At 71.5% G+C, this 113833-nt stretch carries 101 protein-coding genes, 2 tRNA genes and 2 pseudogenes (1 of these 105 cut by a window edge); 60 read left to right on the forward strand and 45 right to left on the reverse strand.

The genetic code is table 11. From position 1 onward, the window contains the following. The 4 genes in view from dapC to ACLQ23_RS16015 are tightly spaced (at most 16 nt apart) and all read left to right on the forward strand, a layout consistent with a single transcriptional unit that may run on beyond the window. Nucleotides 1-296: the 3' end of a succinyldiaminopimelate transaminase gene (dapC, locus tag ACLQ23_RS16000; protein WP_355591399.1), read on the forward strand. 811 nt of this gene lie to the left of the window's left edge; the window shows 296 of its 1107 coding nt (coding positions 812-1107); its start codon lies off the left edge, out of view; the stop codon is at nt 294-296. A gap of 16 nt (nt 297-312) precedes the next feature. Continuing rightward, the gene (locus tag ACLQ23_RS16005; RefSeq protein WP_425734850.1) at nt 313-1341 is read left to right on the forward strand and encodes a prephenate dehydrogenase; all 1029 of its coding nucleotides are present in this window, start codon (nt 313-315) and stop codon (nt 1339-1341) included. Nucleotides 1342-1351: 10 nt separating this feature from the next. Next, nucleotides 1352-1996, forward strand: a complete 645-nt coding sequence (locus ACLQ23_RS16010) for an SIMPL domain-containing protein (RefSeq protein ID WP_425734851.1) — start codon at nt 1352-1354, stop codon at nt 1994-1996. Continuing rightward, on the forward strand, nt 1996-2643 hold the full coding sequence (locus ACLQ23_RS16015; protein ID WP_355590874.1) for a nucleoside/nucleotide kinase family protein: 648 nt from the start codon (nt 1996-1998) through the stop codon (nt 2641-2643). Before ACLQ23_RS16010 ends, ACLQ23_RS16015 begins: the two co-directional genes overlap by 1 nt. A 16-nt stretch (nt 2644-2659) precedes the next feature. On the opposite strand, the gene ACLQ23_RS16020 is transcribed toward ACLQ23_RS16015, so the two are convergent. Continuing rightward, entirely contained in the window at nt 2660-3217 is a 558-nt protein-coding gene (locus tag ACLQ23_RS16020; RefSeq protein ID WP_355590877.1) for a sugar O-acetyltransferase, read from the reverse strand. A gap of 139 nt (nt 3218-3356) precedes the next feature. Here ACLQ23_RS16020 and ACLQ23_RS16025 point away from each other — a divergent pair, with 139 nt between their 5' ends. After that, nucleotides 3357-6725 (forward strand): S8 family serine peptidase, encoded by a 3369-nt coding sequence (locus ACLQ23_RS16025; protein ID WP_425880774.1) that lies wholly within the window; start codon nt 3357-3359, stop codon nt 6723-6725. Between the two features lie 51 nt (nt 6726-6776). Here the strand turns inward: ACLQ23_RS16025 and dapD are convergent, their stop codons facing one another. Beyond that, entirely contained in the window at nt 6777-7736 is a 960-nt protein-coding gene (dapD, locus tag ACLQ23_RS16030) for a 2,3,4,5-tetrahydropyridine-2,6-dicarboxylate N-succinyltransferase (protein ID WP_355629871.1), read from the reverse strand. Between the two features lie 121 nt (nt 7737-7857). Between dapD and dapE the strand changes: the two genes are divergently transcribed. After that, nucleotides 7858-8931: a succinyl-diaminopimelate desuccinylase gene (dapE, locus tag ACLQ23_RS16035; RefSeq protein ID WP_355590886.1), complete on the forward strand. Its 1074-nt coding sequence runs from the start codon at nt 7858-7860 to the stop codon at nt 8929-8931. Nucleotides 8932-8969: 38 nt separating this feature from the next. On the opposite strand, the gene ACLQ23_RS16040 is transcribed toward dapE, so the two are convergent. Next, a complete protein-coding gene (locus ACLQ23_RS16040) occupies nt 8970-9134 on the reverse strand; it encodes a hypothetical protein (RefSeq protein ID WP_157552980.1) in 165 nt (54 codons plus the stop codon). 154 nt (nt 9135-9288) lie between these two features. Between ACLQ23_RS16040 and ACLQ23_RS16045 the strand changes: the two genes are divergently transcribed. The 7 genes from ACLQ23_RS16045 to ACLQ23_RS16075 all read left to right on the forward strand — a co-directional run bounded on the left by ACLQ23_RS16045 (nt 9289) and on the right by ACLQ23_RS16075 (nt 20785). Then, complete coding sequence (locus ACLQ23_RS16045) at nt 9289-10170, forward strand: TIGR00730 family Rossman fold protein (protein ID WP_355590889.1); 882 nt, start codon at nt 9289-9291, stop codon at nt 10168-10170. Continuing rightward, complete coding sequence (locus tag ACLQ23_RS16050) at nt 10170-10715, forward strand: TIGR00730 family Rossman fold protein (RefSeq protein ID WP_355590892.1); 546 nt, start codon at nt 10170-10172, stop codon at nt 10713-10715. The genes ACLQ23_RS16045 and ACLQ23_RS16050 overlap by 1 nt, the downstream gene beginning before the upstream one ends. A gap of 205 nt (nt 10716-10920) precedes the next feature. Beyond that, nucleotides 10921-14688, forward strand: coding sequence for an ATP-dependent helicase (locus ACLQ23_RS16055; protein WP_425734853.1), 3768 nt, complete (start codon nt 10921-10923; stop codon nt 14686-14688). Between the two features lie 101 nt (nt 14689-14789). Beyond that, on the forward strand, nt 14790-18155 hold the full coding sequence (locus tag ACLQ23_RS16060) for an ATP-dependent helicase (RefSeq protein ID WP_425880775.1): 3366 nt from the start codon (nt 14790-14792) through the stop codon (nt 18153-18155). A gap of 227 nt (nt 18156-18382) precedes the next feature. After that, nucleotides 18383-18586: a transcription antiterminator/RNA stability regulator CspE gene (gene cspE, locus ACLQ23_RS16065; RefSeq protein ID WP_007464836.1), complete on the forward strand. Its 204-nt coding sequence runs from the start codon at nt 18383-18385 to the stop codon at nt 18584-18586. Nucleotides 18587-18807: 221 nt separating this feature from the next. Further along, nucleotides 18808-20121: a DEAD/DEAH box helicase gene (locus tag ACLQ23_RS16070; protein WP_355590900.1), complete on the forward strand. Its 1314-nt coding sequence runs from the start codon at nt 18808-18810 to the stop codon at nt 20119-20121. A 463-nt stretch (nt 20122-20584) separates the two neighbouring features. Further along, nucleotides 20585-20785, forward strand: coding sequence for a hypothetical protein (locus ACLQ23_RS16075; RefSeq protein WP_355590903.1), 201 nt, complete (start codon nt 20585-20587; stop codon nt 20783-20785). A gap of 125 nt (nt 20786-20910) precedes the next feature. On the opposite strand, the gene ACLQ23_RS16080 is transcribed toward ACLQ23_RS16075, so the two are convergent. The 4 genes from ACLQ23_RS16080 to ACLQ23_RS16095 are packed head-to-tail and all read right to left on the reverse strand — an operon-like array spanning nt 20911 to nt 24091. Continuing rightward, nucleotides 20911-21375: an RrF2 family transcriptional regulator gene (locus tag ACLQ23_RS16080; protein WP_355590906.1), complete on the reverse strand. Its 465-nt coding sequence runs from the start codon at nt 21373-21375 to the stop codon at nt 20911-20913. 1 nt (nt 21376) lies between these two features. Further along, nucleotides 21377-22261, reverse strand: coding sequence for an ABC transporter permease (locus tag ACLQ23_RS16085; protein WP_053660364.1), 885 nt, complete (start codon nt 22259-22261; stop codon nt 21377-21379). Next, on the reverse strand, nt 22251-23030 hold the full coding sequence (locus ACLQ23_RS16090) for an ABC transporter ATP-binding protein (protein WP_425734855.1): 780 nt from the start codon (nt 23028-23030) through the stop codon (nt 22251-22253). Before ACLQ23_RS16090 ends, ACLQ23_RS16085 begins: the two co-directional genes overlap by 11 nt. Next, the gene (locus tag ACLQ23_RS16095; protein ID WP_355590912.1) at nt 23027-24091 is read right to left on the reverse strand and encodes an ABC transporter substrate-binding protein; all 1065 of its coding nucleotides are present in this window, start codon (nt 24089-24091) and stop codon (nt 23027-23029) included. Before ACLQ23_RS16095 ends, ACLQ23_RS16090 begins: the two co-directional genes overlap by 4 nt. A 242-nt stretch (nt 24092-24333) precedes the next feature. Between ACLQ23_RS16095 and ACLQ23_RS16100 the strand changes: the two genes are divergently transcribed. From ACLQ23_RS16100 to nudC, 3 genes are read left to right on the forward strand one after another with little or no spacing between them, the layout of a single operon-like run. Next, entirely contained in the window at nt 24334-25641 is a 1308-nt protein-coding gene (locus tag ACLQ23_RS16100) for a M16 family metallopeptidase (RefSeq protein WP_355590915.1), read from the forward strand. Nucleotides 25642-25696: 55 nt separating this feature from the next. Beyond that, on the forward strand, nt 25697-27040 hold the full coding sequence (locus tag ACLQ23_RS16105; RefSeq protein WP_355632885.1) for a M16 family metallopeptidase: 1344 nt from the start codon (nt 25697-25699) through the stop codon (nt 27038-27040). A gap of 34 nt (nt 27041-27074) precedes the next feature. Then, nucleotides 27075-28031: an NAD(+) diphosphatase gene (gene nudC / locus ACLQ23_RS16110; RefSeq protein WP_425734856.1), complete on the forward strand. Its 957-nt coding sequence runs from the start codon at nt 27075-27077 to the stop codon at nt 28029-28031. Between the two features lie 123 nt (nt 28032-28154). Here the strand turns inward: nudC and ACLQ23_RS16115 are convergent, their stop codons facing one another. The 3 genes from ACLQ23_RS16115 to ACLQ23_RS16125 form a co-directional block, all read right to left on the reverse strand. Beyond that, nucleotides 28155-28430, reverse strand: a complete 276-nt coding sequence (locus ACLQ23_RS16115) for a hypothetical protein (protein ID WP_355590923.1) — start codon at nt 28428-28430, stop codon at nt 28155-28157. A 207-nt stretch (nt 28431-28637) separates the two neighbouring features. After that, nucleotides 28638-28877, reverse strand: a complete 240-nt coding sequence (locus tag ACLQ23_RS16120; RefSeq protein ID WP_355590926.1) for a DUF397 domain-containing protein — start codon at nt 28875-28877, stop codon at nt 28638-28640. A 71-nt stretch (nt 28878-28948) separates the two neighbouring features. After that, nucleotides 28949-29929 (reverse strand): helix-turn-helix domain-containing protein, encoded by a 981-nt coding sequence (locus ACLQ23_RS16125; protein ID WP_355590929.1) that lies wholly within the window; start codon nt 29927-29929, stop codon nt 28949-28951. Between the two features lie 221 nt (nt 29930-30150). On the opposite strand from ACLQ23_RS16125, the gene ACLQ23_RS16130 reads away from it, so the two are divergent. After that, nucleotides 30151-31458 carry an MFS transporter gene (locus ACLQ23_RS16130; protein WP_355590932.1) on the forward strand — a complete coding sequence of 436 codons (1308 nt, stop codon included), beginning with the start codon at nt 30151-30153 and terminating at the stop codon, nt 31456-31458. Nucleotides 31459-31525: 67 nt separating this feature from the next. On the opposite strand, the gene ACLQ23_RS16135 is transcribed toward ACLQ23_RS16130, so the two are convergent. Beyond that, nucleotides 31526-31768 carry a mycoredoxin gene (locus tag ACLQ23_RS16135; protein WP_355591402.1) on the reverse strand — a complete coding sequence of 81 codons (243 nt, stop codon included), beginning with the start codon at nt 31766-31768 and terminating at the stop codon, nt 31526-31528. A gap of 92 nt (nt 31769-31860) precedes the next feature. Between ACLQ23_RS16135 and ACLQ23_RS16140 the strand changes: the two genes are divergently transcribed. The 3 genes from ACLQ23_RS16140 to ACLQ23_RS16150 all read left to right on the forward strand — a co-directional run bounded on the left by ACLQ23_RS16140 (nt 31861) and on the right by ACLQ23_RS16150 (nt 34894). Then, on the forward strand, nt 31861-34026 hold the full coding sequence (locus ACLQ23_RS16140) for an ATP-dependent DNA helicase UvrD2 (protein ID WP_355633057.1): 2166 nt from the start codon (nt 31861-31863) through the stop codon (nt 34024-34026). A gap of 121 nt (nt 34027-34147) precedes the next feature. Further along, nucleotides 34148-34399, forward strand: coding sequence for a hypothetical protein (locus tag ACLQ23_RS16145; RefSeq protein WP_053660610.1), 252 nt, complete (start codon nt 34148-34150; stop codon nt 34397-34399). A gap of 129 nt (nt 34400-34528) precedes the next feature. Continuing rightward, nucleotides 34529-34894, forward strand: coding sequence for a WhiB family transcriptional regulator (locus tag ACLQ23_RS16150; RefSeq protein ID WP_355590939.1), 366 nt, complete (start codon nt 34529-34531; stop codon nt 34892-34894). Nucleotides 34895-35186: 292 nt separating this feature from the next. On the opposite strand, the gene ACLQ23_RS16155 is transcribed toward ACLQ23_RS16150, so the two are convergent. The 3 genes from ACLQ23_RS16155 to ACLQ23_RS16165 all read right to left on the reverse strand — a co-directional run bounded on the left by ACLQ23_RS16155 (nt 35187) and on the right by ACLQ23_RS16165 (nt 38016). Further along, nucleotides 35187-36533 carry an ABC1 kinase family protein gene (locus ACLQ23_RS16155; RefSeq protein WP_425734858.1) on the reverse strand — a complete coding sequence of 449 codons (1347 nt, stop codon included), beginning with the start codon at nt 36531-36533 and terminating at the stop codon, nt 35187-35189. Beyond that, entirely contained in the window at nt 36530-37642 is a 1113-nt protein-coding gene (locus tag ACLQ23_RS16160) for a TOMM precursor leader peptide-binding protein (protein WP_355590945.1), read from the reverse strand. Before ACLQ23_RS16160 ends, ACLQ23_RS16155 begins: the two co-directional genes overlap by 4 nt. Before the next feature lie 206 nt (nt 37643-37848). Next, a complete protein-coding gene (locus ACLQ23_RS16165; protein ID WP_167517324.1) occupies nt 37849-38016 on the reverse strand; it encodes a DUF5679 domain-containing protein in 168 nt (55 codons plus the stop codon). A 494-nt stretch (nt 38017-38510) separates the two neighbouring features. Here ACLQ23_RS16165 and ACLQ23_RS16170 point away from each other — a divergent pair, with 494 nt between their 5' ends. Together ACLQ23_RS16170 and ACLQ23_RS16175 are read left to right on the forward strand one after the other, a co-directional pair. Continuing rightward, nucleotides 38511-39041 (forward strand): M48 metallopeptidase family protein, encoded by a 531-nt coding sequence (locus tag ACLQ23_RS16170; protein WP_355590948.1) that lies wholly within the window; start codon nt 38511-38513, stop codon nt 39039-39041. 191 nt (nt 39042-39232) lie between these two features. Beyond that, nucleotides 39233-39841 carry a hypothetical protein gene (locus ACLQ23_RS16175; RefSeq protein ID WP_425734860.1) on the forward strand — a complete coding sequence of 203 codons (609 nt, stop codon included), beginning with the start codon at nt 39233-39235 and terminating at the stop codon, nt 39839-39841. 183 nt (nt 39842-40024) lie between these two features. Here the strand turns inward: ACLQ23_RS16175 and ACLQ23_RS16180 are convergent, their stop codons facing one another. Further along, a complete protein-coding gene (locus ACLQ23_RS16180; RefSeq protein WP_425734899.1) occupies nt 40025-41254 on the reverse strand; it encodes a zinc-dependent metalloprotease in 1230 nt (409 codons plus the stop codon). Nucleotides 41255-41438: 184 nt separating this feature from the next. Here ACLQ23_RS16180 and ACLQ23_RS16185 point away from each other — a divergent pair, with 184 nt between their 5' ends. The 4 genes from ACLQ23_RS16185 (at nt 41439) to ACLQ23_RS16200 (ending at nt 46016) form a co-directional block, all read left to right on the forward strand. Further along, a complete protein-coding gene (locus ACLQ23_RS16185) occupies nt 41439-42452 on the forward strand; it encodes a YlbL family protein (protein WP_355590954.1) in 1014 nt (337 codons plus the stop codon). Nucleotides 42453-42549: 97 nt separating this feature from the next. Further along, nucleotides 42550-45558 carry a UPF0182 family protein gene (locus ACLQ23_RS16190; protein ID WP_355590957.1) on the forward strand — a complete coding sequence of 1003 codons (3009 nt, stop codon included), beginning with the start codon at nt 42550-42552 and terminating at the stop codon, nt 45556-45558. A gap of 188 nt (nt 45559-45746) precedes the next feature. Continuing rightward, nucleotides 45747-45820, forward strand: a tRNA-Met gene (locus ACLQ23_RS16195). A 122-nt stretch (nt 45821-45942) separates the two neighbouring features. Continuing rightward, nucleotides 45943-46016, forward strand: a tRNA-Met gene (locus tag ACLQ23_RS16200). A 108-nt stretch (nt 46017-46124) separates the two neighbouring features. Here the strand turns inward: ACLQ23_RS16200 and ACLQ23_RS16205 are convergent. Then, the gene (locus ACLQ23_RS16205) at nt 46125-49895 is read right to left on the reverse strand and encodes a S8 family serine peptidase (RefSeq protein ID WP_425880776.1); all 3771 of its coding nucleotides are present in this window, start codon (nt 49893-49895) and stop codon (nt 46125-46127) included. 167 nt (nt 49896-50062) lie between these two features. On the opposite strand from ACLQ23_RS16205, the gene ACLQ23_RS16210 reads away from it, so the two are divergent. After that, nucleotides 50063-50311, forward strand: a complete 249-nt coding sequence (locus ACLQ23_RS16210; RefSeq protein ID WP_355590963.1) for a hypothetical protein — start codon at nt 50063-50065, stop codon at nt 50309-50311. A 43-nt stretch (nt 50312-50354) separates the two neighbouring features. On the opposite strand, the gene ACLQ23_RS16215 is transcribed toward ACLQ23_RS16210, so the two are convergent. Continuing rightward, nucleotides 50355-51686 (reverse strand): ABC transporter substrate-binding protein, encoded by a 1332-nt coding sequence (locus tag ACLQ23_RS16215; RefSeq protein ID WP_355590966.1) that lies wholly within the window; start codon nt 51684-51686, stop codon nt 50355-50357. A gap of 148 nt (nt 51687-51834) precedes the next feature. Between ACLQ23_RS16215 and ACLQ23_RS16220 the strand changes: the two genes are divergently transcribed. Next, nucleotides 51835-52668, forward strand: a complete 834-nt coding sequence (locus ACLQ23_RS16220; protein WP_425734861.1) for a phosphoribosylaminoimidazolesuccinocarboxamide synthase — start codon at nt 51835-51837, stop codon at nt 52666-52668. Between the two features lie 88 nt (nt 52669-52756). Here ACLQ23_RS16220 and glpK read toward each other — a convergent pair whose 3' ends face one another. Beyond that, nucleotides 52757-54241, reverse strand: coding sequence for a glycerol kinase GlpK (glpK, locus tag ACLQ23_RS16225; protein ID WP_355632275.1), 1485 nt, complete (start codon nt 54239-54241; stop codon nt 52757-52759). A gap of 77 nt (nt 54242-54318) precedes the next feature. Between glpK and ACLQ23_RS16230 the strand changes: the two genes are divergently transcribed. Then, nucleotides 54319-55257, forward strand: coding sequence for a ribose-phosphate diphosphokinase (locus ACLQ23_RS16230; protein WP_355590975.1), 939 nt, complete (start codon nt 54319-54321; stop codon nt 55255-55257). 61 nt (nt 55258-55318) lie between these two features. Here ACLQ23_RS16230 and ACLQ23_RS16235 read toward each other — a convergent pair whose 3' ends face one another. Further along, nucleotides 55319-55774, reverse strand: coding sequence for an ATP-binding protein (locus ACLQ23_RS16235; protein WP_355590978.1), 456 nt, complete (start codon nt 55772-55774; stop codon nt 55319-55321). Nucleotides 55775-55894: 120 nt separating this feature from the next. On the opposite strand from ACLQ23_RS16235, the gene macS reads away from it, so the two are divergent. Then, a complete protein-coding gene (gene macS, locus ACLQ23_RS16240) occupies nt 55895-57034 on the forward strand; it encodes a MacS family sensor histidine kinase (RefSeq protein WP_425734862.1) in 1140 nt (379 codons plus the stop codon). A 14-nt stretch (nt 57035-57048) separates the two neighbouring features. Then, nucleotides 57049-57702, forward strand: coding sequence for a response regulator transcription factor (locus ACLQ23_RS16245; protein ID WP_355591408.1), 654 nt, complete (start codon nt 57049-57051; stop codon nt 57700-57702). A 6-nt stretch (nt 57703-57708) separates the two neighbouring features. Here the strand turns inward: ACLQ23_RS16245 and ACLQ23_RS16250 are convergent, their stop codons facing one another. From ACLQ23_RS16250 to ACLQ23_RS16260, 3 genes are all read right to left on the reverse strand, one after another. Beyond that, nucleotides 57709-58281: a DUF5709 domain-containing protein gene (locus ACLQ23_RS16250; RefSeq protein WP_355590988.1), complete on the reverse strand. Its 573-nt coding sequence runs from the start codon at nt 58279-58281 to the stop codon at nt 57709-57711. 88 nt (nt 58282-58369) lie between these two features. After that, on the reverse strand, nt 58370-59176 hold the full coding sequence (locus ACLQ23_RS16255) for an ATP-binding protein (RefSeq protein WP_355632278.1): 807 nt from the start codon (nt 59174-59176) through the stop codon (nt 58370-58372). Next, nucleotides 59176-60174, reverse strand: coding sequence for an SDR family oxidoreductase (locus tag ACLQ23_RS16260; RefSeq protein WP_355590994.1), 999 nt, complete (start codon nt 60172-60174; stop codon nt 59176-59178). Before ACLQ23_RS16260 ends, ACLQ23_RS16255 begins: the two co-directional genes overlap by 1 nt. Nucleotides 60175-60401: 227 nt before the next feature. Here ACLQ23_RS16260 and ACLQ23_RS16265 point away from each other — a divergent pair, with 227 nt between their 5' ends. After that, the gene (locus tag ACLQ23_RS16265; RefSeq protein ID WP_355590997.1) at nt 60402-61601 is read left to right on the forward strand and encodes a glycosyltransferase; all 1200 of its coding nucleotides are present in this window, start codon (nt 60402-60404) and stop codon (nt 61599-61601) included. Here the strand turns inward: ACLQ23_RS16265 and ACLQ23_RS16270 are convergent. The 4 genes and pseudogenes from ACLQ23_RS16270 to aroA all read right to left on the reverse strand — a co-directional run bounded on the left by ACLQ23_RS16270 (nt 61559) and on the right by aroA (nt 65826). Then, nucleotides 61559-62486 (reverse strand): annotated as a pseudogene (locus ACLQ23_RS16270) (hypothetical protein). The gene ACLQ23_RS16265 and the pseudogene ACLQ23_RS16270 sit on opposite strands and share 43 nt — an antisense overlap. 59 nt (nt 62487-62545) lie before the next feature. After that, a complete protein-coding gene (gene hisN / locus ACLQ23_RS16275; RefSeq protein ID WP_355591002.1) occupies nt 62546-63364 on the reverse strand; it encodes a histidinol-phosphatase in 819 nt (272 codons plus the stop codon). A 28-nt stretch (nt 63365-63392) separates the two neighbouring features. Beyond that, nucleotides 63393-64403: a ribosome small subunit-dependent GTPase A gene (gene rsgA, locus ACLQ23_RS16280; RefSeq protein WP_355591005.1), complete on the reverse strand. Its 1011-nt coding sequence runs from the start codon at nt 64401-64403 to the stop codon at nt 63393-63395. 121 nt (nt 64404-64524) lie between these two features. After that, nucleotides 64525-65826 (reverse strand): 3-phosphoshikimate 1-carboxyvinyltransferase, encoded by a 1302-nt coding sequence (gene aroA / locus ACLQ23_RS16285; RefSeq protein ID WP_355591008.1) that lies wholly within the window; start codon nt 65824-65826, stop codon nt 64525-64527. A gap of 101 nt (nt 65827-65927) precedes the next feature. Between aroA and ACLQ23_RS16290 the strand changes: the two genes are divergently transcribed. From ACLQ23_RS16290 to rsrA, 5 genes are all read left to right on the forward strand, one after another. Continuing rightward, a complete protein-coding gene (locus tag ACLQ23_RS16290) occupies nt 65928-66638 on the forward strand; it encodes an SOS response-associated peptidase (RefSeq protein WP_355591010.1) in 711 nt (236 codons plus the stop codon). A gap of 198 nt (nt 66639-66836) precedes the next feature. Then, nucleotides 66837-67229 carry a WhiB family transcriptional regulator gene (locus ACLQ23_RS16295; RefSeq protein ID WP_053660304.1) on the forward strand — a complete coding sequence of 131 codons (393 nt, stop codon included), beginning with the start codon at nt 66837-66839 and terminating at the stop codon, nt 67227-67229. A 53-nt stretch (nt 67230-67282) separates the two neighbouring features. Next, on the forward strand, nt 67283-67900 hold the full coding sequence (locus ACLQ23_RS16300; RefSeq protein WP_425880777.1) for an alpha/beta family hydrolase: 618 nt from the start codon (nt 67283-67285) through the stop codon (nt 67898-67900). Between the two features lie 314 nt (nt 67901-68214). Beyond that, nucleotides 68215-69042 (forward strand): sigma-70 family RNA polymerase sigma factor, encoded by an 828-nt coding sequence (locus tag ACLQ23_RS16305; protein WP_355591016.1) that lies wholly within the window; start codon nt 68215-68217, stop codon nt 69040-69042. Between the two features lies 1 nt (nt 69043). Then, complete coding sequence (gene rsrA / locus ACLQ23_RS16310) at nt 69044-69331, forward strand: mycothiol system anti-sigma-R factor (protein ID WP_053660297.1); 288 nt, start codon at nt 69044-69046, stop codon at nt 69329-69331. 180 nt (nt 69332-69511) lie between these two features. On the opposite strand, the gene ACLQ23_RS16315 is transcribed toward rsrA, so the two are convergent. Then, nucleotides 69512-69586: a 50S ribosomal protein bL37 gene (locus ACLQ23_RS16315; RefSeq protein WP_369814844.1), complete on the reverse strand. Its 75-nt coding sequence runs from the start codon at nt 69584-69586 to the stop codon at nt 69512-69514. A gap of 226 nt (nt 69587-69812) precedes the next feature. On the opposite strand from ACLQ23_RS16315, the gene ACLQ23_RS16320 reads away from it, so the two are divergent. Then, on the forward strand, nt 69813-70028 hold the full coding sequence (locus ACLQ23_RS16320; protein ID WP_355591023.1) for a biotin/lipoyl-binding carrier protein: 216 nt from the start codon (nt 69813-69815) through the stop codon (nt 70026-70028). Then, on the forward strand, nt 70025-70534 hold the full coding sequence (locus tag ACLQ23_RS16325) for a GNAT family N-acetyltransferase (protein WP_355591026.1): 510 nt from the start codon (nt 70025-70027) through the stop codon (nt 70532-70534). The genes ACLQ23_RS16320 and ACLQ23_RS16325 overlap by 4 nt, the downstream gene beginning before the upstream one ends. 23 nt (nt 70535-70557) lie before the next feature. Here ACLQ23_RS16325 and ACLQ23_RS16330 read toward each other — a convergent pair whose 3' ends face one another. Beyond that, a complete protein-coding gene (locus ACLQ23_RS16330; RefSeq protein ID WP_425880778.1) occupies nt 70558-71163 on the reverse strand; it encodes a TetR/AcrR family transcriptional regulator in 606 nt (201 codons plus the stop codon). A 112-nt stretch (nt 71164-71275) separates the two neighbouring features. On the opposite strand from ACLQ23_RS16330, the gene ACLQ23_RS16335 reads away from it, so the two are divergent. Continuing rightward, a complete protein-coding gene (locus ACLQ23_RS16335; protein WP_425880779.1) occupies nt 71276-72856 on the forward strand; it encodes an MDR family MFS transporter in 1581 nt (526 codons plus the stop codon). Between the two features lie 126 nt (nt 72857-72982). On the opposite strand, the gene ACLQ23_RS16340 is transcribed toward ACLQ23_RS16335, so the two are convergent. Beyond that, complete coding sequence (locus tag ACLQ23_RS16340) at nt 72983-74824, reverse strand: tetratricopeptide repeat protein (RefSeq protein WP_355591035.1); 1842 nt, start codon at nt 74822-74824, stop codon at nt 72983-72985. A gap of 181 nt (nt 74825-75005) precedes the next feature. Here ACLQ23_RS16340 and ACLQ23_RS16345 point away from each other — a divergent pair, with 181 nt between their 5' ends. Together ACLQ23_RS16345 and ACLQ23_RS16350 are read left to right on the forward strand one after the other, a co-directional pair. Further along, nucleotides 75006-76037 carry an SIS domain-containing protein gene (locus tag ACLQ23_RS16345; protein WP_355591411.1) on the forward strand — a complete coding sequence of 344 codons (1032 nt, stop codon included), beginning with the start codon at nt 75006-75008 and terminating at the stop codon, nt 76035-76037. Nucleotides 76038-76061: 24 nt separating this feature from the next. Continuing rightward, nucleotides 76062-77639 carry a histidine kinase N-terminal domain-containing protein gene (locus ACLQ23_RS16350; protein ID WP_355591038.1) on the forward strand — a complete coding sequence of 526 codons (1578 nt, stop codon included), beginning with the start codon at nt 76062-76064 and terminating at the stop codon, nt 77637-77639. Between the two features lie 19 nt (nt 77640-77658). On the opposite strand, the gene ACLQ23_RS16355 is transcribed toward ACLQ23_RS16350, so the two are convergent. Continuing rightward, on the reverse strand, nt 77659-79239 hold the full coding sequence (locus ACLQ23_RS16355) for a glycosyltransferase family 39 protein (RefSeq protein WP_425880780.1): 1581 nt from the start codon (nt 79237-79239) through the stop codon (nt 77659-77661). Nucleotides 79240-79694: 455 nt separating this feature from the next. On the opposite strand from ACLQ23_RS16355, the gene ACLQ23_RS16360 reads away from it, so the two are divergent. From ACLQ23_RS16360 to ACLQ23_RS16375, 4 genes are read left to right on the forward strand one after another with little or no spacing between them, the layout of a single operon-like run. Then, the gene (locus ACLQ23_RS16360) at nt 79695-81407 is read left to right on the forward strand and encodes a nitrite/sulfite reductase (protein ID WP_355591041.1); all 1713 of its coding nucleotides are present in this window, start codon (nt 79695-79697) and stop codon (nt 81405-81407) included. After that, on the forward strand, nt 81404-81565 hold the full coding sequence (locus ACLQ23_RS16365) for a hypothetical protein (protein ID WP_355591044.1): 162 nt from the start codon (nt 81404-81406) through the stop codon (nt 81563-81565). Before ACLQ23_RS16360 ends, ACLQ23_RS16365 begins: the two co-directional genes overlap by 4 nt. After that, the gene (locus ACLQ23_RS16370; protein ID WP_355591047.1) at nt 81562-82323 is read left to right on the forward strand and encodes a phosphoadenylyl-sulfate reductase; all 762 of its coding nucleotides are present in this window, start codon (nt 81562-81564) and stop codon (nt 82321-82323) included. The genes ACLQ23_RS16365 and ACLQ23_RS16370 overlap by 4 nt, the downstream gene beginning before the upstream one ends. A gap of 32 nt (nt 82324-82355) precedes the next feature. Continuing rightward, nucleotides 82356-83108, forward strand: coding sequence for a sirohydrochlorin chelatase (locus tag ACLQ23_RS16375; RefSeq protein ID WP_425734900.1), 753 nt, complete (start codon nt 82356-82358; stop codon nt 83106-83108). A gap of 66 nt (nt 83109-83174) precedes the next feature. On the opposite strand, the gene ACLQ23_RS16380 is transcribed toward ACLQ23_RS16375, so the two are convergent. Then, entirely contained in the window at nt 83175-83432 is a 258-nt protein-coding gene (locus ACLQ23_RS16380; RefSeq protein ID WP_007072794.1) for a WhiB family transcriptional regulator, read from the reverse strand. Between the two features lie 447 nt (nt 83433-83879). Next, the gene (locus ACLQ23_RS16385) at nt 83880-84830 is read right to left on the reverse strand and encodes a diacylglycerol/lipid kinase family protein (protein ID WP_355591050.1); all 951 of its coding nucleotides are present in this window, start codon (nt 84828-84830) and stop codon (nt 83880-83882) included. A gap of 43 nt (nt 84831-84873) precedes the next feature. Here ACLQ23_RS16385 and ACLQ23_RS16390 point away from each other — a divergent pair, with 43 nt between their 5' ends. Further along, complete coding sequence (locus ACLQ23_RS16390; RefSeq protein ID WP_355591053.1) at nt 84874-85263, forward strand: hypothetical protein; 390 nt, start codon at nt 84874-84876, stop codon at nt 85261-85263. Between the two features lie 21 nt (nt 85264-85284). On the opposite strand, the gene ACLQ23_RS16395 is transcribed toward ACLQ23_RS16390, so the two are convergent. From ACLQ23_RS16395 to sodN, 3 genes are read right to left on the reverse strand one after another with little or no spacing between them, the layout of a single operon-like run. Then, nucleotides 85285-85692, reverse strand: coding sequence for an ATP-binding protein (locus ACLQ23_RS16395; RefSeq protein WP_053660278.1), 408 nt, complete (start codon nt 85690-85692; stop codon nt 85285-85287). A 32-nt stretch (nt 85693-85724) separates the two neighbouring features. Beyond that, on the reverse strand, nt 85725-86246 hold the full coding sequence (locus ACLQ23_RS16400) for a GNAT family N-acetyltransferase (RefSeq protein WP_355591056.1): 522 nt from the start codon (nt 86244-86246) through the stop codon (nt 85725-85727). Beyond that, nucleotides 86243-86647: a superoxide dismutase, Ni gene (gene sodN / locus ACLQ23_RS16405; RefSeq protein WP_053660274.1), complete on the reverse strand. Its 405-nt coding sequence runs from the start codon at nt 86645-86647 to the stop codon at nt 86243-86245. Before sodN ends, ACLQ23_RS16400 begins: the two co-directional genes overlap by 4 nt. A gap of 84 nt (nt 86648-86731) precedes the next feature. Between sodN and ACLQ23_RS16410 the strand changes: the two genes are divergently transcribed. The 3 genes from ACLQ23_RS16410 (at nt 86732) to ACLQ23_RS16420 (ending at nt 89455) form a co-directional block, all read left to right on the forward strand. Continuing rightward, nucleotides 86732-87082 carry a S24/S26 family peptidase gene (locus ACLQ23_RS16410; protein ID WP_355591060.1) on the forward strand — a complete coding sequence of 117 codons (351 nt, stop codon included), beginning with the start codon at nt 86732-86734 and terminating at the stop codon, nt 87080-87082. 143 nt (nt 87083-87225) lie between these two features. Next, nucleotides 87226-88404, forward strand: a complete 1179-nt coding sequence (locus tag ACLQ23_RS16415; RefSeq protein WP_355591063.1) for an NAD(P)-dependent malic enzyme — start codon at nt 87226-87228, stop codon at nt 88402-88404. 88 nt (nt 88405-88492) lie between these two features. Then, on the forward strand, nt 88493-89455 hold the full coding sequence (locus tag ACLQ23_RS16420) for a zinc-binding dehydrogenase (protein WP_355591065.1): 963 nt from the start codon (nt 88493-88495) through the stop codon (nt 89453-89455). A gap of 176 nt (nt 89456-89631) precedes the next feature. Here the strand turns inward: ACLQ23_RS16420 and ACLQ23_RS16425 are convergent, their stop codons facing one another. Both ACLQ23_RS16425 and ACLQ23_RS16430 read right to left on the reverse strand, forming a co-directional pair. Continuing rightward, entirely contained in the window at nt 89632-90603 is a 972-nt protein-coding gene (locus tag ACLQ23_RS16425; RefSeq protein ID WP_355591067.1) for an alpha/beta hydrolase family protein, read from the reverse strand. A 68-nt stretch (nt 90604-90671) separates the two neighbouring features. Next, on the reverse strand, nt 90672-91721 hold the full coding sequence (locus ACLQ23_RS16430) for an aldo/keto reductase (protein WP_355591070.1): 1050 nt from the start codon (nt 91719-91721) through the stop codon (nt 90672-90674). Between the two features lie 89 nt (nt 91722-91810). On the opposite strand from ACLQ23_RS16430, the gene ACLQ23_RS16435 reads away from it, so the two are divergent. After that, nucleotides 91811-92254 carry a MerR family transcriptional regulator gene (locus tag ACLQ23_RS16435; RefSeq protein WP_355591073.1) on the forward strand — a complete coding sequence of 148 codons (444 nt, stop codon included), beginning with the start codon at nt 91811-91813 and terminating at the stop codon, nt 92252-92254. Between the two features lie 56 nt (nt 92255-92310). Here the strand turns inward: ACLQ23_RS16435 and ACLQ23_RS16440 are convergent, their stop codons facing one another. Beyond that, the gene (locus tag ACLQ23_RS16440; protein WP_355591076.1) at nt 92311-93207 is read right to left on the reverse strand and encodes an alpha/beta hydrolase family protein; all 897 of its coding nucleotides are present in this window, start codon (nt 93205-93207) and stop codon (nt 92311-92313) included. A 156-nt stretch (nt 93208-93363) separates the two neighbouring features. On the opposite strand from ACLQ23_RS16440, the gene ACLQ23_RS16445 reads away from it, so the two are divergent. Next, entirely contained in the window at nt 93364-93534 is a 171-nt protein-coding gene (locus ACLQ23_RS16445) for a hypothetical protein (protein WP_355591079.1), read from the forward strand. On the opposite strand, the gene ACLQ23_RS16450 is transcribed toward ACLQ23_RS16445, so the two are convergent. Both ACLQ23_RS16450 and pta read right to left on the reverse strand, forming a co-directional pair. After that, nucleotides 93535-94662 (reverse strand): acetate kinase, encoded by a 1128-nt coding sequence (locus ACLQ23_RS16450; RefSeq protein ID WP_355591082.1) that lies wholly within the window; start codon nt 94660-94662, stop codon nt 93535-93537. Continuing rightward, nucleotides 94659-96728: a phosphate acetyltransferase gene (gene pta, locus ACLQ23_RS16455; protein ID WP_355591085.1), complete on the reverse strand. Its 2070-nt coding sequence runs from the start codon at nt 96726-96728 to the stop codon at nt 94659-94661. Before pta ends, ACLQ23_RS16450 begins: the two co-directional genes overlap by 4 nt. 487 nt (nt 96729-97215) lie before the next feature. Between pta and ACLQ23_RS16460 the strand changes: the two genes are divergently transcribed. Together ACLQ23_RS16460 and ACLQ23_RS16465 are read left to right on the forward strand one after the other, a co-directional pair. Continuing rightward, a complete protein-coding gene (locus ACLQ23_RS16460) occupies nt 97216-97920 on the forward strand; it encodes a hypothetical protein (protein WP_355591088.1) in 705 nt (234 codons plus the stop codon). A 67-nt stretch (nt 97921-97987) separates the two neighbouring features. Continuing rightward, the gene (locus tag ACLQ23_RS16465) at nt 97988-100117 is read left to right on the forward strand and encodes a bifunctional polysaccharide deacetylase/glycosyltransferase family 2 protein (RefSeq protein WP_355591092.1); all 2130 of its coding nucleotides are present in this window, start codon (nt 97988-97990) and stop codon (nt 100115-100117) included. Nucleotides 100118-100135: 18 nt separating this feature from the next. Here ACLQ23_RS16465 and ACLQ23_RS16470 read toward each other — a convergent pair whose 3' ends face one another. The 5 genes from ACLQ23_RS16470 to ACLQ23_RS16490 form a co-directional block, all read right to left on the reverse strand. Further along, complete coding sequence (locus ACLQ23_RS16470; RefSeq protein ID WP_053660250.1) at nt 100136-100315, reverse strand: DUF6104 family protein; 180 nt, start codon at nt 100313-100315, stop codon at nt 100136-100138. A 115-nt stretch (nt 100316-100430) separates the two neighbouring features. Further along, nucleotides 100431-104231 (reverse strand): multifunctional oxoglutarate decarboxylase/oxoglutarate dehydrogenase thiamine pyrophosphate-binding subunit/dihydrolipoyllysine-residue succinyltransferase subunit, encoded by a 3801-nt coding sequence (locus ACLQ23_RS16475; RefSeq protein ID WP_355591095.1) that lies wholly within the window; start codon nt 104229-104231, stop codon nt 100431-100433. Nucleotides 104232-104543: 312 nt separating this feature from the next. Further along, nucleotides 104544-105368, reverse strand: coding sequence for an ABC transporter permease (locus tag ACLQ23_RS16480; protein ID WP_355591098.1), 825 nt, complete (start codon nt 105366-105368; stop codon nt 104544-104546). Beyond that, entirely contained in the window at nt 105365-106300 is a 936-nt protein-coding gene (locus ACLQ23_RS16485) for an ABC transporter ATP-binding protein (RefSeq protein WP_355591101.1), read from the reverse strand. The genes ACLQ23_RS16480 and ACLQ23_RS16485 overlap by 4 nt, the downstream gene beginning before the upstream one ends. A gap of 141 nt (nt 106301-106441) precedes the next feature. Continuing rightward, nucleotides 106442-107089, reverse strand: a complete 648-nt coding sequence (locus tag ACLQ23_RS16490) for a hypothetical protein (RefSeq protein WP_355631190.1) — start codon at nt 107087-107089, stop codon at nt 106442-106444. A gap of 150 nt (nt 107090-107239) precedes the next feature. On the opposite strand from ACLQ23_RS16490, the pseudogene ACLQ23_RS16495 reads away from it, so the two are divergent. The 6 genes and pseudogenes from ACLQ23_RS16495 (at nt 107240) to ACLQ23_RS16520 (ending at nt 113715) form a co-directional block, all read left to right on the forward strand. Continuing rightward, a pseudogene (locus ACLQ23_RS16495) lies at nt 107240-107946 on the forward strand (GNAT family N-acetyltransferase). After that, the gene (locus ACLQ23_RS16500; RefSeq protein WP_355631193.1) at nt 107943-108884 is read left to right on the forward strand and encodes a lysophospholipid acyltransferase family protein; all 942 of its coding nucleotides are present in this window, start codon (nt 107943-107945) and stop codon (nt 108882-108884) included. The pseudogene ACLQ23_RS16495 and the gene ACLQ23_RS16500 overlap by 4 nt, the downstream one beginning before the upstream one ends. A gap of 290 nt (nt 108885-109174) precedes the next feature. Further along, on the forward strand, nt 109175-109786 hold the full coding sequence (locus ACLQ23_RS16505; RefSeq protein ID WP_355591110.1) for a PadR family transcriptional regulator: 612 nt from the start codon (nt 109175-109177) through the stop codon (nt 109784-109786). Between the two features lie 97 nt (nt 109787-109883). Further along, nucleotides 109884-110585, forward strand: coding sequence for a response regulator transcription factor (locus tag ACLQ23_RS16510; RefSeq protein ID WP_030336721.1), 702 nt, complete (start codon nt 109884-109886; stop codon nt 110583-110585). Next, nucleotides 110582-112138, forward strand: a complete 1557-nt coding sequence (locus ACLQ23_RS16515) for a HAMP domain-containing sensor histidine kinase (RefSeq protein WP_355591113.1) — start codon at nt 110582-110584, stop codon at nt 112136-112138. Before ACLQ23_RS16510 ends, ACLQ23_RS16515 begins: the two co-directional genes overlap by 4 nt. Before the next feature lie 62 nt (nt 112139-112200). Further along, complete coding sequence (locus tag ACLQ23_RS16520; protein WP_355633147.1) at nt 112201-113715, forward strand: S1C family serine protease; 1515 nt, start codon at nt 112201-112203, stop codon at nt 113713-113715. Nucleotides 113716-113833: the final 118 nt, after the last annotated feature.

The raw sequence follows: 113833 nt of genomic DNA on the forward strand, positions 1-113833 counted from the left end.
CCCTGAGGGACGAGCAGCATGCCGCCGAGCAGCGCGAGCGCTACCGAGCGCGACGTGAGGTGCTGACCGACGCGTTCACCGGCGCCGGCTTCACGATCGAGCACTCGGAGGCCGGCCTCTACCTCTGGCTCACCCGTGACGAGGACTGCTGGGCGACCGTCGACTGGCTGGCCCGGCGCGGCATCCTGGTCGCGGCCGGCGTCTTCTACGGTCCCACCGCCCAGCGGTACGTCCGGGTGGCGCTCACCGAGTCCGACGAGCACGTCGCCGCTGTCGCCGACCGGCTCCGGGCCTGATTCCGGGCGGCCGGCGATGACCGACGGCACGACCGGGCGGTACGCCGGAGTGCGGGCGGCGGTGCTCGGCACCGGCCTGATCGGCGGTTCGGTGTTGCTGCGCCTCGCCGACGCCGGCTTGGACGTCGCCGGCTGGGACCCGGATCCGGCGACGCGGGAACGGGCCCGGGAACGCGGCTTGAATGCCCCGGCCACTGTCGAGCAGGCCGTCGCCGGTCGGGACGTGGTATTCCTCTGCGGCCCGCTGCCCACATTGCCCCGCACGCTGGCACAGGTCGCCGAGCTGACCGCGCCGGACTGCGTGTTGACCGACGTCGGTAGCACCAAGGCAGAGGTGGCCGAGGCGGCCGGCAGTCTCGGGCTCACCGACCGGTTCGTCCCCGGGCACCCGATGGCCGGCGCCGAGTCCGCTGGCCTGACAGCCGCCTCAACGACGCTCCTCGCTGGCGCAGCCTGGGTGCTCTGTCCGGCGACGGGCGCCGCGACGCTCGCCTTCCGCTTGTTGACCGGGCTGCTTGTGGAGGTGTTCGGTGCCCGGGTGGTGCCGATGTCCGCGCCGGAGCACGACTCGGTTGCCGCTCTCGCCTCGCACGTGCCGCACCTGCTTGCCGGTGCGCTTGCCGGGGCAGTCCAGCGGTCGCCGCTGCGGGACGCGGTGCTGGCGCTTGCTGCGGGCAGCTTCACCGACGGCACCCGGGTCGCCGGCACGCCTGCCGAGCGGACAGCGAACATGCTGCTCGGCAACCGCGACCGGGTGCTGCAAGAGTTGGCCGCTGTGCGCGTACTCCTTGACGAGCTGGCCGCCGCGCTGTGGGCCGGCGACGCGACGGCCCTGACCGGCGGGTACGCGGAGGCGCGGGCGGCCCGGTCGGCGCTGCGCGGCCGCCGGTTCGTCGAGCTGGAGCAGGCTTTCCCGGCCGATGGGGACCATGCCGTCGAGGTGGCCTGGCTGTGCGGACTGGGCGCGGCGGGCGGGCACCTGACCGGCTGCCGGATCGACTCGGGTGCCGTCTCCTACACCGCGTGGCGGCCGGCGGCTGACTAGGCTGACAGTCATGGCGACGGACGGCCCGGTGGTGCAGGTACGCGGCGAGGCACACCAGGAGGTGCCGCCCGAGCTGGCCCGTTTCGCTGTCACCGCGACGGCCCGCGACAAGGACCGGGAGGCGACGCTGGCCCGGCTGGCCGAGCGTGCCGCCGCAGTGCGGGTGCTGCTGGACGGCGCGGAGCCGGCGGTGGCCCGGCGGGAGACCGGCGACCTGCGGGTGCGGCCGGAGACCCGACGCTCGGGCGAGCGCGTGGTGGCCTGGCACGGCAGCGTCACCACCACTGTCACGGTCACGGACTTCACCGCGCTGGGTGAGCTGATGCTCCGCCTGGCCGATCAGGACCAGGTCGAGGTGGTCGGGCCCTGGTGGGAGCTGCGCCCGGACAGCCCCGCGTACCGCGCGGCGCGGCACGCCGCGATAAGTGACGCGCTGCTGCGCGCCAGGGAGTACGCCGAGGCGCTCGGGGCCCGGGTCACCGCGTTGATCGAGCTGGCCGACACCGGCCCGGCGGACCGGCCGATGTTCGCCCGCGCGGCGTTCGAGGTCGGTGGCGGTGGCGGTGTGCCCGACCTGGAGCTGGACCCGCAGCCGCAGACAGTGCAGGCGGCAGTGCAGGCGCGGTTCACGATCAGCGAACCGGTGCTGGGCTGATGACCCCGGCGCGGGTTCTGGCCTTCGACGAGCTTGTGGCACGGGCGCGGGGCCTGGCCGACGCCGGTCCGCGTCAGCTGCTCGGCATCACCGGTGCGCCCGGTGCCGGCAAGTCCACGCTCGCCGAGCGGATCGTCGCCGAGATCGGGCCGAGCGCCCGGCTCGTGCCGATGGACGGCTTCCACCTGGCGCAGGCGCAGTTGGTCCGGCTGGGCCGCGCCGACCGCAAGGGCGCGGTCGACACGTTCGACGCCAACGGCTACGTCTCGCTGCTGCGCCGGCTGCACCGCCTGGAGCCGACTTCGGTGTACGCGCCGGAGTTCCGCCGTGAGCTGGAGGAACCGGTGGCGGGGTCGATCGAGGTGCCGCCATCGGTCCGCCTGGTGGTGACCGAGGGCAACTATCTGCTGTTGCCGGACTTTCCGTGGCAGGAGGTCCGGTCGCTGCTGCACGAGGTGTGGTTCCTCGACCTGGACGCCGAGCTGCGCCTGCGCCGGTTGACGGCCCGGCACGAGGCGTTCGGGCGTTCGCCGGAGGAGGCGCGGGCCTGGGCGTTGGGCAGCGACGAGACCAACGCTGCCCTGATCACCCCCACTGCCGACAGTGCCGACCTGGTGGTCCGCCTGTCTGAGCAGCCTGCGGCCTGATTGCCGGCACCGGCTGTCAGGTCAGTTCGCGTACCTGTCGTGCCGGGTTGCCGACGGCTACCACGTTCGCCGGTAGGTCACGTGTGACCACCGCACCTGCGCCGACGACGGTGTTCGCGCCGATCGTCACTCCGGCCAGCACGATCGCGCCACCACCGAGCCATACGTTGTCCCCGATGGTGATCGGCTTGGCGGCCTCCCACTTGTCACGCCGTGGTCCGGGTTCCACCGGGTGGGTGGGGGTGAGCAGTTGGACGTTCGGGCCGACCTGGACGTCGGCGCCGAGGGTGATCGGGGCGACGTCGAGGAAGACCGACTGGTAGTTGACGAAGCTGCGGGGGCCGATCCGGATCTGCCAGCCGTAGTCGCAGTAGAACGGCGGCCGGATCCAGGTGTCCTCGCCGACCTCGCCCAGCAGTTCACGCAGCGCCGCGAGACGCGCCTGCGGGTCGGCTGCGGGACTTGTGTTGAAGCGTTCCATGAGCAGGGCGGCCCGGTCCCGGTCGGCGACGATCTCCGGGTCGTCGGCGAGGTAGGGCTCACCGGCGAGCATGCGGTCCTTCATGGAGGTCACCGCTCGATCATGCCGTCCCTGGTGCGCGGCCATTGTTCAGATCGTCATATTCAGGACTTCCTTCTGCATACTCGGTATGCAATTCTGATGACCGTCAATGCGTCTCCCGTGGTAATGACGTTCCACCGAGGAGGATCCGTTGCATCACGCAAGAAGATTTGCCGCTCTCGGCCTCGTGTCCGTGCTGGCGCTCTCCGCGCCGGTCCCCGCCTCCGCCGCCTCCAGCGCCGTGCCCGGTACGCCGGACAGAGCGGGCCTGTCAGCCCGCCCGGCCGCCCCGGGTGCGCCCAACGCCGACCGATCGGCCACCGTCACATTGATCACCGGTGACCGGGTGACAGTCACCGGGTCCGGCGCCGCCGTCCGACCGGGCGCCGGCCGGGAGGACGTACGGTTCCTCGTTCGACGCGAGCGCGGCCACCTGTCGGTGACGCCGCAGGACGCGTTGCCACTGCTGCGCGCAGGCCGGGTCGACCCGCGACTCTTCGACGTCACCGAGCTGGTCGAGGCGGGCTACGACGACGTCCACCGGGACACCCTGCCGCTGCTCGTCTCGTACGGCTCGGCGGGCACCGCCCGAAGTGCCGCAGGCGCCCTGCCCGGCGTCCGGGTGACCCGCGACCTGCCGGCGATCCGAGGCGCGGCCCTGAGCACCGGCAAGTCCTCCCTCGGCGCGGTCTGGGCGACGATCACCAGCGGCCCCAGCGCGGCCCGGCTCGACGCGGCGGGGGGCGTCGAGCGGATCTGGTTGGACGGTCGCCGTCGGGTGACCCTCGACCACAGCGTGCCGCAGATCGGTGCGCCCGCCGCGTGGGCGGCCGGGCTCACCGGCAAGGGCGTGTCAGTGGCCGTGCTGGACACCGGCGTCGACGCGACCCATCCGGACCTGGCCGGCAAGGTGGCCGAGGCGCGCAACTTCAGCGAGGTCACCGACGGTCGGGACACGGTCGGCCATGGCACCCACGTGGCCTCGACCATCGCCGGCACCGGAGCGGCCTCCGACGGCAAGTACCGGGGCGTGGCACCGGACGCGACGCTGCTCGACGGCAAGGTCTGCGAGGACTCCGGGTGCTCCGAGTCGGCGATCCTCGCCGGGATGCAGTGGGCAGCGGTGGAGAAGAAGGCCTCCGTGATCAACATGAGCCTCGGCGGCTGGGACACCCCGGAGGTCGACCCGCTGGAGGAGGCGGTGCAGACCCTTACCACGCAGACCGGCGCCCTTTTCGTCACCGCCGCAGGCAACAGCGGCGCGGACGGCTCGGTCGGCTCCCCGGCCAGCGCAGACGCCGCGCTCGCCGTGGGCGCGGTGGACCGCGACGACGAGTTGGCCGGCTTCTCCAGCCGGGGCCCTCGTGTCGGGGACGACGCGATCAAGCCCGACATCACGGCCCCAGGCGTCGACATCGTCGCCGCACGAGCCGCCAACGGTGTGATCGGCGACCCGGTGGGGGAGCGCTACGTCGCGATCTCCGGCACCTCAATGGCCACCCCGCACGTGGCCGGGTCGGCGGCGCTGCTGGCCCAGCGGCATCCGGGCTGGCGGGCCGACCGGCTCAAGGCGACACTGATGGCCGCCGCCAAGCCGCACCCGACGCAGACCGCCTACGAGCAGGGCGCCGGTCGCGTCGACGTCGCTCACGCGATCACCCAACTGGTCAGCACCGACCCGGTGAGTGTCTCGTTCGGGCGCGCCCTCTGGCCGCACGGCGACGACGCCCCGATCACCCGCACTGTGACCTGGCGCAACGACGGCCCCGGCCCGGTCACCCTGGACCTGAGCGTCGAGGGCGCGGGCCCCGACGAGCGGGCGTTTCCGGCCGGCATGTTCCAGCTCGGCGCGAGCCAGCTAACAGTGCCGGCGGGCGGCACCACCGCGACCACTGTCACAGCGGACACGCGGCTCGGCGACGTCGACGGCTACTGGACCGGACGGATCGTGGCCCGCTCCGGCGCGACGGTAGCTGTCACGCCGCTGGCAGTGCACCGGGAGGTGGAGAGCTACACGCTTACGGTGGAGCACCTGAACCGCGCCGGTGAGCAAACGGCGGACTACTCCACGCTCCTGGTCGGGTTGGCTGGCTTCGGCTTCTGGGACGTCTACGGCACCGACGGGGTGGCCACGGTACGGCTGCCCAAGGGGAAGTACGGCCTGAACAGCCTGGTCTTCGAGGCCGGGCCGGACGATGAGCCGGCCGGGCTGTCCATGCTGGCGCAGCCCGAGCTGACTGTGGAACGCGATACGCGGATCACCGTCGACGCCCGCCGCACGAAGCCGGTCCGGATGACAATCCCGGAACGGGGCGCCACCCCGGAGCTGATCGATGTCAGCACGGTCTTCACCGCCGACGACGACAGTTCGTACGGCATCGGGCTCTGGACGGACACCTTCACCGGCCTGACCACCGGCCAGATCGGCAAGCCGGTCTCCGCGGACCGGTTCGTGGCAACCGTCAGCAGTCAATGGATCAAGCCGGGCACAGCGCCCAGCCCTTACCTGTACGCGCTGGCCGAGGCGATCCCGGGCCGGATGCCCACCGGCTTCGTCCGGAACTACGCGCGGCGGAACCTTGCCACAGTCGTGCACCGGTTCCGGGGCGGCTACCCGGGGCTGGAGGCCGAACGGCTGGTGCTGCCCGATGTGGGGTACAACACGGGCGGCTCCGCGCTTGTCCTACCCACAGCCGTACCGGGTCAGCGGGTCGAGCACTACAACACCCGGGGCGTGAAGTGGGAGTCCGAGATCGGCTTCGGGACGCGGGACGAGGACGGCTGGCTGAACCTGAAGGCGCTGCTCTCCTCCACACCCACCGCGTACCGGGCCGGGCGGACCGTCGGAGAGGACTGGAATCAGGCGCCGTACGGGCCGTCGTTCCCGGCCCCACACTGGCCCGAGCAGAGCGTCACCAGGACCGGTGACACCATCCTGGTCTGGCTGCCGATGTTCAGTGACGCCGCCGGGCATGCGGGCGGGTCGCTCACCGACAGCGAGCGAACCGTCCTCTGGCGCAACGGGAAACTTGTCGGCGAGAGCGAGTACGCCGGCTACGGCGAGTTCGCAGTGCCGCCGGGTGCGGCGGACTACCGACTCAGCGCGTCGGCTACGCGTAGCTTCACCGACCTGAGCACCGCTGTGGAGTCCAGCTGGACCTTCCGGTCGCGGCATGTGGCAGGTGAAGTGCCGGTGCGGTTGCCGCTGATGGCGGTGCGCTTCGCGCCTCCGCTGCGGGTCGACAACAGCGCTCCGGCCGGGCGAAGCTTCGTCGTCCCGGTGCGGGTGGAGCCGCAGCCCGGCGCGCCGGCCGCCCGGGTGCGGAAGCTGACAGTCGACGTCTCCTACGACGGTGGCAAGACCTGGCAGGCCGCCCAGGTCCGTAAGGGCGGGCAGGGCTGGACGGCCACCGTCCGGCATCCCGCCGGGCCCGGGTACGCGTCCCTGCGGGCCACCGCCCGGGACGCCGCCGGCAACACGGTGACCCAACAGATCATCCAGGCGTACCGGTTGCGCTGACGCGTACCCTCGCCGGGTCCGTGGTCGTGGGCCACGGACCCGGCGGGTACGTCAGTCGTTGGCGTGCAGGGCGGCGTTGAGCTCGATGCCCCGGCCGGTGCGCGGGCGGGCCTCCAGCGCGCCGGTCACCGAGTTGCGCCAGAACAGCAGGCCGTTGACGCCGGACAGCTCGCGGGCCTTCACCACCCGACCGTCCGGGAGGGTGATCTTGGATGCGGCCGTGATGTAGCAGCCCGCCTCCACCACGCAGTCGTCGCCGAGGGAGATGCCGACCCCGGCGTTCGCGCCGATCAGGCTCCGCTCGCCGATGCTCACCTTGTCGGTGCCGCCACCGGAGAGCGTGCCCATGATCGAGGCGCCGCCTCCGACGTCGGAACCGTCACCGACAAGCACGCCCTGCACGATCCGGCCCTCCACCATCGAGGTGCCCACGGTGCCGGCGTTGAAGTTGACGAAGCCCTCGTGCATCACAGTGGTGCCGGCGGCCAGGTGCGCGCCGAGCCGGACCCGGTCCGCGTCGGCGATCCGCACCCCCGACGGCACCACGTAGTCGGTCATCCGGGGGAACTTGTCCACCCCGTACACCGCCAGGTGGCGACCGGCGGCCCGCTCGATCACCCGCAGCTCGTCCACCCGCTCCGGCGGGCACGGCCCGGCGGACGTCCAGGCCACGTTCGCCAGCTTGCCGAAGATGCCGTCGAGGTTGAGCTGGTTGGGTCGCACCAGGCGGTGGGAGAGCAGGTGCAACCGGAGGTACGCGTCGGGGGCGTCCTTGATCGGGTCGTCCAGCGAGCCGATCACGGTGACCACCTGCACGGTACGCAGACCGGGCAGCGGGCGGTCCCCGAGCGCTGCCGGGGGCAGGTCGAGCACGTCCGACTGGTCCTCACCGGCGACCAGCGGCAGCTCACCCAGGCCCAGCTTGCCGGTCGGGTACCAGGTGTCGAGCACCTGCTCGTCTGCTGTCACCGTGGCCAGGCCGATGCCCCAGGCGGAATCTGCGGACGTCACTGTTTCACCTCTCGGTCGCGGCCGGGTCGGCCTCTGCGCACGACTGCGGGCGCTCACGCTCGCCCCGGTGGCCCGTAAGCTCGCTCTTCGCGCCGACAGACCTGAAGGTACCGTGCGAACCATGGAGAACCCGCTGACCCCCGAGGTCCTCGCCGATCCGGTGCAGCTGACCCGCGTACTGGTCGACATCGAGTCCGTGTCCCTCAACGAGAAGGCGATCGCCGACTTCGTCGAAGAGGTGCTGCGGGGCGTACCGCACCTGTCCACCCACCGGCACGGCAACACCGTGATGGCGCGTACCGACCTCGGTCGATCGCAGCGCATCGTGCTGGCCGGCCATCTGGACACGGTGCCGCTGAACAACAACTTCCCGTCGACCATGCGCGGCGACCTGATGTACGGCTGCGGCACCTCCGACATGAAGTCCGGCGTCGCGTACGCGCTGCACCTGGCCGTGACGCTGCCCGACCCGCGCTACGACGTGACGTACTTCTTCTACGAGGCCGAGGAGATCGAGTCCCGGTACAACGGGCTGAACCTTGTCGCCCAAGCGTTCCCCGAGTGGCTGGAGGCAGACTTCGCGGTGCTGCTGGAGCCGACGTACGGGATCGTCGAGGCGGGCTGCCAGGGCACCATGCGGTCGGTGGTCACCACGACCGGCGTACGCGCCCACTCGGCGCGCTCCTGGCACGGGGTGAACGCCATCCACGCCGCCGCCGAGGTGTTGCAGCGGCTCCAGGCGTACGAGGCGCGTCGGGTCACCATCGACGGCTGCGACTACCGCGAGGGCATGAACGCGGTGCGGATCAAGGGCGGGGTGGCCGGCAACGTGGTGCCGGACCACTGCGAGATCGAGGTCAACTACCGGTTCGCGCCGGATCGCACCCCCGCCGAGGCGGAGGCGCACCTGCGTGAGGTCTTCACCGGCTTCGAGGTGACAGTCACCGACATGGCACCCGGTGCCCTGCCCGGGTTGGACGCAGCCCCGGCGAAGGAGTTCCTGGCCTCTGTCGGTGCGGCGCCGATCGGCAAACTCGGCTGGACGGACGTGGCGCGGTTCGCGGCAATGGGGATTCCCGCGCTGAACTTCGGCCCCGGCGACCCCAACCTCGCCCACCATCCGGACGAGCACGTCGAGATCAGCAAGATCCGCGACGGTGCCGCGACCCTGCACCGCTGGCTCGCCTCGGCCTGACCGGGCCGCACCCGCTCCCGGTGATCAAGAGGTTCGCGTCAGCCTGGCCCGTTGTCGGCGGCGCGAACCTCTTGATCGGCTCCGGTGGTGGCGGGCGACAGGACAGGGTCCAGCTGGCGGGCGCGGCGACGCTCGGCCACCACGTCTCGGATCCGTCGCTGCATCTGTCGACGGATCCGGATCATCTCGCTGTTGCTGATCACGCTGTCTCCTCCCCCGAAGGCGCGCGCCGGGGCATACCCGGTATGTGAATAGTAAGACGTGCGGGGAAGTCAAATAGTTGCCCATGATCGAGAAGTTTTTCTCGGCGTCCCCGCCCCGCGTCCCCGGCGGGTGCGGCTCCACTACGGTTGCTGCATGAGTCAGAGCAAGGGGCGGGAGGCCGGCCGCGGTCCAGGTCAGGAGCGGCATCGGGGTGCGGTGACGTTGCGTCGAGGGGCGATCCCGACGAGCACCGCCGATCAGCGGCTGCTGGATTCGCGCAGCCGGGGCGACTGGAAGACCAGGGACGCCTGGCGCGCGCTGCGCATCCTCTCCGAGTTCGTCGAGGGTTTCGACACCCTCGCCGACCTGCCGCCCGCGGTGAGCGTCTTCGGCTCCGCACGCAGCAGCCCCGACAGCGCCGAATGCCAGCTCGCCGAGGAGGTGGGCGCCGCGCTGGCCCGCGCCGGCTATGCGGTGATCACCGGAGGCGGGCCGGGCGTGATGGAGGCCGCCAACCGGGGCGCCAGCGAGGCCGGCGGCCTCTCCGTCGGGCTCGGCATCGAGCTGCCGTTCGAGCAGGGCCTCAACGACTGGGTCGACCTGGCCATCGACTTCCGTTACTTCTTCGCCCGCAAGACGATGTTCGTCAAGTACGCCCAGGCGTTCGTCGTGCTGCCCGGCGGCTTCGGCACCATGGACGAGCTGTTCGAGGCGCTCACCCTGGTGCAGACCGGCAAGGTCACCCGGTTCCCGGTCGTGCTGATGGGCGTCGCCTACTGGCAGGGCCTGATCGACTGGCTGCGCGACACAATGGCGGCCGACGGCAAGATCGGGCCGGTCGACCTGGACCTGATCTGCCTCACCGACGACGTCAACGCGGCGGTCCGGCACATCGTCGAGGCCGAGGCGGCGCTCTCGGTGGAGCAGGAGGCGGTCCGCGAGGAGGCCGTCGCGCGTACCGGCGCTGACCAGCAGGCCGCCGCCGCGGAGTCGACAGCCGCGCAGTCCGCCGCCGACGGGCCCGGGGAGGGTTGATGGCGGCCATCTGCGTCTTCTGCGCCTCGTCGCGGACCCTTGACCAGCGCTGGCTGGACCTGGCCACCGAGACCGGCGCGGAGCTGGCCCGGCGTGGCCACACGCTTGTCAGCGGCGGCGGCCGTGTCGGCATGATGGGCGCCCTGGTCGACGGCGCCCGAGCCGCCGGAGGGCGCACCGTGGGCGTGATCCCGCAGGCGCTTGTCGATCTGGAGGTCGCCGACCTGGCCTCGGACGAGCTGCTGGTGACCGACTCGATGGCCAGCCGCAAGACCGTCATGATCGACAAGTCGGACGCGTTTCTGGCCCTGCCCGGCGGGCTGGGCACCATGGACGAGTTGTTCGAGGTGTGGACCACAGCGACTCTCGCCCTGCACCGTAAGCCGATGGTGCTTGTCGACACCGACGGCTTCTACGGCCCGCTGCTGGCCTGGCTCGACGCGATCACCGACCAGCAGTTCCTCAAGCCCGGTGGCCGCGACCTCCTGACGGTGACCCCCACCGTCCCGGAAGCCCTGAACACCCTAGAAGCACACCTGCTCTGACCCCCGCCCCCCGTTCCGCCCCGCCCCCCGTTCCGCCCCGCCCCCCGTTCCGCCCCGCACGGCGTTCCGCCCGACTGCGTTGATCATGAGGTTGGCCGCGCCGTTGTCGGCGTGTCGCTCCGCTAACTTCATGATCGCCGGTAGTAGGTGAGGTGGTGGTTGGGTGGTGTGGGTGGGTGTCGCATGGGCGTGATGGGATGAGCTGATGCAGGCGTACCGGTTGGTGCGGCGGTCCGGTGGGCCGGCGCCGGGGGGCGAGGTCGCGCCGGCCAGCGGCGTTGTGCCCGCCGGCGGCGGTGCGTCCGCGGACCATGCCGTCTCCAAGGGCAACGCCGTGTCCGAGGTGGAGATCGGCGGCGCCGCGCGGGCCACCGAGGCCGTCGAAGCGGAGCGGGCCGTCGGAGGGCTCAGGCGGCAGGTCGATCCCGTGCAGGCGGAGGTCATCGGGCACACCGACGGGCCGATGCTGGTGCTCGGCGGTCCCGGCACCGGCAAGACCAGCACCCTCGTCGAGGCGGTCGCCGCCCGGGTGACCGAGGGCGTCGATCCGGAGCGGATCCTCGTCCTGACCTTTGGTCGCCGAGGTGCTACCGAGCTGCGCCAACGCATCGAGGCCCGGGTCGCGCAGGACGGCCACCGGGTGCTGCGCGAGCCGCTGGTGCGCACCTTCCCGGCGTACGCCTTCGGGCTGCTCCGCCGCGCCGCGGCCGAACGAGGCGAGCCGTCGCCCCGGCTGCTCACCGGCCCCGAGCAGGATCTGATCATCCGTGAGCTGCTGGACGTGGTGGGCGAGGAGCCCGACGACGACCCGGTCGGCTGGCCCACCGATCTGCGCCCGGCCCTGCGGACCCGGGCCTTCGCGGGTCAGTTGCGCGACCTGCTCATGCGCGCCGCCGAGCGCGGTGTCGGGCCCGTCGAGTTGGCCCGGCTCGGCGAGAAACTCGGCCGCGGCGACTGGCCGGCCGCCGCGCGCTTCCTGCGGGAGTACGTCGCCGTGCTCGCGTTGCGCGACGTCAGCAACCGGGGCTCCATCGCGTACGACCCGGCGGAACTGGTCCGCGCGGCCACCGGCCTGCTCCGCGACGACGAGGACCTGCTGGCCGCCGAGCGCCGCCGACTCGCCCACGTGTACGTCGACGAGCTGGCCGACACCGACCCCGCCCAGCTCGAACTGCTGTCGGTGATCGCCGGCGGCGGCACCTCGCTTGTCGCCTTCGCCGACCCGGATTCCTCCACGTACGCCTTCCGAGGTGCCGACCCGGCCGGGGTGAGCACCTTTCCGCACCGATTCCGCACCGCCTCCGGTGCGCCGGCCGCGCAGGTGCTGCTGACCACGTCGTACCGGGCCGGGCCGGGCCTGCTCGCCGCGATCGCCCGGCTGGGTCGCCGGCTGCGCGGTCCCGCAGCCCACCGCCGGCTGCGTCCCCTGCCGGATGCACCGACCGGGGTGGTCGAGGTGCACACGTTCCGTTCGGCGACAAGTGAGGCAGCCTGGTTGGCGCACGCGCTGCGCTCCGCCCACCTGCTCGACGGTGTGCCGTGGTCGCGGATGGCGGTGCTTGTGCGTTCCACAGCGTTGCAGTTGCCGACCCTGCAACGGGCGCTGCACGCGGCCGGCGTACCGACGGTGGTGCACGGCGAGGACCTGCCGTTGCACCTGCAACCGGCGGTGGCGCCGCTGCTGCTCCTGCTGCGCTGCGCGCTGGAGCCGGAGCGGCTGGACGAGGAGGCGGCGGTAGCGCTGCTGCACTCGCCGCTGGGCGGCGCGGATCCGCTGGCCGAGCGGCGGTTGCGACAGGGCCTGCGCGCGATGGCGCTCGCCGGTGGTGACAGGCGTCCGTCCGGGGAGTTGATCGTCGAGGCGCTGAGTGACCCGGCGGAGCTGGCCGGCATCGACCGGCGGTGGGCGGAGCCGGCCCAGGCGGTTGCCGGGCTGCTCGCCACCGCTCGCGATGCGGCCGCCCGGCCCGGCGCGACCGCCGAGACGGTGCTGTGGGCCGTCTGGCACGGCAGCGGGTTGGCCGAGCGCTGGGCGGGCGCCATCGGCCAGGGGCGGCCCGAGGCGGGTGAGGGGGACCTGGCACGGCGGCGTCGCGCCGAGGCGGCCGATCGGGACCTCGACGCCGTGCTTGTGCTGTTCGATGCGGCGGCCCGCTTCACCGACCGGCTGCCCGGCGCCCGTACCGAGGTCTTCCTCGACCACGTGCTCGCCCAGGACCTCCCGGCGGACACCATCGCGCCGACCGCTGACAGGGGCGCGGCTGTCCGGTTGCTCACCGCGCACGCCGCGAAAGGCCTGGAATGGGACCTGGTCGCGGTTGCCGGTGTGCAGGAGGGCATCTGGCCGGACCTGCGCCTGCGAGGCAGCCTGCTCGGTTCGGAACGGCTTGTCGACGTGCTCGCCGGTCGGTTCGTCGGGGGCGCCCGCGTGGCGAACATGGTGGGACAGACGTCGGCGCTGCTGGACGAGGAACGTCGACTGTTCCACGTCGCGATCAGCCGGGCACGGCACCGACTGCTGGTCAGCGCGGTGGCCTCGGCGGCGGTCGGCGGGGACGACCACGAGGAGCAGCCGAGCCGGTTCCTCCACGAGCTGCTTCCGGCCGCGCCGCCGACCTCGCCCGACGGTTCCGGACCGACCGACCCGCCCACGACGCCCGGCCCCCGCACCGGCCCGCCTACCGCTGGTCCGATCGGGGGCGGCAATCCGCAAGGCGCGCCCGGCAACGGCGGCGAGAGCGGCACGCCCGGCAAGGAGGGCGCGTCTGGCAAGGAGGGCGCGTCTGGCAACGGCGGCGCGCCCGGCAAGGACGGCAAGGACGGCGCGGCCGGCAACGTCGGCGCGCCCGGCAAGGACGGCGCGGCCGGCAACGGCGGCGCGAGCGGCGCCTCTGGCGCGGACGGCGAGAGCGGTGACGGTGGGGACGACGGGCCGGATCGGCCGGGTGCGCTGCCGGTGACCCGTCCGCCCCGGGCGCTCACACTGCCGGCGCTGGTCGCGGAACTGCGTACCGCAATCACCGACCCCGCCGCCCCGGCGGGCCGGCGGCGCGCGGCGGCGGCCGAGCTGGCGCGGCTCGCCGCCGCGGGCGTGCCGGGCGCGCACCCCGACGACTGGTGGGGGCTGCGCGCGCTCTCCGACGACCGGCCGCTTGTCGACGAGGGCGAACCGGTCCGGGTCACCCCGTCGGCCATGGAGAGCGCGTTGCGGTGCAGCCTGCGGTGGCTGCTGGAACGGCACGGCGGCAGCGGCCCGACAAGCACGGCGCAGGGGGTGGGCAACCTGGTGCACGCCGCCGCGATGCTTGCCGAGGACGCCAGCGCCGACCGGGGGGCGTTGCTCGACTACGTGGCGGCCCGGTTCGACGCGATCGAGTTGGCCGCCCGGTGGATGGCCGGCCCGGAGCGCGAGCGTGCCGAGGCCATGGTCGACAAGTTGCTGCGCTGGCTGGCCACCAACCCGCGTCGGCTGCTCGCCATCGAGCACGAGTTCGCGGTGCGCCTGGATGATCCGCACCGGCCCGTGGAGCTGACCGGCCGGGTCGACAGGTTGGAGGTCGACGAGGACGGGCGGCTCGTGGTGATTGACCTCAAGACCGGCAAGTCGACAGCTGTCACCGGCACCGAGTTGGCCGAGCATCCGCAGCTCGGCGCCTACCAGGCGGCGGTGGAGGCGGGGGCGTTCGCCGAGTTCGGTGACGAGTCCGGTGGCGCTGCGCTGGTGCAGCTCGGCACCTCGGCGAAGGACGCCCGGGAGCAGAACCAGCCGGCGGCGGGCGAGGGTCCGGCGGCCGGCTGGGCGACGGCGCTGGTCCGGCGGACCGCCGATACGATGGCAGCCGCCACGTTCGCCGCGGTGGCCAACTCGAAGTGCCGGGTCTGCCCGGTACGCACCAGCTGCCCGGTGTCGGGGCAGGGGCGCCAGGTCGTCGAGCCTCCGACGGTCCGGCGCGGCCGTGAGGGCGAGGAGTGAGCCGGTGTTGCGAGCCTCGCAGTCGCGAACCGAGCTGGCACCGTGAGCGCGAGGAGTGAGCCGGTGTTGCGAGCCCCGCAGTCGCGAACAGAGCTAGCCCAGTGAGTCAGCCGACCCTGTTCGGGGCCGGTCCGGCGCCGACGCCGCGGCTTGCCGACTCCGGCCCTCGGTACACCCCGGTGGAGCTGGCGAAACTGCTGCGGTTGCCGGCGCCCACCCGGGAGCAGGCCGCGATCATCGCCGCCCCGGTGGAACCGTTGCTCGTGGTCGCGGGGGCGGGGTCGGGCAAGACCGAGACGATGGCAGCGCGGGTGGTCTGGCTGGTGGCCAACTCGTACGTGCGGCCGGAGCAGATTCTCGGGTTGACGTTCACCCGTAAGGCGGCCGGGGAGCTTGCCCATCGGGTGCGTACCCGGCTCGACCAGTTGATCCGGCGGCTCGGGCGGCAGGGGCGCGATCCGCTTGACGATCCGCTCGCCGGTGAGCCGACCGTCTCCACGTACCACTCGTACGCCGGGCGGATCGTCACCGAGCACGGGTTGCGGGCCGGCTACGAGCCGTCCACGCGGCTGCTGACCGAGGCGTCCCGCTGGCAGTTGGTCGACCTGCTGGTGCGCAACTACGACGGCGACATGTCCGAGGTGGACCGGATGCCGAGCACCATCACCGACGCGGTGTTGGCGCTCGCCGGGGAACTGGACGAGCATCTGGTCGCCCCGGACCAGTTGGCCGCCTGGACGGGTCGGTTCTTCGCGGAGGTGCAGTCCCGACCGGGTCGGGTCTACGCGGATGTGCGCAAGGCGCTCGCCCTCCAGCAGACCCGGCTGCGTCTGCTGCCGCTGGTGCGGGCGTACGCGCGGCGCAAGGACGACTTCGAGGCGATGGACTTCGCCGACCAGTTGGCCCGGGCGGCCCGGGTGGCCCGGGATCACCCGGCGGTGGGCGAGATCGAGCGGGACCGGTTCCGGGTGGTGCTGCTCGACGAATACCAGGACACGAGCCACGCGCAGGTGGTGCTTCTCAACGCGCTGTTCGGCGGTGGGCATCCGGTGACCGCCGTGGGTGACCCGTGCCAGTCGATCTACGGCTGGCGGGGGGCCAGCGCCGGCACCCTGGACCGGTTTCCCACCGAGTTCGCCACTGCCGACGGCGAGCCGGCCGTGGCGTTGGGGCTCACCACGAGTTGGCGTAACCGTCCGGAGATCCTGCGGGTGGCGAACGCGCTCTCCACTCCGCTGCGGGCGGCCGGCGCGCGGGTGCCGGAGTTGCGGTCCGCGCTCACCGTCCGCGACCCGATCCCGCACCGCAGCCCCGGAGGGGCGGCCGGCGGCACCGTGCACTGCGCGCTGCTGCCGACGTACGCCGACGAGGCGGCGTGGATCGCCGACAGTGTGCTCGCCGCGTGGCGGGGCGCGGCGCGGATGCCGGGCGCCGCCCCCGAGCACATCCCGGTGGTGCAGCGGCCGACCACGGCGGTGCTGGTCCGGGTCCGCAGCCAGATCCCGGCGATCGAGTCGGCGTTGCGCGAGCGTGGCCTGCCGGTGGAGGTGGTGGGCCTGGGTGGCCTGCTGGACACCCCCGAGGTGCGGGACGTGGTGTGCACGTTGCGGGTGCTTGCCGATCCGACCGACGGGGCGGCGCTGTTGCGGCTGCTCACCGGCGCGCGGTGGCGGATCGGGCCGCGTGACCTTGTGGCGTTGCACCGGCGGGCGAGGGCGATCGCCAGGGCTCGACGTCAGGTGGCCGCCGACGACGCCTCGGAGATCAGCCCCGACCTGCTGGACGAGGCGACCCTCGTGGAGGCGCTGGCCGACCTCGGGCCGGCGCAGGCGTACTCGGCGGAGGGCTTCGCGCGGCTGCGCGCGTACGGCCGGGAGTTGGCGTTGTTGCGCTACCGCCTGGACCAGGCCCTGCCGGATCTGATCGCGGACATCGAGCGGACCATCGGCCTGGATGTGGAGGTAGCGGTGCGGGCCGGCCGGGACGGCGCCGGCGATGCCGGTCTGGCCCGGGGCCACCTGGACGCCCTCGGCGACGTGGCTGCCCGGTTCAGCGGGGAGACGCCCGGTGCGACCCTGTCCGGCTTCCTGTCCTATCTGGCCGCCGCCGAGGACGAGGAGCGTGGTCTCGCCCCGGGTGAGGTCGAGGTGGTGGACGGCGCGGTGCAGGTGGTGACGGCGCACGCCGCGAAGGGTCTGGAGTGGGACGTGGTGGCGGTGGCCGGGCTGTGCCGTGGGCTGTGGCCCGGGCCGGTGCGCAACTCCGACCACTGGTTGGGCGGGTTGGGTGTGTTGCCGTTCCCGCTGCGGGGCGATGCCGACGGGTTGCCCGAGTTGGCGCTCGACGAGGCGGCTGATCAGCGGGCGGTGGCCCGGGCGCTTACCGACTTCACCGACGCGTGGCGGGCGCACGACGAGCGGGAGGAGCGCCGGCTGACGTATGTGGCGGTGACCCGGCCGCGCCGGCTGCTGCTCTGCTCCGGGTACTGGTGGGGGGAGGGGACGAAACGCCCGCGCGGCCCGTCGGTCTTCCTGACCGAGGTGTACGACACATGCCTGGACGGCGGCCCGGGGCATCTGGTCGACGCGTGGGCACCGGAGCCGACGCCGGACGCCACGAACCCGACGGCGGAGGTGGTGCTGCGTGCGGAGTGGCCGGCCGATCCGCTGGGTGGGCGCCGGCCGGAGTTGGCCGAGGCGGCGGGGTTGGTCCGCAGGTTGATGTCCGACGGCCCGGCGGAGGTGGTGGTCGCCGGTGGGCCTGACGATCCGGAGGTGGCGCGCTGGCGGCGTGAGGCGGATCTGTTGCTGGCCGAGCGGGCCGAGCTGACCCGCCTGTCGGGGGCGGTGGAGGTGGCTCTACCCGGGCAGTTGAGCGTCACCCAGTTGGTGGCGTTGCGCCGTGACCCGGCGGCGCTGGCCCGTACGCTGCGCCGTCCGGTGCCGACCGAGCCCAACCCGTACGCCCGCCGGGGCACCGCCTTCCACGCCTGGCTGGAGCAGCGTTTCGGTGCCGACCGGCTGCTCGACCTGGACGAGCTTCCCGGCGCGGCGGACGCGGACGCGGCACCGGATGAGGCGCTGGCCGAGCTGCAGGAGCGGTTCCTGGCCAGCGAGTGGGCCGACCGGGTGCCGGTGGAGGTGGAGGTGCCGTTCGCCACGGTGATCGCCGGCGTGGTGGTGCGGGGGCGGATGGACGCGGTCTTCGCCCGCCCGGGTGGCCGGTTCGACGTTGTCGACTGGAAGACCGGCGCGCAGCCCGCGGGGCCGGCGGCGGAGGTGGCAGCGGTGCAGTTGGCCGTGTACCGGCTGGCGTGGGCGGAGTTGGCGGGTGTGCCCGTCGATCGGGTGGGCGCGGCCTTCCACTACGTGCGGGACGGGGCGACAGTCCGGCCGGCCGACCTGCTCGACGTGACCGGGCTCACCGCCCTGATCGCCCAGTTGCCAGAGAATTCCGCCCAAGATTGACTCCTGCCCGGAGATCCATGGTAGGTTGAACACGTTGCAGTTTTGGTTACCAGAGACTCTGTGTGCGCCTGGCGGGAATTGTGGCCCCAGGCGCTCTTTGTTGTGTCCGGAGTTCTCCGGGCGGGGCGACCAGAAGCGACAGGCGATTCGCGCATTCCCGCGCGGAGCGCTCCTCTTCGGACCGGCAACAAGTGCGGGTCCGACGTTCCGTCAAGGAGACGAAACACATGGCTATTGGCACCGTGAAGTGGTTCAACGCTGACAAGGGCTTCGGCTTCATCACCCCGGACGGCGGCGGCGCTGACGTCTTCGCCCACTTCTCGGCGATCCAGTCCTCCGGCTACCGGAGCCTGGACGAGAACCAGCGGGTCGAGTTCGAGGTGACCCAGGGCCAGAAGGGCCCGCAGGCGGAGAACATCCGCCCGCTCTGATCTTCGGATCGGTCGGTATTACCCGTCGCGCCCTCCGGGTGTGACGGCGACGGGACCGGCCCGCCCCGCTGTCGACCTGCCTACGCAGGCGGCGGCCCGGCGGCGGGCCGGCCCGTACCCAATCGGTTCGTGCTTGTGAGTCCTGGCGGCCTTTTCCGCTGGTGACAGCGCCGACTTCGGCGCCCTCCCTCGACACGTGCCGCGTCGAGGAAGGCTTCTGCGTGACCACAGTTATTCCGTCCTTTGCCCACACCGGTCTGGCTCCGGCGCTGTTGAGCGCGCTGACCGCGCAGGGCATCAACGAGCCGTTCCCGATCCAGTCGGCCACGCTGCCCGACTCGCTCGCCGGCCGGGACGTGCTCGGACGGGGCCGCACCGGCTCCGGCAAGACTCTCGCCTTCGGGCTTCCGCTGCTCTCGCGTACCGCCGGCCAGAAGGCCCGGCCGGGTCGCCCGCTTGCCCTGGTGCTGGTGCCGACCCGCGAGCTGGCACAGCAGGTGACCACCGCGCTGGCCCCGTACGCCCGCGCCGTCGGGCTGCGCTGCGCCACAGTCGTGGGTGGCCTGTCGTTGCAGCGCCAGGCGGACGCTCTGCGCGCCGGCGCCGAGGTGGTCGTGGCGACCCCCGGCCGGCTGCACGATTTGATCAACCGCGGTGACGCCCGCCTCGACCAGGTCGAGATCACCGTGTTGGACGAGGCCGACCAGATGGCCGACATGGGTTTCCTGCCGCAGGTGACCAAACTGCTGGAGCAGGTCGCGCCGCAGGGGCAGCGGATGCTCTTCTCCGCCACTCTGGACGGCGGCGTGGACCGCCTGGTCCGCCGCTTCCTGAGCAACCCGGTGACCCACTCGGTCGACCCGGGCACCGCCACGGTCACCGCGATGACCCACCACGTGCTGCACGTCGACGCGATCGACAAGCCCGACGCGCTGACCCGGATCGCCGCCCGCGAGGGCCGCACCATCCTGTTCATGGGGACCAAGCACCGCGCCGACAGGCTCGCCCGCCAGTTGCTCTCCAAGGGAGTACGCGCGGCCGCGCTGCACGGCGGCAAGTCCCAGCCGCAGCGCACCCGGATCCTGGAGCAGTTCCGCAACGGCCAGGTGACAGCTCTCGTCGCCACGGACGTGGCGGCCCGGGGCATCCACGTCGACGGCCTCGACATGGTGGTCAATGTGGACCCGCCGACCGAGGCCAAGGACTACCTGCACCGGGGTGGACGGACGGCTCGGGCCGGTGAGTCCGGTTCGGTGGTCACCCTGGTCCTGCCCGAGCAGCGGCGGGACGTGTCCCGGCTGATGGCGACCGCCGGCATCCGGCCCCAGTCGGTCCAGGTACGCCCCGGCGACGAGGCGTTGGTACGGGTGACCGGGGCGCGTGAGCCCTCCGGCGTGCCGGTGACCATCGTGGCCCCGCCGGTGGCTGTTGGTCGGGGCCGCGGCTCCGCTGGTCCGGTCGCCGATGGCTCCGCCCGGCCGGCCCACCGCGCGTCGGGTCGGTCCCGCCGGCCGCGTCGCCCCCGTACCGTCTGATCTTCTCGACCCCTGACCGACCCGTCCCGCTTCGGCGGGGCGGGTCGGTTTCGTCTGCGGTCCCCACGCGGGGCCGGGGTCTTGTCCGTGCCCGGTGCCGGCAGTCGGCTTGCGGCACTCGGGGGGAGACGGCTGGTCCCTGGTGACAGCCTTTGCTCTGCTTCAACCGACGCAACGGGCACTGTCCGGATAGCGGACACCAACTGGTGCGTGGATTGAAGCAGAGCAAAGGCTGCAAGCAGGTGCCCGACCGGCCCTGGGGTTGGTGCCGTCAACGCGGCCGTCATCGCCGTCATCGCCGTCACCGTCGACACCCCCGACCCGCGAGCGCGATCTGGCTGTTCGGCTGAGTCGGTAATCAGCCCCGGTTGGGTCGGCTGGCCGACTGTTTTCCGGCCTGATGTGGTCAAAACTGACCATCGGGGGGACGCCGGGCGGGGGGCCCGGCGCGGAAGGGGTGGCCATGGCGGGCGAAGCCGGCTCGGGGACGCTGCGGGAACTGACCCTGGTGGTCGCGGTCGCGCTCGCCGGGTTGCTGCTCGCCATGGTTGCGGCCTTCACGCCCTGGCATGCCACCCCGGCGGGCAACGCTCCCGCCGGTCTGGTGGAGCTGCACAGCCCCGGCGACCTGGGTTCTGACCCGACGGTCCCGCACGTGGGCTGAGCAGCAACCGGCCGACCGGTGCCGGCGGAGGGGCAGGCCCGGTCGAATCGGTACGAGGTGTGGTCGGGCCGGCGGGGCACCGGCCCGACCACACCGCCTCCCCAGTGGAATGCCGGATCAGGCGGTCACGAAGCGGTGGGCGCCCGGTCGGTCGATTCGCGATCGAGCAGATCGGCGAGGGTGGTGCTGTCGACGACCGTGGCGATCGCCCCGTGCACGGCAAGCCAGACGTCGGTGAGCCCGGCGGCCACCCCGTGGTAGCCGGCCCGCTCGGCGGGCAGCCCTCGTACCGTGGTCAGCGATCCGCCGACCGCGCGCAGCACGTCGCCGACGGTGATGTCCTCGGGTGGCCGGGTCAGCGCGTACCCGCCGTCGGCACCGCGATGACTGTGCAGCAGGCCAGCCCTTCGCAGGTCGAGCAGGATGCCCTGGAGGAAGCTGAGCGGGATCCCCTGCACCTCGGCCAGGCTGGCCGCCTTCACCAACTCGCCTCCGTCACCACCGCTGCCCGCGTCGCCGCCGCCGTGAACGGCGGCGGCGACAGCGAGCATGGCCCGGAGCGCGTAGTCGCTGCGCGCGGAGACGTACACGTCACTGACCAGCCTGATCCAGTACGCCCCAGCGTCGACGGATCGACTTGTCCGCAGCCCCGAACGCCGCGTCCACCACCAGGCCGAGCACCAGAATGACGATCATCGTGGAGAGCAGCCAGGGCGCGTCGGACAGTTCGCGCGAGTAGGTGAGCTGGGCACCGAGCGAGGTCTGCGAGATGCCGACCACGAGCAGTTCGCCGGCCATCAGACTTCGCCACGAGAACGCCCAGCCCTGCTTGAGACCCGCGACGATCGCCGGCAGCGCGGCCGGCGCGATCACGTACCGGTAGAGGTTGAGCCCGCGGGCTCCCAGGTTGCGGCCGGCGCGCAGCAGTAGCGGCGGCACGTAGTCCACACCGGAGATGACCCCGTTGGCGATTGACGGCGCGGCGCCGAGCACCACCACGAAGAAGATCGCCTTCTCGCTCAGCTCGAACAGCAGGATGGCAAGCGGGAACCAGGCGATCGACGGCATGGTCTGCAACGCGGTGATCATCGAGCCGATGGCAGCCCGGAGGACCTTGGACCGGGCCACCGCCAGACCCACAAGCAGACCGACGGCGACGGAGAAGATGTACCCGAGGGCGGCCCGTCGCAGCGTGGTGACCAGGCCCTCCCAGAGCTGCGGGCCCTGGGCCTGGTTGAGCAGTTCGCGGCCGACGACAAGTGGGCCGGGCAGCGAGTACGGCGGCTTCCAACCCGACCAGACCACCAGCTGCCAGGCAGCGATGACGATGGCAAGCGCGGCCAGCTTGGGCCAGGTGGCAGCCCAGAGCCGGTTACCCCGGGAGACCTCCTTCTCCCGACCGGCGATCTCCAGCGCGTCCAGCCCGGAGATCTGCGCGTCGGTCCGCGCCGTGCTGGTCAGGGTGTCATTGGCCATGGCGGCCCACCTCCGTACGGAGCCGTTCGGTGACGTCGGCGGCGATGGCGGCGACCTCGGGGGAGTCGATCCGCCGTGGCCGCGGGATGTTCACCTCGGTGGAGTAGATGATCCGGCCGGGGCGGCTGGAGAGCAGGATGATCCGGTCGGCAAGCCGGGCTGCCTCGCGGACGTTGTGCGTGACGAACAGCACCGACAGGTGGCGTTCGGACCAGATGCGTTCCAGCTCGTCGTGCAGAATGTCCCGGGTCATCGCGTCCAGCGCGCCGAACGGCTCGTCCATGAGCAGCACCGGGGTGTCCAGGGCCAGGGTGCGGGCAAGCGCGACCCGTTGCCGCATGCCGCCGGACAGCTCGTGTGGCCGCTTGCGGCCGAACTCGCCAAGGTGCACGGTGCGCAGCAACTCGGCCACCCGCTCGCGTCGCTGCGCCCGGGGCAGGCCGCGCAGTTTCAGCGGCATCTCGACGTTTGCGTCGACGGTCAGCCAGGGAAAGAGCGCCGGCTCCTGGAACATCAGCCCGGGATGGGCGTCGCCGGCCAGGTCGATCTGCCCGGCGGTGGGCCGGTCCAGGCCGGCCACCAGGTTCAGCAGGGTGCTCTTGCCGCAGCCGGAGGCGCCGACCAGGCAGACGAACTCGCCCGGCGCGACGTCCAGGGACACCCCGTCGAGAGCCAGTACGGCGCTCTCCCCGCGTCCGTACACCTTTGTCACGCCGGAGAGCGCGACCGAGGTGGTCGCGCTTCCCGGCGTCGTCGTGGTCGACGTCATGGCTGGACGACCTCGGGCTTGCCCTGCGCCTTGAGCGCGTTGTTGAGGTACGTCAGGTCGTAGAGGCCGTCGAGGCTCACCGGGTCGGTCAGCTTGACCTCGACGGCGTGGTCGAGCCCGGCCTTGAGCGAGGAGGGGATGGGGTCGTTCGTGAACTCCAACGTCGGCCACGCCTGCTTGATCAGCTTCGGGTCCAGCGGCTTGCCGGTGATCTTGCCGATCGCCTCGGAGATGGCCTGCTGGGCCTCGTCCGGCTTGGTGTTGACGAACTCGTTCGCGGCGACCTGGCCCTCGACCAGCTTCTGCACGACGTCCGGGTGCGCCTTGAGGAACTTCGTGCTGACCAGGAGGTTGGTGATGACGAACTTCTTGTCCGGCCACAGGTCGCGCTCGTCGACGAGCACCTTGCCACCGGCGTTGATCAGACGGGAGACGAACGGCTCGGGCACCCAGGCGCCGTCGATGGCGCCGCTGGTGAAGGTCTCCACCGTCTGGGCGTTCTCCTGCGGGACGATCTTGACGTCGCCGCCGCCCTCCTTGGTGGTCGTCAGCCCCTGCTGCTTGAGCCAGTAGCGGACCGCCACGTCCTGGGTGTTGCCCAGCTGCGGGGTGGAGATCTTCTTGCCCTTGAGGTCCTGCGGGCCGTTGATGCCCGGCTTGACCACCAGCGCCACGCCTCCGGAGGCAGCACCGGAGATGACCCGGACCGCCTCGCCCTTGGACTTGGAGAACGCGTTCACTGTGGGGTTCGGGCCGATGTATGTCGCGTCGAGCGCGCCGGAGAAGATGGCCTCGATGGCGGCCGGGCCGGCGTTGAAGGTCTTCGACTCCAGCTTCACGTCGGCGCCGAGCTTCTCGGCGAAGATGCCCTTCTCGACACCGACCACCGCCGGTGCGTGCGTGATGTTGGGGAAGTAGCCGAGCCGGAGGGTCACCGGGCCGGAGCTGCCGCCCGCGCCCTCGCTGTCGTCGCCGCACGCGGCGGTGCTGCCCAGGGCGGCCGCGCCGACGGCGGCGAGGGTGGCCAGGGTGACCATCCGGCGCAGGGGGAGGCGTCTCATCGTCCATCCAATCCGCAGTATTCCTACTTAGTTGGTAGGAAGAGTGGGCCAGGCCCGCGCCAGCGTCAAGGCCCATCCACATGTCGGGAAGGGGCGTCTCGGTTATGTCGGCATTTCCTACCAGCTTGGTGGGACTGGCTGCCCTGCGCGATGGTCGCGCAGGTGCTGCCCGCGTCGCCGACTGGTGGTGGCTCCCCGCAGGTCGCCCGTGGTGGCAGTGCCGGCGCGCTAGGGTCGACCACGTGGCGCGGAGATCCAGAATTCCAGCGACGAAATATCCCGTCGAGCGGTTCACCCTCGACAACGGCCTGCGGGTGGTCCTCACGCCCGATCGCAGTGCCCCGGTGATCGGGGTGGCGGTGGTCTACGACGTCGGCATCCGATCCGAACCGGAAGGGCGCACCGGCTTCGCTCACCTCTTCGAACACCTGATGTTCCAGGGCTCGGAGAACCTCGAGAAGCTTGCCCACTTCCGGCACGTACAGGGCGCCGGGGGCACCTTCAACGGCTCCACCCACCTGGACTACACCGACTACTTCGAGACGCTGCCGAGCAACGCGCTGGAGCGCGCGCTGTTCCTGGAGGCGGACCGGATGCGCGGCCCCCGGCTGACCGAGGAGAACCTGCGCAACCAGGTCGACGTGGTCAAGGAGGAGATCCGGGTCAACGTTCTCAGCCGCCCGTACGGTGGCTTTCCCTGGCTGACCCTGCCGCCTGTCATGTTCGACACGTTCCCCAACGCGCACGACGGTTACGGCTCCTTCGACGACCTGGAGTCGGCCACCGTCGCCGACGCTGAAGACTTCTTCCGCCGCTACTACGCCTGCGGTAACGCGGTGTTGGCGGTCAGCGGCGACATCGACGTCACCGAGGCGACCGAGCTGATCACCCGGCACTTCGGCGACGTACCGGCACGTCCGGCACCGGTCCGGCCCGACTTCGCCGAGCCCGACCTGACCGCCGAGCGGCGCACCTCGTACACCGATGCCCTGGCACCCCTGCCGGCGGTCGCTGGCGCCTGGCGGGTACCCGACCCGATCACCGACTTCGCCGGCTACCTGCCGTACGTGGTGCTGGCCGAGGTGCTCACCGACGGTGACGCCTCACGGCTGGTCGAGCGGCTGGTCCAGCGGGACCGCTCGGTGACCGGCCTCAGCGGCTACCTCGGCTTCATGGGTGACCCGTTCGACGTGCGGGACCCGACAGCGCTGCTGCTTCAGGCGCACCTGCCGCCCGGGGGTGACGTCGACAAGGTGCTGCGCACCGTCGACGAGGAACTGGACCGGCTGGCCACCGACGGGCTGACCGACGGCGAGCTGGCCCGGACCCAGGCCCGGATGGCGACCCACCTGCTGCGCGACACCGACGCGGTGCTCGGCCGGGCGTTGCAGATGGCAGTGCTCGAACAGCAACGTGGCGAACCGGGTCTGCTCAACGACCTGCCCCGCCTGGTCGGCGACGTGACCGAGGAGCAGGTCCGGGCCGCCGCGGCAACCCTGCGTCCGGAGCGGCGTGCCACGATCGAGGTAATTCCCGGAGGTGCCCGGTGAGCGCGAGGAGTGAGCCGGTTTTGCGAGCCCCGCAGTCGCGAACGAAGGTGGTCCGATGAGCGTCACCGTGTCGGCTGGGCCGCGTGCGCTGCCGGCGCTCGGCCCCACGCGCAAGCTCAAGGTGCCGAAGCAGTCCGAGCGCACCCTGGGCAACGGGCTGACCGTGATCGCCGTACGCCGGCCGGCGGTGCCGCTGGTCGAGCTGCGGCTCTGGGTGCCGTTCGGCCGGGTCAACGTGGCGCGTGGCGCGATGCTCTCGCAGACGATGCTCTCCGGCACCGAGTCGATGACAAGCGTGCAGATCGCCGCCGAGTTGCAGAAGGTGGGCGCCGGGCTTTCCGCGGGTGTCGATCCGGACCGGCTGATGCTCTCGGGTGCCGGCCTGGTCACCGGGCTGGACCGGATGCTGGAGCTGCTGGCCGAGGTGTTGACCGGTGCCAGCTATCCCAGCGACGAGGTGGCGACCGAGCGGGATCGGCTGATCGACCGGATCCAGGTCGCGCAGAGCCAGCCGACGCACCTGGTTCGGGAGGCGTTGCTGAAGCGGATCTACGGGCGGCATCCGTACGCGGCGCAGACCCCGGACCCGGGTCAGATCCGCGCGGTGCGGCCGGCGGCGCTGCGTACCCTGCACGCCGAGCGGGTGCATCCGGCCGGCGCGCAGTTGGTGGTGGTCGGTGACGTACAGCCGGAGAGGGCTCTGGACGCCGTCGAGCGGGCGCTCGGCGGTTGGGGAGGTGCCGGGCGTACGGCGACCCTGCCGGCAATTCCGCGGCTGGAGCCGGGGCCGCTGCTGCTTGTCGACAGGCCCGGCTCGGTGCAGTCCTCGTTGCGGGTGGCGCTGCCGGCGGTGCCGCGCACCGACCCGGACCACGCTGCTCTGCAACTGGCCAACCTGGTCTTCGGTGGTTACTTCTCCTCCCGGTGGGTGGAGAACATCCGCGAGGACAAGGGCTACACGTACGGCCCGCACTCGGTGATCGAGCATTCGGTGGCCGGCTCGGTGCTGGTCGCCGCCGCCGAGGTGGCCACTGAGGTGACCGGCCCGGCGCTGCTGGAGACGACGTACGAGTTGGGTCGGTTGGCGTCGCTTCCGCCGAAGCCGGAGGAGTTGGAGCAGGCCCGGCAGTACGCGCTGGGCACCCTTCAGCTCGGTATGTCCACCCAGGCCGGGTTGGCGGCGTTGACGAGCGCGTACGCCGGTAACGGCCTGCGTCTGGAGTTCCTCGCCGAGTACGCGGCCCGGCTGGCGGCGGCGACCGTCGACGACGTGGCGCGGGTCGCGGCCCACCACCTCGCGCCGTCCCGGGCGGCGGTCGTGGTGCTCGGCGACGCGGAGCGGGTGGCCGACGGGCTGGCCGCGTTGACGCCGGTGCGGGTCGAGCCGGTGCAGCCGTGAGCCGTCCGGTCTCGCCGGCTGGGGCGGGCGCGTCGTGAGCGGGGAGACGGTGCCGCCGCTGGCCCGGTCCACCTTGGATCGGGTGGCGCACCGGCGGGGCGACTCGCTGTGGCTTACCGACGCGTGGCTGCGCGGCCGGGTGCTGCTGCTCGACTCGGCCGAAGGGCAGACGCTGGCCCGTACCGACGTGTCACCTCCGGCTCTTGTGCTGTTCGGCGCGGACGACGCGCCGGCCGGCTCCGAGGCGACCGCGATGTTCCTCGGCGTCGAGCCGGACGGGGTGCCGGTCTTCGCGGTGGACACGCCGCTGCCGGCGCTGCCGGGGACCAGGGCGGTCAACCTGCGGGAGGTGGGTCACCTGCTGGCCGACCGGGAGGCGGGGATCTTCACGACGGCGCTCGCGCTTGTCAACTGGCACAACCGGCACGGTTATTCGCCGGCGACCGGGGCGCCGACCGCGATGGACGAGGCCGGTTGGTCCCGGGTGGACCGTAACGGGGGGCGGATCTGGCCGCGTACCGATCCGGCGATGATCGTTCTGGTGCACGACGGTGTGACCGGACCGGACGGCCGTTGCCTGCTCGGTAACAACGCCGGTTGGGCGGGCACCCCGGGTGGTCGGCGTTACTCCTGTCTGGCCGGTTACGTCGAGCCGGGGGAGTCCGCGGAGGCCGCCGTGCTGCGCGAGGTCCGCGAGGAGGTGAGCATCACCGTCGACCGGATCGTGTACGTCGGCAGCCAGGCCTGGCCGTTCCCCGGCTCGCTGATGCTGGGCTTCCTGGCCGTCGCGGATCCTGCGGAACCGGTGCGGGTGGACCCGTCCGAGATCGCGTACGCCAGGTGGTTCTCCCGTGCCGAGATCGGGGCGGCGTTGGCCGGTCGGTCGGTGGACGTGGGTGACGGGGCCAGGCTGATGCTGCCGCCGCCGTCGTCGATCGCGCTGTTCCTCATCCATCGCTGGCTGGATGGCTGGGTGGACGCCGGCGCATGAGTGCGGTCCCGGCCCGTGGCCGCCGTTGCCGCGGCGGTCACGGGCCGGGAACACGGGCCGCCGTGGTCGATCAGGGCGGGTAACGCGGCGGGGGAGCCGGTCCGACCACGGCGGACGTCTGGGTCAGGTGCCGGTGAGGCCTGGCCGGCGTCGGAGGACGGGCCGTGGCTCGCTGAGCGGCAGGACCTTGACCCGTTGCTTGCCGGCGCGGACTGCGCCGACAGTGGACAGGGCCCGGGCCAGCAGCAGTGCGGCGTCGCGGTCCTCGGCGTGCACGATCTGTCGGCGCGGCTCGGGCGTGGTCGTCTCGTCGCGGAGTCGGTGGCCGTCTGCCCAGGCCGCGGCGATGTCCCCGTCGGCGACGGTGCGGATGTCGGTGCGAACGATCAGGAAACGCATGGGGGTCTCCGGATGAACCGCGACGAATGAGCGGTGTGGAAGTTCCACCTTCACCGGTCATGCTACGCCGGGTAGTCATCCCAGCAAGTGAAACGCGCCTATTGATTTCGAGTCATCCGATCGGTGGATGCCTGGTCAGCGGGTCGACGCGGGTAGAGCGACGGGGCCGCCGGCGAACTGCCGACGGCCCCGCTTCTGGTTGACGGCTCAGTTCAGATCGAACTGGCCCGTCTTGGTTCCGGCGATGAAGCCGAGCCATCCGGCCCGGTTGAACAGCAGCACCGGGCCACCCCGGTCCTTGCTGTCGCGTAGCGCGACCGCCGATGGTCCGGTGCCCAGCGGGGCGACCTCCACGCAGTTGGAGGTCTGGCTGCGCGTGCTGGTACGCCAGGGCGCGTCCGCCAACGAGTCGGCGGAGATGGACGGCGTGTTGTGGATGTCGTTCATGGTTCTGCTCCTGATGTGAACCGATCCGATGGGACGAGTGGTGCCGCACGCCCCGACGGAGGTCCCCTGGTTCACAGTTCCGTCAGCCGCCCCGAAGCGCGGCGACGTTGAACCGGCGCCGTTGCCGGGCCGAACGCCACTGTGGATGGGGGCGTCGTCTCGGTCACCCGTCCTGTCGCCTCGATCAGCCAGGAGAGGGTGTCCGAGGCGTCAAGTGCCGCCGTGCATAGCCACTCGAACACCACTTTATAGCGATTTAGCGTGTTCACCTCGGTCGACATGACGTCGGTGAACCCCCCTTCGATGGCCAATGTCTCCGGATCGAGTGGATCGGCGAACCGGTAGAGGGAGAACGCGGTCGGCGGAAGGTACCAATCGCCGATCTGGGTGTCCCGAAGTAGCACGTGCAGCGTCACGTTCGGCAGAAGGGCCAGCTCACACAACTGGACCAGTTGGTCGTGCAGCACCTCCGGTGGACCGGCCCGCCGGCCGAGGGCAGCCTCCTCCAACACGGCTGTGTAGCGCGGCGCGTGCGGCTCCCGGGTCAGCAGCGACTGGCGGGCCAACCGTGCCTGCACCTCGGTATCCGGCTCGTCGCCGGGCTTCGGCTCACCGGCGCTCTCGGCCACCTGGCGGGCCGAGACGATCCGGACCTGCGCGTACCCGGCGGTCTGCAACAGGCCGGGCACCAGCACCGGGTTGTACTCGGAGATCTCCGCGCAGCCCGCCTCCAGCTCGGCCCAACTGCGCTGCTGCTGAGTCATCACCGGGAAGTTCTTCAGCCAACCCCGCATGTCGCCGGCCTCGCCAGCGATCCCGAGCAGCTCATCGTGCAGCGCCGCGTCGGCACCGTAGAGGTCGAGCAGCACGGCGACGTCCTGGGGGTCCGGTCGACTGCGACCGTTCTCCAACCGGGACAGTTTGGACGCGGACGCCCAACCGATCCTCTCGATGACCTGGTCACCGGTGAAGCCCGCGGCCTCGCGCAGGCGACGTAGCTCTAGGCCCAACCTGCGGCGACGCATGATCGGGCTGGGTGCGGCAGGAGGCACAGTGTCCTCTTTCCCGTCGACCGCCGCAGACGCGACGGTAACTGTATGAAATTCGCCCCCCACGGTCAGTATGGACGGCGCGACCGGCGTCGGAGGTTCCGGCGGGGGCGTGTCTTGCGAAAAATGGACCGTGGGTACGCCGTGACGACGGCGAACCCCGCGGTCGCGGCCCCGTCGACCCCGCCCACCCCAGGGCACGCCATCCCCGCCGGAGGGATCCCATGCGCACCGTCCTGCGCCGACCCGACTTTCGCCTGCTCTTCGCTGGTCTGCTTGCCAGCATGACCGCCGAGTCGATCCTGTTGCTCGCACTCGCGATCTGGGTCAAGGATCTGACTGGCTCCAGCGGGCTGGCCGGCGGCACCATCTTCGCCGTCGTCGCCCCCATGACGTTGGCGCCACTTGTCGGCTGGGTCGTCGACAGGTACCCCCGCCGCCCCTTCTTCGTGGCCGCCAACCTGGCCACCGCAGCGTTGCTCACCCCGTTGTTCACGGTCCGGGACGCCGGCGACATCTGGCTCGTCTACCTGGTCGCAGCCCTGTACGGCCTCTCCTCGATCACGCTCGGCGCGGCGCTCAGCGGGCTCATCCGGCAACTGGTGCCTGTGGAGCTGCTGGCCGAGGCGAACGGCGCGCTGCAGACCGTACGCCAGGGGCTTCGGCTTGTCGGCCCGCTTGTCGGCGCGGCGCTCTACGCCGCGTTCGGCGGGTGGGCGCTGGCCGGGATCGGCATGATCGGCTTCGTCACGGCCGCGGCAGTGGTGACGGCGGTGCCCAGCCCGCAGCCGACGACGCCGGCCGTGCGGCTGCGCTGGCCCGCCGAACTGGGTGCCGGCCTGCGGCACCTGGCCGGTGTGGCGGCCCTGCGCCGGGCCCTGCTCGGCTACGGGCTGGGGTCGCTTGTGATGGGCTTCAGCGAGTCGCTGATCTTCGCCTACGTCGACCAGGGGCTGGGCCGCAACGCCGCCTTCGTGGGCGTGCTGGTCACCGTGCAGGGCGTGGGCGGGCTGCTCGGCGGGCTCTGCTCACCGGCGCTGGTCCGCCGGCTCGGCGAGGTCGGCACGCTGGCCGCCGGCGTCGCCTTCTTCTCCCCGGCCGCGCTCGCGCTCGCGTACCCCGATCTGCGGCTCGCCTTCGTGGCGGTGCTGCTGGCCGGCGTCTCGCTCCCGCTGACGATGGTGGGGCTGCACACACTTATCCAACGGCGTACCCCGCCGGTGCTCGTCGGTCGGGTCGCCGCAGCCACCCAGGCGGTGGTCAGCGGCCCGCAGGCGCTCTCCATCGGCGCTGGCGCGCTGCTCGTCGGTGTCCTGGACTACCGGGCGCTGTTCGCGCTCGTCGGGGTGGCCACCTTCGCGGCCGGCGCCTACCTCTGGCGGGGCCGGCACCTGAGCCCGCCGGCCGGGGGCCGCCCGCTCCGGCCGCCCACAGCGCCGACGAGCCCGTCCATTCCGGCGCAGCGCCGCCCGGCCGAGGTGGAGATCGACAAGCCGATGACGACGGGCACCCCTCGGGCGCCCCGGCGGTGACCGACCCCGGACGCGACGACCGGCCGCCCGCGTGCGGGCGGCCGTTCGTCGAAGGTGACCCAGACCGTCAGGCGGTGAGAGTCGCCAGGTGCTGCTTGACCTGGGTGATCGAGGGGTTGGTGAGGGCGCTGCCGTCGGCGAAACGCAGCGTCGGCACCGTCTGGTTGCCGCCGTTGACGCCCATCACGAACTCCGCGGCCTTCGGGTCCTGCTCGATGTCGACCACCTCGTACCCGATGCCCTCCCGGTCGAGCTGCGACTTCAGCCGGTGGCAGTAGCCGCACCAGGGGGTTGAATACATCGTCAGCATGGTCGGATCCTCCAACTCCTCCGGCCGCGGCTTGCGGATCAAGCCGAGGCTGTCCGCTACAACGTTCGGAGGAGCTGAGATGATTCCTGGTTGTGGTGGTTCACTCAGCGTCGGAACGCGTACTCGCCGGGCTGGACCCTGAGCAACGCTCCGCCGTGACCGCACCCGCCGGCCCGGTCTGCATCCTCGCCGGAGCCGGCACCGGCAAGACCCGGGCGATCACCTCCCGGATCGCCCACCGGGCGCTCTCCGGCGAGATCTCCCCCCGGCACGTGCTCGCCGTCACCTTCACCGCCCGCGCCGCAGCCGAAATGCGACACCGTCTCACTCTGCTCGGGGCTCAAGGTGTCCAGGCGCGGACGTTCCACGCCGCGGCGCTGCGCCAGGTGCGCTACTTCGCCCCCCGCCTGCTGGCCGGGCGTGCCATGCCCGAACTGCTGGACAGCAAGGTACGGCTCGTCACCCTCGCCGCCGCCCGGGTCGGCCTGCGTACCGACCGGGCCGCCGCACGGGACCTGGCCGGCGAGATCGAGTGGGCGAAATCGTCGCTTGTCGAGCCTGCGGACTACGTGGTGTCGGCCGCCCGCGCGCTGCGCGACACCCCGCACGAGCCGGCGAAGGTCGCCGACGTGTTCACCGCGTACGAGCAGCTCAAACGCGCCAACGGGGTGATCGACTTCGAGGACATGCTGCGCGCCGCGGTGTGGGGCATCGAGGAGCACCCGGACGTCGGCGAGCAGGTCCGCGGCCAGTACCGGCACTTCGTGGTCGACGAGTACCAGGACGTCAACCCGCTCCAGCAGCGGCTGCTGGACGCCTGGCTGGGCGGCCGCAACGACCTCACAGTGGTCGGCGATGCCAGCCAGACGATCTACTCGTTCACCGGCGCGACCTCGGCGTACCTTGTCGACTTCCCACGCAAGCACCGGGGCGCCACAGTGGTCCGGCTCGTCCGCGACTACCGCTCCACCCCGCAGGTGGTGGGGCTGGCCAACGCGGTGATCTCGCAGGCCCGTGGCACCGAGGCGCGCCTGCGGCTGGAGCTGAGCGGGCAGCGCCCCGCAGGCCCCGAACCCGACCTGCGGATCTTCACCGACGAGCCTGCCGAGGCCAACGCGGTGGCAGCCCGCTGCCGAGCGCTCATCGACGCGGGCACGCCGGCGAAGGAGATCGCCGTGCTGTTCCGGATCAACGCGCAGTCCGAGGCGTACGAGAAGGCGCTCACCGAGGCCGCTGTGCCGTACGTGGTGCAGGGCGCCGAGCGCTTCTTCGAGCGGACCGAGGTCCGCCAGGCGATGGTCGCGCTGCGTGCCGCCACCCGCTCGATCCCGGGGGAGACCCCACTGCCGGCCGCTGTCGTCGAGGCGCTCACCGCTGTCGGCTGGGCTCCGGACGCGCCCCCGGCCGGCGGTGCCGCCCGCGAGCGCTGGGAGGCACTGGCCGCGCTGGTCCAGCTCGCCGAGGAGTACGCGGCCACCCCCGAACTCGTGCCGATCGGCGAGGCGGCGTCGGTGGAGCGGCCGGTCACGCTCACCGACTTCACCGAGGAACTGGCCCGCCGGGCCGCCCAGCAGCACGTACCGACTGTGGACGGGGTCACCCTCGCCTCCCTGCACTCGGCCAAGGGGCTTGAGTGGGACGCCGTCTTCCTTGTCGGCCTCGCCGAGGGCACCCTTCCCACCGCGTACGCCAAGACCGTCGAGCAGGTCGAGGAGGAACGCCGACTGCTCTACGTCGGGATCACCCGGGCGCGGGAGTGGCTCTGGCTGTCGTACGCCGCCGCCCGCTCGCCTGGAGGCCGGGCCCGACGGCCGTCGCGTTTCCTGCCCCAGCTCGACCGCTCCGGCGGCACCGAGCGGGCAGCTCCCGGCACCGGCCCGGCACGCCGCACCGAGCGCCGCCGGACGCAGATCATGTCCTGCCGGATCTGTGGCGCCACGCTGCTCGCCGGCCCGGACCGCAAGCTGGGTCGCTGCCCCACCTGCCCGTCCGACATCGACGATGAGCTGCACGAACGGCTACGCGAGTGGCGGCAGCGGGTGGCCGGCACGCAGAAGGTCCCGGCGTACGTGGTCTTCACCGACGCCACGCTTATCGCGCTGGCCGAGCGGCGTCCCGGCCGTCCGGAGGAGTTGATCGCCATCGCCGGCATCGGCCCTCGCAAATTGGGCCTGTACGGCGAGTCGGTGCTGGCGCTGGTGGGGGGCGCGAGTGTGGACGATGTCTGCCCGGAGAAAACTTTCGAAATCTCGTCGTAAATTCGTTTGCCCTCGCCCTGTGGCGAGGAATAGCCTCAGGACACACCACGCGAGCGGCGCCATTCCGGCTGCTCACCGGGGTTGGTCCAGTCGATCGAGGAACGTGAGGGAGGTGGCCACCGTGGAGATCTTCACCTATGAGCGTCCGACGGCGATGCCGTCTGTCCACGCTCCGCTGTCGGCTGTCTGGGTGGCCCTCCCGGCCACGCGACCGTCGGTTCCGCAGGTGCACCAGGTTCAGGTCGAACTGAACCTGACCGTTGCACCGGCCACCGGAATCGAGGGGACCAGTGGCATCACGGGCATGGGCATCCAGGGCGCCAAGAAGCGCACGGATCTCCGCGGCGTTCCACCTCGAGGCAGACCGGTCTGACCATCAGACACCGGCTCACCTCGAGGCCGCGGAACCCGCTTACCGGGATCCGCGGCCTAGTTTTTTGCCCCGCCGAAGTACGTCGGAATGCGATCCACGAGATCGAAGTGAGAGAGAGGTGACCGGGCGATGAGTCTGGCGTTGGCCCCCGTCGACGTGAGCGTCGACATGGAGGCGAACCTGCCCTGCCGGAAGTTCGACCCCGACCTGTGGTTCTCCGACTCGCCTGCCGAGCTCGAGCTGGCCAAGTCGCTCTGCGGGGACTGCCCGCTGCGCGTCGAGTGCCTCGCCGGGGCGGTCGAGCGAGCGGAGCCGTGGGGCGTCTGGGGCGGCGAGATCTTCGAGCGTGGCGCGGTCGTCCCGCGCAAGCGGCCCCGTGGCCGTCCGCGCAAGGAGGACGTCGCTCGTGACGCCGCGCTCCGGGTCGAGGCCGAGGCGCGCTTGGAGGCCAGTGGGCTGTCCGAGGCGCGTGGCGCGGTCCGGCTGGCAGCCTGACAACTTCCCGAATCCGTACCAACTACGCCGGTGCCACACCGGCAGTTAGAGAGACGACGATGTTGAACGTTCCGAACGGAGCCTTTGAGATGCAACTACTCCACGAAGCGTTGTCCCGGGCTCGAATGCGCCGGCCTCAGGCCGGTCGTACCACCACGAGCACTGAGGCAACCCGTTCCGCCCGTACCGTCGCCATGAACAGCCGCAACCGTTCGGCACGCGACCTGGGCGTTCTCTAGTACCACCCCATGCGGAAGGGCGGGTGCCGGTCGGCACCCGCCCTTCGTGACGTTCAGGCCACGGGGGCGAAGCCGGGCAGCCACCGCTCCAGGATGCCCCGGTACGGGGCCTTCGCCTCCAACTGGCACAGCACGCCGATCGACCCGAGTGTCACCCGGTGGATGAGCAGGTACGACGGCGGCAGGTTGAGCTGGCGGCTCAACTGGTAGGTGGGGGAGCGGGGGCTGGCCAGTCGCGCCGCCTCGGCCCGCAGCCAGGCCCTGGTGAACCGGAACCCGTCGGCGGCGATGGGCTCCAGCATCGGGCGGAGGAAGTCGAGGACGCCCTCGGCGTCGATCTCGTCGTCGGCGCCGATGAACCCCTCGGACCGAAGCCCTTCGACGACCCCGTCGGCGTCGCCGCGCAGCGCCCGCCCGGCGATGCGACCGATCGGCTCCGGCGTTCCCTCCGGCATCCGGGCCACAGCACCGAAGTCGATCACTCCGAGGCGGCCGTCGGGTAGCAGCCGGAAGTTGCCCGGGTGCGGGTCGGCATGCAGCAGACCCGCCCGCTGCGGCGCGGAGAGGTGCAGCGTGGCCATCAGCCGGCCGGCCTCGTCCCGCTGCTCCTCGGAGCCCTCCCGGATGATGTCGGCAAGCGGGGTGCCGGTCACCCATTCGGTGACAAGCACCCGGGGCGACGCGGAGATCACCTCCGGGATGAAGATCTCCGGGTCGTCGGCGTACGCGGCGGAGAAGGCGCGCTGCGACTCGGCTTCCAGCTCGTAGTCCAGTTCCTCGGTGATCCGCTCGCGCAACTCGACAAGGAGCGGCTTGACGTCCAGGCCGGGCTGGATGGCCCGGAACATGCCGCCGAGACGGGAGAGCTGCTTGAGGTCGGCGAGCAGCGCGTCACCAGCCCCCGGATATTGGATCTTGACGGCCACGTCGCGGCTGTTCGGCTCGCCCGACGGGTCGAGCCCCGGCTCACGCCACCGCGCCCGGTGCACCTGGCCGATGCTTGCCGCCGCGGCCGGAGTGTCGTTGAACTCGACGAACCGATCGCGCCAGTCCGGGCCGAGCTGCTCGGCAAGCACCTTGTGCACGCTTGCCGCCGGCAGTGGCGGCGCCGCCTCCTGGAGCTTGGTCAACGCCTGCCGGTAGGGCGCGGCGATCTCTTCGGGCAGCGCCGCCTCGAAGACCGACAGCGCCTGGCCGAACTTCATCGCACCGCCCTTGAGCTGGCCCAACACGCTGAAAAGCTGCTCGGCGGTGCGCTGCTGGATCTCTGCGGAGATCACGTCGGAGGCGATCCCGGTGACGCGCTTTCCCATGCCGAGAACGGTCCGACCGGCGAAGCCGAGCGGCAGGGCGGCGAGTTTGGCGGTCCGGGACACGGCCCGGCGCGGGATGTCGGTCACCCGGCCATTGTTACCGACCGGAGGGCTCCGCTGCTGCTCTGCGGCCGGGCTGGTGCCGACACCCGGCTCCGTGAGCACCCGCACGCCGGGTGTGGCGGCCAGATGCGGCGGCGAAAGCGACACGCGTCGGTGACCTCCATGGCGCCACCCAGCGTCTCCGGGCTGCCGCCGTCGAGATGCGCCAGCGCCTCGGTCAACGCGTACCCGATGGCTGTGAGCAGGGTGCCGGTCGTGCCGGCGGCGACCGGCTCGGCCGCGGCGAGCTGGGCGGCGAGTCGCGGCCACGCCGGGTCACGGTCTGTCCGGTGCAGCTCGATGCAGTGCAGGCAGGGTCCGGCGGGTGGGCGGACCAGGGGGCCGATGACCGGTACGCCCTCGCGGACGGTGACAAGCAGATGCGGCTGACGGCGCTGGGCGAGGCCGGCGGCGAGGAGCGCGGGCGGACGGTCCGCGCCGAGCTGGATCACCAGGTCCGCCCGAGGGCTCCGGAGCGGGTGGGTGCCGGTGCCCGGGGCGACGTTGTCGATGGCGGCCCGCACCGCCCGGGCCAGCGGTGCACCCAGGTCGGTCGCCGGGATGCCGGTGCCGACCAGGTCGATCGGGCGGACCGGGCCGGTGAGGTCCGGGATCACCCGGCCGACGCCGGACTGGGCCAGCGCGACCGCGAGCGGCCCGCCGAGTGCTCCGGCCCCGGTGAGCAGCACCCGGGCCGCTCGCCGTCGCCGCAGGATCTGCGCGGGAGTTCCGGGCAGTCTGGCCGCGACCAGGGCCAACGCCCCGGCTTCGGCGGCGAGCCGGGCACGGGCCGGCCCGGCGAGGTCGCGGGGGAGGAGGCTGTGCGCGGGCACCAGGAGGCCCGCCGCACGCAGGGCGTCGAGCAGGGTACGGGCGTCGGCGGCGGTGACCCGGGCTGCGCTCGCCTGGGTCAGCACGGCGCGTTCGCTGCGGGTGCCGTCCAGGAGATCGAGCAGGTGGGCGGCGCGCGGGTTGGCCAGCTCCAGCAGCACGGCGAGACCGGTGTCGATGCCGAGTTGCAGTGTGTGCCGGTCCCGCCAGAGGCGGCTGAGGCCGGGGAGCAGCATCGGTCGGGGCAGTGCGGTACGACTCATGATGACGAATCGTGACCGAGCCCGTGCGCAGGGTCGATCGTTATCCACAGATGGCCGGAGCTGTATCCAGCGCTGTCCACAGGGTCTGCCGGGTTATCCACAACCCGGCGGTAACCGTGTCGGTCACCCGACAGAGGGACCTGCCGGGCCGGCAACGGGGGGCGGGGTGACCGCTCGGCCACCCCGCCCCCCATTGACCCGTACGGTCAGACCTTCGCCTTGCCCAGGATGCGGTTCACTGTTGTCCCGCATACCGGACATTTTCCTTTTGCCATGTTCATACCGGTCTTCGAGACCTCCACGTGCCCCTCGAAGTCCCGCTTCTCCTTGCACTTCACGCAGTAACCGTTGTAGCTCTGGGCCTGGTCGGCCACGGTGCCCCTCCTCGTCTCGTCCGCCGGTCGATGTCGTCCCGGCGGGTGCCCCGGCGGCGGGCCACGCGGGGCGGCCGGCGCTGGGTCTCATTCCGCAGCCACCCTCGTGACCGCTGGTCCGCGGACCCTACCCAGGTCTGGGCGGTTCCATGTCAGCTGTGCATCGACCTGTGAGCAAGTCGACGTCGAGAGTGTGCATGGCGAATTAGGTCGGATAAGTGAGTTTGGCGGGGACACGCCGACGAACCGTCACAGACACCCGTGCGAGTACCCCGAAGGTGATCATCTAGGGTGGTGCGGACGTACGGCTGCCAGCGGCGTTCACCATGGGTGACGAGGCGCACTAGTGGCGGCCCGGCCAAGAAATTTTCGGGACGCCAAGCGGCCAATCGCCACTTTCTGGGCGCGTGTCGGGTGGTTGACCCTTGCGGACCCCTGGTCAGTACGCATTAGCTTTCCCTCGTGACACGTAGCCGAGGCTGCGCGGGCCAGTGATGGCGGGGACGCGTAAGCCGGTCGTCGAGGTGCGGCGCAGCCAGCGCCGGCGACGCACGGTGTCCGCGTACCGGGACGGTGAGCGGGTCGTCGTCCTCATCCCGGACCAGTTCTCCCGGGCCGAGGAGAGCGAGTGGGTCGACCGGATGCTTGCCCGGCTCGCGGCACGCGAAGGTCGACTGGCCCGCTCCGACGCCGAGCTGGTGGCCCGGGCCACCCGCCTGATCGGCCTCTACCTCACCGGGTACGGCGACAAGGCGGTGCCCCTCAGCGTCCGGTGGGTCACCAACCAGAACGGCCGCTGGGGCTCCTGCACACCCGCCGATCGCAGCATCCGGATCTCCCACCGCGTGCAGGACATGCCCGAATGGGTGATCGACTACGTGCTGCTGCACGAGCTTGCCCACCTCATCGTGCCCAGCCACAACGCCCGCTTCTGGGCGCTCGTCGGCCGCTACCCCAAGGCCGAACGAGCCCGCGGCTACCTCGAAGGCGTAGCCGCCGCCTCCTGCGCCCCGGTCCCCACCTGACCGGTCGACCCTCGCGCCGTCGTACGGTGAGCTGCGATCGTCTCGATCCACTCGGCTTCCTTGAAACCGGGGTATCCCCGGGTGGCGGACACCCCGATTTCAAGGAAGGCGAGTCGATCAGCCCCGCAGACCTCGGATCAGGCGCGCCGGGGTGAGGCGACGGGGCTGGGGCGGAGGGATATGGTCTGGGCATGGCGCGGCGGGTTGTGGTGGCGTTGCTCGGTCCGGTCCACTGGTCGCCGCCCGGCATCGACCGGCAAGACTGGCGGGCGGCGCTCGCCGAGGACGTCATCGACCTGATCGCCACCCTCAACGAGGTGGACGTCGCAGTCGCGGTCACCCCCGCCGACCGGGCCTTGGCTGACGCGCTGGTCTGGCCCGGCACCACGGTCTACGAGGTGGCCGAGCCGACGCCGAACGCGGTGTTCGCCGCCTTGGGCGGCTACGACCAGGCGGCCGTGCTCGCCAGCGACGTGCCCGACCTGCCGGCGTTGACGGTCGGCAAGTTGCTGCGCCCGCTCACCACCCGGTCGGTCGCGGTGGCTCCGGTCGAGGGCGGCGGCCCGGGTCTGCTCGGGGTCGCCGCGCGGCTGCCGGCACCGGGCTGGCTGCGCCCGCTGGACCTGGACACAGCGACCCCGACAGACGCCCGGGCCGGCGCACCCCGACCGGGGGAGGTCGCCGTCACCGCCGGCTGGCGACGACTGCGCGGCCCGGCCGACCTGGCCACGTTGGACCCGGCCTTCGAAGGCTGGGAAGCCACCCGCGCCCTGCTCTCGGGCGCCGGCCGGCCAACCTGACGACCCACGCGCCTTGCTTCCGGATGTCGGCGGGCGCGCCTGACGAGCCCGTTCGGCGGTCGGCCGGATCAATCGGTTACATCCGGTCGGCAATGTCCGAGACCTTCACGGTGACCTGTCGACAAATGAGCCGGGCGCCCGCCGTTGAGCGGCGCGGGCGCCCGGACATCTGGGCTCTGACTGTCAGCGCTTGGTGTCGTCGCCGTCGTCGGTGTCGTTGCCGTCATCGAGCTGGCCCGGGGCCTGCTCCTTCGCGCCACCGGGTGCGGTGAAGTCGAAGTTGTCCAGCTCGCTCAGGTCCATGTCGTTCATCGCGAAGGCCACCGGGTCGGCGAAGTCGTCGTCGGACGGGAGCAGGTCCGGGTGGCCCCAGACGGCGTCCCGGCCCTCGATGCCGCGGTGCTCGGTGAGCGCGGCCCAGAGGGCTGCCGCCTCGCGCAGTCGGCGGGGGCGCAGTTCCAGACCGACGAGCGCGGCGAAGGTCTGCTCGGCGGGACCGCCCGCGGCGCGGCGGCGCCGGAACGCCTCGCCCAGCCGGACGACGTTGGGCAGCCGGTCGCTGGCGGCGCTGTCGACCACGTGGCACACCCAGCCCTCGACCAGGGCAAGCGCGGTCTCCAACCGGGCCAGCGAGGCCTTCTGCGCCGGGCTGTCCTCCGGGGTGAAAATGCCCTCCAGGGCGATCGCCTGCATCGACTCCGGGTCGGTCGGGTCGACCCGGCCCATCGCCTCCTCGATCGCCTCCCGGTTGACCCGGATGCCCGAGGCGTACATCTCGACGGCGGTGAGCACGTGCCCACGCAGCCACGGGACGTGCTGGAACAGCCGCTGGTGGGCGGCTTCGCGCAGCGCCACGTAGAGGCGTACCTCGTCTTCGGGCAGCTCCAGGCCCTCGCCGTACGCGCGGATGTTGGCCGGGATCAGCGCGGCCGTGCCCGCCGGGCCGAGCGGCAGCCCGATGTCGCCGGCGGAGAGCACCTCCGCGGCGAGCGAGCCGAGGGCCTGCCCCAACTGGCCGCCGAAGAGCGCGCCACCGAGGGTCGCGACCATCGACTGCATGGGGCCGAGCTGGGCGCGCGCCTCCGGTGGCACCAGGTCGCCCATCGCGCCGACCATCCGGCTGGCCACCGGGTCGCAGAGCTTGCGCCACACGTCGAGCGTCTTGAAGATCCACTCATTGCGGTTCCAGGCCACCGGGGTCTGGATGCCCGTCGGCCACGACGACGCCGGCTCCAACCACAGGTCGGCCAGGCGCAACGCCTCCTCGACAGCGTTGCGCTCGTACGGCGACACTGCCGGGTCACCGGCGGCGGCGAGTTGGCTGGCTGCTACCTGCCGAGCCAGGTCCCAGTTGACCGGCCCGCTGCCCGGCGCGGAGAGCAGGTGCTGCAACTGCGACATGAACTGCTGCATCTGCGCGGGATCGTTGGGGTCTGGTGGTTGCCCACCCGGGAGCGCGAAACCGAACGGAATATCAGGCACGACGTCTACGGTACGCGGGCCGAGCCCCAGGTAGCCGCCGCTGGCGTTGCGCTGAGGGCGAAGTCGCGTGGCGCATCGGTCAGGCCGGCCCCGGGCGATCGGTACGCTCTGGCGCATGAGACGTCGTGGCCTGACGGTCCTGCTCGGTGCCCTGTTCACCGCTCTGTTGAGCATCGGGGTGCTGCGGGTGCCGATCCCGTACGTGGTGCTCGGCCCCGGCCCGACGGTCAACACCCTCGGTACGGCCGACGGTAAGGAGGTCATCCAGATCACCGGGCGGGAGACCTCGACGTCGGCCGGGCAGCTGCGGCTGACGACGGTGGGGGTGCAGCCAACGGTGCGGCTGCGATCGGCGATCGCCGGCTGGTTCTCCGACGACGAGGCGGTGGTGCCGCGCGAGCTGGTGTATCCGCCGGGGGAGTCGACGGAGCAGGTCGAGCAGCGCAACGCCGAGGACTTCAAGGTGTCGCAGACAAGCGCCGAGACCGCCGCGCTGCGCGAGCTGGGTTTCTCGGTGCAGGTGGTGGTCAAGACGGTGGCCGCGGACGGCCCGTCCGCCGGTCTGCTGAAGGTCGGCGACATCGTCACGTCCGTCGACGGTCAGCCGGTGCCGGTGGCCGCGAAGCTCACCGAGATGGTCCGGGCCAAGCCGGCCGGTACGGCCCTGACGATCGGCTACACCCGTGACGGCGTACCGGCCACCGCGAAGGTGACAAGCCGTGAGCAGGACGGTCGGCCGAGGATCGGTGTCGAGATCGACCAGCAGCAACCGCACCCGTTCACGCTCAGCATCGACCTGGGAGACATCGGCGGTCCGAGTGCCGGCCTGATGTTCGCCCTGGGCATCGTGGACAAGCTGACGCCGGCGGACCTGACCGGCGGCAAGGTCATCGCCGGCACCGGCACCATCGACGACGAGGGCACCGTCGGCCCGATCGGCGGGATCGCCCAGAAGCTTGTCGGCGCGAAGCGTGCCGGGGCCAAGGCGTTCCTCGTTCCGGCGGACAACTGCGCCGAGGCGGTCCGCAATCCGCAGCCCGATCTGCCGCTTCTGAGGGTGGGTTCCCTCACCGAGGCGATGACCGCGCTGGAGACGCTGCGTGCCGGAGGCCAGCCGACCCGCTGCTGACGCTCGTGACCGTGTCCCGACACGTTCAGGAACACCCCGTACTCTGGGTGCCTGGTCGGAGCCGATCACATCGAGCGTGCGGAGCCAAACAGTGGTAATGCGTAGCAGCAGCCCCCTACCGAAGATGAGTAGGCGCGGACGCGTCACCATCGCCGTCCTGGTGGGGGTGTTCGTGCTCTTCACCCTGCTGGGCTGGGGCGTCCAGGCCTGGACGGACTGGCTCTGGTTCGAGGAGGTGCGCTACACCGAGGTCTTCACGGGTGTGTTGTTCACCCGGCTGCTGCTCTTCCTCGCCATCGGTCTCGGTATGGCCGCCATCGTCGGCGGCAACCTGTGGCTGGCCCACCGGCTGCGCCCGCGGCTGCGTCCGCACTCGGTCGAGCAGGCCGCCCTGGAACGCTACCGCATGGTGCTCAGTCCGCGCCTCGGCACCTGGATCGCGCTGGCCGCCGTGGTGGTCGGCCTCTTCGCCGGCCTGTCGGCGCAGAGCCGGTGGAACCAGTGGCTGCTCTTCCGCAACGGTGGCGACTTCGGGATCAAGGACCCGGAGTTCGGGGTGGACATCGGCTTCTACGTCTTCCAACTGCCGTTCTGGCGTTATCTGCTCGGCGTCGGCTTCACCGCTGTGGTGTTGGCTCTGATCGGCGCGTTGGCGGTGCACTACCTCTTCGGCGGGGTCCGCCTCCAGGGTGTCGGGGACCGGATGACGAACGCCGCCCGCGCTCACCTGAGCAGCCTGGTGGCGGCCTTCGTGCTGCTCAAGGCCGTCGCGTACGTGCTGGACCGGCGGGCGATGCTGCTGGAGTACAACGAGGGCGCGAAGCTGTACGGCGCCGGCTACGCCGATGTCAACGCGCTGCTGCCGGCGAAGGAGATCCTGGCGTACATCTCGATCGTGGTGGCCATCGCGATCATCGTGTTCTCCAACGCCTGGATGCGGAACCTGGTGTGGCCGGGCATCTCGCTCGCCCTGCTCGGTGTCTCCGCCGTGGCGATCGGCGGCATCTACCCCTGGGCGGTGCAGACCTTCGAGGTCAAGCCGAGCGCCAAGGACAAGGAAGCGCCGTACATCCAGCGCAGCATCGACGCGACCCGGGCGGCGTTCGGGTTGGCGGCTACCGAGACCACGCCGTACGCGGCGAACAACCTCACCCCACCGGCGAACCTGGCCACCGACACCTCCGTCGTGTCGAACGTGCGGCTGCTCGACCCGCAGTTGGTCAGTGAGACGTACACCCAGTTGCAGCAGGTGCGTGGCTTCTACGACTTCGGCCCCAAGCTGGACATCGACCGCTACGGGGTGAACGGGAAGGTCTCGGACTACGTGGTCGGCGTCCGGGAGATCAACTACGGCGAGCTGACCGACCAGCAGAACACCTGGATCAACAGGCACACCGTCTACACCCACGGGTTCGGACTGGTGGCGGCCCCGGCCAACCAGGTGGTCTGCGGTGGGCAGCCGTTCTTCGTCTCGGGCTTCCTGGGCGAGCGCACCCAGGAGGCGTGCTCCTCGCAGACCGAGCAGATCCCGGCCAAGCAGCCGCGCATCTACTACGGCGAGCGGATGGCTGCCGGCGACTACGCGATCGTCGGTCAGTCCGACCCGAACAAGAAGGCCGAGTTCGACCGGCCGGTCGGTGAGGGCGGCGGCGAGTCCTACACGTACACCGGTGAGGGTGGCGTCAAGATCGGTTCCTTCCCCCGGCGGCTGTTGTACGCCATCAAGGAGCAGGAGACGAACTTCCTGCTCTCCGAGGCGGTCAACGAGGACTCCAAGCTGCTCTACGTGCGTAACCCGCGGGACCGGGTGGAGAAGGTCGCGCCGTTCCTCACCCTGGACGGCGACCCGTACCCGGCGGTGGTGGACGGTCGGGTGCAGTGGATCGTCGACGGCTACACCACGGCGGCCACCTACCCGTACGCAGAGCGCGTCAACCTGCAGACGGAGACCACCGACGAGCTGACCAACCGGGGCACCTTCCAGCTGGCCCGGGAGAACGTCAACTACATGCGCAACTCGGTGAAGGCCACCGTCGACGCGTACGACGGCACAGTGAAGCTCTACGAGTACGACGACACCGACCCGGTGCTCAAGGCGTGGAACAAGGCGTTCGGCGGTGACCTGGTGTTGCCGAAGGCGGACATCCCGGTCGAGTTGAGCGAGCACCTGCGCTACCCGGCGGACATGTTCAAGGTGCAGCGCAACCTGCTCACCAAGTTCCACGTGACGAACCCGGGCGACTTCTACTCCGCGCAGGACTTCTGGCAGGTGCCGAACGTGCCGGACGCTCCGGACAGCGGCCAGAAGCAGCCGCCGTACTACCTGTTCACCCAGTTCCCCGGGCAGGAGAGCCCGCGGTTCCAGCTCACCTCCGCGGTCACTCCGAACGGCAGGCAGAACCTCGCGGCACTGATCTCGGGGTCGTACGTCGACGGCAAGCCCCGGCTGGAGGTCCTGGAGTTGCCGGACCAGACCCGGATCTCCGGTCCGGTGCAGGTCCACCAGCAGATGACGAACAACGCAAACATCCGTCAGCAGCTCAACCTGCTCTCCAGCAACCAGGCGCAGGTCCAGTACGGCAACCTGCTCTCGCTGCCCTTCGCCGACGGCATGCTCTACGTCGAGCCGGTCTACGTGAAGAGCAACCAGCAGGACGCGTACCCGCTGTTGCAGAAGGTGCTGCTCTCCTACGGTGACGGCGGCTCCTTCGTGGCGCTGGCCGACAACATCAACGACGGCATCAAGCAGTTGGTCGAGCAGGGCAAGCGGGCTGGGCAGGCGACACCGCCGCCGACCACCGGAGGCAACCCGACGACGCCGACGACGCCCACGCCGACGACGCCGCCTCCGAGCGGTGGTGAAGCGCCGCCGCTGACCGGTGATCTGGCAACCGCCGCGGAGCGGGTGCAGACCGCCATCACCGAGGTCCGGGCCGCGCAGACGTCCGGCGACTTCGAGCGGTACGGTCGCGCGCTCAAGGCGCTGGACGAGGCGCTCACCGCCTTCCAGCAGGCACAGCAGGCCGCCAACCCGGCCGGTACGCCGGCGCCGAGCGGCGGCGCGGCGCCGCCGTCACCGACCGGCAGCCCGGGTACGGGCGGCTGACCGCAGCCACCCGGAAAGCACCTCACGGAGCCCTCGCCATCCTCCTGATGGCGGGGGCTCCGCCGTGTCGGTACGGGGTGCGCAGGACGTCGATGGCTGACAAAGCCGCAGGTCAGAGGGGTCGAGGGCGGCGGTATCGGAGTCGCTTTGCGGTGCCCCGGGTCGGTGCGCTACGGTTAGTGAACCGACGCGGGGTGGAGCAGCTCGGTAGCTCGCTGGGCTCATAACCCAGAGGTCGCAGGTTCAAATCCTGTCCCCGCTACGAGAAAGAAAGCCCGACTCCGGATCGCCGGAGGCGGGCTTTCGACATTCCGGAGATCCGGAGTCCGGGCAGGACCCCGCCGATCATCGTCAAAAAGGGATGGGTTAGGGTTAACCAGTCGACGCGGGGTGGAGCAGCTCGGTAGCTCGCTGGGCTCATAACCCAGAGGTCGCAGGTTCAAATCCTGTCCCCGCTACGAAAGAGAAAGCCCGTTTCCGGTTCGCCGGAGGCGGGCTTTCTCGTTCCCGCGTGGTCTTCCGTCAGCCCGTGGAGGGGCCGGTGCCCACCGGCCCCTCCACGGGTGTCACCTGAGGCCGAAGGCCCGCATGACGGTCTGGGTGACGCCGCCGCCGTTGCGCTGTGTGGCGGTGACGCGGATGGAAACGAAGGCCGAACGGTGCGGCGCGTTCAGCGTCGCCTTCCAGGTGCCACTGCGCTCCTTCAGGGCCTGCCGCTGCCAGGTGCGGCCGTCGTCGTAGGAGACCTCCAGGCCGAGCGAGGACACTCCGTCCTTCGCGGCGGTGCTGCCGACCACGACCGGCGTGATGGCGAGGTCGGTCCTGCGCGTCGCGCGGCCCGCCAGGTCCAGGTCCGTCCCGTAGTCCAACTGCACGAGCGGGATCGCCTGTACGCCGTCGGCGGCGCCCGAGAGGAAGGTCCAGTCGGTGCGCGTGGTGGTGGAGTACGGGCTGAAGGCGGGGTTGCCCTCCGTCTCGACGACAAGCCGGTACGGCAGCTTCTGCGGTGACAGGTCGCCGGCGTAGAACTCCGGCCAGCCTTCGAGCTGACTCACCTGCCTGTCGCCCTGGTAGAGCGAAACCCGTTGCCGCATGCTGGCACCGCCGCTGTGTGCGGCACCCGCATCGCCGAACGCCTGGATGTAGGCGCTGATCCCACCCTCGCCACGGAACGGGATGTCGTAGGTCAGCAGGCGTGGCCGCGTGATGGGGCCGAACCACCTGTCCTTCTGGACACTGCCCGGCCGGTAGGCGATCTCGTCGGTGTTCGACCGCGCCCAGTTGAGCACGTCGACGTACTGCTTCCACCTGATGCCCGCGCCAGCGGACACCCAGTCGGTACGCGGACCCGGGGCTACTGGCCGGAACGGGAACGGGCGGGCCGCAGCCCACTCGTACGGCGGGAAGTCGACGCGCATCTCGGTGGAGAGCTGACCCGGCGGCGGGGCGAACTCGGTGTCGATCCGCGCGAGGTCGCCGCGACCTGTCTTGGCCGACGGATCGTTCGGCACCCCGCCGCTGTGGTAGTCGACAAGGTCGTACAGGTATGCCGGCGAGGGGTGGGCGGTGACGGTGAGCCGTACGCCCTTCCGGCCGGCGTCGGTGATTTTCTGGATCAGGGCCTCGCCCCCGCCCCGGACCAGCGTGGCGACCGGGAGCGCCCCGGTCGTCGTACCGTCGGGGTTTCCGTACCATCCGCTGCTGCGGCCCTGGCCGTCGTTCACCACAAGGAGCAGCGCGGCACCGGCGGCGAACGCCGTCGCCACCTGGTCGGTGGGGTTCACGGCGTCGCTGTCGCGTACGACCACTGCCTTGCCACGGGCGGACAGGCCGGCGTAGTCGGCAGTCGTGCCGGTGCCGGCGAAGACGGCGTCCAGGCGCGACGTGCCGTCGGGCATCGCTCGGGACCCGGGCTGCACGAGGGGGTCACCGACGCGGCGGCCGTTGTGGACGATCTCCAGTGGCGTCTGCTCGGCCCGGATCCGGGTGGTGAGGACGAAGCTGCCCTTCCTGACCTTGCCCTTTGTCGGCAGGGCCCACAGGCTGTCGTAGACGGTGCCGGGCCAGAGCGTCTCCCGCAGCGCGCCCGTGTCGCCGGGCGTCGGCTCCTCGGACGTGAACGAGCGGTAGACGTCGATGCGGCTGTTGGTGACGGCGGTCGGCTGAGGTGTCGCCACCTTGATCTGTCGAGCCTTGGCGGCGTCGAGCACGACGACCCGGTTGGTCGTCAGGTCCACCTCGGGGGCGGTGAGCATCGCGAGCCCGAGGGAGTGGGCGCCGTGCAGACCCTCCACGTCGGCGGCGGCGACGACGGTGTAGGAGCCGGGCGCCCAGCGGCTGGTGAGCGTGCCGTCGCGTACCCACATGAATGTGGAACCACCGTCGGCGCTGACGATCTCGACCTCGCCGCTCATGGGTCGGCCGGCGCGGTCCTTCAGGTGGATGGTGAGGTCGTGCTTTCCGGACTCCACTGCGACACCGACGGCCGTGTGCACCTCACCGCCCGCGTGGCGGGCCACGACCTGGGCGGAGTACCGGCCGGCGGTGAGCCCTGTCGGGTCCACCACGACGTCGACAGTCGAGGTCGCCCGGGCCGCAACCGTGACCTGGCCGGTGCCCGCCGTGAACGTCGTCGCCGGGGAGTCACCACGATCGACCGACAGGTCCAACGTGATGGGGGTGTCAGTGGTGTTGATGTAGGTGATCTTCCGGCTGATGCGCTGCGGCGGCGTGCCGGTCGACGACGCGACGAGGCCGGCGTCCACCGAACCGGACGCGATGATCTGGTCCTGGTGATAGGCGGCGGCCACGTTCAGCCGGCCGCTGCCGGCCCGGTAGGCGTCGTAGCCGGTCGTACGCACGCTGGTGCCCATCAGGGCGTCCTTGATCTGCTGCGGGCTCCACGTGGGGTGTTTCTGGGCCAGCAGGGCGGCGGCCCCGGCGACGTGGGGCGCCGCCATCGAGGTGCCGCTGTCCGTCCGGTAGAAGCCTTCGCCCCAGGGGAGGTGCTGCGAGCGCGCCGCCAGCACGTCCACGCCGGGTGCGGTCATGTCGGGCTTCAACGCCTCGTCGATCATGCGGGGGCCGGCGCTGGAGAAGTCGGCCACCCGGTCCGAGCCGTCGACCGCGCCGATGGTGAGCGCGGCGTCCGCGGTCCCCGGCGCCCCGATGGTGTACGGGTCGGGTCCGCTGTTACCCGCGGAGACGACGAAGAGCGCACCCGTCTCGGCGGTCAACTGGTTGAGGGACTGGCTCAGCGGGTCGTCCTGGGTGTGCCAGGCGCTGACCCCCAGACTCATGTTGATCACCTTGGCGCGTTCGGTACGCGCCGCCCACTCCATCCCCGCGATGATCCCGGAGATCGTCCCGCCTCCGTTGCTGTCGAGGACCTTGCCGATCACCAGGTCGGCATCGGGGGCGACTCCCCGCTCCCTGCCGCCGGAGGCGGCGCCCGTTCCGGCGACGGTGGAGGCGGTGTGGGTGCCGTGCCCGTTGCGGTCGATGATGTCCTCGCCCGGGATGAAGCTGCGGGACGCCACCACGCGGTTGGCGAGGTCCGGGTGGGTCGTGTCCACTCCGGTGTCCAGGACGGCCACCCGGACGCCCTTGCCGGTACCACCTGCCGCCCACGCCGCGGGGGCACTCACCTGCGCTGTCGTGTCGGCGAGAGCAGCCTCCGCCCTGCCGTCGAGCCACACCTTCTCCACGCCGGTCGCGAAGGAGGGCGTCGCGGTGCCGGCGGACCGGCCGGTCGACGACGTACCGACCGATTGTGTGTCGCCGGTGAGGGCCGACCAGAAGTCGGCGGCCTGCGCCCGGCGGGCCCGGATGGCCTCGCCACGGACGGAGGGCAGCTCCAGTGTGGTCTCCGCTCCTGGCAGCGCATTGCTGGCCCGGCGGTTGGTCGCACCCGACCCGCGGGTGACGATCAGAGGCAGCGTGCTGCTCCGTGCGTCGTCGAAGCCCTGGGCGACGAGGTCGGTGACGTCGAAGAGCTGCTTGTCGAGCTGTCCGGTGGCGAGGTAGGGCAGTGCCTCGTCGGGGTACACGTAGGTGTCCCCGTCCTCGGTGGCGACGCGTACGGAGCCGGTGGCACCCGGCGCGCGTGCCACGTCCACGGTGGGCGGCGTCCCGTCGCGTCCCGGGGTCATCGTCACCTTGTCGCCGGTGATCAGCGTGACCGTGACGGGAGCACCCTGTGCGGTGCCGGTCGTGGCCGGTGGCGTCGTCGGCGGGGGCGCGGGGGCGCTGTGGGCCGCAGTGGGGGTGACCAGAGCGGCGACGAGGGTGACGCCGACCGCTGCTGCCGCAGATCTTCGGGTGAGAGAGAGCCGCACAGATCCTCCAGAGTTGAACGTTGATCGAATTCGATCACCTCCGTGATTCATATAGTGATCATCTTCTTTGCCGGGACGTTGCGGGGCCATCGCGTGTGGCCGATCCGGTCCCGGCATTCGGCGTGGACCTGCGTGCCGAAGTTGCACCCTTCGGCGAGGATGGGCGCATGTCTTCCTTCGGTAGGTGGTGGGGCCGGCTCGGCGCGGTCCTCGGTACGGTCGTGCTGACGGTGTTCGTGCCCGTCGCGGCCTGGGCGTCCACAGGCACCGGCGAGATGGTGGTGGAGGCCGCTCGGCGGCGGTCCCGAGGCGGCTTCGGCTTCATCGGCCTGCTCTGCTGCCTCGTGGTGGTGGCGATCATCGTGTTCCTGCTGCTGCGCCTGATGCGCGGTCGCCGTGGCGGCCCGCCGCGCTGACCCCGTCAGCTCGACGCCGGGCGGCTGCGCAGCCGCCCGGCGGTCACGCCGCCAGTGCGGCGTTGGCCAGGGAGAGGAAGCGTGAGGTGGCCGCGCGCGTGCCGGCCCGCCCGCCGCGGATGCTCTCCGCGGCGGTGACAAGCAGCGACCGCACCTTCGCGTGGCCCATCGGCGGCGGCGCGGGCGCCGGCCCGAGCTGGTCGGCGATGCTGGCGCCGAACGCGGCGGCGCGCTGCTGAGCCGGGTCGGTGATGCTGCCCTCGGTGTACCGGCGCACGGGGATACTGGCGTTGAGGCCGCGTTCGTGGCCGAGAACCGTGCCGGCCTCGCCGTTCGTGGTCAGGAAATTGATCACGTCGATGACGGTGTCCGGGTGGCGGGTGCCGCGGAACGCGGACCAGTACATCGACGCCCTCGCCCACTGCGAGCCCGGGGGGCCGGGGATGCCCACCACTCCCAGCTCCGCATCGGTGAGCCGTTGCAGGTCCGGTAGCTGGTGGGACCAGGCGAAGGACGCGGCGGTCAACCCGGTGACCACCAGCTGCCGGGCAGGCTCTCCGCTGTCGGACTGCTCCACGAGGGCCGCGCCCGGCGTGGCCCTCGTGGACCGTGCCCGCTGCCACAGTTCGAACCAGGCGATCAGCTCGTCGGCGCCGAAGCCCATCTGGCGTCCCCGATAGAACTCGCCGCCCTGCGAGCGCAGCCACAACCAGAGGGCGCGGTAGTCACCGGACGCGTCGACCGTACCGGCCACCTGGCCGTCACTGGCCTCGGTGACCCCTGTGGCCCAGGCGATGTAGTCCGCCCAGGACATTCCACCGCGCGGCTCGGGCACCCGCAGCTCGCGCAGCAGGTCACGGTTGAAGACCACGGCCCCGAGGGTCTGCCCGGCGGCCACCCCCATCGTCCGGCCGTCCACGGTGCCGGAGCGGACGAGACCGTCCGGCAGACCGCCCAGGTCCAGCCGGCGGTCGGCGACGCTGTCGGTGAGGTCGAGAACGATCTCGCGCTCGGCGTACTCGGCAAGCACGGCGTCGTCGACCTGGATCAGATCCGGAATGTTGCCGCCGGCGGCCTGCGTGGCCAGCCGGTCGTAGTAGCCGTCGGCGCCCTGCCAGGTGACGCGGAAGGTGACCCGGGGGTTGCGCTCCGAGTAGAGCCGCAGAGCCTTCTCGGTCAACTCGGCCCGCTTCTGCCCGCCCCACCAGAAGACCGACAGCTCGACAGGCCCGTCCTCGGCCGACGTGGTGGATTCGTCGGTGCACCCGGCCAGCCCGCCGGTGACCAGCAGGGGAGCGCCGAGCAGCGCGCTGAGCAGACGGCGCCGGCCCGGGTCCGCGCGGAGGCGGTCGATCGGCTGTCGAACAACGGGCACGGGGTCTCCTGGCACCTGCGGGCGGGGTCGGACCATTCACGCAGGCGGCGCACAAGGGTGTCAACGTCCATCCGGTCATCCCTGGTGGTCGGCCCCCGCGCGGGTGGCCGAAGCCGGATCGCCGCTGCCGCGTGGTGTACTAGGGCGCGTGGAACTTCTGCACTCGGGCAAGGTCCGGGACGTCTACGCCGACGGCGACGACCTGATCCTGGTCGCCTCGGACCGCATCTCGATCTACGACGTGGCGTTGCCGACGCCGATCCCGGACAAGGGTCGACTACTCACCGCGCTCTCGCTCTGGTGGTTCGAGCAGCTCGCCGACCTCGTGCCGAACCACGTCATCTCCGCCACCGACGTGCCGGCCGAGTTCGCCGGCCGGGCCATCCGCTGCCAGCGGCTGGACATGGTCCCGGTCGAGTGCGTCGCCCGGGGTTACCTCACCGGCGGCGGCCTACGGGAGTACGAGCGCACCGGTTCGGTCTCCGGTGTGCCGCTGCCTCGGGGGCTCGGTGAGGCGTCGATCCTGCCCGAGCCGATCTTCACGCCGTCGACCAAGGCGCCGATGGGCGAGCACGACGAGCCGATCACGTTCGACGACGTGGTGGACAAGGTGGGCCAGGCCACCGCCGAGCGGCTGCGGCAGATCACCATCGACGTCTACCGGCGCGGTGCCGAACTGGCCGCCGACCGGGGCATTCTGATCGCCGACACCAAGATCGAGCTGGGCTGGGCGCCGGACGGCACACTTGTCCTCGCCGACGAGTTGCTCACCTCCGACTCGTCGCGCTTCTGGCCCGCCGAGTCGTACCAGCCGGGCCGGGTGCAGTTCTCCTACGACAAGCAGTACGTGCGGGACTGGGCCACCGGCAGCGGATGGAACAAGCAGGCGCCGGCACCGGACGTGCCCGCCGAGGTCGTCGAGGCGACCCGCGCCCGCTACGTCGAGGTGTACGAGAAGCTCACCGGCAACCGCTGGAGCTGAGCCGGCGCCAGCGATCCGCCGGGTCACCACCGTGCTGCGCACGTAGGTGCCTGGCCGGGACGGTCGGGCGTCCGGCAGCGGGCCTGCGTCACTCCACCCAGTCGAGGGTGCGCTGCACCGCCTTGCGCCAGTTGTGCAGCTCCCTGTCGCGTAGCTCCGCCGCCATGGTCGACTCCCACTGCGCGTCGGAGCGCCACTGCGCGCGCAACGTGGCCAGGTCGGGCCAGAAGCCGACCGCCAGGCCGGCCGCGTACGCCGCGCCCAGGCAGGTGGTCTCGGTGATCCGGGACCGGATCACCGGGACGTCGAGCACATCGGCGAGGAACTGCATGAGCAGGGCGTTCGCGGTCATGCCGCCGTCCACCCTGAGCCGGCGCAGGGCCACGTCGGAGTCGGCGTCCATCGCGTCGACCACCTCGCGGGTCTGCCACGCCGACGCCTCAAGCACCGCCCGCGCCAGGTGCCCCTTCGTGATGTAGCCGGTCAGGCCGGCGATCACACCGCGGGCGTCGCTGCGCCAGTGCGGTGCGAAGAGCCCGGAGAACGCCGGCACCACGTAGCAGCCGCCGTTGTCGTCCACGGTGCGGGCCAACTCCTCCACCTCGGCGGCTGTGGAGATCAGGCCGAGGTTGTCACGCAGCCACTGCACGAGCGACCCGGTGACGGCGATGGCGCCTTCGAGGGCGTACGCCGGCGGTTGGCCCTTGATCTGGTAGGCGACGGTGGTGAGCAGGCCGTGCGTCGACGGAACAGGTGTGGCCCCGGTGTTGAGCAGCAGGAAGCTGCCGGTGCCGTAGGTGCACTTCGCCTCGCCCGGCTGGAAGCACGTCTGACCGAACAGCGCGGCCTGCTGGTCGCCCAGCGCGCTCGCCACCGGCACCCCGGCGAGTACGCCGGTGGCCGTGCCGTACACCTCGGAGGAGCAGCGGATCTCCGGGAGCATCGCCGCAGGCACGCCCATGGCGTCCAGCAGTTCCGGGTCCCAGTCGAGCGTCGTGAGGTCCATGAGCATGGTCCGGCTGGCGTTCGTCACGTCGGTGACGTGCTCGCCTGTCAGTTTCCAGATCAGCCAGCTGTCCATGGTGCCGAACAGCACCTCGCCGCGCTCGGCGCGTTCGCGCAGGCCGTCGACCTCGTCGAGCAGCCAGCGCAACTTGGGGCCGGCGAAGTAGGTGGCAAGCGGCAGGCCGGTGCGGGACCGGAACCGCTCCTCGCCGTACGCCGAGGCCAGCTCGCGCAGCAGCGGCCCGGTGCGGGTGTCCTGCCAGACGATGGCGTTGGCCACCGGACGGCCGGTGGCCCGGTCCCAGACCAGTGTCGTCTCCCGCTGGTTGGTGATGCCCACGGCGGCCAGCCCTGCCGCGTCCGTGCCGGCGGACCGCAGCGCCTCGGAGACCACCTGCTGGACGTTGTCCCAGATCTCCTCGGCGTCGTGCTCCACCCAGCCCGGCCGGGGGAAGATCTGCCGGTGCTCGCGCTGGGCCACGGCGACGATCTCCCCGGCGGAGTCGAAGACGATGCACCGCGAGGAGGTGGTGCCCTGGTCGATGGCGGCGACGTACTCGGGGGTCACCGCAGCACCGTACCCAAAGCGGTGGCACGGTGCGACCGGCGTCACGTGGGCCTACGCGTCGCCTACGATGTGCGAACGTGCGTGACATCGCCGTTTTCAGTGGAACCGCCCATCCCGACCTCGCCGCCGAGATCTGCGCTCACCTGGGGGTGCCGCTGCATCCGGTGCGCGTCTCCCGGTTCGCAAACGACTGCCTGGAAGTGCAGTTGCAGGCCAACTGCCGCGAGCGTGACGTCTTCCTGATCCAACCGCTGGTGCCTCCGGTGCAGGAGAACCTGGTCGAGCTGCTGCTGATGATCGACGCCGCCCGGGGCGCGTCCGCCGGCCGGATCACAGTGGTGCTGCCGCACTACGCGTACGCCCGCTCGGACAAGAAGGACGCGCCACGGATCTCCATCGGTGCCCGGCTCGTCGCCGACCTGCTCACCTCGGCCGGCGCGGACCGGGTGCTCGCGATGACCCTGCACTCGCCGCAGGTGCACGGCTTCTTCAGCGTCCCCGTGGACCATCTCCACGCGCTGCGGGAGTTGGCCACCCACTTCCGGCGCTACGACCTCAGCAACACGGTGGTGGTCTCGCCGGACCTCGGCAACGCCAAGGAGGCGGCGGCTTTCGCCCGGCTGCTCGGCACGCCGGTCGCGGCCGGGGCGAAGCAGCGGTTCAGCGACGACCTTGTGAAGATCAGCGCGGTGATCGGCGAGGTGGCCGACCGTGACGTCATCGTGCTGGACGACGAGATCGCCAAGGGCAGCACCGTCATCGAGTTGATGGAGCACCTGCGCGGCCTGAAGGTGCGTTCGATCCGGCTGGCCTGCACGCACGGTCTCTTCTCCGCTGACGCGTTGCGGCGGCTCAGCGACCAGGACGGCGTCCTGGAGATCGTCTGCACGAACACCGTTCCCATCCCGGCCGCCAAGCGGGTCCCCGAACTCCAGGTCCTGTCGGTGGCTCCCGCCCTGGCCGAGGCGATGCGCCGGATCCACAACGGGGAGTCGGTCTCCGCCCTCTTCGCCTGATCCGGCCGCAAGCGGTTGCCACTGCCCGCCGCTGGCCTCGCTGGCCGTGGGAGGCCCGAGGTCAGCGCGGGGTGTGGTCGGAGGCGGTGAGGCCGGCGGTGATGCGTACCGTGGTCCCGGCGCCGCTGGTGGCGATCTCCATGGCGTCGGTCAGCTCCCGGGCCAGCCACAGACCCCAGCCGCCGGCGGTGTCCGGGGCCGGCCGGCGGCGGTCGCCCAGCCGTTGCGGGCTGATGCCGCGTCCGTGGTCGGCGACCTCGCAGACCAACACTCCCGGCTCCTGCCAGAGTCGCAGCCACCCGCGCCCGCCGCCGTGCCGCACCGCGTTGGTGATCAACTCGTTGACCGCGAGCACGAAGTCGTCCAGCCGTTGGCCTCCGAGGCCGGAGGCATGCGCGCAGGAGGCGACCGAGTGTCGAATCTCGGTCACCTGGGCCTTGTCGAAGGCCTCGGCGATCAGGAGGGCTGGGTCGATGGGCACAACCGTACGCGGTGCGTGCGGATCTGCGTTCATCATGGCCCCGTTCCGACGGCGGACACCGGTGTGTTTCGCGGCTTTTCAACCGTACGTCAGGGTTTCTCGGCCCGCACTCTCTGCCTTTCGCGGCGTCGGCGCGGCTGTGGCATCCTGACCGCCATGCCGTCGCCGCCGCGTGGATTCGAGGTGCCGCTCTGGCGGGCGCTCACGGTGTTCCGGCTGGCCTCCCTGGCGTACGTCTGCGCGCTCGCGGTGCGCGACGCCGACAGGTACGCCCACCCGATCGCGGTCGGTGCCCTGATCCTGGTGATGATCGCCTGGACCGCGGCGACAAGCGTCGCGTACGCCCGACCGGGCTGGCGCCGCTGGCCGCTGCTGCTGGCCGACCTCGTGGTGGTCATGGCCGTCGTGCTGTCCACCCCGTGGGCCGTCGGGCGGGAGGCGCTCGCCAACGGCGTACCCACCCTTGGGGTTGCCTGGATGGCCGGCCCGGTGCTGGCCTGGGCCGTCTCCGGTGGCCGGCGGCGGGGCACCGTGGCTGCGCTGCTCGTCGCCGGCGCGGACCTGGCCACCCGTGAGCGGATCGGCCAGTCCTCGTTCACCGGGGTGATCCTCATGCTGCTCGCCGGCCTGGTGGTCGGGCACGTGGCGCGCCTCGCCGCCGACGCCGAGGAGCGCCTGCAACGCGCCGTGGAGTTGGAGGCGGCCACCCGGGAGCGGGAACGGCTGGCCCGGGGCATCCACGACTCGGTGCTCCAGGTGCTGGCGCTGGTGCAGCGGCGTGGCGCGGACCTGCCCGGCGAGGCCGGTGAGCTTGCCCGGCTGGCCGGCGAGCAGGAAGCCGCGCTACGGGCGCTTATCGCCGGCAGCGCCCCGGTCGGTACCGTCGGGCCGGACGGGCCCGACACGGACGCGGTCGACCTTCGTGCTCTGCTCGGCCGGTACGCCTCCACGGCGGTGTCGCTGTCCGCGCCCGCGACCCCGGTACCCCTGCCCCGGCAGGTGGCCCGGGAGGTCGCCGCGGCGACGGGCGCGGCCCTGGACAACGTGGGACGCCACGCCGGTGGGCGGGCCTGGGTGCTTGTCGAGGACGAGGGGGAGACAGTGACAGTGTCGATCCGTGACGAGGGGCCTGGCATCCCGGACGGCCGACTGGACGAGGCCGCCGCGCAGGGGCGGCTCGGAGTGAGCCAGTCGATCCAGGGCCGGGTGGCCGACCTCGGCGGGACGGTGAGGATCATCTCGGCCCCCGAGGCTGGCACCGAGATCGAGCTGACAGTGCCGAGGGCCGGACGGTGAGCGCCCTGCGGGTGATGGTCGTCGACGACCATCCGATGTGGCGGGAGGGCGTGGCCCGCGATCTCACCGAGGCCGGGTTCCTTGTGGTGGCCACCAGCGGCGAGGGACGGCAGGCGATCCGGGTGGCCGCCGCCGCCCGGCCCGACGTCGTCGTCCTCGACCTGCAACTACCGGACATCTCCGGTGTCGAGGTGGTCCTCGGGCTGCGCGCCGCGCTCCCTCAGGTGCGGGTCCTGATGCTCAGCGCCAGCGGCGAGGAGCAGTCAGTGCTCGACGCGGTCAAGGCGGGCGCCACCGGCTACCTGGTGAAGTCGACGGCACCCGCCGAGTTCCTCGACGCGGTGCGCCGTACCGCCGCCGGTGATCCGGTCTTCACACCCGGCCTGGCCGGGCTGGTCCTGGGGGAGTACCGCAGGCTGGCGACCGGGCCGGGGCCGGGGGCCGGGCCGGCCGGAGACGCGGACCCCGGCGCACCCCGGCTCACCGACCGGGAGACCGAGGTGCTGCGCCTGGTGGCCAAGGGGATGTCGTACAAGCAGATCGCGCAGCGGCTCGGCCTGTCCCACCGCACCGTCCAGAACCACGTGCAGAACACGCTGGGCAAGCTGCAACTGCACAACCGGGTCGAGCTGACCCGCTACGCCATCGAGCGGGGCCTGGACGGCTGAGCCCGCTCAGACCGAACGCGGCGGTTCGGTCTCGTGGATGGCCAGCTCCTCGGCTGTCGCCCCGCCACCGGCCGACCCGGCGTCGTACGCCACGGAGTCGGTCTCCTGGCCGGTGTGCGCCCCCTCGTCCGGTTGCACCAGCCGACCCACAGTGGCGTCGGCGACAGTGCCGAGCTGGCCGTGGTCGTAGAGGGAGACCGGCGATTTCGGGTCCGAGGTGGGGCCCGGGTCCATCACGTCGGCGTCCAGTTGGGCTTCCGCGGCGGCCGCCTCGTTGTCCGCCTCAAGGGCGATCTTCGGGTCGACCGGGCCGGCCAGCGGGTCGTCCACCGGGCGCTCGAAGCTCTCCCGCTGGAGCTTGTAGTCCAGCGACTCGCCGTCGAGCTGCTCGTCGGCGGTGGTCCCGAAGCGGTCCACCGCCACCGGGGTCCGGTCGCCGGGAAGCTGGGCCGGCTCCGGGCCGTCCGCCTCGCGCCCGGTGAGGACGTCGTCGTTGGCGGTCGAGTCGTCGTCGGCGGTGTCGGGCAGCCCCTCCGCCTCGGTGTCGGACACGGGGGTCGGGTACTCGTTGTCGCGCATGTCTGATCACTACCCGCTGCCCTCCCGCCGTAACCGGAGCACGGCCGGTCATGCGGGAGTGAACCGGCCAGCGAGGGCGGAACCGTCGTCAGCCGAGCGCCGTGGCCTCGTCGTCCGGGTGCAGCACGCACCAGATGACCTTGCCGTCCGGCACCACGCTGGTGCCCCAGCGACGGGCCATCGTGTCGATCAACAGGAGGCCCCGACCGCCCGCGCGCGTCGGCGGGGACACCCCGGCGAACGTCGGCCAGCGCGGGGAGTGGTCACGGACCGACAGTTGCAGTGTGTTGTCGTACGGCGCAACCCGGACGTTCATCGCCGTCCGGGCGTGCACCACCACATTGTTGACCATCTCGGTGACCGCGATCTGGGCCGGCTCGGTCAACGTCGGCATGCCCCAGTTCCGGCAGCCGGTGGCGACCAACTCGCGAGCCTGCCGGGCGGCCTCCACGGTGGGAGGCAGGTCGACGGTCAGCACCGCCGCCAGTGGCGTAGCGGCGAGCGCGGCCAGCGCGCCGTCCAGGGTGGGCCAGGCCGGGACACCGGCGAACGTGGTGTCGGCGCTACCTGGCGCGGAGACCGCCGGGTCGCAGAGCAGCAGGTCCGCTGCGGGCCAGTCGGCGACCTCCCGGCGGACCTGGGCGAAGACACCCCACCCTGGAGGTTCGTCGACCCGCAACCCGGTCACGTCGGCGACGATCGGGCCCGGCCGGTCACAGAGCCGCGCGAGCAGCGCGTCGCGGACCGTGTCGGCGGCGGCCGGGTCGAGCACGCCGCTCAACCGCACCACCGCAGACGAATCGTCGACCTCCACGAGGCAGCGCGTGCCGGCGGGCGTCGCGCCGCCGCTCGGCACGCCGAGGTACGGCGTGTCCGGCCTGTCGATGCCCGTCATCAGCGACCTGACCGGGATCGGCGGCTCTTCGCCGCCAACGTGCCGACTGCGGTGCCGGCCGCCGCCAGGCCGAAGGCGGCGGTCATCCGCACCAGGTGCCGCCGCCGACCGTGCCAACCACCGTCGCGGCTCGCCTGCCCGTCGGGCTGGAACACGTTGCCGCTGGTGTCCAGCCGCGCAGCCGGGCCGAACTGGGTGCGCTGGGCGTACCAGCCGAGGGTGCGCTCCACAAGTGCCGGCGCGAGCCGCCACTGGAGGCCCACCAACCGGGCGGCACCGCCGGCGTACGCCTCGCGGCGCGGCCGGCGCAGCAACCGCACGATGGTCTCGGCGACCACCTCCGGCGGGTAGACCGGTGGGGGTGGCAGCAACTCGCGGCCGCTGTGGTTTGCCGCGTGCCGGAAGAACGGGGTGTCGATGGTGGCCGGCAGCACTGTGCAGACGGATATCTGACTCCGGCCGGTTACCCGCAGCTCCTGTCGGAGGGTGTCGGCCAGCCCACGGATGCCGTGCTTGGCCGTGTTGTACGCCGACTGGTACGGCATCGCCACCTCGGCGAGCACCGACGCGTTGTTGACGAGCACCCCGCCGCCGGCAGCGCTGAGATACGGCAGGGCGGCCTTGATGCCGTGCACAGCGCCGAGCAGGTCGACCTCCAGTACCCGGCGGAACTCGGCGACCGGGATCTCGTCGAACAGGCCCACAGCGCTCACGGCGGCGTTGTTCACCCAGGCGTCGAGGTGGCCGAACTCGTCAACGGCCCGATCGGCGAGCATCAGCACCGACTCCAGATCGGTCACGTCGGTAGGCACCGCCAACGCCCGACCTCCCAGCTCCCGACAGCGCTGCGCCACCTGTCGTAGCGCGGGCTCACTGCGGGCGGCCACCACGACGGCGGCGCCCCGGCGGGCCAGCGCGTATGCGGTGGCGGCGCCGATCCCGCTGGACGCGCCGGTGATCACGATTGTCGAATCGTCGAGGCTGCGGGTCAGCGGCATTTCTGAGCGGTACCCCGGGCTGCCCCGGCTCATTCCACCGAGCACCCGACGATCATCGCGGCGCCGTTTTCTCTGCGCCGTGGCGGACTGTTGGGACTGCCGTGGCGCAGGTGCCGGCGCAGTTGACGTGGGGTGTTTCCCGATCTGCCAGGTTTCGGCTCCCCGCCCCCAGGTTAATGGGACGCTCTGACCGGACCGCCGAGGAGAAGATCGCAGGGAGGTGACCCATGCGCGTCGGCCTCGTCTGCGCGCACAGCAGTTCGTACCGGCACGCCGACGGCCCGCCGGTCGGTACCCAGCAGCACATCGCGAGGGTCGCCGCAGAGCTGGCCGCTCGCGGCCACGATGTCCGGATCTACGAACGCCGCGACGATCCGGAGCTGCCGGTCACGGCGGACGTCGACGGCTACCGTGTGCACCGGGTGCCCACCGGCCCGCCCACTCGGCTGGCCACCGCCGAGCTGATTCCGCACGTGACGGAGTTCGGGCGCTGGCTGGCCGACGAGTGGGGCGGCGCCTGGCGGCCCGAGGTGGTGCACGGGCACTACTGGATCGGCGGCCTGGCCGCCGCGCACGCCGTCCGCGAGACCGACATCCCGGTGGTGCAGACCTTCCACTCACTTGGTGTGGAGCAACTGCGACACCTGGGCGGCCACTACGACGGGCCGGGGCAGCGGATTCCGCTGGAGCGGGCGCTGACCCGCGCGGTGGACATCGCTGTCGCCCAGAGCAACGACGAGGTGGACGAGCTGACCCGGATGGGCCTGCAACGCAGCTCGGTGGCGATGGTGCCGGCGGGAGTGGACACCGAGCTGTTCCACCCCGACGGTGAGGCCGCGCCGCGCGAGCAGCGGCCCCGGATCCTCTCCGTCGGTGGGCTCGCCGCGGGTCACGGCCAGGACGACCTGATCCGGGCGATGCGCCTGGTCGGCGACGCCGAGCTGGTGATCGCCGGTGGACCGCCGGCGAGTCAACTGGCCAACCACGCGGAGGCGCGCCGGCTGAGCGAGCTGGCCGAGCGGGCCGGGCTGGCCGACCAGGTACGTCTGGTCGGGGCGGTGCCGCACGACCAGATGGCCACCTGGTACCGGTCGGCGGACGTGGTGGCCTGCACGCCGCGGTACTCCTCGGCCGGACGTGTCTCGCTGGAGGCGATGGCCTGCGGCGTACCGGTTGTCGGCTACGCGATGGGCGGCCTTGCCGATGCCGTGGTCGACGAGGTCACCGGCCGCCTGGTGCCGCCCGGTGACGTGCGTACGCTCGGCGTGTCCCTGCGCCGGCTGCTCACCGACAACGCCGGCCGGTTCGCGTACGGGCACGCCGCAGTGGACCGGGTCCGCAGCAGCTACACCTGGGAACGCACCGCCGGAGCGCTGGAGCGCCTCTACGAGCGGGTGGTGAGCCGCCGCAAGCCCGTGGAGGCGTGAAGCCAGGCGGGTAGGAGGGTCGGCGTCGGCTCAGACGGGCCGGCCGATGCCGACCATGGCCCGGCCGCCCCGTTGCGGCACGGACCGCTGCTGCTGCGGTTCGGCGTACCGGGTAAGGCCGATCACCGAGGCCAGGGTGACCAGGAATCCGACCGCCGCCAACCATTCCCGGCCCGGCCAGATCTTGTCGTTGAGCAGCAGCAGTCCGACGATCGCCGCCGGCACCGCACCGGCGGCGTCCATCGCGGCGACCGCGGCGGTGGTCGAGCCGCGCTGCATGGCCAGGCCGAGCAGCAGTTGGCCGACGATCGAGTGCGCGATCAGCAGGTAGAGCAGCGGGTCGGCGAGGAACCCCGCGGCCGACGGCGCGGACGCCAGTGGCCGGGCCGCGACGGCGGCCGACGAGAACGCCAGCCCGGCCAGTGAGCCGAGAGCCACCGAGCCGGGAGCGCCGTGCAACCGGACGGCGAAGAAGCCGAGCACCGCGATGACGCCGAGCGCTGCGGTCAGCGCGACGGAGCCGGCGGTGCCGAGCTGGCGTGACGGCGCCGGTCGGGCCGACAGCACCAGCGCGGTGATCCCCGCGAAGAGCAGAGCCAGCAGGACCACCTCCGCCAGCGGCAGGCGCCACTTCAGCACCAGCACCCCGAGGATGGCGGTCACGCCGAGCCCGGCGGCCACGCTCGCCTGCACCAGGAACAGCGGCAGGTCCCGCCGGGCCAGGAACGCGAGCACGAAACCGCCGATCTGGCAGCCCAACCCGACCAGGTACGTCCGGTGCCCGGCGAGGCGCAGCAGCAGGCCCGGATCGAATGTGTGGTGGACCGTTGTGCGGGCCGCGGCCACCGACTGGAGAAGGTTGGCGAAGCCGTACGCGACGATCATCGCCGCGAGAAAGCACCAGCCGGAAGTGACCACCTGGCGAGGATAGAGGTTGCCGAGGGTCAGCGCTCGGCTGGCCGATCCAGTCGAGTGAGGATGTCGGTGTGCAGCAACCCATTGGTAGCCACCACGCTGCTCTCGGTGCCCGGCGCGCCCGCCGGGGCCGGTCGACCCGCCAGATCCGTGACCGTGCCACCCGCCTCGGTGATGATCGGCACCAGGGCCGCCACGTCCCACAGTGACAACTCTGGCTCGACCATCACGTCAAGTGCCCCTTCGGCCAGCAGCATGTAGCCGTAGAAGTCTCCGTACGCCCGGCTGCGCCAACTGGCCCGCATCACGTCGAGCATCGCGTCGAGCCGACCGGCGCGTTCCCACCCGGTCAGCGACGAGTAGCAGAAGCTGGCGTCGTCGATCCGGCCGACCGCCGAGACGGTGATCCGCTCGCCGGCGGCGGGGCCCGGTCCGGCGTACGCGCCCGCGCCCGCGCTGGCCCACCAGCGCCTGCCCAGCGCCGGTGCGGACACCACGCCGACCGCAGGCTGGTCGCCGTCGTAGAGCGCGATCAGGGTGGCCCACACGGGCACGCCACGGACGAAGTTCTTGGTGCCGTCGATCGGGTCGACGATCCACCGGCGGCCGCCGGGGTCGGTGTCCGGCTTCGCGCCGTACTCCTCGCCGAGCAGCCCGTCGCCCGGCCGGTGCTCGGCCAGCAGGGCGCGGATCTCCCGCTCCACTGCGGTGTCCGCGTCGGACACCGGCGTGAGGTCCGGCTTGGCCTCCACACGGAGGTCGAGCGCCCGGAACCGGGCCGTGGCGACGGCGTCGGCCCGGTCGGCTAGCAGGTGGGCGAGGGCGAGGTCGTCGGCGTACCCGGTCATGCCGGCAACCTAACCGATGCCCGGCGGCTCACTCGTCCGGCCCGCGCCGGTCGCCCTCGCCGGGCCCGCGCTGGTCGGCGTCGCCCCGCGAGTCGCCCTCACCGGCGCGGGAGGCGAGCAGCCGGCGGTACGACGCCAGCCGGCGCGCGTCGGCCTTGCCGGCGGCCACCCAGGCGTCCAGCCCGCACTCGGCCTCGTCGGTGCTGTGGGGGCAGTTCGGCGGGCAGTCGACGGTGCCCTCGACCAGGTCGGGGAAGCCGTGCAGCAGGCTGTCGGCGGAGACGTGCGCCAAACCGAAGCTGCGGATGCCGGGGGTGTCGATGATCCAGCCCGGGTCGGTGTCCACGCCGGGCACCGGGGGCAGCCGCAGCGCCACAGCGCTCGTCGAGGTGTGCCGGCCGCGGCCGATCGCGCTGACCACGCCCACGGCGCGATCGGCGTCCGGGACGAGCCGGTTGACGAGCGTCGACTTGCCCACCCCGGAGTGCCCGACCAGCACCGACACCCGGCCGCCGAGGAGCGCGCGCAGCGCCGCCAGGTCGGCGTCGGGGCGGTTGAGCACGTACGGCAGCTCCAGTTCGGCGTAGTAGCCCAGCACCTCCTCCGGACCGGCCAGATCGGCCTTGGTGAGGCAGAGCAGCGGCTCGACGTCCGCGTCGTAGGCGGCCACCAGGCAGCGGTCGATGAACCCGGTACGCGGCGGCGGGTCGGCCAACGCGCTGACGATCACCAACTGGTCGGCGTTGGCGACCACCACCCGTTCCAGCCGACCCTCGGCGGTGCTCTCGTCGTCGTCGGCGGTGCGGCGCAGCACCGACCGGCGGTCGGCGATCCGGACGATGCGGGCGAGAGCGCCCTCGGTGCCGGAAGTGTCCCCGACAAGGCTTACCCGGTCGCCCACGACCACCGACTTACGGCCCAGCTCACGGGCTCTCATCGCGGTGATCGTGGGCAGCTCGGCACCGGCCACGCCGCGCTCGGCACCGGCAAGCACGCAGGTGTAGCGACCCCTGTCGACGGCGATGACGAAGCCGTCCACAGCGTCAGCGTGTTGGGGGCGGGTGCGCGTACGCGGACGCGACGACTTTCCGGGCCGGACCCGTACGTCGTCCTCGTCGTACTCCCGCCGTCTGGTCGCCAGGACCTGTCCTCTTCTCGCCTCAGTTCTTGCCGGTCACCATCGCTGACCATAGTGCCGGGAACTCCGGCATGGTCTTGGAGGTACACCCGACGTCGTCGACCTCGATGCCCGGCACGGCGAGACCGGCCACCGCGGCGGCGTGCGCCATCCGGTGGTCGTGGTAGGTGCGGAAGGTGCCACCGCGCAGCGGCCGGGGCCGGATCGACAACCCGTCCGGCGCCTCGGTGATGTCTGCCCCGAGCGCGGCGAACTCCTGTGCCAGGGCGGCGAGGCGGTCGGTCTCGTGGCCGCGGATGTGCCCGACCCCTGTGAAGACCGACGGCGAGTCGGCAAGCATGGCCAGCGCGGTGAGCACGGGGGTCAGCTCGCTGACGTCGGACAGGTCGGCGGTCAGGCCGTGCACCACGCCGGTGCCCCGGACGGTCAGCCCATCGGTGGAGAGGCTTACCTCGCCACCCATCTGGTGCAGCAGCGAACGGAGCTGCTCGATCGGCTGCGCGCTGTTGTGCGGCCAACCCTGGAGGGTGACCTCACCGCCGGTGACGAGGGCCGCGGCGAAGAACGGCACCGCACCGGAGAGGTCCGGCTCGATCTCCCAGCCGCGCCCGGTGAGGGGGCCGGGCTCGACGGTCCACACGTCGGGTGTGGTGTCGTCGACGGCCGCGCCGGCGGCCCGCAGCATCTGCACCGTCATCCGCAGGTGCGGCGCGGAGGGCACCGGCGGGCCGACGTGGCGCACCACGAGGCCACTGTCGAAGCGGGGTGCGGCCAGCAGCAGACCGGAAACCAACTGGCTGGACGCGGACGCGTCGATCACCACCTCGCCGCCGGTGACCCCACCGGAGCCCTGCACGGTGAGCGGCAGGCTGCCCGTGCCGGTGACGTCGATCCGGACTCCCAGCGAGCGCAGCGCCTCGATGAGTGGACCGAGCGGCCGGGTCCGGGCGTGCGGGTCGCCGTCGAAGGTGACCTGCCCGTCGGCCAGCCCCGCCACCGGCGGCACGAACCGCATCACAGTGCCGGCCAGCCCCACGTCGACGTGTGCCGGCCCGCTCAGCGGGTGCGGCCGGACCAGCCAGCGTTCGTCGTCGCTCATCGACACGTACGTGCCCATGGCACGCAGGCCGGCCGCCATCAACTCGGTGTCCCGGGCACGCAACGGCCCGGCCAGCGTCGACGGGCCGGCGGCCAGCGCGCTGAGCACCAGGGCCCGCGCGGTGAGCGACTTGGAACCGGGCAGGCGCAGCGTGGCCGCCACCGGGTCGGATGCGGTCGGTGCGCTCCACGGCTGCGGTGGCCGGGTGGCGGTCAGATTCCCCACGGTTACATTCTGCCGTGTCAACCGGCCGTCGGCACCGACCAGCGGTCGTACTCCCGGTTGGCGGGACAGCCGGCGGGCCATCGACAGGCTAGCGTTGGCGCATGTGCGGCAGGTACGCGACGACCCGTGGCGCCGGTGAGCTGAGCGCGCTGTTCGAGTCGTCCGACGACACCGAGGGCCGGGTCCAGCCCGATCACAATGTCGCCCCCACCGATCCGGTGCCGCTGGTCCGGATGACCCCGGAAGGGCACCGCAGTCTCTGCGTGGGCCGTTGGGGTTTTCTGCCGCACTGGTCCCGGTCCGCGGCCGGCGCGGCCCGCATGATCAACGCACGGTCCGAGACGGTGGCCAGCAGCCGGGCGTACGCCCGCGCGTTCGCCCGCCGCCGCTGCCTGGTCCCGGCCGACGGCTGGTACGAGTGGGTACGCCTGCCGGAGGGCGGGCGGCAGGCGTATTACATGACCCCCGCCGACGGCTCGGTGCTCGCCCTGGCTGGCATCTGGTCGATGTGGGAGTCCGGGGCTGATTCCCGGCTCACCTTCAGCGTGTTGACCACCGCGGCGCTCGGCGAGTTGGCCGAGGTGCATGACCGGATGCCGCTGCTGCTGTCGCCGGAGCGTTGGTCGTCGTGGCTGGCGTCGGGCGACGAGCCGGAGCAGCTGCTGACCCCTCCGTCTGCCGAGCAACTGGGGGCGCTGGAGGTCCGTCCGGTCGGGCCGGCGGTGGGTGACGTTCGCAACGACGGGCCCGGGTTGACCGCCCGGGTGCCTGTCGCGTCGGCGCTGGCGCCCCAGGAGCTGACTCTGTTCTGAGGCCGGCACACATCGTCAGGCGACGATTTGCCAGGTTTCCGATCGATTCGTCGCCCATCTCTTCAGTCAGGTTCCCGGCAGCCACTTGTCCCGGTCACCAGAAGTGCGATACAACACAGCGCCGGTAGTGGCTGTCGTATTCGCACGGGGCGGATGGCATCCACCGATCTTGCCGGTCCCACGGGGGAGGTGGGTGGAATGACACGGGCGCGTATGCCACGCCCGCACGAGGTGGCCGCGGCGCGACAGGATCCGCGACTGCTGCGGGCCTTGCGGGAACGACGACAAGACGACGCGTGGCGCACCAGAGGGACATGCCAGAGTGTGGATCCGGAGACGTTCTTTCCGGCGCCCAACGAGCCGGCGGACGCCGCCGTCGCACTCTGTCGCAGCTGCGATGTGCAGGGATCCTGCCTGGCGTGGGCGCTGGAGGTGGGTGACTGCCACGGGGTGTGGGGTGCCACCACGCCCCGCGAACGGCGGGCGATGCTTGTCGCCTGGCGGGGCGAGGTCGAGCCGGATCCGGACGCCCTCGACGACGCCGGCCCGCCGGTGCGGGACCGCCTGCTCACCCTGGTGCCGCTGAGCTGACCACCGGCGCGTTCCGATCCCGGTGACGGGTCGGAACGGCGCAGAATGGGTCGGTGCTGCCCAGCGAAGAGATCGACACCCCACGCGGTCCGGCGCGGATCGACACGGACGTGCCGGACCGCCCGACCACCAGCCTGCTGGTGCTCGGGCACGGCGCGGGCGGCAGCGTCGACGCACCCGACCTGCTCGCGGTGCGCGACGCGGCGGTCTCGGCCGGCCTGGTGGTGGTCCGGGTGACCCAGCCCTACCGGGTCGCCGGCCGGCGTGCGCCGGCCCCCGCCGGGCACCTCGACGAGGCGTGGACGGTCGTCCTCGCCGCGGTGCGGGACCGTCACGCCGACGTGCCGACGCTGCTTGTCGGCGGTCGGTCCAGCGGTGCCCGGGTGGCCTGTCGCACGGCTCGCGCGGTGGGTGCGGCTGGAGTGTTGGCGCTAGCTTTTCCGCTGCACCCGCCCGGCCGGCCGGAACGCTCCCGGGCTGCCGAACTCGACACCGGGCTGCCGACGCTTGTGGTCAACGGCGACCGGGATCCGTTCGGGGTGCCCGAGCCAGGGCCGGTAGTGCAGGTGGTGACCCGGCCCGGTGAGACGCACGACCTGCGGCGGGACCCTGCCGGCACCGCTGCCGCCGTGCGGGACTGGCTGCGCGCCCACGGCTGGACGGCCGACTGACCCGCTGGCGCCGAGCCGGCCGCTTCCGTGGCGCGCCGGTACGTTGGGCGTCGAACCGTGACGCCTCGGCTCGTGGCGCGTCGGCTCGTCGTGGCTGGTCGGGGTCGGCCGTTTCCGGTGCCGGGCGCGGTTCGTTGCTCTCGATGGTGCCGCCGGCCCGGTTCGAGCGGGCGACGCCAGTCCTCCCAGGCCCTTCCTGGTCCCAGCGCCGGCCGTCGCCGGGGCCGGGACCAGGAACGGGAGAGCACGATGGAATGCGACAGCTTCCCTTCCGCGTTACTACCCCCGGACGACTTTTGCGAGGGGGGTGACCGGTGCCGACCGAGACACGAAGCCTGGAACGGGACGAGCGGGACGCCAAGCAGCTCAAGCGGCTGCTGGATGCTCCGGCCTGGCCCGCGACCGTGGGGCCGGGCGGTGTGGGGGCGGTGAGTACGGGCACACAAGCCGGAAGTGAATCTGTGGGCACGTCCGTGCGCGTATCCTCGGCGGGAAAGCATCCGACGCGAGGGGATGTGCGGTTGACCACCGAGAAGACGGACGAGCGCAGGGCCCGGTTCGAACGGGACGCGATGCCTTTCGTCGATCAGCTCTACGCTGCCGGGCTGCGCATGACGCGCAACCCGGCGGATGCCGAAGACCTGGTCCAGGAGACATACCTGAAGGCGTACGCGGCCTTCCACCAGTTCGAGCAGGGCACCAACCTGAAGGCCTGGCTCTACCGGATCCTGACCAACACCTACATCAACTCCTACCGCAAGCGGCAGCGCCAACCGATCCAGGCGCCCACGGAGGAGATCACCGACTGGCAGCTCGCCGAGGCCGAGTCGCACACGTCCAGCGGTCTGCGCTCAGCCGAGACCGAGGCACTGGACCGGCTGCCGGACAGCGACGTCAAGGAGGCCCTCCAGCAGTTGCCGGAGGAGTTCCGCCTGGCTGTCTACCTGACCGACGTCGAGGGCTTCTCGTACAAGGAGGTCGCCGACATCATGGGCACGCCGATCGGCACAGTGATGTCGCGTCTGCACCGGGGCCGTCGTAATCTGCGCAAGCTGCTCGAGCAGTACGCCGCGGAGCGGGGCTTCAGTTCGGCCCGGTCCGCGAAGGGCTCGACCGCCGCCGCTGCCGGCCGGGAGGTGTGACGTGAGCTGTGGGAAGCCACACGAGACGGACTGCCGTGAGGTGCTCGCGGAGGTCTACCTCTACCTGGATCTGGAATGCGCCGACGAGCGACGCCTGCTGATCCGGCACCACCTCGACGAGTGCGGGCCATGCCTGCGCGAGTACGGCCTGGAGCAGGAGGTGCGGGCGCTGGTGGCTCGGTGCTGCGGCAACGAGACCGCCCCGGACCAGTTGCGGGAGCGGCTGCGCGTGAAGCTCACCGAGCTGGTGGTCTTCGAGACCACCGACTCCCGCGAGCTGGCCGACTGACCGTCGGCCCTGCCGGACGGCCGACAGCGCGTCGGCTCTGCCGGATTGGCCGGCCAGCCGTCGGCGTACCGGATCGAACGTAAAGCGGTGGCCCGGGTCGATATCGACCCGGGCCACCGGCATACCCGGCGTCCGCCAGGTTGGTCTGACCGTCGACGGGCAGTCGGCCCGTCGGCACGTTCAGGAGTTGGGACGCTTGCCGTGGTTGGCGGCGCTCTTCTTGCGGGCCTTCTTCTTGCGGGACTTCTTCGCCATGCTGACCTCCTCGTGATGGGTCGGATCCGTGTCGCGCGCGGCCTCGAGCCGGTGCACCCACCGGCCACCCGGCGTCGGGTCCGACCCGCTGATGGTAGTGCGGTCGACCACCGGGACCTTCCCCCGGGGCTGTCCCGGCATGCGGGCCGCCCGCTACTCACCCACGCCCGACCCTCGCGTGATTGGATACGTCGGCAGGCACATCGCGAAAAGGGAGGGCCGGGACATGGCCGACGAGATCCGCGCCGAGATGGTGGCGAACGTCTGGAAGGTCGTCGCGTCGACGGGCGACACGGTGGCCGAGGGCGACACCCTGGTGATCCTCGAGTCGATGAAGATGGAGATCCCGGTCATCGCCGAGTCCGACGGTGTGGTCCAGCAGCTCGCCGTCAACGAGGGCGACGTCGTGCAGGACGGCGACCTCATCGCGGTGATCGGTTGACCGGCCTGCGGGTCCGCCCCGCCGAGGCGTCCGACTTCCCGGCGGTGGCCCGACTGACAGTGGCCGCGTACGAGGCGGACGGGCAGCTCAAGGGCGAGCACGGGTACGGCGAGGTGCTTGCCGACGTGTCGACGCGGGCGGCCGACGGCGAGGTGCTGGTCGCTGTGGACGAGGCGACAGGTGCGGTGCTCGGTTCGGTGACGTTCGTGCTTCCGGGGACCCGCTTCGCCGAGTTGTCCGGGCCGGGTGAGGCGGAATTCCGCATGCTCGCGGTCGACCCGGCCGCCCAGGGCCGTGGTGTCGGTGCGGCGCTGGCTCAGGCGTGCGTCGACCGCGCGACCGAGCTGGGCTGCACTGCGGTCCTGATCTGCGTACGCGCCGGGATGGCCGTCCCGGCGCATCGCCTCTACGAGCGGCTGGGCTTCGTCCGGGTGCCCGAGAAGGACTGGTCGCCGGTGGCCGGCGTCGACCTGCTCGGCCTGCGCCTCGATCTCAACCGCAGCTGACCCGCCCCGCTCGGCCGGGCGGTTCAGTGCTGCGGGTCGCCTGCCGGGGCCTCGCCCTGGTCGGGTTGTTCACCGATGCTGGCCAGCAGTTCGTCCGCGACTTCCAGGGCGATCCGTCGGCGCTCGTCGTCGGTGATGCCCGGCGTACGTACCGCGAACCAACTGCTGTGCACAGCGAACAGCGACAGCGTCGCGCGCAGTTGGGCGGTGGGGGAGTCGTCGCCCCGGCAGAGGGCGTAGGCCAGGCGCATCATCCGGTCGCGCATCTGCTGGCCGGCGGCGAGGCTCTTGAGCACTGTCTGGTTCTGCTCGAAGAAGCGCATCACCGATGGTTGTTCGCCGTTGAACATCGTGTCGGCGTACCGGGAGATCAGCACGCGCCGGGTGTCGAGGGTCGCGGGCTGCGAGTCAGCCCAGGTGATCAGGGCGTCCATCCGCTCCAGCCGGTCCTCCACGAAGCTGGCGACGATGTCGTCCTTGCTCTTGAAGTGGTAGTAGAGCGCGGCCTTCGTGACGTTGAGGCGTTCGGCGATCTCGCGCAGGGACGTCTTCTCGTAACCCTGCTCGGTGAAGAGCTCCAGCGCGACGGCCTTGATCCGTTCCCGGGTGCCGCCTGTGCTCTCCCTCACCATGTCCCTCCAAATCACTTGACCCGGGTTGCCGCCCAACTTACCGTCCGGCTAGTAAGCTGACTGACCGGTCGGCAAGTAAGTTAGGCGAGCACTTCGGGGGAGCTTACCGATGAGCCAGGGGACCGAGGCCAGCGCACGACCCAACGTCCGGGTCGTCTTGTTCGGGCTGATGATCGCGATGATGCTCGCGATGCTCGACAACATGATCGTCAGCACCGCGCTCCCGAGGATCGTCGGCGAGTTCGGCGGCCTCAACCACTTCACCTGGGTCGTCACCGCGTACGTCCTGGGCACCACCGTCTCGACCCCGATCTGGGGAAAGCTCGGTGACCTGTACGGGCGCAAGTCGGTCTTCCTGACCTCGGTCGGCATCTTCCTGTTCGGCTCGGCGCTCTGCGGCATGGCCGGCTCCGCGATGCTGGGCGGCCCGCAGGACGGCATGGTGCAGCTCATCGCCTTCCGGGCCGTGCAGGGCCTCGGCGCCGGTGGCCTCATGGTCGGCGTGATGGCGATCATCGGTGACCTGGTTCCGCCCCGCGAGCGTGGGCGCTACCAGGGCATGATCGCGGGCATCATGGCAATCGCCATGGTCGCCGGCCCGCTTGTCGGCGGTTTCATCACCGACCACCTCTCCTGGCGCTGGGCGTTCTACGTCAACCTGCCGCTGGGCGGCGTGGCGCTGGTTGTGCTGATCACCACGATGCACCTGCCGAAGTACCGCACCGAGCACCGGATCGACTGGTTCGGCGCCGGGCTGCTCTCGGTCGGCATCACCTCGATCGTGCTGATCACCACCTGGGGCGGCAACGAGTACGACTGGGCCTCACCGCAGATCCTCGGCCTGGCCGCGCTGGGGCTCGTGGCGCTCGTGGCGTTCGGCCTGGTCGAGCGCCGGGTGCCGGAGCCGATCCTCCCGCTGGCGCTCTTCGCCAACCGCAACTTCGCACTGATCTCGCTCATCGGTTTCCTGCTGGGGTTCGCGATGTTCGGCGCGATGAACTTCCTGCCGCTCTACCAGCAGACCGTGCAGGGCGCCTCCGCGACGAACAGCGGTCTGCTGCTGCTACCACTGATGTTCGGCATGCTCGTCGTCTCGCTTGTCGTCGGGCGGGCCATCACGAAGACCGGCAGGTATCGGGCGTACCCGATCATCGGTGGGGTGGTGATGGCCACTGGCATGGGGCTGTTGGCAATGCTCGACACCGACACCAGCAAATTGCAGTCCTCGCTGTACATGGTCGTGCTGGGCGCCGGCATGGGCTTCCTCATGCAGACCTCCATGCTCATCGCGCAGAACAGCGTGGAGCAGAAGGACCTCGGCGCGGCCAGCGGCGCGGCCACCTTCTTCCGGTCGATCGGCGGCTCGTTCGGCATCTCGCTGTTCGGCGCGATCTTCGCCAGTCGGCTCGCCGACTCCGGCGCGGGCGCGGCCTTCGGTGGTGAGGCCGGCGGCGGTATGGACATCGCGAAGCTCAGGGAGTTGCCCGCCCAGGCGCGCGAGGTGGTGCTCGGCGGCCTCGCCGACGCGATCTCACACGTGTTCCTCTGGGCGGTGCTGTTCACCGTCGTGATTCCGGTGCTCGCCTGGTTCATCAAGGAGATCCCGCTGCGCACCGCCAACGAGACCCCGCCCCAGGCAACCCCAGAGGAAGAAGCCGAGGCAGCCCTCGGCAAAGCCCCAGTCGCGTAACCCCCCGCCCCACCCCACCCCACGCCCCCGCGATCTTGCACTTGGTGTCGCGACAAATGCCTGCAATTCCGGCAAGTCGGCGACCGTAAGTGCAAGATCGCGAGGGGAAGGGGCGGGCGCGGGGCGCTAGCGGCGGCGGCGGTGGGTTACCAGGCGTTGCCAGAGGCGGCGTAGCGGGTTGCGGGGGCGCGGGAGTTGCGGGGTGGCCAGGTCGCCTATCAGTCTGGTTGCCAGCGACGCCGTTTCGGCGTCCAACTCCGGGGCGGCCAGCGCCAGGTGGGCAAGTGAGACCGCTATCGGCACCGGCCGGGCCTGTGTCACGGCTGCCACGTCGGCCAGCCGCTCAGCCACCACCGCTGCCACGTCCGGCCGTACGTCGGGATCCACCCACGCGGCCGTGACCAGGGCGAACATCGCGGCCTCGGTGACCCAGTCCTCCACGCCCCAGACGAGGTCCAGCAGCACCCGGCGCCTTGTCGACTCCTCCCACGGCTCGTCGGTGCGGTGGTGCAGCAGTCCCAGGCAGGCCCACACCTGCACACCGCGTACCCAGATCGACGGGTCCTGGGCGGCCAGCAACCGGCCCAGCGCGTTGGCCGGTGCCGCCGGCGGGTGCACAAGCAGTCCGAGCAGGTCGACCACGTCGAGCCCGGCCAGGCCCACCGCGGCGTCGTAGGCGGCCGGCGGGTGCGGCCAGGCCGGATGGGCCACCTGACCGATGCGCTCGACCGCCGCCGCCGAGGGCGCCGGCAGGGCGGGCGTCGGCACGTTCTCCGCGAAGTTCCACAGCCGCTGGGCGGACGCCCGCCGGGGCTCGCGCGGGTCCGGCTCCGGTGTGCCCGTCACCTCGATCCGCAGCCCGGGCGCCACCGACGTGGCCGTACGCAGGGCGCTCGGCGGGGCTACCGCCGTGAGGCGTACGGCGCTGCCGAGACCGTTGTCGTCGTCGGCGACCGCCTGGCGCAGCGCGTCGACAAGCGGCCCGCCGGCCGGCGTCAACTGCCCGAGCCAGGGCCGGCCCCGGCAGCACTGGGCAAGGTCGCCGTGCTCGTGACTGTCGTCCGGGTGGTCACGGATGAAGTCGGCGAGCGCGACGAGGTGGGACAGGTCGCCGTCGCGCAGGTGCCGCAGGCGGTGGGCGGTGTGCACGGCGCAGTCGAACGACGGGTCGCGGGCCAGCGCCCGCTCGGTCCATTCCAGCGCCTCGTCGAGCCGGCCGGTGTCGGCCAGGGTGCCCGCGATGTCGGCGTAGATGGCCAGGTCGTCGGGGTCCCGCTCGACGGCCCGGTAGAGGGCGGCGAGGGCTTCACGGGTCCGGCCCGCGCTGCGGTACGCGTACCCGAGCCAGACCTCGCCCATCTTCGACGGCTGGAACCGTACCCCTCGGCTGGCCCAGCGGATCGCCAGCGGGACCTCGCCGAGCCGCCGGGCCAGCGCGGACGCCGCGCCCAGCAGAAGGCCGTGCTCGGGGTGGACGGTGGCGGCGTTGCGGGCCAGCGTGAGGTACGGGCTCAGTGCGTTCCGGCCGGCGCGGGGCACCGGGTCGGGCAGCGCGGCGCAGACCTGCATGAGGACCCGGGCGATGTGCTCCGGGTCCAGCCGCTCGACCAGTTCCGACGCGGTCACCCAGGGCACGCCGGCCCACTGTGCCCCGGGTGCGTGGCCGGTGGCGGCGGCGAGCAGTTCCAGCCCTTCCGCGGGGCGGCCGGCGGCGGCCAGCAGGTGGGCCCGGGCCACGACGGAGCCGACGAAGGTGTGGTGGGTGATCGGAAAGAGGTCGAGCCCGCCGCCGTCGGCCGCGGCCAGCCGGGCCAGCGTCTCGTGCACCTCCGGCAGTGTGGGTGCCCGCGCCAGCGCGCTGGCCAGGTGGTCGGCGGCGTGGCGTAGGTCGCCCTCGTCAAGTGCCAGCCGGGCCAGGGCCAGCTCCTCCGTCGCGGAAAGCGCGGGGTCGTCCCTTCCCTCTGGCACGTCGTCCTCTCGTCGCAGCGAAACAGCCCGCACAGCGTAGTTGATATTGAGGGGTTTAGGTGATCGCCTGCGCACTGATGCTCGTTCAATTGCTCGGACCAAAGGAAACGTGCAAGACTGAGCAGGAAGCGCGCGGCAATCGCGCAGGAGGGGAGTGTTCGTGACACGTGCAGGGGCCGGGATGACCGCCGACATCGACGAGCAGCCGGACGGCTACGAGCGGCTGCTCTCCACCGTCAACGCCGAGGCGATCGCCAGGGTCGCGGCAGTGGTCGCCGAGCGGCGCCCACGACACGTGGTCTTCACCGCCCGGGGCACCTCCGACCACGCGGCCCTCTACGGGGCGTACCTGACCGAGATCCGGCTCGGCCTGCCCGCCGGGCTCGCGTCGCCGAGCGTCGTCACACTGTTCGGCGCCCGTCCCGACCTGTCCGACGCGCTCGTCGTCGGCGTCAGCCAGAGCGGCGGCTCACCCGACCTGAGCGAGGTGTTGCGCGCCGCACGCGCCTCCGGTGCGCTCACCCTCGCGGTGACGAACGCCCCCGGTTCGCCGCTGACCGAGACGGCCGAGCTGAGCATCGACATCGCCGCCGGGCACGAGCGGGCGGTCGCCGCCACCAAGACGTACACAGCCGAGCTGCTCGCCCTGCTCATGCTCGTGGAGGGCATCCGGGCCGGCGACGGCGTGCTCCCGGCCGCCGAACGGGAGGCGCTCGCCGCGCTGCCCGAACTGGCCGCCCGGACCCTCGCCGACGACACCCCGGCCCAGCTCGCACCGCGCTACCGGTTCGCGCAGCAACTGGTCACCACCGGCCGCGGGTACGCGTACCCGACCGCCCGCGAGGCCGCGCTGAAGCTGATGGAGACCTCGTACCTGCCGGCGCTGGCGTTCTCCGGCGCCGACCTGCTGCACGGCCCGCTCGCCATGACCGACCCGGAGGTCCCGGTGCTTGCCGTGGTCGGGTCCGGCCCCGGCGGCCGGTCGATGGGTGAGGTGCTGCCCCGCCTCGGTGAGCGCCGCGCGGACGTCGTGGTGGTCGGCTCCGCCGACGTGCCGGGGGCCACCCGACTCGCCGTCCCCGAGGTCGACGAGCGGTACGCGCCGCTGCTGGACATCCTGCCGTTGCAGCGGTTGGCGTTGGCGTTGGCGCTGGCCCGGGGCGAGGATCCGGACGCGCCGCGCGGGTTGAAGAAGGTCACCGCGACGATGTGAGGCGCGGCGTGGCAGGCTGGTCACGTGTCCACGTTGCGCGACCTCGCCGAGGAGCACACCCATCTCCGACCGGCCGACATCGACCACCTGCACCGGATAGCCGGTGACTGGCAGTTGCTGTCCGACCTGTCCTTCGCCGACCTGCTGCTCTGGGTGCCGGTCGACGCCGACGGCACGTTCCTCTGCGTCGCCCAGGTCCGTCCGACGACCGCCCCCACCGCGTACCAGGACGACCAGGTGGGGCGGATCATCGGCGGGCCCGAGGTGGCGCATCTGGGGGTCGCGTACTCCCAGGGTCGGATCTGGCGGGAGGGCGACCCGGTCTGGTACGGCGACGTACCGGCCCGGCACGAGGCGATCCCGGTCCGGCTGCGTACCGCCGAGGGTGAGGCCGGCGACGTGATCGCCGTGGTGGGCAGGGACACCAACCTCTCCACCGCGCGTACGCCCAGCCAGTTGGAGCTCAACTACCTGACAACTGCCGACGACCTGGCCCAGATGATCGCGGACGGCACCTTCCCGCCGCCCCGGCACCCGGGGGAGACCACCTCCGCGCCCCGCGTCGGTGATGGCCTCGTCCGGCTGGACGCCGGCGGCAAGGTGACCTACGCCAGCCCGAACGCCCAGTCCGCGTACCGGCGGTTGGGCTACGCCTCCCACCTGGTGGGCGAGGACCTGGCCGTGCTGCACCGGCGGCTGGCCGGCGACCCGCTTGACGGCACCGAAGCCGCGAACGGCATCCTGGCCGCGTTACGCGGTGAGGCGCCGCCCCGGCGGGAGATCGACGCGCGCGGGGCCACGATGCTGACCCGCGCGCTGCCGCTGATGCCCGCCGGGGTGCCGATCGGGGCGCTCGTGCTGGTCCGGGACATCACCGAGGTACGCCGTCGGGACCGGGCGCTGATCACCAAGGACGCCACCATCCGGGAGATCCACCACCGGGTGAAGAACAACCTCCAGACTGTCGCCGCGCTGTTGCGGTTGCAGGCTCGCCGGGTGGCCATGCCGGAGGCACGTGTCGCACTGGAGGAGTCGGTCCGCCGGGTCGCCTCGATCGCGCTGGTGCACGAGACGCTCTCCATGTCCAGCGATGAGGCTGTCGAGTTCGACGGCATCGTCGACCGCGTGGCAAGCGCGGCCACCGAGGTCGCCGCCACCGAGGTGAGCGTCGGCATGCGCCGCCAGGGCAGCTTCGGCGTGCTGCCGGCGGAGATCGCCACCTCACTGGTGATGGTCCTCAACGAACTGCTGCTCAACGCCGTCGAGCACGGCTTCCCGCCGGCCGACGAGACCGACGAGACCGACGCCGCTTCGGTCGGGGTGTCGACTGTCGACGACGCGTCCGGCCGGCCGGAGGTGGTGGTCTCGGCGCACCGGTTCCGCAAGATGCTGCACGTGTCGGTGACGGACAACGGGCGCGGGCTGCCGCCGGACTTCGACGCGGAACGCGCCAGCCGGCTCGGCCTCCAGATCGTCCGGGCCCTGGTCACCGGGGAACTGCGCGGCACCATCGAGCTTCGGGCCGGCGCGAACGGAGGCACCGAGGCGCTGCTTGTCGTCCCGCTGGCCCGCAGCGCCCCCGACGGGCGCTCGCAGGTCTGACGCCAAGCGGCGTCATCGGTCAGGAGGCGCTGCGGCGGGTCAGGAGTGCGACGGTCAGGCCGGGGCGTTGCCAGACCTGCGCGACAGTGAAGTCCGCGCGCAACGCGTCGCCCTTGGGCCCCTGTAGGCCGGCCAGGGGCTCGGCACGACGCCCGGCGACGACCAGCCAGACCCGTGACGTGCCGGCGAGGCACTGCGCCGGCTGCGCGCACTCGGCCGCCCAGAGGTCGCCGCGGCGGACCTCGTCCTCGGTGACCAGGACGTCGCGTGGCGGGTCGTCGAGGTGGTACCCGATGCCCAGGTCGAGGAACAGCCAACTGTCCCGGGGCGAGTAGACCACCGCGTCGCCCGGCCGCTGACCGTCGGTGATCACCCGCGCCGCCCCCGCGTAGTCCACCGGTGCGCTGCGGGGCCACTCGTGGGTGCGCCGCAGCGCGGTCTGATCGGGCAGGCCGAGCAGGCCGGCCAGGACCACAACTGCCAGCGCGGCCGGCGCGGACACCCCGGCCAGTGCCGCGCCGGCCAGCAGGCAGGCGAAGGGCACCACGAAGACCAGGTACCGCGGTACCCACAGCGGTACGACCGCGCCAGCGGCGAAGAGCAGCGCGACGGGCAGGAGCAGCGCGCTCACCGGTAGCAGGGCGCGCCGCCCGAGCCGGGCCGCCCCGAGCGCGGCGACCCCGACCACCAGGCCACCCACCACGCTGCTCTGAGCCACCCCGCCGGGCAGTGCGCTCAGGTCGTCCAGTCGGGCCGGGGAGACCCAGCTCAGCTGCCGGGAGCGTTGCGTGCGGGCACGCAGCAGCAGGGGAGTCACCACCAGCGCGGCAGGCACCAGGGCCACCACCCACCGCCACAGTCGCCGGTCCCGACCGCCGGGTCCTCCGATCACCCCGGGGTGCCTGCCGGCCGGTGCCGCCTCGCCGTCCGGCGCGGGCCCGGCGACCGGTGCCCGTCTGGCGCCCGGCGCGGGCCCGGCGACCGGTGCCGTGATGCCGGCTGCGGCGGGGCCTCTCCACCAGGTGATCAGCACGACAAGCGCGTGCGCGGCCAGCAGGGTGAGCGCTATCAGGTGGGTGAGCCCGAGCGCGGCCACCGCTGCGGCGTACCCGACCCAGCGGGCCCAACCCGGCCGGCGCAGCGCTGTCACCAGCAGCAGGGTCGCGAGCACCGCGAGCGCGGTGGCCAGGGCGTACGGGCGGGCTTCCTGACCGTAGCGGGAGGTGCCGGGGAGCACCGCGAACAGCAGCCCGGCGAACAGCCCGGTGCGCCGGTCGACCAGCCGCTCGCCGAGCACGGCGAGCAGCCCGGCGGCGACGGTCATCGCCAGGGCCGCTGGCAGGCGCAGGGCGACCGTGGAGTCACCGGCGACCGTGACCCAGCCGTGCATGAGCAGGTAGTACGGGCCGGTGGCGGCGTCGATGGTGCCCGCCAGCCGGGCCAGCTCGCCCGGTGACCGGGTGGCGGCGCTCCAGGTGGCCAGTTCGTCGCGCCAGAGCTGCGCCGATCCCAGCCCTGTCAGTGTCACCGCCAGGGTCAGCAGCGCCGGAGGAAACCAGACCGGTAGGCCCCTGATCGACTTCTCGGACAATCCGCCCACAGCCTCGAGCCTGCCACGCGCAACCGCCCCACAAGCTCAGCCCGCAACAGCGCCACGCCGATGTCGCCCCACCAACTCGCGTCGATCTTGCACTTTCGGTCCCCGATATGAGTGGAGTGCCTCTTATGTCGAGGCAGTAAGTGCAAGATCGCGGGGTAGTGGAGGCGTCTCGGTCCGTGATGTGGGATCCCACACGTGGACATTGGCCGGCCCTCATCGGGTGTGGCAGCATGAGCCCATGACCGCCGCTGTCGTCCGCCGCTTCGTGGCTCGCCGCCACGTCGATTACGGCCGCGTGCGCAGCGCGATCTGTCCGGCCTACTGACGACGCCCGACCCATCTGTCTCGGGCGCGCTCCGCGCCGGCTGTCTCAGACACCGTTGTCCCGCCCGCTCGCCGGGCCGGCCGTCGCGCCCCGCGTGCCCGAGGCACAGCAGACAACGGAGGTCGCCGCGATGGCGGTCAGCAGCATCCCGGCCCGTTCCGGAGATTCGACGGCACGCCCGGCCCGGGCGCCGCGCAAGCCCCGGGGTGAGGGTCAGTGGGCGCTCGGCCACCGCGAGCCGCTCAACCCCAACGAGCGCATCAAGAAGGACGACGACCCGCTCAACGTCCGGGCCCGCATCGAAACCATCTACGCGCACCGCGGCTTCGCTTCCATCGACCCGCAGGACCTGCGTGGCCGGTTCCGCTGGTGGGGTCTCTACACGCAGCGCAAGGCCGGCATCGACGGCGGGCGCACCGCAGTGCTGGAGCCGCACGAGCTGGAGGACGAGTTCTTCATGCTCCGGGTCCGCATCGACGGCGGGCAGCTCAGCCTGGCGCAGCTGCGGGTGATCGCGGACATCTCCCGGGAGTTCGCCCGGGACACCGCCGACATCACCGACCGGCAGAACATCCAGTACCACTGGATCCGGGTCGAGGACATGCCGGAGATCTGGCGTCGACTGGAGTCGGTCGGCCTCCAGACCACCGAGGCGTGCGGCGACTGCCCCCGGATCGTGCTGGGCAGCCCGGTCGCCGGCGTGGCCCGCGAGGAGGTGCTGGACCCGACCCCGGCGATCGACGAGATCGTCGCCCGGTACGTCGGTGACAAGCAGTTCTCCAACCTGCCCCGCAAGTTCAAGACGTCCATCTCCTGGCTGGTGGACACCCCGTACGAGTCGAACGACATCGCCTTGCTCGGTGTCGACCACCCCGAGCACGGCCCGGGCTTCGACGTCTGGGTCGGTGGAGGGCTCTCCACAAATCCGATGCTCGCCCAGCGGCTCGGCGTCTGGGTGCCGCTGGCCGAGGTGCCGGACGTGTGGGCCGGGGTGGTGGGGATCTTCCGCGACTACGGCTACCGCCGGCTGCGTAACCGGGCACGGCTGAAGTTCCTGGTGGCCGACTGGGGCGTGGAGCGCTTCCGCGAGGTGCTGGAGAAGGAGTACCTGGGTCGCACGCTGCTCGACGGTCCGGCGCCCGTTCTGCCGTCGAAGCCGATCGATCACGTGGGCGTGCACGAGCAGTCCGACGGGCGGTACTACGTGGGTGCCGCGCCGGTGGTCGGGCGGGTCTCCGGCGCGCAGTTGAGCCAGTTGGCCGACGTGGTGGAGGCGCACGGCAGCGACCGGGTGCGCCTCACCCCGTACCAGAAGCTGCTGGTGCTCGACGTGCCGTCGGAGCGGACGGAGTCGCTTGTCGACGCGCTGCGGGGGATCGGCCTGGAGGCCCGGCCGTCGGCCTGGCGGCGCGGCACCATGGCGTGCACCGGCATCGAGTACTGCAAGTTGGCGATCGTCGAGACGAAGGCCCGTGGCGAGGAGTTGGTGGCCCGGCTGGAGCAGCGGCTGCGGGACTTCGACGCGGACATCTCAATCCACATCAACGGCTGCCCGAACGCGTGCGCGCGTACCCAGGTGGCCGACATCGGCCTCAAGGGTCAGCTGGTTGTCGGCCCGGACGGCCGGCAGGTGGAGGGCTTCCAGGTGCACCTGGGCGGCGGCCTGGGCATGGCGCAGGGGCAGACCGCCGGTTTCGGTCGCAAGCTGCGGGGCTTGAAGACCACCGCCGACGAGCTTCCGGAGTACGTGGAACGGCTGGCCCGCCGCTACCTGGCTGGCCGGAGCACTGGCGAGACGTTCGCCAACTGGGTGATCAGAGTCGACGAGGAGGAACTGCGGTGAGCAGCGAGAACCGAGCGGCACCTCTGTACTGCCCGTACTGCGGCGAGGAAGACCTGCGGCCGCACGAGTCGGGGCACGGCGCCTGGGAGTGCCACGCCTGCACCCGGGTCTTCGCCGTGAAGTTCACCGGTCTGCTGTCGCGGGCGGTGTCCCGATGAGCCTCGTCTCCGCCGCAGGCCTGGGCCTGGTCGGCCCGGGCGGGCCGACGCCGGCCGACCCGACCCGTCGTAGCCCCGAGGAGTTGCGCGCGCTCGCCGAGCAGGCCGGTCGGGAGTTGGAGGGCGCCCCGGCGCTGGAGATCGCCCGTTGGGCGGCGCAGACCTTCGGCGACCGGTTCTGCGTGACCAGCTCGATGGCGGACGCCGTGCTGGCCCACCTGGTGTCCCGGGTCGCCCCGGGGGTGGACGTGGTCTTCCTCGACACCGGCCTGCACTTCCCGGAGACGCTGCGGGTGCGCGACGAGGTGGCCCGGACGCTCCCGGTGAACGTCCGGTCGATCCGGCCCCGGCTCACAGTAGGGCAGCAGGACGGTCAGTACGGCCCGCGACTGTTCAACAAGTCACCGGACGACTGCTGCCAGCTGCGCAAGGTGGAGCCGCTGGAGCGCGCCCTGTCCGGGTACGACGCCTGGGCCGCCGGCCTGCGCCGGGACGAGTCGCCGACGCGTGCCAACACGCCGGTCGTGACCTTCGACTCACGGCGCGGCAGGGTGAAGGTCAACCCGATCGCGGCCTGGTCACAGGCGGATGTGGATTCCTACATCGCCCGCTTCAACGTCCCGGTCAACGAGCTGTTCAAGCAGGGGTACGGGTCGATCGGCTGCTGGCCGTGCACCCGACGTACCAAGGCCGGTGAGGACCCACGGGCTGGCCGGTGGGCCATGTTCGAGAAGACCGAGTGCGGGCTGCACGTCTGACCTCCGTTTCGGCGACCCCGACCGGCGCGCCACTGGCCGGCGGGGCGCCGCCTGTGGTGCTTGTCGCCCACGGCAGCCGTGATCCACGAGCTGCCGAGGCAACCCGGGCGCTGGCCGGGGCGGTGTCAGCGGCCCGACCCGGGCTTGTGGTCCATCCAAGCTGGCTGGACCACACCGAGCCGGGTCCGACAGAGGTGTTGCGGGCGCTCGCCGTGGCAGGTCACCGGCGCGCTGTGGTGGTGCCGCTGCTGTTGACCGCCGCGTACCACCGCCGGGTGGACATCCCCGCGGCCGTCGCCGCCGCGACGAAGGCGGCGCCCACCCTCGCGGTACGCGTGACCGACGTGCTCGGCCCTGCGGGCGGGACTGTGGATCCGCTGCTGCTGGCCGGGTTGCGCCGTCGGCTCGGTCAGGTCGGTCCGGACCGTTTCGACGCGCTGGTGCTGGCCGCCGCAGGCACCCGGGACGCACGGGCGCGTGGCTCGGTGGGGCGGGTGGCGGACGCGCTCAGCGCGGATTTCGGAGTGCCCTGCCGTGTGTCGTACGCCTCGGCGGCCCCACCGGCGACAGATGCGGCGGTGTCGCGGTTGCGGGAGGCCGGTGCCAGCCGGGTGGCGGTCGCCGCGTACTTCCTGGCGCCCGGCCTGTTCTACGACGCGGTGGCCGAGGCGGCTCTGGCGGCCGGTGCGGTGACGGTGGCTACCCCGTTGACCGACGCGCCGGAGTTGGCCGGGTTGGTATTGCGACGGGTCGATGACCACAGTGGCATTTCGCCAACTGTCTGACGGGTCAAAAAGCTGTACGCCCCGGCGGGCGGACCCGCTGGGGCGTACAGCTTTTGTCGTTGGGAATCAGGCGGAGTGAGCGCGCAGCACCCGGAGGCCGCCGCGCCGCTTGACGGCCCGCCGCTCCTCTTCGCTCATCCCGCCCCAGACGCCGGCGTCCTGACCCGACTCAAGCGCCCACTGCAGGCACTGGTCGGTCACGGAGCAGCGCCTGCAGACGGCCTTGGCCTGCTCGACCTGCAGGAGAGCCGGTCCGGACGTCCCAATCGGGAAGAACAGCTCCGGGTCCTCGTCGCGGCAGACAGCATGGTGACGCCAGTCCATGGCGGCAACACTCCTCATTCTGGATGGGTGGCAATGTATTGCTGGTGGTGCTTTTCCTATATGCATACGCAATGCCGATGGTGACTGTTCGCGTCTGACCATTCGGCAATGCGTGAGCAGGCAGTTAGTCCGGGGACCTGCTGGAACAGCTCGGCCAGCCGAGCGTATCCGCGCAATGTCCCGGTAACTCAAGTTCGCTTGTGAATACTTTCACGAACGCTCGTGATGTCAAGGGTGACGCTCGGAAAAACTCCATGCGGTGAGCAAGCCCACAACCCATTTGTCCGGGTTCCAGCACCTTCCTGGTTACCCGCCGTGCCACAGCCGTGGATCAATATAGTACAGTCCGCGTGACATTGCTGACATTTCCGGCACCTGCCCCTCGGTGTGGCGGTGGCCGCCGTCGCGGTTGCGGTTGCCGCGTCGACCTAGGGCAGTACCCGAGACCTAGTAGATTACTCTCAGTGCGGCGGGAATGGATGTGAATCTGACTTTCTCCCGCTCGCCAAGATAGTCGCCGTCCAACTGGAACGCCTGCGGACGGCTGGAGAGCAGCGTGAACTCCGCAGTGTCATGGAGTCGTAACACCTGCCGGCCGGTGCGATCCGGCTTCCGGGACAGGAATTGAGTCACTGTCCGTGTTGTGCTAGCCACACGGAGCTGACGCAGTGCCAGCACATCCAGCCCGAGGTCGAACGACGCGTCCGGGTTCGGGTTGACCTCCCGATCACCCAGGTACGTCCACGGGGCGGTGTTCTGGATGATGACCGTCGCCAGCTCGTCCTCCGCCGGCTCACCGGGGCGCTCCAGGCTGATGGCCGGATGCCGCCGGTCCGAGGCGAGGAAATACTGGTTCATGATCGAGCGAAGGTAGAGCCCCGGCGTGGAGACGCGGCCCCGCCGTCGAGCCTGCTCCACCCGATGGATCACGGCGGCGTCCAGCCCGAACCCGGCGCAGAAGGTGAAGTAGCGGTCGTCGGCGAGGCCCAGCCCGACCGTCCGCTGCCGGCCCAGGCGCAGCCCTTCGAGGATCATGCTGGTCGCCTCCGGCCATTCCCGGGGCAGGCCCAACGCACGGGCGAACACGTTTGTCGAGCCACCCGGAACGGTGGCCAGCGCGGGCAACCGGTCGGCCATCGAGGCGCCCGGCGGACCCGCTGGTGGTTCGGCCGCCATCAGGCCGTTCACCACCTCGTTCACAGTGCCGTCGCCACCGAGGGTGACGACGAGGCCGACCCCCTCGGTGGCGGCCTCCCGCGCCAGCGTCATGCCGTGCCCGCGACGGCGGGTGTAGCGCACGCTGAGATCGACTTCGCTGCGCAGCGCTCGGACAAGCACGTCCCGGCTGCGTTCGCTGGTAGTGGTGGCCTTCGGATTGACCACCAGGACGGCCCGCATGGGCGGCACTGTACCTTCCGGTAGCCCAGGTATCGTGGCGCGCGTGACCATCGACTCGGCTCCGATTCCCGTCACACTCCGCTGGGCGGTTCGGCTGCTGTGGGCGGAGGCGGTCGCCGTCGGGCTGATCGCCGCGTGGCTGGTCTGGGCCGACATCACCGCCACCACCACCGACCTCCCGTCGGCGTTGTTGGTGACGGCGTTCGCCATCGGCGCGGCAGTCGCGCTGTGGGCGTTGGGCCGTGCGTTGCTGCGCCGCCGGGCCGGCGCACGCGCCCCCGCGATCGTGCTCCAGCTGATGCTGCTGCCGATCGGGTGGTTCATGATCCAGGCCGGTCTGGGCTGGCTGGGCGTGCCGCTGATGGCGCTCGGCCTCGGCGTCGCCTGGCTCCTGGTCAGCCCTCCGACAACGCGGGCCCTCGGCTTCGAGTGACCCGGCCCCGCGGTGGGCTGGTCAGAGGGCGCTGGAGCGGCGGGTGAGCAACGAGATCGTCGCCCGGCCGTCGGCGGCCGTGGCAGCCGCCGAGGTGGTGAGGGCGGTGAGCACCTTCCAGGCGAACGACGACTCGCCGGGCAGCGTGGCACCCCGCACCGTCGGCACTGTCACCTCGACGGTCAGGGCGTCGTCGGTCACCGAGAACCGGCACTCCAACTCGGCGTCCCGGGTGGCGATGGCGAGCAGCATGGCGCACGCCTCGTCGACAGCGATCCGCAGATCTTCGATCTCGTCGAGCGCGAACTGCAACCGGGCCGCGAGGCCGGCGGTGGCGGTGCGGAGCACGCCAAGGTAACCGCCGTCGGCGGGCACGGTGAGGTGCACCACGTCGTCGTCGGTCGCTGGCTGGCCGGTCAGTTGAGTCACGCCTCATCCCCCCGGTCGGGGACTCTACCCGGTCAATGGTTCGGGCGCGCCGCGGCGGCTCGCACTTGCGCGGCCAGGTCGTTCAGCGCGTCGCCACTGAGGCGGTAGGGGACCCACTCGCTCATCTGTTCGGCGCCGATCGAGGCGTAGAAGCCGGCCGCCGGATTCCAGTTGATCATCCACCACTCCAACCGCCGGTAGCCCCGCTGGACGCAGATGTCGGCAAGGGTGGCGAGCAGCAGGCGGCCCGCGCCGGTGCCCCTGGCGGCCGGTCGTACGTAGAGGTCCTCAAGGTAGATGCCGTGCACCCCGGCCCAGGTGGAGAAGTTCAGGAACCACAGGGCGAAGCCGACCGGTACGTCCTGCTCGTCGACCGCGACGTGGCCGAAGAGCGCGGGGGCCGTGCCGAACAGAGCAGAGGTCAGCTGGTCGGTGGTGAGGTGGCACTCGTCGGGAGCACGTTCGTACTCCGCCAGCTCGTGCACCATGTCGACGACGGCCGGCACGTCCTCGGGACGTGCCGGCCGGATCGTCGGAATGACGGGAGACGTCACGCCTTCTTGGTCTCCCAGAAGATCTTCGAGATCTCGTCGATCTTCGCGAGCAGCTGGTCGGCGGTGGCCGGGTCCAGGCTGCCCTTGACGCCACCGGCGCCAGCGAGCTTGGTGGCCTCGTTGAACAGGGTGTGCAGGTTCGGGTACTTCTCGAAGTGGGGCGCCTTGAAGTAGTCCGTCCACAGCACCCACAGGTGGTGCTTGACCAGCTCGGCGCGCTGTTCCTTGATGATGACCGCCCGGGTGCGGAACTCCGGGTCGGTGTTCGCCTGGTACTTCTCGCAGATCATTTTGACCGACTCGGCCTCGATCCGAGCCTGAGCCGGGTCGTAGACGCCGCACGGCAGGTCGCAGTGAGCGCTCGCGGTGACGCGGGGCGCAAGGATGCGGGAAAGTCGCATCGGGATCCTCCATGGCAGGTTTGCGATGATCAAAGGCGACATTACTCCTGAGATTGCTCCCCGAGCGGGCTGGAGGTGAAACCAGTGCGCGCCGATCAACCAGCGGAAGCTCCCCGGCTGCGGTGGCCGCTGACCGCTGTCCTGGTGACCGGGCCCTCCATGGCCCCGACGCTGCGGCACGGCGACGCGGTGCTGGTCCGCCCGGGAGGCCGCCCTGTTCGTCCCGGTGACGTGGTGGTCGCGGTATTCCGGACGCGCCCCGAACTGCTGGTCGTCAAGCGGGCGGTCCGACCTCAGGACGGCGGCTGGTGGCTGCGCGGCGACAACGACCTTGTCACCGACGACTCCCGGGCGTACGGGGTGGCCGATGTGCGGGGGAGGGTGGTGGCCCGCTACTGGCCGCGTCCCGGACGGGTGTCCCGTCACCGTTTATGACCCTGCTCACATCCGGGCGGCGGTGTCGACACTATGCTCGGAAAGTGCCCGGGTGACCCCCCGCACCGCGCGCCACGCTCGCTGCCCACCTCGCGGCGAGGCCCGGCCGCCCCATCTGTTCGCCAGATCCTGGAGTCACCACCATGCCTTCGTCCACCGTGGACCCCGCCGATCCCGTCTTCCAGTTGCACGTGGGCGGCAAGATGGCCGTCGCCTCGACGGTGCCACTCACCAGCCGGGAGGACCTCTCCCTCGCGTACACCCCTGGGGTCGCCCTGGTTTGTGAAGCGATCGCGGCCGACCCCGAGCTGGCCGACGACTACACGTGGGCGTCGCACGCGGTGGCAGTGGTAACCGACGGTTCGGCGGTGCTCGGGCTCGGCAACATCGGCCCGCGCGCCTCGCTGCCGGTGATGGAGGGCAAGGCGGTGCTGTTCAAGCAGTTCGCCGGGGTGGACGCGGTGCCGATCTGCCTGGACACCCAGGACGTCGACGAGATCGTCGCCGTGGTGAAGGCGCTGGCACCGTCGTTCGGCGGAATCAACCTTGAGGACATCAGCGCGCCGCGCTGCTTCGAGGTGGAGCGGCGGCTGGACGAGGCGCTGGACATCCCGGTCTTCCACGACGACCAGCACGGCACCGCGATCGTGGTGCTCGCTGCGCTGCGCAACGCCGCAAGCCTGCTCGACCGCAAGCTCGGCGACCTGCGGGTGGCGGTGAGCGGCGCGGGCGCCGCAGGCGTCGCCGTGACCAAGATGCTGATCGCCGGTGGAGTCAACCCCGATCAGGTGGTCGTCTGCGACTCCAAGGGGATCATCGGCCGGCACCGCACCGAGCTGACCGGCACCAAGGCCGAGCTGGCGGCGAGCACGAACGCCGCCGGCCGGCACGGCGACATCACCGAGGCGCTGCGTGGCGCGGACGTGTTGATAGGCGTCTCCGGCGGCCAGATCCCGGAGGCCGCGGTCGCCGGGATGGCACCCGACGGGATCGTGTTCGCGCTGGCCAACCCGACGCCGGAGGTGCACCCCGACGTGGCCGCCCGGCACGTCGCGGTGGTCGCGACCGGGCGCAGCGACTACCCCAACCAGATCAACAACGTGCTTGCCTTCCCCGGTGTGTTCCGCGGTGCGCTGGACGCGCGGGCCACCCGGATCACCGAGGGGATGAAGGTCGCCGCCGCTGACGCCATCGCCGGCGTGGTGGCCGAGTCGCTGACCGCCGACGCGATCGTCCCGTCGCCACTGGACCCGCGCGTCGCGCCGGCCGTCGCCGAAGCCGTCGCCGAGGCGGCCCGTCGTGACGGTGTCGCCCGCCGGTGACCTGCTGACCCACGTCGAAAGGAGAAGGGCTTTTCTCACGCCTAGGGCGTGGGAAGGGCCCTTCTTAACGGCCGCTCAGCTTGTTACCGTGCCGATCATGCGTGCTGCCTTTGCCTCCCGACTCGACGACGCCGATCCCCTCGCCGCGCTCACCGTCGGTGAGCGACCCGAGCCGACCCACCCGGAGGACGACTGGGTGACAGTGCAGGTCCGGGCCAGCTCGCTCAACCACCATGACCTCTGGTCGCTGCGCGGGGTGGGGCTCACCGAGGCCCAGCTGCCGATGATCCTCGGCTGCGACGCGGTCGCCACGGACCCGGAAGGCAACGACGTCGTCGTCTACCCGGTGGTCGTCACGCCGGGTGACCCGCGCGGCGTGTCGATCCTCTCCGAGCACTTCGCCGGGACGCTCGCGGAGCGGGTCGCCGTACCCCGGTCGAATCTGATCCCGCTGCCCGAGGGCCTGGCGGCGACCGACGCGGCGTGCCTGCCCACGGCCTGGCTGACCGCGTGGCGGATGCTCACCACCAAGGGCCGCGTCGCGGACGCGGACAGCGTGCTGGTCCAGGGCGCGGGCGGTGGCGTCGCCACCGCGGCCGTCGCGCTCGCCGTCGCAATGGGCAAGCGGGTGTACGCGACCAGCCGCGACGCCGGCAAGCGGGAGCGGATCACCGCGCTCGGCGCGACCGCCTTCGAGCCGGGTGCCCGGCTCCCGGAGCGGGTCGACGTGGTGATCGAGACGGTCGGCGCCGCCACCTTCGACCACTCGCTGAAGTCGGCCGCGCCGACGGCCCGGATCGTGGTGTCCGGCGCGACCGCCGGGCACCAGCCGTCGATCAACCTCCGGCGCGTCTTCGCCATGCAGCTGGAGATCCTGGGCACCTCGATGGGCACCCCCGGTGAGCTGTACGAGCTGCTGGCGTTCTGCGCCGAGAACGAGGTGCGCCCGGTGGTGGACAGCGTGGTCCCGTTCAGCCGGGTCGAGGACGCCTTCGCCCGCCTGCACTCCGGAGAGGCCTTCGGCAAGATCGTCATCGACCACACGGCCTGACAGGCTGCTGTCCCGGCGTGGTCCGCGTGCTGTCGGGCGTGGCCCGGCCTGGCGCAACATCGTGGAAGTAGTGGCTTCCGGCGATGCCGGAGGCCACTACTTCCTGGTTATTGCGCGGATCTTGAGCGGCGCGCAGCGCGGTGCGGCGTGCAGCGCGGTCCGGCGCTGCGCAGGGCTCAGAGGTGATCGTCGAAGGTTGCCAGGTCGCCGCGCTCGGCACCCGTGGAGAGGCGTTCCTTGGCCGCGGCGTCGCCGTACAGCGACCAGCGGAGGAACTCGATGGACGTGTCCGAGACGACCCGCAGCGTCTTGACGTCGCCGAGCAGCCCGCGCCCGTGGTCGCCCTTGGGCAGGCTCAGCAGCGCCTTCGGCCAGGGCACCTTGTCGTAGACGGCCTTGCCTGCCGCGTAGTCGACGACCTCGTCCAACTCGCCGTGCACGAACAACTGCGGTGCGGCGGCACCCGCGAAGGCGGTGCCCACGCCGACGGCAGTACCGGCGAACACGACCCCGGCGTCCAGCCGCTCGTCCCGGGCGCCGGTGAAGAGACCGATGGTGGTCACCCCGCCGGCCGAGTGCCCTGCCGCCGCCACCCGGTCGGTGGCCAGCCGGCCGCGCAGGCCGTCGCCGGCCTTGGCGTCGAGGTTGAGAACCTGCGTCAGCGCGTACGACACGTCGGCCGGCTGGTTGAGCACGTCGACGAGCTTGCCGTCGCTGCCCCGTGAGGTGTGCGGGAAGACCGGCGCAGCCACGACGAATCCCGCCGTCGCCCACCGGGTCAGCAACGGGGCGTAGTCGTCCGGGTGACCGGTGAGGCCGTGACTGAACATCACCACCGGGAATCGGCCCTCCGCGGCAGTCGCGGACCGCTTCGCCGCGCCGCCCGCCTTCCCGGCCGCCGGGTACCAGAGCGTGACGGGAAGCGCACGGCCGTCCCGGTTCAGCTTCAGCTGGCGTACGCCGACAGCGAAGGCGGTCTCCGGCGCGGTCCCGGCGGGGACCTGCGGTGTCGGTGTGGCGGTGGCGGCGGGCGGTGGCGTGGCCGGCGCCGGTGCGGTCGCGTTCTCCGGGGCGTCGGAGGAGCAGCCGACCAGACCGGCCATGAGCAGAGTGGTGGCCAGCAGCGTGGGGGTGACGCGACGAGACATGAGGCTCATTGTGCCCTGCCGGGGTCACCGGGTTGGGCGTGCTGTGCCGACACCGTCACCCACCCACCTCACGCTGCGGCGCGTTCGGAGAGTGGCCGCCGTCGGCGCGCGGTGTCGGTGAGTGCGTGCGGCGGGAAGGCGGCGTTGGGGTTGTACATGTTGGTTCCAGGCGGCACGATCTCGTCGATCCGGTCGAGGACGGCGTCGTCGAGGGTGAGTGCCGCGCCCTTGAGTAGATCCTCCAGTTGCCCATTGTTCCGTGGCCCGATGATCGCCGACGTGACGGCGGGATGGGCCACCGTGAAGGCGATGGCGAGCTGCGGCAGCGTGCAGCCGACCTGTGCGGCGAGGTTGACGAGCTGTTCGACGACGTCGAGCTTGGCGGTGTTTTCGGCGATCGCGGGATCGAACTGCGCCGGGCGCAGGACGGCACGCCCTGTCGACAGGTCGACGGGCTGTCCCTTGCGGTATCTGCCGGTGAGGAACCCGAAGGCGAGCGGGCTCCAGACCAACACCCCCATGCCGTAGCGCTGGCAGACCGGCAGGAGTGCGGCCTCGATTCCCCGGGCCAGGATCGAGTACGGCGGTTGCTCGGTACGCAGCCGGCCGAGGCCCCGACGCTCGGAGACGTGGTGCGCCTCGACGATCTCCTCGGCCGGGAACGTCGAGCAGCCGAAGGCACGGATCTTGCCCTGGCGTACGAGGTCGGTGAGTACCGAGAGGGTCTCCTCGATGTCGGTGCGGGGGTCGGGGCGGTGGATCTGGTAGAGGTCGATCCAGTCGGTGCCCAGACGCCGGAGGCTTTCCTCGACCGCCGTGAGGATCCACCGCCGCGAGTTCCCACCGCGGTTGCGCCCCTCGCCCATCGGAAAGTGCACCTTGGTGGCGAGTACGACGTCGTCTCGCCGCCCCCGCAGCGCCTTCCCGACAATTTGTTCGGACTCGCCCTGGCCGTACATGTCGGCGGTGTCCACGAAGTTGATGCCCTGGTCCAGGGCGGTGTGGACGATGCGGACGCAGTCGTCGTGGTCGGGGTTGCCGACGGCACCGAACATCATGGTTCCGAGGCAGTGGGTGCTCACCTCGATGCCGGTGCCGCCGAGGGTGCGGTAGCGCATGGCGATGCTCCTCTGTGATTCAGTGACGATCACGTGGAACGGTAGGAGCTAGAGCCGGCTCTAGGTCAACCCTCGTTACCCTGCACGGCATGGCTGACGTCCCCGCGATTCTGAGCATTGGACAGGTCGCCGAGCGCACCGGTCTGAGCGTGCACGCGCTGCGCTTCTACGAGCAGGAGGGCGTCTTCGTCAGCCCCGTACGCCGTGGGCCTGGCGGGCGTCGCGTCTATAGCCAGGACGACGTGGACTGGCTGACCGTGTGCATCATCCTCCGCGCCTCGGGCATGCCGCTGCCCGCGCTCCGGCGCTACGCCGACCTCGTCCGCGACGGTGCCGGCAACGAGCGGGAGCGGCTTGCGCTCCTGCGCGAGCACCACGAGCGCGTCACCGGTCAGATGGGCCGGCTCGCCCAGTGTCTTGACCTGATCACCTTCAAGATCGGCGTGTACGAGGACCTGCTCGATCAGGACGGCAGCACCGAACACCAGGGCGGCGACGACACCACACCGAGAGCTGGGCAGGTGGCCGTGTAACCGGCTGCCTGCTGCACCCCGCACCGATCGGCGGCTCGCGAGCCGGGGCGTTGGTGTCAGTGGGGCGGACGGGACTCGTAGCGGGTCAGGGGCGTCCGGGCGCCGATGGGCAGGCGTACGCCCGCCGCCCGGTCGCCGTAGAGGGTCCACCGGAGGAAGTCGATGGTGGTGGCGAGGACCGCCGCGAACCCCGGGTTGCCCGGTGTCAGGTATTCGCCGTGGCCCTGACCGAGCAGGCTGAGGAACGCGGCCGGCCCCGGTACGCGCGCGTACGCGGCCCGGCCGACAGTAAGCGGCACCACCGGGTCGGCCGTACCGTGCACGAAGAGCAGCGGTGCGACGGGCCCGGCGAAGCTGCCGGGCAGTCCGCCACCGGCGATCACGATGCCGGAGCGCAGCCGGGCGGGGTGGCCCTCGGCGAACATGCCGCTGGTGGTGAAGCCGCCCGCGGAGTGCCCGGCGGCGGCGATCGACGTGAGGTCCAGGTGGCCGGCGAGCGGATCGGTGGGCTGGCTGTCGAGGCGGCTCAGGTGCCTGATGAGCCGCCAGCCGTCGGCGGGCTGGTTGCGGACGTCGGCCCGGGTGAACCGCGCGGCACCCTGTCGGGTGTGCGGGTACGCGGGGGCGGCAACAACGAACCCGGCCGCCGCCCACCGGGTGGTCAGCCCGGCGTGCAACTCGGGCCGGCTGAACAGACCGTGGCTGTAGATCACCACCGGGAACCGCCCGGGGGCCACCCCGTCGGTCGACGACGGGTACCAGATGGTCACCGGCAGGGGACGCGCCGAGCGCGGATCGAGGGTGAGCGTACGCACGCCGACGGCGTACGACCCCTCGGGCGCCCGCCGCGCCGGCGCCGGGATGCCGGACCCGCCCGGCGCGGCGGTGGCAGGCGCGCAGCCAGCCAACAGAGCCGACACCACAAGTACGGCGATCAGCCGCCCCGCCCCCATGGCTTCACCGTAGGTGCCAGGGGGTGTGCCGCGAGCCCGCCGTCCGGCCCGGCTGCACCCGCCACCCGGGTGGGTCGACTCCGCCGGCCGGGTCGACACGGGCCGACGGAGTGGGCGGGACGGTACGCCGACGCCGTCTTCGCTACTGTCACCGGCATGGCTGAGAACTACACGGACCCCAGCGGCAACACCGAGGCGTTCCGCGCGTTCACCCAGACGCCGGAGGCCGCCGGGTCGACGGAGTCGCCGTCCCGCCTCCCGCTGATCATCGGTGTGGCTGCGGCCGTCGTGCTCCTGGTGGCCGTCGTCGTCTGGCTCGTCGCCTAGCTAGCGCCGCGAGCCGCCGCCGTCGACCACCTCACGGGTCTGCTGGGCGATCTCCCGTTCCTCGTCGGTGCGGATGACGCAGACGCTCACCTCGGCGCCGTCCGGCGAGATGAGCCGGTCGCCGTCGCCGTCGTTGCGGGCGGAGTCCACGGCGATGCCCAGCCTGGCCAGCCCTTCCAGTGCGGCGGCCCGCACCGGCGCGGCGTGCTCGCCCACGCCGGCGGTGAACGTGATCGCGTCGACCCGGCCGAGCAGTGCGTAGTACGCGCCGACGTACCCGGTGATCCGCCGGCAGTACACGTCGAAGGCCAGCGCGGCGGCCCGGTCCCCGGCCGCCCGACGTTGGAGGACCTCGCGCATGTCGTTGACGCCGGTCAGCCCGAGCAGACCGCTGCGATGGTTGAGCAGGTCGTCGATGTCGTCGACCGACATCCCGCCCTCACGGCGCAGGTGGAAGATCACGGTCGGGTCCAGGTCGCCGCTGCGGGTGCCCATCACCAGCCCTTCCAACGGGGACATCCCCATCGAGGTGGCGACGCTGCGGCCGTTGGACACCGCGCAGGCGCTGGCGCCGTTGCCCAGGTGCAGGGTGATGGTGTTGAGCTGGTCGTACGGGCGGCCCAGCAGTTCGGCGGTGCGTCGGGAGACGTACGCGTGTGAGGTGCCGTGGAAGCCGTACCTGCGGATGCCGTACTGCTGCGCGGTGTCCAGGTCGATCGCGTAGGTGGCGGCGGCCTCCGGCAGGGTGTGGTGGAACGCGGTGTCGAAGACGGCGACCTGCGGGACGTCCGGCAGCGCCGCCCTTGCCACCTCGATGCCAGCCAGATTGGCCGGGTTGTGTAGCGGTGCGAGCGGCACGAGGTCGCGGATCGCGGCCAGCACCGCGTCGTCGATGAGGACCGGGGTGCTGAACTTCCGTCCGCCGTGCACCACCCGGTGCCCGACCGCGGTGAGCCCGTCCAGGTCGAGATCGCCGAGGATCTGCCGGACGGCACCGGCGTGATCGGCAGGGCCGCCGCCGGGCTCACCGACCCGCTCGACGGTGCCCTGGTCGAGGGTCCGGTCCCCGTCGTAGTGCCGCCACTTCACCGACGACGACCCACAGTTGAGCACAAGTACCCGACTCACGAGCCCTCCTCGGTGGCGGCCTGGATGGCGGTGATCGCCGCCGTGTTGACGATGTCCGGCACTGTCGCGCCCCGGGACAGGTCGTTCACCGGCCGGCGCAGGCCCTGCATCACGGGGCCGACGGCGACCGCCCCGGCGGAGCGCTGCACCGCCTTGTACGTGTTGTTGCCGGTGTTGAGGTCCGGGAAGATGAAGACAGTGGCCTTGCCGGCCACCGGGCTGCCGGGCAGCTTGGTCGCCGCCACCGCCGGGTCGATCGCCGCGTCGTACTGGATGGGTCCCTCGACCAGCAGGTCGGGGCGGCGCTCCCGGACCAGCTCGGTGGCCGTGGCGACCTTCTCCACGTCCGCGCCCGCGCCGGAGCTGCCTGTGGAGTACGACAGCATCGCCACCCGGGGCTCGATGCCGAACCGGGCGGCGGTGTCGGCGGACGAGATCGCGATGTCGGCGAGCTGCGCGGCGTCCGGGTCGCGGTTGACGGCGCAGTCGCCGTAGACGAGCACTCGGTCGGCGAGCAGCATGAAGAAGACGCTGGACGCCACCGAGACGTCCGGGACCGTACGGATGATCTCGAACGCGGGCCGGATGGTGGCGGCCGTGGTGTGCGTGGCCCCCGAGATCATTCCGTCGGCGTGCCCGGTGGCCACCATGAGGGTGCCGAAGTAGTTGGCCTGCGCCACCACGTCGTACGCCAGCTCGACGGTGACCCCCCGGTGGGCGCGCAGCTTCGCGTACTCGGCGGCGAACTCGTCCCGCCAGGGGCTGCTGACCGGGTCGACCACGTCCGCGCCGGTCAGGTCGATGCCCAGCTCGCGGGTGCGGCGGGCGATGTCGTCCGGGCGGCCGAGCAGGGTGAGGTCGGCCACGCCCCGGCGGAGCAGGATCTCGGCGGCACGAAGGATCCGCTCCTCGGTCCCCTCCGGCAGCACCAGCCGGCGGCGGTTGGCCCGGGCGCGGTCGATCAGGTCGTACTCGAACATCAGCGGGGTGACCCGCTCGGAGCGGGTGACCCGCAGCCGGCGGGCCAGGTCGGCGCTGTCGACGTTGCCCTCGAACGCGCCGAGCGCGGCCTCCACCTTGCGCGGGTTGGCCGGGCTGGGCCGCGCCTCGATCCGGCTGGACGCCTCGACGGTGTCGTAGCTGTCGCTGGGCACCGACAGCACGGCGAAGCCGGTGTTGAGCCGCTCGACAAGGCGCATCGCCCGGGGATCGGGCTGCTCGCCGAGGGTGAGGATCACGCCGGCCAGCGAGACCTGCCCGGCCACGTGCGCGGCACTTGCCGCGACGATCAGGTCGGCGCGGTCACCGGGGGTGATTACCAGCGCCCCTTCGGTCAGATGGTCGAGCAGGATCGGCACGTGCGCCGCGCCGACCACGTAGTCGAGGACGTCCCGGCCGAGTGTGGCGTCGTCGCCGGCCAGCAGCGTGGCGTCGAGCGCCGTGGCGACCTCGGCCACCGTCGGCGCCGACACCGTCGGCACCTCCGGGATGGCGTACGCGGGAACCGGCAGTTCCGGCAGCGTCATCGGCTCGGACACCCGGTTGGCGATCACCGCGAGCACCGTCGCGCCCAGGTCCACCAGATCGTGGTACGCCCCACGCGCTGTCGCCGCGATGGACTCGGGCGGCTGGCCGAAGCCGTCCACCACGGGCACCACAACGCTTCCGAACTCGGTGGCGAGCCGGGCGTTGAATGCCAGCTCGCGGGGGCCGGCGCCGTCCCCGCCGTCGGCGAAGTCGCTGCCCACCACGACCATCGCCGGGCAGCGCCGTTCGACAGCCCGGTACCGCTCGACGATCCGCGAGATCAGCTCCTCCCGGCGGCCGTCGGCGACAAGAGCGGCCGCCTCGGCGTACGTCGTGCCGGTCAGCTCGTCCTCGGGTACTTCGATCCGATAGCGGTCGTGCAGGAGGGCGAGGATCGGGTCGGGTCGGCTGCCGGAGACCAGCGGTCGGAACGCGCCGATCCGCTCGACCTGCCGGGAGAGGAGTTCCGCGAGGCCGAGGGCGATGGTCGATTTGCCCCCGCCGGACCCCACGCTGGTCAGATAGACGCTGCGGGCCACGCACCCACCCTAGAAGATCACCGTCTGTTGCGCGCGGGTCCGGTGGCCCTGGACCGCGACATCACCAGCCGGATATGGGGTGCGAATGTGACCGTGCCGGCGACCGGGCGAGGCGATCGACACGCGCCGTCTGCCGGGCCGGGGTGCGGGGCGGTCCGGTCGCGGAGGTGGGCCGGCTTGTCGTCGGGGTGCGACCCCGGTTCGTCACGTCAGCCGGCCCGATCAGACCTGGCCCGGCGGTCGATCGACCGACCAGGCGACTACGCCAAGTGATCGAGCGATTGCATGGGTTGTTGCTGAGGGCTTGCGGGTGCGGCCGACGTCTCACCAGCGAGACGGCAGGAGAAGGTGAGCGAGATTCGCGCCTAGACTTCAATCCATGACTGCCCACCGTGTGAGCAGCGACGATACGTCGATCGGGAGGTCGATGCCCGCAGGCAAGGCAGGCTGCGGTTCGGCCGCCGACTCGAATCGTACCGAGCGCGTTATGGACGTCGATGGCTCGCGTCGACTACCGCGCGTAACCCGCCAGACGTCCAGGCGGCCCGTAGCGCCGTCCCTGCTCGACGCGCCGACCGAGGTGCGGCCGGCCCTGTTCGACGCACCCACCGAGGTGCGGCCGGCCCTGCTCGACGCGCCGACCGTGATCATGGGGCGGTCCGACAACCCCACCGCGCTGATGGCCCCCGTAGGCCGGCAGTCGCCGGTCTTCGTCGACCCCAGCGGTCGACGCCAGTCTCGCCTGCGCCTGCTCGCGTACGCCGCAGGGCTGCTCGGCCTGATCTACACCGGACTGGTGGGTGTCAGTTTCGCGGGCGTGGTGGAGCCGCACACGGTGCTCCCGTTCGTCGACGAGGTCAAGCAGTCCGAGCGGCCCGCGCCGCAGACCGATGCGAACGTCGCCGTCCCCGATCCGTCGACGGCTGCCCCCCGCACCCCAGCGGTCACGACGGCGCCCACAGTCGTCCCGGCGCTGCCTCCCTCGGTGGCACCCACCCGGTCACCGGCCGCCACCCGCCCGCCGGCCACCCGCCCGCCGACCCGCGACCCGGTGGGCCGACCGACCCCCTCCAGGCCGGCACCGACCGCCCCGGAGGCCCCCGCACCCACTGTGACGGCACCCACCGAGAACCCGCCGTCGGCGCCGGACGAGAGGCCCGAGCAGGCCGTCGGCCCCCGCGCCGATGGCTGAGCCGACGATCAGACCGATCCGCCACCGCCGCCGGGCCGTACCGCAGCCGCGGTGGATCCTGCTCGGCATGCTGCTTGTCGTCCTGGGCAGCGTGCTCTTCGTCAACGCGTACACGAACGCCTCCTTCGCACCGGACCACCACCAGAGCAGCAGCGGGCAGCGGGACGTCCCCACCTCGGTGGTGACCGGCGGACCGATCATCAGCGCCAACAGCGAGCAGGTCCGCTCCTACCGGCTGCCGGAGCGCACGATCGCGCTCACCTTCGACGACGGCCCCGACCCGGTCTGGACCCCCGAGGTGCTCCGTGTCCTGGACGCCCACCAGGTCAAGGGCACCTTCTTCGTGCTGGGCTCGCAGGTGTCCCGGCACCCCGACGCGGCCCGCAGCCTTGTCGCGGGTGGGCACGAGGTCGGCGTGCACACCTTCACCCACCCCCAGCTCGCCGAGCTGCCGGCCTGGCGGCGACAGCTGGAGTACGGCCAGACGCAGCTCGTCGTGGCGGCCGTCACCGGCGTGCGGACCCCGCTGATCCGGTTTCCCTACTCCTCGCACGCCAACGCGATCGACAACAGGGACTGGCCGGTGGTGAGGTCCGCCGGTGACCTGGGCTACCTGACGGTGCTCAACGACACCGACAGCCGGGACTGGGCACGACCCGGCGTAGACAAGATCATTGAGAATGCGACCCCGGACGGTACGTCGGGCGCCGTCACGCTCTGGCACGACGCTGGCGGCGACCGCTCACAGACCGTCGCCGCCCTGGATCGGTTCATCCCGCTGATGAAGGAACGGGGATACCGCTTCGTCACCGCCACCGAGGGACTGAACCTCGCCTTCGCCGCCGCCGGTGTCGACCACCGGGTGGACGCCGGGGAGCCCGCCACCGCCGGGGACCGCTGGCGCGGTCGGATGCTGGTCTGGGCGGTGCGCGGCGCCGACGACGTGCTGGGGGTGCTCGGCGTCCTGTTCGTGCTCGTCGGTGCGCTCACTGTGGGGCGTACCGCCGTGCTGATCGTGCTCGCCGGGCGGCACGCCCGCCGCCGTCGGTCCAGGGACTGGACGTGGGGGCCGCCGGTCACCGAGCCGGTGTCGGTGATCGTGCCCGCGTACAACGAGAAGGAGGGGATCGCCGCGTCGGTCCGCTCGCTCGCCGGTGGCGACCATCCGGGCGGGATCGAGGTGATCGTCGTCGACGACGGCTCCACCGACGGGACCGCGGACATCGTCGAGGCGCTCCGCCTGCCCAACGTCCGGGTTGTCCGCAAGCCCAACGGTGGCAAGCCCAGCGCGTTGAACACCGGCATCGCGCTGGCCCGGCACGACCTGCTCGTGCTTGTCGACGGGGACACCATCTTCGAGCCCGACTCCGTCCGCCGGCTGGTGCAGCCCTTCGCCGACCCCCGGGTGGGCGCGGTGGCCGGCAACGTCAAGGTCGGCAACCGGCGCAGCCTGATCGCCAAGTGGCAGCACATCGAGTACGTCATCGGCTTCAACCTGGACCGGCGGCTCTACGAAACGCTGCGCTGCATGCCGACGGTGCCCGGGGCGATCGGCGGTTTCCGGCGGGAGGCGCTGCGCTACGCCGGTGGGATGACGGACGACACGCTGGCCGAAGACACCGACATCACCATCGCCCTCGGCCGCGCCGGCTGGAAGATCGTCTACGAGGAGACAGCCCGCGCCTGGACCGAGGCGCCGACGAGCATCGGCCAGCTCTGGAAACAGCGCTACAGGTGGAGCTACGGCACCATGCAGGCGTTGTGGAAGCACCGCCGCTCAGTGCTCGACCGGGGCGCGTCGGGCCGGTTCACCAGGCGCTGCCTGTTCTTCGTCAGCCTCTTCGGAGTGCTGCTCCCGCTGCTCGCGCCGGTGATCGACCTGATGGCCCTGTACGGCCTGTTCTTCCTCGACCGGAAGGCCACAGCGGTCGCCTGGCTGGCGATGCTCGGCATGCAGTTGGTCACCGCAGTGGTGGCGTTCCGACTGGACCGGGAGAAGCTCGGCGTGCTGTGGGTGCTACCGCTCCAGCAGTTCGCCTACCGCCAACTGATGTACCTGGTGATCATCCAGTCGGTGGTCACCGCGCTTACCGGCGGCCGGCTGGGCTGGCAGAAACTGCGACGGACCGGCCTGGAACCGCCGCCCACCGCGCCGGTCAGGCGCCCGCCGCCCGTCGAAGCCCGCCCGGCGCCGTAACCCCGAACGCCGGGACGGTCAGTCCTCGTCGATGTCGTCCAGGCGAGCCAGCCAGGTGGCGAACCGCTCGATCGGCGTCTCGAACTCGGGGTTGAGGTCGACGAAGTCGCGCAGGCGCTCGCCCAACCACTCAAGGGTCACCTGCTCGTCACCTCGGCGCTCCACGAGCTCCTCGATGCCACGGTCGGTGAAGTACATCGCGTACGTCCTCATGCTCTCGACCCGGTGCGGCCGGGCGGGTGGTCGGTGGGCCGACGACAGCCGGGGCAGGCCGTGGTGACGGCGCTGCCCCGGCTCTCGCGGTGCGTTCAGATCACGGGCGGGGGAGTGCCGCCTCGATCAGAGCCGTCTGCTCGACCTCGTGGGTCTTGGCCGAGCCGACCGCCGGGGCGGCCGCGGCCGGGCGGGAGATCCGCCGCAGCCGGACGTCGGTGAGGTGCTCCAGCAGGTTGAGCGCGACGAACGACCAGGCACCCTGGTTGGCCGGCTCCTCCTGCACCCAGGCGAAGTCCTCAGCGTTCGGGTACTGCGCCAGAGCAGCCCGGATCTCCTCCACCGGCAGCGGGTACAGCTGCTCGATCCGGATGATCGCGGTGTCGGTGACGCCGCGCTCCTGACGGGCCTGGAACAGGTCGTAGTAGACCTTGCCCGAGCAGAGCAGCACCCGCTTGACCGCCTCCGGTGCCGGGGCGCCCGTGTCGCGCAGCACCGGCTGGAAGGTGCCGGTGGTGAAGTCCTCGACGGAGGAGACGCAGAGCTTGTGCCGCAGCAGCGACTTCGGCGTGAACACCACGAGCGGCTTGCGCTTCGGCGACAGGGCCTGGCGACGCAGCAGGTGGAAGTAGTTAGCCGGAGTCGTCGGGATGGCCACCCGCATGTTGTCCTCGGCGCACATCTGAAGGAAGCGCTCCGGACGACCAGAGGTGTGGTCCGGGCCCTGACCCTCGTGGCCGTGCGGCAGCAGCAGGGTCACGGCGGAACGCTGACCCCACTTGACCTCGCCGGAGGAGATGAACTCGTCGATCACCGACTGGGCGCCGTTGACGAAGTCACCGAACTGGGCCTCCCAGGCGACAAGCGCGTTGATGTTCTCCACCGAGTAGCCGTACTCGAAGCCCATCGCCGCGTACTCGCTGAGCAGCGAGTCGTGCACGAAGAACCGGGAGCGCTCGCCGTCGCCGGTGAGCGACATCAGCGGCAGGTAGTCGTCGCCGGTGCGGGAGTCGACCACCGAGGCGTGCCGCTGGACGAACGTGCCGCGACGCGAATCCTGCCCGGCGAGCCGGACGGTGACCCCGTCGTGCAGCAGCGAGCCGAACGCGATGATCTCGCCGAAGCCCCAGTCGATGTTGCCGTCGACGGACATCTTGGCCCGCCGGTCGAGCAGCTGCTGGATCCGCTTGTGCGGCGTGAAGCCCTCCGGCAGGTTGACGTGCGCGTCGCCGACCGCCTTCACCACGGAGACGTCGGTGGCCGTGTCGACCTGCGGCTCCGGCTCCTCCTCGCGGCGCGGCCGGTTGAGCTGGCGCGGTGCCGCGGCGGCGTCCCGGGTGGCCTTGAAGACCTTCTCCAGCTGCGCCTGGTAGTCGCGCAGCAGCTCCTCGGCGTCCTCCACAGTGATGTCGCCGCGACCGATCAGCTCCTCGGTGTAGAGCTTGCGCACCGAGCGCTTCGAGTCAATGATCTTGTACATCTGCGGGTTGGACATCGACGGGTCGTCGCCCTCGTTGTGCCCGCGCCGCCGGTAGCAGACCATGTCGATCACGACGTCCTTGTTGAACGTCTGCCGGTACTCGAAGGCCAGCCGGGCCACCCGGACCACGGCCTCCGGGTCGTCGCCGTTGACGTGGAAGATCGGCGCCTGGATCATCCGGGCCACGTCGGTGCTGTAGAGGCTCGACCGGCTGTACTCCGGGGCGGTGGTGAAGCCGACCTGGTTGTTCACCACCACGTGCACGGTGCCGCCGGTGCGGTAGCCGCGCAGCTGCGACAGGTTGAGCGTCTCGGCGACAACACCCTGGCCGGCGAACGCGGCGTCGCCGTGCACCGCCAGCGGCAGCACGGTGTAGCCCTCCAGCTTGAGGTCTATCCGGTCCTGCTTGGCCCGGACGATGCCCTCCAGCACCGGGTCGACGGCCTCCAGGTGCGACGGGTTGGCCACCACCGACACCTTTACCGAGTGGTCGCCGCCGGGCGTGGTGAACTTGCCGTTCTGGCCCAGGTGGTACTTCACGTCGCCGGAGCCCTGCGTCGAGCGCGGGTCCAGGTGACCCTCGAACTCCGAGAAGATCTTCTCGTACGGCTTGCCGACGATGTTGGCGAGCACGTTGAGCCGACCCCGGTGCGCCATGCCGATGACGACCTCGTCCAGGCCGCTCTCGGCGGAGCACTCCAGCACCTCACCCAGCAGCGGGATCAGCGACTCGCCGCCCTCCAGCGAGAAGCGCTTCTGGCCCACGTACTTGGTCTGGAGGAAGGTCTCGAACGCCTCGGCGGCGTTGAGCCGGTTGAGGACGTGCTTCTGCTCGTCGGCCGACGGCTTCTCGTACTTGCGCTCGATCCGTTCCTGGACCCAGCGCCGCTCCTCCGGGTCCTGGATGTGCATGTACTCGATGCCGACCCGGCGGCAGTACGAGTCGCGCAGCACGCCCAGGATCTCGCGCAGCTTCATCCGCTTGCGGCCGGCGAAGCCGTTGACCGGGAACTCGCGGTCGAGGTCCCACAGGGTCAGCCCGTGCTGGAGGACGTCCAGGTCGGGGTGCTTGCGGATGGTGAATTCCAGCGGGTCGGTGTCGGCCATCAGGTGACCGCGCACCCGGTACGCGTGGATCAGCTCGTGCACCCGGGCCGTCTTGTTGATCTGGCCCTCGGAGTTGACCGCCACGTCGCGCATCCACCGCACCGGCTCGTACGGGATGCGCAGCGAGGTGAAGATCTCGTCGTAGAAGTCGTGCTCACCCAGGATCAGCTCGTGCATGACCTTGAGGAATTCGCCGGACTGCGCGCCCTGGATGATCCGGTGGTCGTACGTGCTGGTCAGCGTGATGATCTTGCTGACCGCCAGCTCGGCGAGGGTGGTCTCGGACATGCCCTGGTACGGCGCCGGGTACTCCATCGCGCCGACGCCGATGATCGCGCTCTGCCCCTGCATCAGCCGCGGCATCGAGTGCACGGTGCCGATGCCGCCCGGGTTGGTAAGCGAGATCGTGGTGCCGGAGTAGTCCTCCATGGTCAGCTCGTTGCGCCGCGCTCGCCGGACCACGTCCTCGTACGCCTGCCAGAACTGCCGGAAATCCATCTGCTCGCAGCCCTTGATGGAGGGGACCACCAGGTTGCGGCTGCCGTCGGGCTTGGCCAGGTCGATCGCGATGCCCAGGTTGACGTGCGCCGGGCGGACCACTGCCGGCTTGCCGTTGGCCTCGGCGAACGAGTTGTTCATCTCCGGGTGCTGGACGAGCGCCCGGACCATCGCGTAGCCCACCAGGTGGGTGAAGCTGACCTTGCCGCCGCGCCCACGGGCGAGGTGGTTGTTGATCACGATGCGGTTGTCGACAAGCAGCTTGGCCGGGACCGCGCGCACGCTCGTCGCGGTGGGCACGCTCAGGGAAGCGTCCATGTTCTGGACGATCTTCGCGGCGACACCTCGCAGCGGCGTGGTCTGCGGGCCGTCATCGCTCGACGCGTCGGCCTTCGCGGCCTTCGCGGCAGGCTTCGCCGGTGCGGCCTTGCTCGGTGCGGCCTTGCTCGGTGCGGCCTTGCTCGGTGCGGCCTTGGCCGGGGCAGCCTCCGACGTGGCGGCGGGCTTGGCCGACGCCGGCTTGGCGGCGGTCGGCTTGGCGGCGGTGGCCGGCTGGGCGCTGCTCGGCTGGCTCACCGCGGCTGCCGCCTCCGGCTGGCCGTCCGGCTCGGGTGCGGCGGCCGGTTTGCCCGACGCCTCGCCCCCGCGCGGTGTTCCGGCGCCCGGCGCCGGTCGGTAGTCGGCAAAAAAGTCGTGCCAGGCAGAATCGACACTCGTGGGGTCGGCGAGGTATCGGTGGTACATCTCCTCGACGATCCACTCGTTCGGGCCGAAACCCGCCAGTGGGTTCTCCTGCGAAGTCTGCTGGGTCGACACGGCCGGTAATCGCCTCTTTCACGCGGGTTGTGTGTCACGCGGGCGCCCGCCGGGCCAGTGAACGGCACGGACAGGACGACTCCCAGGCTACGCCGTACGAAAGTCCCTGGCATTTCCGCCTCGGCACCGTGGTCGGATTCACAGAAGATGCCAGAAGTTCAGTAAGCGCTGCGTGACCGGTCACCGACTGGTAAAGCGACCCAATACGGATGCCGGTCGTGCGCAGCGCCACAAGCCACCCCGGCGGCTGACGCGGCCCGGAGGGCGTTCCCGGGATGGCGGCCGTGCCGCCGCCACCCCGGAAACTGTCGCTCAGGAGATGTCGCGCCGACGCATCAACAGCGTGCCGACCACGCCGGTGACCACCGCGTACCCGATGAGCACGGCGGCGCCCGCCCAGCGCGGCGGGTTGCCGGGGATGTCCGCGCCGGTGACCATCAACGACGAGGCCAGCGACGGCACCAGCAGTTGCAGGTTGTTGATCCAGTCACCCCAGCGGGCGGCCAGGATGCTGATCACCAGGATGGCGCCGATCGAGCCGCCCAGGTAGAGCAGGATGCCTGTCACCGTGGCGCCGATCTGGCTGCGGATCAGCACACCGATGCCGACCCCGAACACCGCCCAGAGCAGGTACGCGAGCAGGTTCAACCCGATCGCCCGCCAGGCCGCGTCGTTGCCCAACTGGGAGCCCAGCCCGACCGCGTTCAACACCGCCGAACCGGCGATCAGGTTGAGCACGGTGGTGACCAGCCAGAACAGCAGCGCCAGCACGCCCGCCGCGGCAAGCTTGGCGCTCATCACGGCGGTGCGGTGCGGGGTGGTGAGGAACGTGGTGGTCACCGTCTGGTGGAAGAACTCGCTCGTCACCACGATGATGCCGAGCAGCATCACGATCAGCAGACCGAAGAACTGCCCGGTGGTGAACAGGTTCGAAGAGAGCGCGTCCGCGCTGGCCGCGGCCGTCAGGGTGTCGACCTGGTCGGCCGGCACCTCGCCGAGGTCCTCGCTGGTCAGGACGTCGGCCTGCAACCAGTTGATGAGCAGGGTGAGCGCCCACAGCGGCAGGCTGATCAGCGCGAAGACCCACCAGGTGTTTGTGGTACGGATCTTGAGCAGCTCGGATCGGACGAGGTTCATCGGATGCCCGCCTTTCCGGCCGTCAGCTCCAGGAAGACCCGTTCCAGGTCGGGCCGTTCGGTGGTCAGTTCGTGCAGCTCGACGCCGGCGGCCAGGGCGGCCCGGCCGATCGTCGGGGCGTCCACCCCGGCGACCAGCAGGGTGCCCTGCTCGTCGGTGCTGACGGTGGCCGACTGGGCCTTGAGCGCGGCGGTAAGCGCCTCGGCCTGCGGGGTGCGGACCCGGACCTGGGCGCTCTGCGCCATCGACCCGAGAACCTGGTCGACGGGGCCCTGCCGGATCAGCTGCCCGGCCGCGATGATCACCACGTCGTCGGCGAGCAGCTGCATCTCGGACAGCAGGTGGCTGGAGACCAGCACCGTGCGTCCCTCGTGGGCGAGGTTCTTGAGGAACCCACGCATCCACCGGATGCCCTCCGGGTCGAGCCCGTTGGCCGGCTCGTCCAGGACCAGCACCTGCGGGTTGCCGAGCATCGCCGCGGCGATGCCGAGGCGCTGCTTCATGCCCAGCGAGTAGCCCTTGAACTTGCGCTTCGCCGCAGGCGTCAACCCGACAAGGGCCAACGCCTCGTCGGCCCGCTGCTTGGGCAGACCGGCCGCCGCGCAGATGACCCGCAGGTGGTTGATGCCGGTACGACCCTTGTGCGCGCTGGAAGCCTCCAACACCGCGCCGACGTGCCGCAGCGGGTCGGTGAGATCGGCGTACCGATGGCCGCTGATGGTGGCCGTGCCGCTCGTCGGCGTGACCAGGTTCAGCAGCATGCGCAGCGTGGTGGTCTTACCGGCGCCGTTCGGGCCGAGGAAGCCGGTCACCCGCCCCGGTGCCACGGTGAAGGACAGGTTGTTCACCGCCCGCACACTCTTGTATTGCTTCGTCAGACCGGACACCACGATCTGACCGTCGCTGGTGGGGCTTCGCTGCCCGTCAGTCATCGTTCTCCTCCCGTGCGTGGCGTCGAGGTACGCCGTGGCACAGCGTGACGGCCCAGAGCAACAAGGTCAATCAGGCGCGGTCCGTACGGCGTGGTCCGTCGCGCGGGGGAGGCGCGTCCCCCGTGCGGACGACGACGCAGGTCAGCGGGCGATCCAGGTGGCCCGGGCGGTACCGAGCAGCGCGCCGTCCGGGCCGTACAGGCTGGTGTGCACCATCGCCTTGCGACCGTCGACGCCGACCAACGCGCCGGTCACCACGCACTCGTCACCCGGCGCGGGGTGGGCGACGATCGCTGCCGCGATACGGCCCAGCAGGTACGGGCGGCCCGCCGCGAGCACGGTCCACCCGCCGGGGCAGTCCAGCGCCGCCCAGACCGTTGCCGCGCTCACCTGCTCGGGGGCCCGAAACGGCGCGGCGGTCCGGTCGTCGGGCAGCCGGCCGGGAAAGATCCGTAGGCCGTCCGCCCGGTCCGGGCCGCAGACGTAGCAGCCGGGAAACGGGTGCTCGACCAGCCCTGGGTAGCTGGTCGAGGCGGTCACCGCGGTCGCCCAGTCGACAGGGGGTACGACGGCGTCCACGTCACCGGCCGGGCGGACCTCGGCAACGATCTCGCCGGCCGGGTCGAGGACCGCGCCGTCGACCAGGCTCAGTGCGGTGTCCAGCGGCGGCGGCCGGCGCAGCGTCACCTCGACAGGCTCGGAGCCGCCGGCAGCGGTGGCGAACACTCCCGCGCTCCAACCACCGTTGCCCGAGCCGGGAGGTCCGTTGTAGCGGGACTCGATGCGCACCTGTCGACCTCCGTGGGGGCATGGCCGGCGCCGGCGCCGGTCTTCCCGCAGCCTCGCACGACAGCGGTCGGGTCCATCGGCCGGCCGCCGTTCATCCGATCGACACCGGTGGTCACCGCCGATGGCACCCGGGGCACCTACACAGGTCCCATGGCCGTTCTGCATGCCGCTGGCGCACCCCTGACGACCAGCGGATACACCCTGCTGATCGCCGACGACCCCACCCAGGTCGCGGCCGCGCAACGCCTGCGCCACGAGGTGTTCGCCACCGAGCTCGGCGCCACCCTCCGTCCCGGCGCGGCCGGGTTGGACGTGGACACCTTCGACGCCCACTGCGACCACCTGATCGTCCGCCACGAGCGGACAGGCGAGGTGGTCGGCACGTACCGGCTGCTGCCGCCCGGGCGCACCAACAGGCGGTACGCCGAGGACGAGTTCGACCTCACCGCACTCGACCCGCTGCGCGACGACCTGGTCGAGGCGGGCCGCTCCTGCGTGCACCCGGACCACCGCTCCGGAGCGGTGATCAACCTGATGTGGGCGGGCATCATCAGGTACCTGCACCTGCGCGGCTCCCGCTGGCTCGGTGGCTGCGCCTCGGTCCCGATCGCCGACGGCGGCCGGACGGTCGCCGAGGTGTGGGCCCAGGCGCAGGCCCGGCACCTGTCGCCGCCCCCGCTGTCGGTCGCGCCGCAGTTCCGCCGCTGCTGCGCGGCTACCTCCGGCTGGGCGCGTGGATCTGTGGCGAGCCGTCGTACGACCCGGACTTCGGTTGCGCGGACTTCTACGTGCTCTTCTCGCTGGACCGGATGAACCCGCGCTACCTGCGGCACTTCCTCGGCGAGGCGCGGCGGTGACCGCCGTACCGCACGACCTGTGGCGGCCGACGTCCGGCTGCGGCGAGCAGTGCCTGCCGGCGGCCGGCGAGGTGCCGACCGTGCCCGTGGCCCGCCGTGTGCTCCGGCTGGTGTCGGCGGCCGGGATGCTGCTTGCCGGGGTGGGGGTGGCGGTGGTGCTGCCCGCATTGCCGGCGCGTGAGCGGCAGGCTTTGGCGCGTGGTTGGGCCCGGACCACCGCGCGGGCGTTCGGCGTCCGACTGGTGATCAAGGGCCGGTTGCCCCGGCGGCGCGCGCTGCTGGTCGCCAACCACGTCTCGTGGCTGGACATCCTGGCCGTGCTTGCCGTGGCGCCGGCCCGACTGGTGGCGAAGCGCGAGGTCCGTACCTGGCCGGTGCTCGGCCTGCTCGCGGCGGCCGGAGGCACGGTCTTCGTGGACCGGTCCCGGCCACGGGCGCTGCCGGCCACCGTGCGCCGGCTCGCCGACACGCTGCGCGCCGGTCGCTCGGTCACGGTCTTTCCCGAGGGTACGACCTGGTGTGCGGGCGATGCGGTGACGTGTCGCCCCGGCGGCGGGTTCCGCCCGGCCATGTTCCAGGCGGCCATCGACTCGGGCAGCCCGGTGGTGCCGCTGCGACTCGTCTACCGGTGCGAGGCCATCGGATCTACGACCACGGCAGCCGCGTTCCTCGGCGCGGACACCCTGCTGCGCTCGGTGGCCCGGGTGGTGGCGGCGCGGGACCTGGTGGTCACTGTGACGATCGCCGCCGCGCTGCACCCGGCCCGTGACGCCGACCGGCGGTTGCTGGCCCGGGCCGCGGAGTCGGCCGTACACCTGCTGCCTGCGGCAAACGGCGCGGCGGCCGGCGCGGCTGACCCCCGGCGGTATGCGGCATCCGTTCTGTCCTTGGCAGTGGAGCCGCCCGTCACCGGACGCGAGCTGGACCTGGCGGCGTGAGAGGCCGTGGGTGCCCCGGACCCGGGGCACCCACGGCGTGCCCTTTGCACTGCTTCAACGGACGCAACAAATCCAGCCCGATTCCGTTGCGCGGGTTGAAGCAGAGCAAAGGGGGAGCGGGCGAGGTGGCTGGTCCCCGAGGGAGCGACCGGCGGCCGGTGGGATTCCTGCCCGATTACGTGGTGGCACCGGGTGTTCGCCACCGGGATGGTTAAACTCTGGGCCTCCGCGACACCCGGGAGCATCGTGGCCCGCGCCCGACCCGTGGAGTCCGACCAGAAGGAGCCGCCGTGACCACCGTGTTCAGCCACGGTCGGCTCCGGCTCTACCTGCTGAAACTCCTCGACGACGGTCCGAAGCACGGCTACGAGCTGATCCGCCTCCTGGAAGAGCGGTTCCTCGGGTCGTACGCGCCCAGCGCCGGCACCATCTATCCCCGGCTTCAGCGCCTCGAAGCCGAGGGCCTGGTCAGCCACACAGCAGGCGGAGGGCGCAAGACCTACTCCATCACCGAGGCCGGTCGGGACGAGCTGCGCCAGCGGGCGGACGAGCTGGCCGTCCTGGAAGCGGACATCGCGGCCTCCGTGGCGGACCTCGCCGCCCTCGCCGGCCAGGAGCACGGTGCGGCGAGTGACGCGACGCGCGACCTCAAGCGGGAGGTGAACGGGGCCACCCGACAGGCCCGGCGTACCCGGTGGGAGCCGTCCGCCCCGCCGCCCCGGCCGGCGTCGTCGGACGGGCCGCACGCGGACCTGCTCGACGAGTTCGACAAGCGGTTGGCCGCGTTCGCCGCCGAGGTCGGCCGCCTGGCGCGCGCCCGGCGGTTCAGCGACACCCAGCTGCGCACCGCGACCCGGCTCCTCGACGGCACCCTGGACGGGCTCCGCCGGCTGCTGCGCTGACGAAGAGGCCGCAGCTGGCGCCGCGCCGACCGGGACTCACAGGGATTTTCCAGGGAGCGTCCAGCGCCGGTGCAGTGAGGTCACCGATGATGGGCACATGCCCGCTACCCAGACCGAGGCGCGACTTCTCGTCGTCGAGGACGACCCGAACATCCTCGAACTCCTCTCCGCGAGCCTGCGGTTCGCGGGCTTCGACGTGGCCACCGCGACCAGTGGCAGCGCGGCCCTCAACGCCGCGAAGGATCACCGGCCCGACCTTGTGGTGCTCGACGTGATGCTGCCGGATCTGGACGGCTTCGAGGTCATCCGGATGCTCCGCGAGGGCGGTACGCGTACCCCGGTGGTCTTCCTGACCGCCCGGGACGCCACCGACGACAAGATCCGTGGGCTCACCCTGGGTGGCGACGACTACGTCACCAAGCCGTTCAGCCTGGAGGAGCTGACAGCCCGGATCCGCGCCGTGCTGCGCCGCACGACTACCGGCGAGCAGGCCCCCTCCCGGCTGACCTTCGCCGACCTGGAGTTGGACGAGGAGACCCACGAGGTGCACCGGGCCGGGCAGCGGGTGCAGCTGTCGCCGACCGAGTTCAAGCTGCTGCGCTACCTGATGCTCAACGCCAACCGGGTGCTGTCCAAGGCGCAGATCCTCGACCACGTCTGGAACTACGACTTCCGTGGTGACGACAACATCGTCGAGTCCTACATCTCCTACCTGCGACGCAAGGTAGACACCACCCAACCTCGGCTGATCCACACCCTCCGCGGCGTGGGGTACGTGCTGCGCAAGCCGGCGGCGTGAAAGCGGTCCAGCAGGCGAAGGGACGACTGCGGGCCGTACCGCTGCGGGTGAAGCTCGTGACCGCGGTGCTCGCCCTTGTCGCCTGTGCGCTGCTGGTCATCAGCTCGCTCACCACGTTCTTCCTGCGCAGCTACCTGGTGGGCCAGGTCGACAGCGAGCTCACCGGCTCGGCTCGCAGCATCGAGAGCGCGGTGGTGACCGCGCAGCAGGGCCGGTTGGGTATCCCGACCGACTACCTGGTGGTGGTGACAAGCCGGAGCGGCGACCGGGTCCTCGGCTACCAGTTCGACGACAGGCGCTTCGGCATGGGCGACCTGCCGCCGTGGCCGACCGACGCCGCAGGCTTCGAGCAGTTGGAAGGCGAACCCTTCACCGTCCGCGCCCGGGACAGCAACGTGCGCTGGCGGATGCTGTACACGGAGCTGCCCAACGGTCAACTCGCGGCCATCGGTCAGCACCTGACCGACGTCGAACAGGCGGTGAAGCGCCTGGTCTGGATAGACCTCCTGGTGGGCGGCGCGGTACTGCTCCTGCTCGCCTCATTGGGCGCGGCGATCGTCCGGACCAGCCTCAAACCGCTCGTGGAGATCGAACGGACTGCCGCCGCCATCGCCGGTGGTGATCTGACCCGCCGAGTCCCCGACCCGGAGGAGGGCCACGAACAACCCACCTCCGAACTGGGACGGCTCTCCCGAGCGCTGAACGCGATGCTCACCCAGATCGAGGCAGCGTTCACCGCCCGGGCCGCGTCGGAGTTCGCCGCCCGCTCGGCGGAGAGCAGCGCCCGCGACGCCGCTGCCGCCGCCCAGGCGTCCGAGGCGCGAGCGCGACGCTCCGAGGAGCGGATGCGGCAGTTCGTCGCGGACGCCTCGCACGAGCTGCGTACCCCGCTGACCACCATCCGTGGCTTCGCCGAGCTGTACCGGCAGGGCGCGGCACGGGCACCGGAGCAGACCGCCGGCCTGTTGCGCCGGATCGAGGACGAGGCGGCCCGGATGGGGCTGCTCGTGGAGGACCTGCTGCTGCTGGCCCGGCTGGACCGGGAGCGGCCGCTCTCGCTGGCCCCGGTGGAGCTGCCGGTGCTCGCCTCCGACGCGGTGCAGGCGGCCCGGGTGATCGCTCCGGACCGGCGTATCGAGTTGGAGATCGCGCCCGATTCGGGCCCACTCGTGGTGTTCGGCGACGACGCGCGGTTGCGTCAGGTCATCGGCAACCTCGTGACGAACGCGTTGACCCACACCCCGCCCGAGGCCCGGGTGAGCGTGCGCCTGCGTGCCGAGCCGGGGAACCTCGCCGTGGTGGAGGTGGCCGACACCGGCCCGGGTCTCACCAAGGAACAGTCGGAGCGGGTCTTCGAGCGCTTCTACCGGGCCGACGCGGCACGTACCCGACGGGCCGACGGGAACATCAGCACCGGGCTCGGCCTGGCCATCGTCGCCGCTCTGGTCTCCGCTCACCACGGCTCGGTCGAGGTGGTGGAGACGCCGGGCGGCGGGGCCACCTTCCGGGTCCGGCTGCCGCAGGTGCCACACGTCGAGGGCGTGGGCGAGTGACTTTCAGCCAACTTCCAGGGCGATTCCAGGTTGGTCGCAGTGCCTGGGGAGAAGGTAGTCCCATGACCGAGTTCGAGTCCGACCCGCAGCGGCGGCCGGCACCCACCGACGCCGAGCCGTCGCACCCCACTGCCGAGCTGCCGCGCGACGAACGCGCGCAGACCGACTCCCCGACCACGCCCGTCCAGGTCGTCTCGACCGACGAGGGTGCGCACCCCACCGCCGGTCCCGACGCGCCGGCCCCATCCAGCGGGTACGCCGGCCAGCCGACCGGCTACGAGCCCCCGACGAGCACCCCCTCCGCCGCGCCGTACCCGGTCTCCGGGCACCCCACGCACGGCCAACCCGGCTATCCGCAGCAGTACCCGGGCGCGCCCTGGTACGCGGGTCAGCAGTCCGGCTGGACCGGCGGGGGTCAGCCGGGCATGGCCTACCAGCAGCACTCCCAGCACCAGCAGCACCCCGGGCAGCCGATGCCTCCGTGGGGTCCGCAGGCCACGCCGCCCGGCACCGGGCCACGGCCGAGCCGGATCGCCAAGTTCGCAGGTGCCGGCGTCGCGGTGTTCGCCCTCATGCTCGGCTCCGGTGTGGCCGGCGGCGCGCTCGCGCTGGCCCTCGACGGCGACAACGGCATCACCCGCACCTACACGGCGGCCCCGGTGCTCAACAGCGCCGACCTGCCGAAGATCGCCGCCGCCGTTCAGGACAGCGTCGTCTCCATCGCCACCAACAGTGGTGAGGGCTCCGGCGTGGTGCTCAGCGCCGACGGCTACGTGCTCACCAACAACCACGTGGTCGCCTCCGCCGCAGGCGACTCGGTGCAGGTGGTCTTCGCCGACGGCAAGAACGCCCGGGCGAAGATCGTCGGCACGGACCCGAAGACCGACCTGGCCGTGGTGAAGGCCGACGGCGTGAGCGACCTCAAGCCGGCCACCTTCGGCGACAGTGACGCCATGCAGGTCGGCGACCAGGTGCTCGCCCTGGGCAGCCCGCTCGGGTTGCAGGGCTCGGTGACAGCGGGCATCGTCAGCGCCCGGGACCGCACCATCCGGGCCGGCGACAACAACCAGCCCCAGGACCCGAACCAGCAGAGCCAGGGGGCCAGCTCGATCTCCGGCCTGCTGCAGACCGACGCCCCGATCAACCCCGGCAACTCCGGTGGCGCGCTCGTCAACACCCGGGGCGAGGTGATCGGCGTCAACACCGCAATCGCCACCTCCGGCCAGAGCACGGGCAACATCGGCGTCGGCTTCGCCATCCCGAGCAACAAGGCCAAGGACGTCGCGGGCAAGCTCCAGCGCGGCGAGAAGGTAAGCCACCCGTCCCTCGGGGTGGGTGTCAACCAGGCCGAGGGCGGCGGCGCGCTCATCGCGTCGGTCACCCCGGGCAGCCCGGCCGAGAAGGCCGGCCTCCAGCGCGGCGACGTCGTCACCCGCTTCGGCGACAAGCCGGTGAACGACTCCGACGACCTGGTCGGCGCGGTGCAGGCCGGCAAGGTCGGCGACCGGGTCGAGGTGCAGTTCAAGCGCAACGGCGCCGAGAAGTCGGCAACAGTGACGCTCGCCGAGACGTCCTGACCGATAAACCCAACCTGCCTCCCTCCGGCGGCGGGTGGCGGAGCCAAGGGGGTTGGCTCCGTCACCCGCCGCTTTTTTCGACTGCGCGGCGGTTCACCCGGATCGGGTGAACCGCCGT

The organism is Micromonospora sp. DT41, assembly GCF_049841715.1.
In the GTDB taxonomy this organism is placed as follows: Bacteria; Actinomycetota; Actinomycetes; order Mycobacteriales; family Micromonosporaceae; genus Micromonospora; species Micromonospora profundi.

Excerpts from the sequence above, each read along its gene's own strand:
- ACLQ23_RS16005 (WP_425734850.1), top strand. The coding sequence starts at position 313 with ATGACCGACGGCACGACCGGGCGGTACGCCGGAGTGCGGGCGGCGGTG.
- ACLQ23_RS16010 (WP_425734851.1), top strand. The coding sequence starts at position 1,352 with ATGGCGACGGACGGCCCGGTGGTGCAGGTACGCGGCGAGGCACACCAG.
- ACLQ23_RS16015 (WP_355590874.1), top strand. The coding sequence starts at position 1,996 with ATGACCCCGGCGCGGGTTCTGGCCTTCGACGAGCTTGTGGCACGGGCG.
- dapE (WP_355590886.1), top strand. The coding sequence starts at position 7,858 with ATGGAGAACCCGCTGACCCCCGAGGTCCTCGCCGATCCGGTGCAGCTG.
- ACLQ23_RS16045 (WP_355590889.1), top strand. The coding sequence starts at position 9,289 with ATGAGTCAGAGCAAGGGGCGGGAGGCCGGCCGCGGTCCAGGTCAGGAG.
- ACLQ23_RS16050 (WP_355590892.1), top strand. The coding sequence starts at position 10,170 with ATGGCGGCCATCTGCGTCTTCTGCGCCTCGTCGCGGACCCTTGACCAG.
- ACLQ23_RS16055 (WP_425734853.1), top strand. The coding sequence starts at position 10,921 with ATGCAGGCGTACCGGTTGGTGCGGCGGTCCGGTGGGCCGGCGCCGGGG.
- cspE (WP_007464836.1), top strand. The coding sequence starts at position 18,383 with ATGGCTATTGGCACCGTGAAGTGGTTCAACGCTGACAAGGGCTTCGGC.
- ACLQ23_RS16075 (WP_355590903.1), top strand. The coding sequence starts at position 20,585 with ATGGCGGGCGAAGCCGGCTCGGGGACGCTGCGGGAACTGACCCTGGTG.
- ACLQ23_RS16085 (WP_053660364.1), bottom strand. The coding sequence starts at position 22,261 with ATGGCCAATGACACCCTGACCAGCACGGCGCGGACCGACGCGCAGATC.
- ACLQ23_RS16090 (WP_425734855.1), bottom strand. The coding sequence starts at position 23,030 with ATGACGTCGACCACGACGACGCCGGGAAGCGCGACCACCTCGGTCGCG.
- ACLQ23_RS16095 (WP_355590912.1), bottom strand. The coding sequence starts at position 24,091 with ATGAGACGCCTCCCCCTGCGCCGGATGGTCACCCTGGCCACCCTCGCC.
- ACLQ23_RS16105 (WP_355632885.1), top strand. The coding sequence starts at position 25,697 with ATGAGCGTCACCGTGTCGGCTGGGCCGCGTGCGCTGCCGGCGCTCGGC.
- ACLQ23_RS16115 (WP_355590923.1), bottom strand. The coding sequence starts at position 28,430 with ATGCGTTTCCTGATCGTTCGCACCGACATCCGCACCGTCGCCGACGGG.
- ACLQ23_RS16120 (WP_355590926.1), bottom strand. The coding sequence starts at position 28,877 with ATGAACGACATCCACAACACGCCGTCCATCTCCGCCGACTCGTTGGCG.
- ACLQ23_RS16130 (WP_355590932.1), top strand. The coding sequence starts at position 30,151 with ATGCGCACCGTCCTGCGCCGACCCGACTTTCGCCTGCTCTTCGCTGGT.
- ACLQ23_RS16135 (WP_355591402.1), bottom strand. The coding sequence starts at position 31,768 with ATGCTGACGATGTATTCAACCCCCTGGTGCGGCTACTGCCACCGGCTG.
- ACLQ23_RS16150 (WP_355590939.1), top strand. The coding sequence starts at position 34,529 with ATGAGTCTGGCGTTGGCCCCCGTCGACGTGAGCGTCGACATGGAGGCG.
- ACLQ23_RS16160 (WP_355590945.1), bottom strand. The coding sequence starts at position 37,642 with ATGAGTCGTACCGCACTGCCCCGACCGATGCTGCTCCCCGGCCTCAGC.
- ACLQ23_RS16170 (WP_355590948.1), top strand. The coding sequence starts at position 38,511 with ATGGCGGGGACGCGTAAGCCGGTCGTCGAGGTGCGGCGCAGCCAGCGC.
- ACLQ23_RS16175 (WP_425734860.1), top strand. The coding sequence starts at position 39,233 with ATGGCGCGGCGGGTTGTGGTGGCGTTGCTCGGTCCGGTCCACTGGTCG.
- ACLQ23_RS16180 (WP_425734899.1), bottom strand. The coding sequence starts at position 41,254 with ATGCAGCAGTTCATGTCGCAGTTGCAGCACCTGCTCTCCGCGCCGGGC.
- ACLQ23_RS16185 (WP_355590954.1), top strand. The coding sequence starts at position 41,439 with ATGAGACGTCGTGGCCTGACGGTCCTGCTCGGTGCCCTGTTCACCGCT.
- ACLQ23_RS16190 (WP_355590957.1), top strand. The coding sequence starts at position 42,550 with ATGCGTAGCAGCAGCCCCCTACCGAAGATGAGTAGGCGCGGACGCGTC.
- ACLQ23_RS16210 (WP_355590963.1), top strand. The coding sequence starts at position 50,063 with ATGTCTTCCTTCGGTAGGTGGTGGGGCCGGCTCGGCGCGGTCCTCGGT.
- ACLQ23_RS16235 (WP_355590978.1), bottom strand. The coding sequence starts at position 55,774 with ATGATGAACGCAGATCCGCACGCACCGCGTACGGTTGTGCCCATCGAC.
- macS (WP_425734862.1), top strand. The coding sequence starts at position 55,895 with ATGCCGTCGCCGCCGCGTGGATTCGAGGTGCCGCTCTGGCGGGCGCTC.
- ACLQ23_RS16245 (WP_355591408.1), top strand. The coding sequence starts at position 57,049 with ATGGTCGTCGACGACCATCCGATGTGGCGGGAGGGCGTGGCCCGCGAT.
- ACLQ23_RS16250 (WP_355590988.1), bottom strand. The coding sequence starts at position 58,281 with ATGCGCGACAACGAGTACCCGACCCCCGTGTCCGACACCGAGGCGGAG.
- ACLQ23_RS16255 (WP_355632278.1), bottom strand. The coding sequence starts at position 59,176 with ATGACGGGCATCGACAGGCCGGACACGCCGTACCTCGGCGTGCCGAGC.
- ACLQ23_RS16260 (WP_355590994.1), bottom strand. The coding sequence starts at position 60,174 with ATGCCGCTGACCCGCAGCCTCGACGATTCGACAATCGTGATCACCGGC.
- ACLQ23_RS16265 (WP_355590997.1), top strand. The coding sequence starts at position 60,402 with ATGCGCGTCGGCCTCGTCTGCGCGCACAGCAGTTCGTACCGGCACGCC.
- hisN (WP_355591002.1), bottom strand. The coding sequence starts at position 63,364 with ATGACCGGGTACGCCGACGACCTCGCCCTCGCCCACCTGCTAGCCGAC.
- ACLQ23_RS16290 (WP_355591010.1), top strand. The coding sequence starts at position 65,928 with ATGTGCGGCAGGTACGCGACGACCCGTGGCGCCGGTGAGCTGAGCGCG.
- ACLQ23_RS16295 (WP_053660304.1), top strand. The coding sequence starts at position 66,837 with ATGACACGGGCGCGTATGCCACGCCCGCACGAGGTGGCCGCGGCGCGA.
- ACLQ23_RS16320 (WP_355591023.1), top strand. The coding sequence starts at position 69,813 with ATGGCCGACGAGATCCGCGCCGAGATGGTGGCGAACGTCTGGAAGGTC.
- ACLQ23_RS16335 (WP_425880779.1), top strand. The coding sequence starts at position 71,276 with ATGAGCCAGGGGACCGAGGCCAGCGCACGACCCAACGTCCGGGTCGTC.
- ACLQ23_RS16345 (WP_355591411.1), top strand. The coding sequence starts at position 75,006 with ATGACCGCCGACATCGACGAGCAGCCGGACGGCTACGAGCGGCTGCTC.
- ACLQ23_RS16360 (WP_355591041.1), top strand. The coding sequence starts at position 79,695 with ATGGCGGTCAGCAGCATCCCGGCCCGTTCCGGAGATTCGACGGCACGC.
- ACLQ23_RS16370 (WP_355591047.1), top strand. The coding sequence starts at position 81,562 with ATGAGCCTCGTCTCCGCCGCAGGCCTGGGCCTGGTCGGCCCGGGCGGG.
- ACLQ23_RS16380 (WP_007072794.1), bottom strand. The coding sequence starts at position 83,432 with ATGGACTGGCGTCACCATGCTGTCTGCCGCGACGAGGACCCGGAGCTG.
- ACLQ23_RS16385 (WP_355591050.1), bottom strand. The coding sequence starts at position 84,830 with ATGCGGGCCGTCCTGGTGGTCAATCCGAAGGCCACCACTACCAGCGAA.
- sodN (WP_053660274.1), bottom strand. The coding sequence starts at position 86,647 with ATGCGACTTTCCCGCATCCTTGCGCCCCGCGTCACCGCGAGCGCTCAC.
- ACLQ23_RS16415 (WP_355591063.1), top strand. The coding sequence starts at position 87,226 with ATGCCTTCGTCCACCGTGGACCCCGCCGATCCCGTCTTCCAGTTGCAC.
- ACLQ23_RS16425 (WP_355591067.1), bottom strand. The coding sequence starts at position 90,603 with ATGTCTCGTCGCGTCACCCCCACGCTGCTGGCCACCACTCTGCTCATG.
- ACLQ23_RS16430 (WP_355591070.1), bottom strand. The coding sequence starts at position 91,721 with ATGCGCTACCGCACCCTCGGCGGCACCGGCATCGAGGTGAGCACCCAC.
- ACLQ23_RS16435 (WP_355591073.1), top strand. The coding sequence starts at position 91,811 with ATGGCTGACGTCCCCGCGATTCTGAGCATTGGACAGGTCGCCGAGCGC.
- ACLQ23_RS16440 (WP_355591076.1), bottom strand. The coding sequence starts at position 93,207 with ATGGGGGCGGGGCGGCTGATCGCCGTACTTGTGGTGTCGGCTCTGTTG.
- ACLQ23_RS16445 (WP_355591079.1), top strand. The coding sequence starts at position 93,364 with ATGGCTGAGAACTACACGGACCCCAGCGGCAACACCGAGGCGTTCCGC.
- ACLQ23_RS16460 (WP_355591088.1), top strand. The coding sequence starts at position 97,216 with ATGGACGTCGATGGCTCGCGTCGACTACCGCGCGTAACCCGCCAGACG.
- ACLQ23_RS16465 (WP_355591092.1), top strand. The coding sequence starts at position 97,988 with ATGCTGCTTGTCGTCCTGGGCAGCGTGCTCTTCGTCAACGCGTACACG.
- ACLQ23_RS16470 (WP_053660250.1), bottom strand. The coding sequence starts at position 100,315 with ATGTACTTCACCGACCGTGGCATCGAGGAGCTCGTGGAGCGCCGAGGT.
- ACLQ23_RS16480 (WP_355591098.1), bottom strand. The coding sequence starts at position 105,368 with ATGAACCTCGTCCGATCCGAGCTGCTCAAGATCCGTACCACAAACACC.
- ACLQ23_RS16485 (WP_355591101.1), bottom strand. The coding sequence starts at position 106,300 with ATGACTGACGGGCAGCGAAGCCCCACCAGCGACGGTCAGATCGTGGTG.
- ACLQ23_RS16510 (WP_030336721.1), top strand. The coding sequence starts at position 109,884 with ATGCCCGCTACCCAGACCGAGGCGCGACTTCTCGTCGTCGAGGACGAC.
- ACLQ23_RS16520 (WP_355633147.1), top strand. The coding sequence starts at position 112,201 with ATGACCGAGTTCGAGTCCGACCCGCAGCGGCGGCCGGCACCCACCGAC.